Below are 89,346 nucleotides of genomic sequence, written 5' to 3' on the forward strand. Positions count from 1 at the left end.
AACCGGCCAGGCTTTGCGCGAGCACCGCATCTTCTCCCGCCGACGCAATCACCAGCCCGTCGATCCGTTTTTCCTGCAGCACGCGCAAGTAGCTGCGCTGCTTGGCGGGATCGTCGTCGGAATTGCAGAAGAACATGCAATAACCGTTCTTCGCGCAGCCGTCTTCCACCCCTCGCGCCAGTTCCGCGAAATAGGGGTTGGTTGCGTTCGGCACGAGTAAGCCGATAGTGAGCGTGTTGCGCGCCTTGAGAGAACGCGCCACCGCCGAGGGCACGTAATCGAGTTCGAGAATCGCGCGCTCCACTTTCAGCCGCACCTCTGCCGACACGGGTCGCGAGTTGTTCACGACATGAGACACCGTCGTGAACGAAACGCCCGCAATGGCTGCTACATCTTTGATCGTCGCCATACTTGGTCCTTCTCTCTGACTTGAGTCGTGCTTTTGCTCTTCTTGATTGGCCCCCGCAAAGCGCGTCCCGCTGCGCCGCCCTCTAGCCTTGCGTTGCCGGTTGCCTGCCTGGTCTAACGTACATCATTTGCCCGCGGCCATTAGTGCGGCCTTTAACGCAGGCATTACGACCGTCTGCCGGCGTTTTCCCCGCGCCGGCTTTCATGCTTGGCGGGCACCGCAACTTTTGCTGCTTTTGTGCCTGCTTTCATCACTCGCTACCCTGATGCAACTGCGTTCGCAGACTCACCGATCCACTACTGATTCGCCGTTGCTCGATGGCGGAGGTGGAACGGGAGGCGGCGCCTTGGCGTCCGGGACGATAGGTTCCTGGAGGATTTCGTCGCGTTTCGCGTAGCCGGCAAAAGCCGCCGCCAACAGCGCGTCCCGCGACCAGGTATTTCTCTCGAAGACCCCGCTCATCCGTCCCGCCGACATCACCCCGATCCGGTCGCAAATAAGCATCAGTTCGCGCAAATCGCTCGATACCACCACGAGCGCCCGCCCTTCCAGCGCCAACGCACCCATCAACGCATAGATATCGAATTTCGCGCCGACATCGATGCCGCGCGTGGGTTCATCGAAGAGAAGCACAGTCGAGTCCCGGGCGAGCCAACGGCCAATCACCACCTTCTGCTGATTGCCGCCCGACAACTCCGACACCGGTTGCATCGGACCCGCGGCACGGATATGCATCGCGTCGATCTGTTTTTGAGCCAGCGCCGCTTCACGCCGTCCATCGACAAAACCATTGCTCGAGACCGCGCCGATATTGCCAAGCGAAATGTTCGCGGCAATCGGCTGCGGCAGCAGCAAACCCTCGCCCTTGCGATCCTCGGTGATCAGCGCAATGCCGTTCTTCACCGCGTCCGCTGGCGACGTGATCTTCACCGGCATGAGCGCAGCGCCTTCGTGCGCGACCGACACCACACCGCTATCGGCCCGGTCCGCGCCGTAGATCAGGCGCATCAGTTCCGTGCGACCCGCGCCAATCAGCCCGCTGATGCCGAAAATCTCGCCCGCCTTCACTTCGAACGACACATCGCGGACTACGTGGCCGCGGCTCATGCCGGCCACTTTCAGCGCGACGTCGCGAATCCGGCGCTCGCCCAGATCGATCCGCTCACCGATGTCGCGTCCCACCATGAGCGTGACGAGGCGGTCGCTCGTCAGGTTTTGCATGGTGTCGATATGAACCAGCTTGCCGTCGCGCAACACGGCTGCGCGCCCGGCGATCCGCCTTAATTCTTCCAGCCGGTGCGAGATATACACCAGCGCCACGCCCCGCTTCTTCAGGCGTTCGACTTGCTCGAACAGCAAGTCCACTTCGCGCGCCGTCAGCATGGCGGTGGGTTCATCGAGAATCAGCACGCGGCAATCGCCAATCAGATTCCGCGCGATTTCGACCATCTGCTGATGCCCGATGCCCAGTTCGCCCACGAGCGTATCCGGATCGATTGCGTCAAGCCCGACCTGCTGCATCGCGTGCCGCGCATCCTCGCGCAGCGCCGCCCGGTCGATCCAGCCGAATTTGAATCCCTTGCGCTGCGGCAAGCGGTTCAGGAACAGGTTTTCCGCCACTGAGAGCGTAGGCAGCAGGTTCAACTCCTGCATCACCATGCGCACGCCGAGCGCCTCCGCGTCCTTCCGGCTGGCCGGCGCGTAAGGCGCGCCGCCCAGGGTCATGGTGCCGGTGGTCGGATCGACCAGGCCGCCAACGATCTTGGACAGCGTGCTTTTTCCGGCGCCGTTTTCCCCGGTCAACGCGAGGACTTCGCCGGCGTGCAGGTCCAGCGTGACATCCGATAAAACCGGCTCCACGTAGGTCTTGCCTATCCCGCTCACCGTGAGAACGGGCGGGGTTTCCACTCTGTCGTCCATCCACTTCTCCGGCGACAAGCCGCTGCGCTGGCCACAAACCGGTCTCGCAGCCTGCGAACTTTGGGTACCCGAGATCCCGCATTAAGGCGAGGCTCCAATTCCAGAGCGGGTCCGGCCGCAATCGTTTGCAGCGGAACATGCTCGCGAAGTCCCGACTAGCCTTCTGCCGTCCCAATACCCAATCTACTTACCCAGTTCAGATACACGATTACGGGCTCCGCCTCGCCAATTCATCGAAAAAACGGGTTAATCATCCCATTCCTTCGTTTATCGGCAGCGGCGCCTGTTTCTTAAGACTTTAAGCAGACAAATTGAGACTCTATGCCTGTAATACCTATTTTTTGGTGATCAGGACAACCGGTGTTTCCACCACCCCGGACAACTCCGACTGCTTCTTATGCTCGGAAATCGCCTTCAAAGCCGTGTCGATACCAAATACCGCCTGCTTCGCGGCGTATTGATCGGCGGTCGCGAGCACCCGGCCATCGGCGAGCATCGGCTTGATGGCGTTGATGTTGTCGTAACCCACGACCTGCACCTTGCCCGCCTTGCCAGCCGCCCGCACGGCAGCCACCGCGCCGAGCGCCATGTTGTCGTTGCCGCAGAGCAGCGCCTTGATGTTCGGATTCGCGTTTAGGATCTGCGATGCCACCGCATTGCCCTTGTCGATTTCCCAGTCGCCGGATTGCAGGGCAACGACCTTCATGCCGCCAGTTTGCATCGCTTCCTTGAATCCGGCGGTACGTTGCTGCGCGTTCGTCGTGGTCGATACGCCTTCGATAATGGCAACTTCATCGCCCGCCTTGAGCCGCTTGGCGAGGTAATCGCCGACCAGCCGCGCGCCCTTCGCGTTGTCCGGGCCGACAAACGGCACGTTCAGGTCCTTCGACTTGAGCACGTCCGGGTCCAGCCGGTTATCGATATTCACCACGATAATCCCGGCATCCACGGCCTTTTTGACGACCGGCACGAGGGCTTTCGAATCGGCCGGCGCGATCACGAGCGCATCGACCTTCGAGACGATCATCTGCTCGACAATGCGGATCTGGCTCGCGGTATCGGTCTCGTCCTTGATGCCGTTAGTGATCAGGTCAAACTGGCTCGCGTTATGTTTCTGATAGTCCTTGGCGCCGGTTTCCATGGTCAGGAAGAACTCGTTCGCCAGCGATTTCATCACGAGCGCAACTTTCGGCTTGTGCGCGGCTTGCGCGGCGGCATCTGCTGAATAGAGCGATAACGGCAACGCGGCGCACGCGCTCAACAACAGCGCGACGGACAGGAATCGGCGGCGTAGCGCGGGTTTGACGGCTTTGTGATGTGATTTCATGCGGCAAATCTCCTGGTTTCGTTTTGAGTTGTCGGATGTTCGGTGATTGGATGAAACAGGATGGATGGCGGGGTGTTGAGGCTCAGGCTCAGGCGATATAGATGGGGTTGAAGCGCGCCGGATCGCTGTGCGCGCTTGCGTGTTTTCGGCTTGGTGACAAGCGCCCACGGTCCGATGAGCGTGGACGGTCCCGCTTCCGACCGCAATTGCTGTCGGCCCTGATTTTTACGCAACACGGAATGCGGCGAGACTTCGCCGCCTAGCCGCCAATCAACTCCGCATGCAAAATCGCGGTGAAATCTTCCTCATCACTGCCATGCCGTCGAGCGCTTACAACTCGTCAACAGACTCCCCTTTCACCTTCTTGTCGATGATCGACCGCGCGTACTCAATGCCCGCTCGCGTCGCATCGATAGGACTGTCGAACGGTTCCTGCTCCGGTACGCCGAACATCTCCGATTTCGAGCTTTCGCCGCTGGCGCTGCGCGAAATATTGACGACGATATCGAAATGACGCGGGCCATCGTCCGGCTCGTCGCGTTCTTTTCCGCGGCGCAACGCCTGGACGGTGATTTCGAAACCCTTGTAGTGATCGGATAAAGGATGGGACATACGCAACTCCTTTCAGCAGTAGACAACAGGATCGCACGGCTTTGCAACGCTGCGCATGAGAGAGTGTAGGGAGAATCTGTGAACGCGCTTTGTCGAGGCGACGACACCGCTCACGCAGATGTTGCGATGCTACAACGGCGGTTTTGCTCGTAGATAGCGGCGAGAGCCGGTCGTTGCAAGCCATGGAATCATCGCGTCCCTGATCTCCTCGACCACGCAACACGCGCACGCGCGAGGACGAAAATTGTAAGCCTGTTGTGCAGAACCGTTGTCATCGGCGAAAGAAAGCTTACAAAACGCGTGTCGAAAGGGCACGAAAGACGCTGGATCGTTTTTGATCAATAAGAATCAATAAAGCTGACGTCTTCCGAATCATGCGGGCGCACGGTGCTAGTCGTTTATCCGTAGGTTCGAAACCGTACGGCATTTGTATGGCTTTTTGCCATAATGAGTTGCCTTAGTTGTCTGAATAAGCCGCGTAGCAATGGCAAAGATCGTATCGATGGCAAAAACAAAGGCAAACGCCGCAGCGGTATCAATACGTGCCTGACCTTGCAACACCTCACCTCGTTTCACGTCATCCATTTAAAGGGAGAAAACGCATGAAGATCCGGGCAACCATCGCAGCGCTCACATTGGGCGCCATGTTAAGCGTGACATTCGCTGCAACGCCGGCGTTCGCCGATAACAGCCAGCAATCGAAGATGACGACCTGCAATGCGCAGGCGACGGGCAAGAAAGGCGATGACCGCAAGGCGTTCATGAAAGGTTGCCTCTCATCCACGCCTGCAGCGGCCGCACCGATGACCCAGCAGCAGAAAATGACGGCGTGCAACAAGTCGGCGACGGGCAAGAAAGGTGACGATCGAAAGGCCTTCATGAAGGACTGTCTGAGCAACAAGGGCTGAACCGGAGCGAGGTGACGCTCAATTGCTTGATAAAGCCGCGTGTATTAACCACGCGGCTTTTTTATGACTTTTCCAGTGTAAATAGCTGATAAATCACGCATAGGTAAAGTCCCGAACACGGGAAAACCCCGCCCCGTCTTATTGCAGTGCAGCTACGGTCTTACTAACGCGGCGCGCGTTTTATCTCATAAGATGACGCGAAGGCGGTCCACCAGAACTATTAATGCGCCATTGGTCCGCCACAGTCTAGCCGGCTTGCAGCACTGCAATGGACGGAGGCATTCAGGATGGTGTGGCGATATAAAAACCGCTGGTTCAGGCGCTGGCTGGTCGTGATTGTTTTTTGGGCCGTTCCGGTCATGATCGTGGCGGCAAACGAGCTACGCGACCAACTTGCGTACGATGCCCAGGATCTCGCGCACTCTCTCTCCACATGGACCTTCACCGACGCGCAGCGTGCCGCTCCCGCCGTGTCGCGCTGCCATGGTTCGCTCGACGAAGCGCGCGCGGCCGGCTGTCCGCCGGATATCGTCGCGGCCAACGCCGCGAAGAACCAGGACGCCCAGCAGGAGTATTCGACTCGCCGCAGCGTGCTGTTCGGTTATCTATGGCACGCGTTTGTAGGGTATTGGGTTGTACCGGCAATCGCGCTGTTTTTGTTCGGCGCGGTGGTGGGGATCATTCGGCGTTCCCTTCGGCGCCCGCCTGCAAAAAACGATAAAGCGAAACAAACCAATGAATCCGCGCGGATTGCAAAGCCGTAGAAACCGCGCATTGCAGTGCGGAGACGACACCTCTGCGGGACTTTTTGCACTATCTCACGCAATTTTTAATTTTATTTTGATGGGTAAGTTTGACCGGAATTCGATGGATTCGAACGAGCTGGCCCGCCGTTTGCGTCCTTGGGTTTTGTCTGTTTTGAGGGGCGAATGTTTCGCGCAAACAAGCGCTTTCTCACGCGGACAGCATTTCGGCCAGGCAGGTCAAAATTACCACATTGCATTTGCCTGACAGGGCGCAAGCCAAGCGGGGTAAGGCTTCGCGAGAATTCTGGACATGTTGCTGACGGACGTGCTGTGTTATAAAACGCCATGCTGCAACACTCGTAGATGGGGTTTCCCAAAAAACCACGATGGAGAAAACGATGCAAAGACGAAACTTCATGATCAAATCGACCGCCGCGCTTGCAATGGGTGGCTTCGCACTGGCAGGTTGCACGACGACCTCGAACCAGGGCGCGCAACAAAATGCCGGCGACGCGGACGCACGCCGTTCGATCGACGCTGACATCGACGCGACGATGCAACGCCTCTACGTGACCGCTCGCGGCTCGCGTGAGCTGGTGGGCAAGGCGCGTGGCGTGCTCGTGTTCCCGTCGGTGCTCCAGGCAGGCTTTATCGTCGGTGCGCAGTACGGCAAGGGCGCGCTGCGAGTGGGCGGCAGCTCGGTCGGCTACTACAGCACGACGTCGGGTTCGATCGGCCTGCAGGCTGGCGCGCAATCGAAGTCAATCGTGTTCCTGTTCATGACGCAGGACGCACTCGATAAATTCCGCAATACCGACGGCTGGTCAGTCGGCGGCGATGCATCGGTTGCACTGGTCAAGATGGGCGCCAACGGCAATATCGATTCGGATACCGCTACGGCGCCGGTCGAAGTGTTCGTGCTGACGAACGCCGGCCTGATGGCTAACCTGTCGCTGGAAGGCACGAAGGTATCGCGTCTGAAGATCTGATCGGGGTCTCAGGCCAGCACGCTCAGGCCTGAATCCTGAATCAAGCTGAATCAAGCGCGCACGTTGAAACCGCCGCGCAGCACGACCGAAAGGTCGTGCTGCGCGGCGGTTTTCTTTTTGGCTTTTTAGTTGGGAGCGCTGCGGCCGTTTAGCTGGTTGCGCTATCGATCAGCTTGAGGCGTGAACGCTTTTGCGCGCGCACGACGGCTTGATAAGCATCAACGTATTGCTGCGCCATGCGATGCGACGTGAAGCGTTCCTCGAAGCGCTTGCGCACACCGTCGCGCGACACGGTATGCAGACGGTTCACAGCCGCCACCGCACCAATCTCGTCCTCGACGATAAACCCAGTCACGCCCTCTTCCAGCACTTCCGGCACCGAGCCGCGATTAAACGCGATCACTGGCGTGCCGCATGCCATCGACTCGATCATCACCAGTCCGAAGGGTTCCGGCCAATCGATCGGGAACAGCAGCGCGTGGGCGCCGGAAAGGAAATCGGCCTTCTGGTCATCGGCGATTTCACCGATGAATTCAACATACGGCAACTCCATCAGCGGCGCGATCTCGCGTTCGTAGTACTCGCGGTCGGCGGCGTCTACCTTCGCCGCGATCTTGATCTTCATGCCGCAACGGCCGGCAATCCGGATGGCGGTATCGACGCGTTTTTCCGGCGATATCCGCCCAAGGAACGCCAGGTAAGTTTGCTCGACCGGCTGCGGCATGTAGCGTTTTTCCGGTAGCCCGTGATACACGGTCGTCAGCCATTTGGCCTGCGGCAACGGATGGCGTTGCGCGTCCGAAATGGAGATGACCGGCGCGGTGTTGAACGTGTTGAAGATTGGCTGCTGTTCCGGCAAATCAAGCCGGCCATGCAACGTGGTCACGAACGGCGTGTCCTGGCGTTTGAACAGCGAGAACGAGTAGTAATCCATGTGAAAATGCAGCACGTCGAAGTCGTCAGCGCGGCGCCGCACCATTTCCATCAGCAGCATGTGCGGGGCAATCCGGTCGCGGATAGCCGGGTCCAGGCGCAACGCGCGTGGCCACACGGCTTCCAGTTTCGCCTTGGTTTGCGAGTCGCCTGAAGCGAACAAGGTCACGTCATGCCCGAGCTCTACCAGCGCCTCGGTGATATATGAAACAACCCGCTCAGTACCGCCATACAGCTTGGGCGGCACTGATTCGGTCAACGGTGCTATTTGTGCAATTCTCATTATTCGCGTCTCCACTCGGTCTTACGTCGCCGTGATGTTTAGTCGGTGATATTGATCGGCACGGGCGCCGGACGTCCTCGCGCGCAAAACTGGGCGCACAAGAACGACACCGTATTATTGGCTGTGGGAGCCTAAAAGTTGGCAAAACTTTCACTTTCACGACCCTGTTACAGTCGCGAAACACTCGAATATTGTCGAATTAGTGCGGTTTTCAGGCCGATATTCCGCTTTTAAGTAATGTTTTACATCGGCGCTGAATCTGTTGTTATTTGTTGCTCCCCGGACGTTTGCTCGCCGGTTGGTTCAGATTCACGCCACGCAGGTCACCGAGAAACGAGTCGCGCCAGACCCCTAGGTCGTATTTGCGGAGCATCACCATGTTGGTTTCGTAGCGCTCGCGGCGTTCGGCAAGCGGCATGGAAAGTGCCCGCCCAATCGCCTCGCTCATGCCGACTATATCGTGCGGATTCACCATCAACGCGCCCTTCATTTCATCGGCGGCGCCGGCGAACTGGGACAGTACGAGCACGCCGGGATCGTCCGGATTTTGCGCCGCGACATACTCCTTCGCGACCAGGTTCATGCCGTCGCGCAACGGCGTAACCAGCCCGATCTGCGACTCGCGAAACAGCGACATCAGCTTCCACCGGTCATAACGCTGGTTCATGTAGCGGATCGGCGTGTAGTCGAGGCCGGAATAGCGGCCGTTGATACGTCCTGCTTCGTATTCCAGGTTATGGCGGATTTGCTGATAGGTATCCACGTCTGAACGCGTGGGCGGTGCGATCTGGACCAGCGTGACATTGCCCCGCCATTCCGGCGATTTTTCGAGGAAATGCTCGAACGCCTTGAAGCGCTCGACCAGCCCTTTCGAATAGTCCAGCCGATCCACACTCATGATGAGCTTGCGGCCTTCCAGGCTTTGTTTCAGGTCCATCACGTCCTGGCGTGCTTCGCCACGCGTGGCTTGTTCGGCAATTTCGTCCGGGAAGACGCCGATGCGGTACACGCCTGTTTTCAGCTTGCGTCCGAACGCCTCCACTTCACCATCGGCCGTGGCGGTTCCATGTGCGTGACGGATGATGTAATCGTGGAAAGCAGCCTGGTCGCCGGGCGTCTGGAAACCCACGACGTCGTAGCAGCACAGCGACTTGACCAGTTCCTCGTGTGGCGGAATGTTGAGCAGGATTTGTGGCGACGGAAACGGGATATGCAGGAAAAAGCCCATCCGGTTGGTCACGCCTTCTGAACGCAGCGCTTCTCCAAAGGGGATCAGGTGATAGTCGTGGACCCAGATCACATCGTCGGGTTGCAGCAGCTTGATGGCGCGATGCGCGAGCCACGAATTGACTCGCCTGTATCCCGCGTATTCGTCGCGATCGTAGACGGCCAGGTCGTTCCGATAATGGAAGACGGGCCATAAGGTCGCGTTCGAAAACCCGCGGTAATACTGGTCGTAGTCCTTCTTCGGCAAGCCCACGGTGGCAAACGTGACCGCGCCGTCCTGTTCGAGTTTCGGTCCCTGGTTCGCGACGGTGTCGCTGACTACGTCGCCGCTCCAGCCGAACCAGACACCGCCGCTGTCCTTCAGCGCGCCGAAGACGCCCACGGCGAGTCCGCCGGCCGAGCCTTTGGTTTCTGTCGGAGAAGCTACTCGGTTCGATACAACGACTAGGCGGGTCATTACTGGCTTCCTTTTTTGCGATTCTGTTTCAAGGTGTGTGTATTGTTTTCATGGCCGCATCAATGAGCGCTATGCGAGCGTCGCGGCCATTTTGTTTTTCGCCGACGATCTTCGTTCGGCTCCGGGCGTGAGCGTCAGTTCAATTTCATTGACGCGTTTACCGATGCGTCACCCGTGCTTCATCGCATGGCTTCAATGGCTTGGCTTCGTGGCCCTTCACTGTCGCTACTGTGAGCCCGTCGGCAACCTCATGCAGATGACCTCGCCTTAGCGCCGCCCAGCGGGATTGGTTGCGCCACCTCCAGGAGCGCTCGGCGCGGTGCTCGCTGCCGAATTCGCCGATGCGTCCGGGCCGTTCCGCTCTCCCCGGCTCGCCACCGGATCGGCTTCCGTATTGGCCGTCCCGCGGTGCACCGGCGGCCTGATCGTTCCGGCTGCACCGTTCGTGCCATCCGCGAGACTACGTTCGAGCGGCGGCACAAAATCGACGTGCTCCCCTTCCGGCGATATATCCGCGCGCGTCCGCGGCAGGAACTGCGGATACGACGATTGCATGAAGTTCAGCAGGCCTTCGCGGACCCGGCATCGAAGATCCCAGTTCAAGCCGGAATCGAACGAGCTGACGAGCACGCGAAGCTGCATCGACTTTTCGGTGGCATCGGTGACTTGAAGCACCTGCACACGCTCATCCCACTCCGGCGCGCTTTGCAAAATCCGCTCGAGTTCTTCGCGCAACGGGGCGAGCGGCATGCGGTAATCGACAAAGAAAAATACCGTGCCAATGATCTGCGAACTGTTGCGCGTCCAGTTGGTGAACGGATTCTCGATAAACCATTGCAGCGGCACGATCAGGCGCCGCTGGTCCCAGATCCGGATGGACACATACGTGCCGGTGATCTCCTCGACGCGGCCCCATTCGCCCTGGATCACCACGACATCGTCCAGCCGGATGGGTTGCGACAACGCAATTTGCAATCCGGCGATCAGGTTGCCCAGCACCGGCCGCGCGGCAATACCGGCGACCAGCCCGGCGACGCCCGCCGACGCCAGCAAGCTCGCGCCGACCTGCCGCACGGCGGGAAACGTCATCAACGCACCGCCGAAGCCGATGATCACGATCACCACCATCACCGAACGCGCCAGCACACGCGCCTGTGTGTGGATGCGGCGCGCCTGCAGGTTGTCCTGGCTATCGAGCGGATGGGCCTGCACCAGCGCTTCAGCCACCGCGCCCACTGAACGCACGGCAAGCCATGTCAGCGAGACGATCAGCAGCACGGTCAGCAGGTCGCGCAGCGCGGCGGCGAACGGGAGCGCATCGGGGGCTTCGACCAGCACGAAACCCAGGCCGAGAATGATCAGCAGCGCGAGCGCGGGTTTATCGATGAAACGCAATACCACGCTCATCAACGGGTACGGCCGCGCGATGCGCGCCAGAATACGAGCGCCCACACGATGCACGCCGATGGCAAACAGCACGGAAAGCGCCGCCACGACCAGCGTGCCGGGCCAGGTGCTGAGCGGAGCGGAAGCGATTCGCTCGAAGGAGTCGAAGTCGAAGGAAGCGAGAGAGATCATCGTCGTCGTGGGATCAGCCTTGGGGGGTGATATCGGGGATACGACGGGAATGTGCAAAACCCGATTGCGTCCGCGCACGCATGGGACATCTGGAGCGCAGTGACGTTAGTGACTTCAGTGACACCCGCGGCTGGCCGGTTTGACCCGTCAGCCGCGTGATGAGATGACTATTCTATTGCATTGCAGCATATGCTGCGCCGGCCGGTCTGGATCAGCCGTTTAATGCAAATGCCGGCTTACTTTTCAGCTTTGCAGGGGAAAGCCTTGCCGAGCCCGAGCGACACCATGGTCGTGGCGTTGAAGTTGCCGCGCGTGGGGTTGTCGGCGATGAACTTGCGTACCGCGTCCGTCAGTTCCTGTGGTTTGACATCGACTGGCAGGCAAAAATACTGGCCAATTTGCGGTCCCGATGTACCGCCAATAGCTTCAATGGTGTTGTAGATGCCGTCAGCAGCGCCTTCTATATAAGCCGCACATGCGCTGCGTGAGGCCGTGTCCGTCTTGGTACAAAGCATGTTCAGATCGTTGCCCGTGAACGCGGCCGCGCTAAGCGGAAACGCGAGCACACTGGCCATGACAAAAACCCGCTGCATGATGGTCCTTTCTTATGTTGGCGGTTGCGGGCCGGCCTGGATGCGCAGGTGAAAACATCCTGTCTTGAAGGCTCAAACCCGTCTTTTCAGCGAGCGCACCCGGTTATCAGTTCCGGATTACACCCGCTGTTCCTCGTATATTCCGTCCTCGTATCGCGCGGCTGGGACCTGTTACCGGTCATTAGTCAAACCAAAGTCAGGCACTCGTCCGCGAGAGCGTCATTTTGCACTGTTTGCGCCGCTTTGCGGTGCTCCGGACGCGCCCGCTGCGCCCTGGTTTTGCATCGATGCCAGCCGTGCCGCCAGCCCTTCCGCCACATCTTTCTCATGATACTGATTGGCGAAGTCCACCGCCGTCATGCCAATCTGGTTCTTCACCCGGAGATCAGCGCCTTCATCGAGCAACAGCTTGACCGTCGACAAATGGCCGCCGCGCGCCGCCATCATCAGCGGGGTCGTGCCGTTGGGCGAACCCGAGTCGATGTAAGCCGAATGATCGAGCAGCACCTTGACCACGTCGTCATGACCGTTGGTTGCGGCGTAATGCAGCGGCGTCCAGCCCTTCTTGTTCACTTCCGCGTCTTTCGCGATCAGCAGGTTCACGAACGTAAGGTCGTCGTTGAGCGCGGCCAGCATCATTGCGTTTTCACCAGCGGGATCGAGCTTTTCGAGGTCGATGTTCGGGTTATCGGCGAGCAGTTGGCCTACCTTGTCCGACTTTTCCCTTGCCGCGATCACGAGCAGCGGCGTGCCGGTGTTATCAACGAGATTAGGATCCACGCCCTGTGACAACAGCTTTTTAACGGCAGAAATGTCGTCGAACTTTACGGCCTTGATCATGGAATCAGCCGGCGTGGCGAACGCCGGTTGCGCAATGGCCGCGGCCGTCAGCACAAGCCCCGTCACCAGGGTTCGCCAAGTCTTGCGCGCGAAGGGGGACGAATAAGTCGAAGAGGAAACCGTCGAAGATGTAAGCATGTGTTCCTTGGGGATTACTTAATGACTTGGCGTTCTAATCACGAATAAATGAATCTGCCAGGCAAGCGATCGAAAAACCGTCGCGGCGTTCAGTGTTCGACTGACTGCGGCTGCGGGATCTTGAACAGCTCGAAAAAATTGCGCGTGGTGGCTGCCGCCAGCGCGTCTTCGGGCATCTCACGCAATTGCGCGATGAAGCGTCCGACATAACTTACGTACGCAGGTTCATTCGATTTCCCGCGATACGGCACCGGCGCCAGATACGGCGAGTCCGTTTCAATCAGCAAACGCTCGAGCGGCACGCGCTGCGCGACGTCCTGCACGTCCTTCGCGCTCTTGAACGTGACAATGCCCGACAGCGAAATGTAAAAGTCCTGGGCGAGCGCCGCCTCAGCGACATGCCACGGTTCCGTGAAGCAATGCATCACGCCGCCCGGCACGCTTGCACGTTCCTCGGCCATGATGCGCAGCGTGTCTTCCCACGACGAACGCGTGTGAATGATCAGCGGCTTGGCGGTGGCGTGCGCCGCGCGAATATGCGTGCGGAAGCGTTCGCGCTGCCATTCCATATCGGCGATGCTGCGTCCTTCCAGGCGGTAATAGTCCAATCCCGTTTCGCCGATAGCCACCACTTTCGGATGCCGCGCCAGTTCCACGAGTTCCGCCACGCTCGGTTCTTGCGCGTCCTCGTGGTCCGGATGCACGCCAACCGATGCGTAGATATGCTCGTTCTCCTCGGCGATCTTCAACACCGACGGCAGCGTTTCCAGATCAACCGAGACGCACAGCGCATGCGTCACCTTCAGCTCGCGCATTTTCCCGAGCACTTCGGGCAGACGATCGGCCAGGCCCTCGAAATTGATGTGGCAATGCGAATCGACGAACATGGAGATTCCGTTAAAGCGGGATGGGGTTGCGTTCTAGATTTAGATAGCGGATCAGCCTAGCCGCCGCCCGAGGATCACGAGGTCTCTCTCAACGCCGTCAAGCACGGCGACGCGCGGCAGCGTGCCCCACGTTTCGAATTCGAAGCGCTGGAACAGGCGCAGACTGGCTTCGTTGTGGCCAAAGATAAAGCCCAGCAGCGTGTCGATACCCAACGCCGGCGCACGTGCCACCGCCACTTGCAGCAATTGCTTGCCGAGTCCCTTGCCACGCGCGCTTTCGGCGAGATAGATGCTGACCTCAGCCGTTCGCAGATAAGCCGGACGGCCGTAGAAGTCGGAGAAACTCAGCCACGCGATGATCCCGTCATTTTCTTCAACCACCCATAGCGGGCGCGCTTTCGGGCCATGCGCATGAAACCATGCGAGCCGGCTGTCGACTGTGACCGGTTCCAGGTCGGCGGTGACAAGGCGCGAAGGCACCGTGGAATTGTAGATGGCCACGATGCCGGGAAGATCGTCGAGCGTAGCGTCGCGGAAGCTGAGGTTCATAGTGCGGTCGTATGGAAAAAGAGTGAATCGGTGGTCAGGCGGAGAACATGTCGCGATAGCCGAGGAACAGTTCTTCGAACACCAGCCGCGCATTCAGCGGATGATTTTCCACCGCGCGCTGCCGTGTCACCGTCTTTTGAAAGCGGGCGAAACGCTCGGTATCGATCTGCGCCGCGCAGCGTTCTAGCGCCTTCGATGCCCCTGGAAAGTAGCGCGGACGCCCTGCCGCTTTCTGCGCGAGCAAGTCGTAAAGCCAGCGCTGCAGCCAGCCGAGCACCATGGGCACGGGTAGTTTCTGAAGGTTTTCTCCGCACGCAAAAGCGTCGCAGGCTGGGCCTGCGGCCAGTTGCGCCAGCGCGAAATCACGCAGCGCGCGGTTTTCATCGGAGGCGAGCGCCAGCGCGGTCAGTGGCGCGCCGCCCGCTTCCGCCAGCACGGCTGCGGGACGCTCCACGCCCTGTTGGGCGAGCCACGCAACGGCCGGCTCGGTGGCCGGAAGGGTCATTGGCCACTGGCGGCATCGGCTGATGATGGTTGGCAGCAAGCGGTCTATGCGCGCCGTGACGAGGATGAACACCACGCCCGCAGGCGGTTCTTCCAGCGTCTTGAGCAAGGCGTTTGCGGCAAACACGTTGATCGATTCAGCCGGATACACCAGGACGACACGCAAACCGCCGCGGTGCGAGCCGAGGCTGAAGAAATTCATCAGCCCGAGCACTTGATCGATCTTGATCTCCTTGCTCAGCACCTTCGTTTTCTTGCCGTCCTCGTCTGCTTTATCGGCCTTGTCGTCACTGATCAATTCCCCGGCGAGCGCTTCCGGCAACACCGCGCGATAGTCGGGATGGTTGCCCTGGCTGAACCACAGGCAGGCGACGCACTTGCCGCACGGTTCACGAGTCTCGGTCGGGGTTTCGCAGAGCAGGCTCTGGGCAAGATGCTGGGCGAACTGCAATTTACCGATGCCCGCGCGACCGTGCAGGAGCAACGCGTGCGGCCAGCTTGCACGCAGTTGTTCAAGATGGGTCCAGTCATCGGTTTGCCACGGATAGATCATGAAAAGTCTTTTGGATCAGGTGGTTGCGAAGCAATCTTGCGAGTCTTAATTTACTTTAGGTAAGCGGCAAAGTTCAATTAATTCAACTGGTTATTGACAATAATTGAAGCTTTTTCGACTCTTTTTCGACTATTAAGCTGATGCGGGATCGATGAACGTCAGCGGCCAGAACCGCCACCCAGCGCGACTTAAAGTAAATTCTTGATTCTAATTTCATAGATAAATCAAATATTTGCGATCACTGCTTCAAGTTGTTTCTGAATATTGGCGATCGAATGCGTTGCGTCGATTATCACAAATCGCTCCGGCGATTCCGCGGCCCGGCGCAAATATTCAGCCCGCGTGCGGCCGAAAAACGAATCCGATTCGCTCTCGAACTTGTCCGGCGAGCGAACCGCGCCGCGCCGTTCGCTGGCTACGTTCGTCGGCACGTCAAAGAGCACCGTCAGGTCCGGCTGAAAACCGCCCTGCACCCAGCGCTCGAGCGCTTCCAGCTTGTCACGCGGCAAACCGCGCCCACCGCCTTGATACGCGAAGGTGGCATCGGAGAAACGGTCCGACAAAACCCAGTCGCCCCGGGCCAGCGCCGGTTCAATAATTTGCGCCAGATGTTCCCGGCGTGCGGCAAACATCAGCAATGCTTCGGTTTCGAGGTCCATCGGCTGGTTGAGCAGCAGGTCTCGCAGGCTTTCGCCCAGCGTCGTACCGCCGGGCTCCCGCGTGATCACGACCGAGCGGCCCGTGGCGGCAATCTTGTCCTCCAGGCGCTGACGAAACCACGCGAGGTGCGTCGTCTTACCCGCGCCGTCGATGCCTTCAAACGTGATGAATTTGCCGCGCACCATCATTGTCCCCGGATGTACTTGTCGACGGCCCGATTGTGGTCGCCGAGATTGTCTGAAAAGAAGCTGCTGCCGTCGCCGCGCGACACAAAATACAGTGCCGTGCTCGATGCAGGATTGACCGTCGCCGCGAGGGCCGCCACGCCCGGCAGCGCGATCGGACCGGGCGGAAGGCCCATGCGCGTGTAGGTATTGTACGGAGTGTCGGTTTGCAGGTCTTTTTTACGCAACCGGCCAGCGTAGGCCGAACCGAGCCCGTAGATCACCGAGGGGTCCGTTTGCAGCGGCATGCCAATGCGCAGCCGGTTCGTGAACACGGCGGCGACCAGCGGCCGGTCGGCGGCGCGCCCCGTTTCCTTTTCGACTATCGACGCCATGATCAGCGCGTCGTAAGGCGTCTTGTACGGCAAATTCTGCGCACGGGTAGCCCAGGCTTCGTCGAGACGTTGCTGCATCAGCTTGTACGCCCGTTTGTAGACGGCGATGTCGCTCGTGCCTTTGTCGAAGAGATAGGTGTCGGGGAAGAACAGGCCCTCCGCGCTCGCCCGCGCAATCACGTCGTCGGGCGCGCCGATGGCCTTGAGCAAATCGGTATCGGTCATGCCGGCCGTGTCGTGCTGCAGCGCCGGATTGCCGTCCAGTTCATTGCGCATTTTCTGGAACGTCCACCCTTCGATCACCGTGGCCACGTATTCATTGACGTCGCCGCGGGCAATTTTCTGCAGCATCTCGTAGGGCGTGATGCCCTCCTTGAATGCGTAATTACCGGACTTGAGCTGCGACGAAAGACCGAGCGCGCGCGTCATCAGCACGAACAACTGCTGCTGGACGTGCGCCCCGCCGCGGTCCAGCTGGAGGGCCACGCTGCGTAAGGTGCTATGAGATTTGATGGTGATGTCGAGTTCGGGCGAGGTCAGCTCGACCGGGCTATTCGCCCACTTGAACATGCCCCCAACGAGTGCACCGGCAACCACGACCGCGACGACAGCCACGGTCAAACATTTCTTCAAAAGGGACATGCGAAACACGCTCTAAGTAAGACCCATATAATACAAGTTCGCCATCGCCCAAGTCAGGTCCATGAATTCTTCGACCGCCTCATCGCTTTCCTCCCCCTTCGACGCTGTCCTCCACGCCGGCGTATTCGTGCCGCTGACGCAGTTCGGGATTATCGATACCACCGGCGACGACGCCGCTGCTTTTCTTCACACGCAACTGACGAGTGACGTCCAGCATCTGGACGCATCGAGTGCGCGTCTCGCCGGTTATTGCTCGCCCAAGGGCCGCTTGCTGGCGTCGTTTTTAATGTGGCGATGTGGTGAGGCCGTGCGTCTGATGCTCGCCGCCGACATCCAGGCATCGGTGCAAAAACGCTTGTCGATGTTCGTGATGCGCGCGAAAGCGAAGCTCGTCGATGCCACGCCGTCGCTCGCCGCCGTGGGTTTTGCCGGCGATGTCCGCAAGACGCTGTCCCATCTCTTCGACGCCATGCCCGACGGCGTGCATGTGAAAGTGGACGGTCCGCTCGGCTCGCTGATTCGCGTTCCCGATGCCGCCGGCCGGCCGCGTTTCCTGTGGGTTGGCCCGAAGGCCGAAGTCGAAGCGCGCCTCGCCGATATCGAAAAGCAGCTCACGCGCGCTCCGGCCGACTTATGGGACTGGCTTGACATTCACGCGGGCGAACCGCGCATTACGCAGCCGACGTCCGAGCAATTCGTCCCGCAGATGGTCAATTTCGACGTCCTCGGCGGCGTCAACTTCAAGAAGGGGTGTTATCCCGGGCAGGAAGTGGTCGCGCGCAGCCAATATCGCGGCACGATCAAGCGGCGCACGTCGCTGGCCCATGCCGAAACGGCCAAGCCTGGCGATGAACTATTCCACTCCGATGACCCCGGCCAGCCATGCGGCCTCGTGGTCAACGTGGCGCCTGCGCCTAATGGCGGCGTCGACGCGCTTGTTGAAATCAAACTCGCGGCGCTTGAACAGGGTTCCGTGCACGTGGGTTCGGCGGAGGGGCCCGCGTTGAAGTTCTCTCCGTTGCCCTATACATTGCCGACTGAAGTCTGATTTATTGCGGACGGTTCGCTCATGTGCCTGATTGTCTTCGACTGGCAACCGGACGCGACCGCGTCTGACGCTGAGCGTCCGTTGCTCACGCTCGCAGCCAATCGCGATGAGTTTTTTCATCGTGAAACCGAGCCCTTGCACTGGTGGGACAACGCGCCGGAGGTCCTCGCCGGACGCGATCTGACCGGCGGCGGAACGTGGCTCGGCGTCACGCGCGATGGCCGTTTTGCCGCGTTGACGAACTATCGGGCGCCGGCGGAAGTGAAGCCCAATGCGCCGACTCGCGGTACGCTGGTCAGTGACTTTTTGCTTGGAACACCGGTCGCGCCGATGGCTTATCTGGATGCGGTCGCCCGCGATGGGCATAGGTACAACGGCTTCAATCTCGTTGTGGGCGACTTCACGCGGCGCGAACTTGCGTGGTACGGCAATCGTGCCGATGCCCCGCCTTCGCTGCTTGACCCCGGCATTCACGGGTTGTCGAATAGTCTGCTCGACACACCCTGGCCGAAGCTCGTCGCGCAACGCGACGCATTGCGCGATCTGCTTCACGTCGATGAACAGCCGTCGCTCGATAGCCTGATCGAGACCATGCGCAATCCCCAACTCGCAGATGATCATCTGCTGCCGTCTACCGGACTCACGCTTGAGCGCGAGCGGGTGTTGTCGGCGGCGTTTATCGAGTCCGAGGGTTATGGGACGCGCAGTACGACGGCGTTGCGGGTAACGGCGGTCGATGGTGTCCTGACGCTGCAAATCAAGGAACTCAGCGACGACGATGGTTCACATCAGATCAGCCGCCCCGGCACGTTCGAACGAAGCGATGCGTTCACGATCGTGCGAGTGGCTTAGGACACGCGAAACTTTGTGCGCGTCAAGTTTTCAACGCCAGTTTTTATCCCTCTGCGACGTTCATATGTCGACGCAATGCATCTGCTGCGTCCGCATGCGCTTTCGCCACTTCCGGCACAAAACCGCCCATCTTGAAGAACTCGTGCGTCATGCCTTCGTAGCGGACCAGTTCGACCGGGACGTGGGCACTTTCAAGCTTGGCCGCATAGGCCACGTCTTCGTCGAAGAGGGGATCGTGATCCGCCGCGGCGATCCATGCAGGGGCAACGCCGGTGAAATCCGGCATTGCCCCGCGCGCGTCCAGTGGGGCGAAACGCCAGTCGTCACGGTCTTTATCGTCACGAAGATACTGCGCGAAGAACCACTGGACCGTCTTCGCCGACAACACGAATCCCTCGGCAAATCGCGCATACGATGGCGTGTCCTGCCGCGCGCTGACGCCGGGATAGATTAGCAGTTGCAGGAGCAGCGGGATGCCGGCATCGCGTGCGAGCAATGCGCACACCGTGGCGAGCGTGCCGCCCGCGCTGTCGCCGCCAACCGCGAAGCGCGTGCCGTCGAGTCCCAGCGACGCGGCTTGCGCGTGAAGCCACGTGAGGGCGTCGAAGGCATCGTGCACGGCGGTTGGAAATTTATGTTCGGGCGCAAGCCGGTAATCGACCGACGCCACCGCGCAGCCTGAATCGGCGGCGAGGCGCCGGCAGAAGGAGTCGTGGGTATCGATACTGCCGATCACAAAACCACCGCCGTGAAAGTAGACCAGCATGGGTGTTGGGGCAGCCCAGTTCGGTTCGACCGGGTGATATAGGCGGGCACGGATGGACGCTTGATCGCGCGCGGGTATCGTGAGTTCGTGGACGTCGAACATCGCGGCCGGCGCGATGTCGAGGATCAGCGCGCTGCGTTCGTATGACGCACGCGCGGCAGAAGCTGAAAGCGTGTGGAACGGCGGCCGCTTGGCCTTCGCGATGAGTTCAAGGACCTGTGCAATGGTCGGATTCAGCGGCATGGGAGCAGGAAATTTGCGAGCGTTGGAAGTCCGCAATGATGACATGGCACCGCGAATTCGATGCGATTTGGTTCGCTAACCTCGCACCCTACCCCTTCACCTCCGGCTTCAACGACAACGGATCGGTCGGATTGCGCCGCTGCGCGACGTCATCGAAACGCAGTTGCACCGAGGCCAGAATCTTCGGATGCGTCAGCACGTAAAACCGCCGTTCGCGAACTGCATCGAAGGTCAGTTCCGCCACCTGTTTCGCGTTCAGCTTCCCGCTCTCCACCGCCTTCGTGAGCTGCCTGGAGGCCATGCGCTGGGATGTCGTGACAGGCTGATCATTGCGCAAACCCTCCGGCCGCGCGCGCTCGGCGTTCGCAATGCCCGTTGGCACGAATGCCGGGCAAAGCAAGGAACAATCGACCTGGCCACCAGTGATCTTCAAGTCGTGATACAGCGTTTCCGTCAACGCGACGACCGCGTGCTTCGATGCGTTATAGACGCCCATTCCCGGCGCCGACAGCAAGCCCGCCACCGACGCCGTGTTGACAATATGCGCCGGCTCTTGCTGCGCTAGCATCAACGGCGTGAACGCGCGCACGCCGTTCGCTACGCCCATCACGTTGACGCCAAACACCCACGCCCAGTCGTTCGCGCTGCTTTCCCAGACAAAGCCACCTGTACCAACACCCGCGTTGTTGAAGAGCAGATGCACGGCGCCGTAGGTATCGATAGTCGCCCGAGCGAGCGCATCGACCTGCGCTGCATCGGAGACATCAGTCGGCACGCCGAGCGCTTCGACGCCCAAACCGCGCGCCATCTCGACGGTTTCCGCGAGGCCTTTTACATCGACGTCGGCGAGCACGAGCTTCATGCCCAGCGCCGCGCCCTTCAGTGCGAACTCGCGGCCGAAGCCGCTGCCGGCACCCGTGATTACGGCCACTTTGCCGTCGAACTGATCCACGCTGTCTCCTTTCTTTTTTCTTTTGATCGCAAGGATCCGGACGTTCAGATGAGCTTGACGAGCTGCTTGCCGAAGTTCTTGCCCTTGAGCAATCCGAGAAATGCCTCCGGCGCATTTTCAAGGCCCTGCGCAATGGTCTCGCGATATTGCAGCTTCTTCTGTGCAACGAGCCCGCCGAGTTGCGTGAGCGCCTCAGGCCATATTTCCGGCGATTCGCTGACGATGAAACCCTGCACCTTCAGCCGTTGCGTGAGTAGCAAAGCGGGCTTTTTAAGCGGCATGGGCGTTCCGTCGTAACTCGCGATCATCCCGCACAGCGCAATGCGGCCGAAGGCATTCATGCGTGACAACACGACATCCAGTATCTCGCCGCCGACGTTTTCGAAATAGCCATCGGCCCCGTTAGGCAATGCCGCCTTTAGGTCGTCATGGAGGTTGCCGCCCTTGTAGTCGACGCATGCATCGAAGCCGAGTGTCTCGGTGACGTAGCGGCATTTGTCCGCCCCGCCCGCAATGCCCACCGCGCGGCAGCCCGCGGCTTTCGCCAACTGGCCGACCACGCTTCCCACCGCGCCGCTCGCCGCGCTGACAACGATTGTTTCACCGGCTTTCGGCTCGATGATCTTGTTGAGCCCAAGCCATGCGGTTACGCCGGGCATGCCGACCGGACCGAGATACGTCGACAGCGGGATATGCGTGTCGTCGACCTTACGCAGGCCCTTGCCATCCGACGTGCCGAATTCCTGCCAGCCGTAGGTCCCGACCACCTTGTCGCCGATCGCAAACTTCGGATTCTTCGATTCCACCACCTCACCCACCGTCCCGCCGATCATCACCTCGTTCAGCGGCTGCGACGCGGCGTACGACTTTGAGTCGTCCATCCGGCCGCGCATGTAGGGATCGAGCGAAAGGAAATGATTGCGCACGCGCACCTGACCATCGGTCAGAGGCTGGAGCGGGGTTTCGACGAGCTTGAAATTGTCGACGCTTGCCGCGCCTTGCGGGCGCGAAACGAGGAGGATCTGGCGATTGATTGAAGTGTGTTCTGACATCGTGATACTCCTGTGCGGTCCCGATAGAAGCCAGAGCGCGAGGCGCCCTGGTAGCGGCGTCAGGCGTCGCTGGGACCGGGTGTGGCGGACGGATCTGAGCGGAGGCGTTGCTGTGCGATATCGCGGCCGACGGCGAGCCTGCGCATGTACTTGAAGGTACCCAGCGCCTTCGCGACGAAGTGGCCTTCGCTGTCGCGGATTTCGCCTTCGCAATACGCCATGGTGGTGGAGCGGTGCAACACGCGGGCAAACGCGCGGAGTTCGCCGCGGCCTGGCTGCATGAAGTTGACTTTCATTTCGACGGTGACCACGCCGATGCCGTTATCGGCGAGACTGCGCGCGGCCATCGCGAGGGCGACATCGGCGAGCGTCATGGTCACGCCTCCGTGTGCAATGCCCCACGTATTCATGTGCGTGGCGCTCAGCGGCAGCACCACTTCGCTTGCGCCATCTTCAGCGGAGATGAGCTGCACGCCGAGCGAATCGACGAACGGGCTTTCAGGGAGCGTGGAGAAATCGGTCATGACTTCAGACTTCGTAATCGATGCATTGACGCGATTCACGTACCGCTGCAACGAAGTCCTTGATCGCCAGGTGCTTGGGATGGACCTGATAGGCCTGGAGAGCTTCCGGGTTGTCGAAGTCGGAGACGAGGATGACGTCGCACGTGGCTTCGAGGCCGGGTTGCGCGACGCCCACTTCGAAGTGACCTTGACCTGAAACAATGCTGCGGCAGCTTTCGAGCTTGGCTTTGAGTTTGACGATGTTTTCAGCGCGAGTGCCGCCTTCGGCGCTTTCCTTCAGCTTCCACATGACGATGTGACGTAACAAGACGGGCTCCCGATTGGTAGGCAATGATTATGCCGATCGCCCAAGCGTATCAAAAACACCGGGCGACCGGTCAAAATCACACTACTTCAAACAACCCGGCTGCGCCCTGCCCGCCGCCAATGCACATGGTCACCACGACAAACTTCGCGCCGCGCCGCTTGCCTTCAATCAACGCGTGCCCCGTGAGCCGCGCGCCCGACACGCCATACGGATGTCCCACTGCAATCGCACCGCCGTTGACGTTCAGGCGATCAGCCGGAATGCCCAACGTATCGCGGCAATAGAGCACTTGCACGGCGAACGCTTCGTTCAGTTCCCACAGATCGATATCGCTGACCTTGAGGCCCGCTTTCTTCAACAGCTTGGGCACCGCGAATACCGGGCCAATACCCATTTCATCCGGCTCGCAACCCGCGACCGCGAATCCCCGGAAAATCCCCAACGGCTTCAGCCCTTCTTTTTCTGCCAGCGTCGCGTTCATCACCACGCATGCCGACGCGCCATCGGAGAACTGGCTGGCATTGCCCGCCGTGACCACGCCGCCGGGCATTGCGGTGCGGATCTTCGATACCCCTTCGAGCGTCGTGTCGGCGCGAATGCCTTCATCGGAGGAGAGCGTGACTTCCTTCGTGAACATGCGGCCCGTGGCTTTATCGGCGACACCGGCGAGGACCGTAATAGGCACGATTTCGTCGTTGAACTTGCCCGCCGCTTGCGCCGCAGCCGCGCGCAATTGCGACTGCACGCCGTACTCGTCCTGGCGTTCTTTCGATATCTCGTAGCGCTTGGCAACGTTCTCGGCCGTCTGCAACATTGACCAGTAGATGGCAGGCCTGTGCTCCTTCAACCAGCCGTCCAGCAGCATGTGCTGGTTCATTTCGTTCTGCACGCACGAGATGGATTCCACGCCGCCCGCCACATAGACATCGCCCTCACCGGCGATCACGCGTTGCGCCGCCAGCGCGATGGTCTGCAGCCCCGACGAACAGAACCGGTTCACGGTCATGCCCGGCACGCTGACCGGCAACCCGGCGCGCAGCGCGATCTGCCGAGCGATGTTCATGCCGGTCGCGCCTTCCGGATTCGCGCAGCCCATGATCACGTCTTCCACCCGCGTCGGGTCGATGCCCGCGCGCGCCACCGCCGCTTGCGTGGCATGGCCGCCGAGCGTCGCGCCGTGAGTCATGTTGAATGCACCGCGCCAGGATTTGGCGAGGCCCGTGCGTGCCGTCGATACGATTACCGCGTCAGTCATGCTTGTCTCCACTTCGAATACGAATAGGGTTGGTTCATTTGGCTTGATTCGGCTTTATTTGGCTGAGCTATTCAGCGCAGCAAATCCGTCGATCCAATTCGCGTTACACCCGCCACTGTCATCTGTTCCCACGCACGCGCCAGCGAGCCGTCGAGATCGATCGCGCGACAGGCATCGTCGATAACAACCGCTTCGAAACCCGCGCTGCGCGCATCGAGCGCCGACCACGCGACGCAATAATCCGTCGCCAGCCCGCAGCAATAGACCCGCTTCGCGCCGACATCGCGGAGATAACCCGTGAGGCCCGTCGGCGTGATGCGATCGGCTTCCATGAAGGCCGAATAACTATCGACACCCGCGTGATGCCCCTTGCGGATCACCATGCGCGCGTGCGGCACGTCGAGGTCGCGATGCAGCGCCGCGCCGTCCGTGTTCTGCACGCAATGTGTCGGCCATAAAACCTGCTGGCCGTAACTCAACGTGGCCATGTCGAAAGGCGCGCGTCCCGCGTGATTTTCGGCGAACGAAATGTGCTTCGCCGGATGCCAGTCCTGCGTCACCACCACATGCGAAAACGCACGTGCGAGGCGATTGATCACGGGCACGACTTCGTCGCCGTGAGCGACCGGCAACGCGCCGCGCGGCATGAAGTCATTCTGGACATCGATCACAAGCAGGACTTCGTCAGCGCCTTTCATTGCGAATCTCACCGGTTTTAGCTTGCTCTATAAGCTAGCTGTTAAAGCCACGCCCTTCTGCGGCCAGTTCGGTCACGCGTGCCGCGGGCTTCCATGCATCGCCGTTACCTTGGCCCGCATATTTGCGCATCGCGCGTTCGACGTTGTACAGGCCGACCGTATCCGCATACAGCATCGGTCCACCGCGATACAGCGGGAAACCGTAGCCGGTCAGGTAGACCATGTCGATATCCGACGCCTTCGATGCAATCCCTTCTTCCAGGATCAGCGCGCCCTCGTTGACGAGCGCAAACACCAGCCGTTCGACAATCTCATCATCGGAGATCTTGCGGCGCTTGACGCCTTGCTCGCCGGAATACGCAACGATCATCTCGTCGACGATCTTCGACGGATGCGCCGTGCGGTCCCCGGCCTTGTAGTCGTACCAGCCCGCGCCGGTCTTCTGCCCGAAGCGCCCGGTCTCGCACAAGCGGTCCGCGATCTTCGAATACTTCAGGTCAGGTTTCTCTTGATAACGGCGTTTGCGGATCGCCCAGCCAATGTCATTGCCCGCGAGATCGCTCATGCGGAACGGTCCCATCGCGAACCCGAATTTTTCGATTGCACGGTCCACTTGCGCCGGCAGCGCGCCTTCTTCAAGCATGAAAAGCGCCTGGCGCAGATACTGTTCGATCATCCGGTTGCCAATGAAACCATCGCAGACACCCGACACCACGGCCGTCTTCTTGATCTTCTTGGCAAGCTGCATGACAGTGGCGAGCACGTCCTTCGACGTCTTCGCGCCGCGCACGACTTCCAGCAGTTTCATGACGTTGGCCGGGCTGAAGAAGTGCATGCCGACCACGTCTTCGGGACGCTTCGTGAACGCCGCAATCTTGTCGACATCGAGCGTAGACGTATTCGATGCCAGGATCGCGCCCTTCTTCGCGACCTGATCGAGTTTCGAAAAAACCTGCTCTTTCACGCCGAGTTCTTCGAACACCGCTTCGATGATCAGGTCGGCGTCCTTGAGGTCTTCATAGGCGAGCGTTGGCGTGATCAGCGCCATGCGTTCTTCCAGTTTCTCGGCCGTCAGACGGCCCTTCTTCACGGCGCCTTCGTAGTTCTTGCGGATGGTGGCGAGGCCCCGATCCAGCGCTTCCTGCTTCGTCTCCAACAGCGTGATCGGCAGGCCCGCGTTGACGAAATTCATCGCGATACCGCCGCCCATCGTCCCTGCGCCGATCACGCCAACGCGATCGATTTTCCGCACCGGGGTGCTCGAAGGGACATCGGGGATCTTGCTTGCAGCACGTTCACCGAAGAACGCATGACGCAGCGCGCGGCTTTCGGGCGTTTGCACCAGCGCCATGAAGCAGTCGCGTTCAAAGGCCAGGCCTTTATCGAAACCGAGCTTCACGCCGGCTTCCACTGCATCGATACATTTGAGCGGCGCCGGGAAATTCTTCGCGAGCGGCGTGACGCCGTTGCGCGCGAACTGGATAAAACCTTCGGCGTTCGGATGCTCGATCTTGCGATCGCGGACCTTCGGATGCGGGCCGCTTTGCGCGCCCGCTTTTTGCGCGAATTTGACGGCTGCGTCGAGCAGGTCGCCTTCCGCCATTTGATCGAACAATCCGGTGCCGGCCAGTTTCTCCGACATCACCGGCGCACCCGACACAATCATGTTCAGCGCAGTTTCCAGACCGACCGCGCGCGGCAGGCGCTGCGTGCCGCCTGCGCCGGGCAGGATGCCTAACTTGACTTCCGGCAACGCGATCTGCGCGCCCGCCGACGCCATTCGATAATGCGCCCCAAGCGCCAGTTCGAGCCCGCCGCCCATGGCGACGCTGTGGATTGCCGCCACGACAGGTTTTGCGCTGCCTTCTATGACCTTGATGACCGTGTGCAGCGTGGGTTCCTGGGTTGCCTTGGGCGTATTGAATTCGGTGATATCGGCGCCGCCGGAAAACGCCTTGCCCGCGCCGATAATCACGATCGCGCTGACGGACGCATCCGCCTGCGCTTTTTCAACGCCCTTGACAATGCCAAGCCGGGTGGAGAATCCAAGGCCGTTCACGGGCGGATTGTTCAGCGTGATAACGGCGATGCCGTCGCGAGTCGTGTAGTCCACTGCCATTTGTCTACCTCCATTCGATGCCTGCCGATAGCCAGATTCTCCGGGAAACTCCCGGAAAGCGCTGATTACCGTGTCGCTGGGATTGTGAGTTACCGGAGAAGAATACACAAAAACGAACGCTCGTTCAATTCTGTTATTTTTGGGATGAGGTGAGTTTTGGTGCGGGGTCAGGAAAAAGCACGGGGAGACTGCCGGGCTGCGGGACGGCAGCCCGGTGAAGCGGGGAAGTCAGGACATCAAGATTGAGTCAAATAATCAAACCACCTTTTCATCCACCGTCGGCAGCACATACTCGCGATACAGCTCCCTCAGCCGAAGCTTCTGCAGCTTCCCCGTAGCCGTATGCGGGAGTTCATCGGCGAAAACAACATCATCCGGTTTCCACCATTTCGCCACCTTGCCGTCGTAGAACGCGAGCAGTTCCTCGCGCGTCACAGTTGCGCCCGGACGCCGCACGACCACCACCAGCGGCCGCTCCGTCCACTTCGGATGCGAACACGCAATACACGCCGCTTCCGCCACCTGCGGATGCGACATCATCACGTTCTCCAGGTCGATCGAACTGATCCATTCGCCGCCCGATTTGATCACGTCCTTGCTGCGATCGGTGATGTGCATGAAACCATCGGCGTCGATGGTCGCGACATCGCCTGTCGGAAACCAGCCGTCGATCAGCGGCGAATCGTCCTTGCGAAAATACCGGCTGATCACCCACGGGCCGCGCACGTGCAGATCGCCGAACGACTTGCCGTCCCACGGGAGTTCCTGACCGTCATCGCCGACAACTTTCATGTCCACGCCGAACATCACGTGCCCCTGCTTTTCACGCGAATGCAGTTGCTCTTCCGGCGAGCGCTGCTGCTGTCTCCAGGTGAGCTTCGCAAGCGTGCCGAGCGGCGACATCTCGGTCATGCCCCACGCGTGAATCACCTCCACGCCGTAATCGTCCTCGAAGCTGCGCAGCATGGCCGGCGGACAAGCCGACCCGCCGATCACCGTGCGTTTAAGCGTATTGAAGCGCACGCCCGCTTGCTTCACGTAGTTCAGCAAGCCGAGCCAGACCGTCGGCACGCCGGCCGAAAACGTTACCCCTTCGGTTTCCATGAGCTCGTAAAGCGCTTTGCCATCGAGACAATTGCCGGGCAGCACGAGCTTCGCCCCGACCAGCGCCGTGGAATGCGGGATGCCCCACGCGTTGACGTGGAACATGGGCACGACAGGCAGGATGGCATCACGGGCAGAACAACCCATGGCGTCCGGGAGCGACGCGCCGAATGCATGCAGCACGGTTGATCGATGGGTATAAAGCGCGCCCTTCGGATTGCCGGTCGTTCCCGATGTGTAGCAAAGAAACGATGCCGTGCGTTCATCGAGGACAGGCCACGCATAGTCGCCGTCGTATTTCGCCAGCAGCGTTTCGTAGCTGAGGACGGGCGTGGCCATGTCGGCGAGATGGGTGCTGATGCAGGTCTCGTCGCCGAGTGCAATCCAGCCTTTCACGTTCGGACACTGCGGCGCGATGATGTCGACGAGCGTGGCGAATGTCATGTCGAACGCTACGTATTCGTCGTCGGCGTGATTGACGATGAACGCAACCTGATCGGGGAAGAGCCGCGGGTTGATCGTGTGGCAGACGGCGCCCATACCGGTCACGCCGTAATAACACTCCAGGTGGCGATACCCGTTCCACGCCAATGTGCCAATCCGTTCGCCCGGTTGCACCCCCAACCCGATCAACGCCTGCGCAAGTTGTTTCGCGCGCTTTTCGCAATCGCGCCAGGTGTAGCGATGAATGTCGCCTTCAATGCGGCGCGAGACAATCTCGGTGTCGCCGAAATGGCGTGCGGCGTGGGACAACAACGATGAAGCGAGCAGCGGTACATCCATCATCTGGCCGAAAAGCGGCGACGTCATGGGCGAGTTCCTCACAAGTCCGGATGCACGGGTTTTGATGCCTGATCTACTTGATCCACTACCTGGCGACAGTACCTCAATTCGACACTGAGTTGATCCCCGGTCCAACGCCGGGGCGGGTTGACGCGCGCTCGTGCAGCGGCGCGGGGGCGGATTTACAATATCGGTTAATCATGAGGTGCTCAATATGTCGTTTTCCCCAAGCAGCACCGCCGCGCAAGCCGAACCAGCAAGCCTTGCGCCCGTGGCTGCCCCCGTGGATGCACTGCTCGCATCGATAAAAACCGACAGGCCCGATGCGTTCGTTTCACTCGGCTCCGCCTTTCTCACCCGCCTGCCCGCCGCACCGTTGCCGGAGCCTTATCTGGTCGGCATTTCCGCCGATACCGCCGCGCAACTGGGTTTTGACGCTTTGGACGCACAAGATCCCGCGTTCGCCGAGCCGTTCGCCCAGCTTTTTGCGGGCAATCCCACGCGGGAATGGCCGGCGGAGAAATTGCCGTATGCGTCGGTGTATTCGGGGCATCAGTTCGGCGTGTGGGCCGGCCAGCTCGGCGATGGCCGCGCGATCGGCCTGGGCGAGATCGAGCATGACGGCAAGCGGCTCGAGCTTCAGCTAAAAGGCGCGGGACGCACGCCGTATTCGCGTATGGGCGACGGGCGGGCTGTGCTGCGGTCATCGATACGCGAGTATTTGTGCTCCGAAGCCATGCACCATCTCGGCATTCCGACGACGCGCGCGTTGTGCGTGATTGGATCAGATCAGCCCGTGCGCCGCGAAACGACGGAAACGGCGGCCGTTGTGACACGGGTCGCGCCAAGTTTCGTTCGCTTTGGCCACTTCGAGCACTTCTACACGAACGATCGGCTCGATGAATTGAAGAAGCTCACCGATCACGTGATCGACCGGTTCTATCCGCAGTGCCGCGAAGCCGACGATCCCGCGTTGGCGCTCTTGCAGGAAGTCCTGAATCGCACGGCCGACTTAATGGCGGACTGGCAAGCCGTCGGGTTTTGCCATGGCGTGATGAACACGGACAACATGTCGATTCTCGGGCTGACGATCGATTACGGGCCGTTTGGGTTTATCGATGGATTCAACGCGAATCACATCTGTAATCACTCGGATTCGCAGGGCCGGTACGCTTACAAAATGCAGCCGCAGATTGGCTACTGGAATCTGTTTTGCCTTGCGCAGGCGCTGGTGCCGCTGTTCGGTCCGCAATACGACGCCGAGACGCGCAACGAAAAGGTGATTGAAGACGCGCAGCGGGTCCTGGAAGGATTCAAGGACCGTTTTGCGCCCGCGCTCGAGCGCCGCATGCGCGCCAAGCTCGGGCTGGAGGAGATTCGCGACGGTGACGACAAACTCGCGAACCGCTTGTTCGAAGTAATGAACGCGAACCGGGCTGACTTCACGCTGACGTTCCGAAATCTCGCCAAAATGCGCAAGGCTGACGCTTCCGGCGACGCGCCGGCGTGTGATCTGTTCCTGGATCGCGCCGCTTTCGATGTCTGGGCGAACGACTATCGGCTGCGCTTGTCGGAGGAAACACAAAGCGATGAAGCGCGGGCAAGCGCGATGAACGCCGTGAACCCAAAATATGTCTTACGTAATCATCTGGCCGAAAACGCCATCCGCCTTGCAAAAGAGAAGGATTTTTCCGAAGTTGAACGGCTGGCACAGGTGCTGCGCCATCCCTTCCATGAGCAACCTGAATTTGAAGCATATGCCGGCCTGCCGCCCGACTGGGCGAGCGACCTGGAAGTCAGTTGCTCTTCCTGAAATAGCCCCCAAATACATGAGCCTGCTTCGGGTTCCTCGCTTTTGGACCTGATCAGCTCCGCTAAAGATCTGGAGATAGAGAACCATGAACCGAGACGATCTGACGAAAGACCCCGTTGCTCCGCTGCAGAAGGACGATGCCGAGTATCGAAAGGAATTGACCGATATCCAGTACCAGGTGACGCGCCGCGCCGCCACCGAACGGCCGTTCACCGGCGAATACTGGGATCACAAGGAGCGCGGCATATATGACTGCGTGTGCTGCGGCACGCCGCTGTTCGAGTCGGATACGAAATTTGACGCCGGTTGCGGCTGGCCAAGCTACTTCAAGCCGATCAACGGCGAAGTCATTAAGGAAAAGACGGATCGTGCGCACGGCATGCTGCGCATCGAGGTCCAGTGCCAGAACTGCGGCGCGCATCTGGGCCACGTTTTCGAGGACGGTCCCGCGCCGACCGGTCTGCGGTACTGCATCAACTCGGCTGCGCTACAATTCGAACCCAAGTAAGCGCGTCGGGCGCTGCCGGCCATTGAGCCAGTGAGAGTCGACGTTGGCGCGGCGAGCGACCTCGCCGCGCGTTTTTACATGCTTTGAAAACGGCTGACTGCGGCTATTCACTCGCCAGGCGTCGTGTTGTGCCGGTAGGAACCGGCGACACGCGGCGCGTTGCGCGCTTTCCTATTGATGCCCTCCTCGTCCCTACGACATGAAATTTCTGTTCGATCTATTTCCGATCCTCCTCTTCTTCGTCGCATTCAAGATCTGGGGCATCTACACCGCGACCGCCGTGGCTATCGTGGCTACGCTTGTGCAGATCGCCTGGGTCGCGTTCCGGCATCGCAAGGTCGATCCCATGCTGTGGGTGAGCCTGGGCGTGGTGGTCGTCTTCGGCGGCGCAACGCTCGTGCTGCATAACGACACCTTCATCAAGTGGAAACCTACCGCGCTTTACTGGTTGTTTGCCGGCGCGCTGATCGTGTCGCAGGTTGGTTTCGGCAAGAACCTCATCGAAGCGATGATGGGCAAGCAGATCGTGTTGCCGCACAGGGTGTGGGGCCAGTTGAATCTTGCGTGGGCCGTGTTTTTCGCGATCCTCGGCGTGGTCAACCTGTTCGTGGCGTTCAACTACACCACCGATCAATGGGTCAACTTCAAGCTTTTTGGCGCGACCGGGTGCTTGCTGGTGTTTATCGTCGCGCAGAGTTTGTGGCTCGCGAAGTATATGAAAGAGGACGAAGGGAAATGAGCGATCCGGGGTTTATCGAGAACTTCGTCAACGCGTCGGCTGAAGGCAAGATTGCTTATCTAGAGGCGCGGCTTAATGCGGAGCTGGATGCGTCGCAGGTGCACATCGATGACGACAGCGCCGCGCACGCGGGTCATGCGGGAGCGTCGGCGGGAAGTCACTATACGGTGACTATCGTAGCCGCCCGATTCGCCGGGAAGCCACGCGTGGCGCGGCATCGGCTGGTGTATGATGCGCTGGCCGACGAGCTGCGGCAGGGTATTCATGCGCTTGCAATCAAGGCGTTTACACCCGAAGAGTTTGCAGACCAGTTCGAGTGACCCTTAGTAATCGCGCTTAATTACGCTTAATGAGCACGCTTAATAACGACGCTTGGTAACTTCACTGTTCTTCAGTCCAGTTGCTTTCAGCTAACCGATTTCAGCAACATCTCCAGCCCCGTTCTGATCAGGAACTATTGATGATTTTAAAAAATCCCCGTATTTGGGTGTTGCTGGCCGCGTTCGCGGCGGCGCCCGCGTTTGCGCAGAACATTGCCGTGGTGAACGGCACGCCGATTCCGAAGTCTCGTGTCGATGCGCTGGTCGCGCAACTCGTCCAGCAGGGTCAGCAGGACACGCCGCAATTGCAGGCGGCCGTGCGTCAAGAGTTGGTGAATCGCGAGATCCTGATGCAGGAAGCCATGCGGCGCGGGATTGCCACGCGTCCCGACGTGAAGGCGCAAATTGCCGTTGCCCAGCAGACCGTGGTGTTGCGTGCGTTGATTGAAGATTTCGTGAAGAACAATGCGCCGACCGATGCTGAGATCAAGGCGCGTTACGACGACATGGTGAAGCAGGTTGGCGGCGGCAAGGAATATCACCTGCACCATATTCTTGTCGACAACGAAGCTCAGGCTAAGGACTTGATCGCGAAGATCAAGGCTGGCGCAAGTTTTGAAGATTTGGCGAAGCAGTTCTCGAAGGATCCGGGATCGGGCAAGAATGGCGGCGATCTGGACTGGTCAAGCCCGCAGGCGTACGTGCCGGAGTTCGGCGCGGCGGCTGAGAAGTTGAAGAAGGGTGAGATGACGGACACGCCGGTGAAAACGCAATTCGGCTGGCACATTATCCGGTTGGACGATATCCGCGATGTTGCCCCGCCGCCGCTCGAGCAAGTGAAGGATCAGATTGCCAAGCAAATTCAGCAGGAAAAGCTGCAGGCTTTTGAAGAAGGTTTGCAGAAGAAGGCTGTGATTAAGTAAGGTTCGCTCAGTAAGGTTCGCTCGCGCCGGTGGACAAAGGGGTTTGCTGGCGCGAGGGGTCTGGATTTGTGGGTCTGGGTCAATGCCGGGTTGCTGCTTTTTAGGTTTTTGCGCGTTTTATGTTGGCTGTTTTCTTTATCACTATTAGCCACTGCGCGTGGCGGCGCGTCATTTCTTTGTCCAAAGCGACAAAGAAACGAAGCAAAGAAAACGCTTTCACCTCTCTACCCTAAGTGTCCACAGCGTGCAGTTCCATTTCATGGGTGCCCCAAAAGCACGGTGCTCGCAAGAGCTACGGATGTTTGAAACCCTCCTTCTCGCGAATCCTGACAGTAAAACGCTTCGCCCCGTACGCTCTCGGGCTAGCTCTAGCGACTGAACCTGCCCAAGGAACGCCCCGCGCTATCCGCGGAAAACCAACCTCCAAATTTGTATGCATGCCGAACCATCTTTTAAACCACCGAGAAATGGATCTGCAGAATGCATAAGACCTAACCCGGAAAATAACAATGCAAACTGATAGCTAACCCGCGAAGCCCCACAGCGGCAAATACGAGTGGGGCGGTGCGGGTTTCTATGGCGAGGGTGCTTGCCCGAGAGCGTACGGGGCGCAGCGTTTTACTGTCAGGATTCGCGAGAAAGAGGGGTTCAAACATCCTAAGCTCTTGCGAGCACCGTGCTTTTGGGGCACCCATGAATGAAAACTGCACGCTGTGGACACTTAGGGTAGAGCGGTGAAAGCGTTTTCTTTGCTTCGTTTCTTTGTCGCTTTGGACAAAGAAATGACGCGCCGCCACGCGCAGTGGCTAATAGTGATAAAGAAAACAGCTAATACTAAATGCGCGAAGACCTGGAAAGCAGCAACCCGGCATTGACCCAGACCCACAAATCCAGACCCTAGCGCCAGCAAACCTCCCGGTCCACCGGCGCGAGAGAACCTTCCTACCCTACCCCACCCAGCGCCGCGCATTCTGAAACACTCGCAACCACGGACTCGCGTCCCCAGTCCACCCCTCCGGCGTCCAGCTCATTTGCACATTCCTGTGCACCCGCTCCATGTGCGGCATGAGAACCGTAAAGCGTCCATCCGGCGTCGTCACCGACGTAATCCCCTCCGGCGAGCCGTTCGGATTCAACGGATATTGCTCAGTCGCAGCGCCCTTGTTATCAACAAAACGCATCGCTACCAAAGCATTCGCAGAATCACCTTGCTGCGAGAAATCCGCAAAGCCTTCGCCATGGGCAACGGCTACCGGAATCCGCGAATCTTCCATGCCGGCGAAGAATATCGACGGAGAGCTTTGAATTTCAACCGATGCAAACCGCGCCTCGAATTGCTCCGACTTATTCCGCGTGAACTTCGGCCACGCATCGGCGCCCGGGATCATCGAAGCGAGGCTGCTCATCATCTGGCAACCATTGCAAATGCCTAGCGCAAAGGTGTCCGTGCGACCGAAAAACGCCTCGAACATGTCAGCCAGACGGGGATTGAAACGAATCGTCTTCGCCCAGCCCTCGCCCGCGCCGAGCACGTCGCCGTAAGAGAAACCGCCGCAAGCAACCGCACCCGCAAAGTCCGCCAACGTAACGCGGCCTTCCAGCAAATCGCTCATGTGGACGTCGTGGGTGTCGAAGCCCGAACGGTCGAACGCGTAAGCCGTTTCCAGATGCGAATTGACGCCCTGCTCACGCAAGATAGCCACTCGCGGACGCGCGCCCTTGCCAATGAACGGAGCCGATACATCCTGCGTCGGATCAAAAGTCAGTACCGGCGAAATGCCAGGATCAGCCGGATCGAGCAACGCGTCATATTCGGCATCGGCACAGGCGGGGTTATCGCGTAACCGCGCGACGCGCCAGCTCACTTCGCTCCAAGCACGCTGCAATTCATGACGCGGCGCTTCATAGACCTTCTTCGCATCGCGATAAATCTCGATGGCGTCACGCTCGTTCGGCTTGCCGATCACTTCGCTACACGCCGACAACCCGTGTTCGCGCAACACAGCCATCACGGCATCGCGTTCCGCCAAAGGCACCTGGATCACGCCGCCCAACTCTTCCGAAAACAACGCACGAATGGTCCGGTCTTCACGACGGCCGCTGGTCTGCTTCGCCCAGTCCTTGGCATCGCCGTAATCGGATTCGTGGTTCGGATCGAGTATCAGCATGTCGACGTTCAGCGACACGCCCACGCGCCCCGCAAACGCCATTTCGCAGACAGTCGCCCAGAGGCCGCCATCGGAACGATCGTGGTACGCGAGCAGCTTGCCTGCCGCATTGAGCGACTGGATCGCGTTGAAGAACCGCTTGAGGTCCTCGGCGTCGTCGACGTCGGGAACGGTGTCGCCAATCTGCTGCGTCACTTGCGCCAGGATGCTGCCGCCGAGACGATTCTTGCCGCGGCCCAGGTCGATCGAGATCAGCACCGTGTCCGTGCCACGCTGCAACTGCGGCGTGAGTTGGCGGCGCACATCTTCAACCGGCGCAAACGCCGAAATGATCAGCGACACCGGCGACACGACTTCCTTCGCGACACCCGCCTCGTCCTGCCACTTGGTGCGCATCGACAGCGAATCCTTGCCCACGGGAATGCTGATGCCCAGCGCCGGGCACAATTCCATGCCGATCGCCTTCACGGTATCGAACAGCGCCGCGTCTTCGCCGGGACTGCCGCACGCGGCCATCCAGTTAGCGGACAGCTTCAGCTTGTTCAACGATTCGATAGGCGCCGACGCAATGTTCGTCACCGCCTCGCCAACGGCCATGCGGCCGGATGCTGGCGCGTTGATCACAGCCAACGGCGTGCGCTCAGCAATGGTCATTGCTTCGCCACGGAAACCGGCGTAGTCCATGGTGGTGATCGCGCAATCGGCGACCGGCACTTGCCACGGGCCGACCATCTGGTCGCGCGCGGTCGTGCCGCCCACCGAGCGGTCGCCGATGGTGATGAGGAACGATTTGCTCGCGACTGTCGGGTGCTTGAGCACGCTCACCGCAATCTCCGACAGCACCATTCCGGTGACATCGACAGGTTCAAACTTCAACACTTCGCGCTGCACGTCGCGATGCATCTTGGGCGTCTTGCCGAGCAGGACTTCCATGGGCATATCGACGGGTTCGAGCGCTTGATCGGCGCTCTTCAAGTCATCGATCAACTGCAACTGGCGTTCTTCCGTCGCGACACCCACCACCGCTACCGGGCAGCGTTCGCGCGTGCAGATGGCTTCGAACGAAGGCAAGCTTTCCGGCGCAATCGCCAAAACGTAACGCTCCTGCGCTTCGTTCGACCAGATTTCTCGCGGCGACAACCCCGATTCTTCAAGCTGGACGCGACGCAATTCGAAACGCGCGCCTTTGTCGGCGCCATCGACCAGTTCAGGAAACGCATTCGATAACCCGCCCGCACCCACATCGTGGATGCTCAGGATCGGGTTCTCAGCGCCCAACTGCCAGCACGCATTAATGACTTCTTGCGCGCGCCGCTGGATTTCCGGGTTGCCGCGCTGCACGGAATCGAAGTCGAGTTGCGCGGTGTTCGCGCCGGTGGCCATCGAACTCGCCGCGCCGCCGCCCATGCCGATCCGCATTCCCGGACCGCCGATCTGAATCAGCAGCGATCCCGGCGGCAAATCCATCTTGTGCGTGTGCTGGTCCGAGATATTGCCGATCCCGCCCGCGATCATGATCGGCTTGTGATAACCCCGCACGCGCCCCGCGGCGTTCTGCTCATACGCGCGGAAATAGCCGCCCAGATTGGGCCGGCCGAATTCGTTGTTGAACGCAGCCGCGCCAATGGGACCATCGATCATGATCTGCAACGGCGATGCAATGCGCTCCGGCTTGCCATATGGCGCGTGCTCATCCGAAGGATTGCGCTGCGGCACCGGCACGGCGCTGTCGCGGGCGTTTTCCCACGGTTGGCGCGCATCGGGCAAGTCCAGGTTCGATACCGAGAAACCCGCCAGGCCCGCTTTCGGACGCGCGCCGCGGCCGGTCGCGCCTTCGTCGCGGATCTCGCCGCCCGAGCCTGTTGCCGCGCCGGCGAACGGCGAAATGGCGGTCGGATGGTTATGCGTCTCGACCTTCATCAACGTGTGGGTCAATTCGGTGTGACGGCCGTAATGTTCGTTCGCACCACGCGGGAACCAGCGCTCGGCCGTGCCGCCTTCCATGATCGCGGAGTTGTCCGAATACGCAACGATGGTGCCCGCGTGATTCAGCTTCTCGGTGTTGCGGATCATGTTGAAGAGCGAAATGTCCTGCGGCTCGCCGTCGATGGTCCACTGCCCGTTGAAAATCTTGTGACGGCAATGTTCGCTGTTGGCCTGCGCGAACATCATCAGTTCGACGTCGGTCGGATTGCGCTCCAGCTGCTTGAACGAATCGACGAGATAGTCGATTTCATCGTCGGCCAAAGCGAGGCCGAGTTCCGCATTCGCCGTTTCCAGCGCGCCGCGGCCGTGGCCGAGGATATCGACGGCTTGCAGCGGCTGCGCCGGCAGTTCGTCGAAGAGATGCAATGCGTGATCCCGCGACGGCGCCACGCTTTCGGTCATCCGGTCATGCAGCGCTGCGGCGACTGCCGCGCGTTCCTGCTCGCCCAACGCCTTCTTGCCGCCGATGCCGCTGCCGAGCAAGCCGCTTTTCAGGATCACCGTATATTCCACACCCCGTTCGATCCGGCGAACCTGCGTCAGGCCGCAGTGATGGGCGATGTCTGTCGCCTTGCTCGCCCATGGCGAAACGGTACCGAAGCGCGGCACGACCATGAAGGTCTCGTGCGCCCCGCGCTCGGTGCTCGCCTCGAACGGCGTTCCGTAGTGCATGAGCGCGTGGATGCGGTTGCTGTCTTCATCGGAGAGCGGATCGGCCGAGTTCACGAAATGCAGGTACTGACCTCGCACGCCGACAATTGCCGGGTCGATGCGCGTCAATGTTTCGAGCAGGCGGGTTTGACGGAAATCGGAGAGGGCCGAAGCGCCGGGGAAACACGAGAAGTGGGCCATTGTCACGGTGCTTAGAGGACGTCGGGACGTCGAATTCGTCAAGGCAGACGTCAGGACGAAAGACGTCGGAGCCGTTTGCGGCAGTGCCGCAATTGGCGGTGGGAAGAATCGGATTATAACCCGGAAGTGTCTCGAAAACGGACCCGGGGCCAAGCCACGAAACAGCCTGCCGGCGAGGCGCCAATCTCTGAAATATTCCGGAATGTCTCGCCATCGGTCCGGTGACGACCTTCAAAAGGCTTGGCACACCTGGTTTTTCAGGCACCGACCCGGTCAATCGCGCCGCTGTACCATGCGTCCCGGCGTCCCGGCGGCGCGCGTTTGGCGCTATCATTGCGCGCTTTCCCTGACCGGCGTTGGGGCGCACAAAAGTCGCACGAACGCCGGTTCGCCTCTCTCACGAGAACCCCAGCGAATCCCGGGCGCCCTGACACATCGGGCGCCGGCTCGTGAACCAGTCTGGTCTTGCGCCTTCGGGCGAGAACGAATCATGGATGTCATCGTCATCGGCGGCGGAATCGCCGGCATCGCCACCGCGTATCAATTGCGTGCAAACGGGCACCGCGTCTGCGTGGTCGAGCGACATGCCACCGTTGCGCAAGGCGCAACCTACGGCCACGGCGGCTCGGTGCTGCCCTCGCCGCTCGACGTGTGGTTCGGACCGACGTTCATGCAGACACGCCGCGCGGCCAAAACCGGCATCTTGTTTAAACCCGGCTTCAATTCCGACACCCGCGAATTCGCGAAGCAACTCGCGCGGTTCCAGGACCCGGAGCTGTTCACCAGTCAATACACTGCCCTGCGTCCGCTAGTGGATATATCGCGCGACGTGATCGCCGATATCGACTCCCGGCATGCACTCGATTACGAACAGCGCACCGGCGTGCTGCACATATTCCGCCATGAACGCGATCTCGAGCTGGCGCAGTCCGCGATCGCCCTGCTGCAGCGCTTCGAGACGCCGCATCGCGTATTGACGCCAGAGGAATGCGTGGCGGCTGAGCCGTCGATTCCCGACGATCCGCCGTTTGCCGGCGGCGTGTTACTCGGCGACGCCCGCACCGCGAATTGCCCGTTGTTCACCAAGCTGCTCAAGCAAATGCTGGAAGACGGCGGCGTGCAATTCCAGCTTGGCCGCGAGGTCACGGCCATTCGCGCCGACAGCCAAAGTGCGGCCGTGGAACTCGGTCCGCGCGCCGGCGAAGTCGACGGTAAAGGCCGCAAGTCACGCGACGTTGAATTGATCGGCGCCGACGCCATCGTGGTCGCGGCCGGGACGGGTACGTCTGCATTGCTGGCTACGCTGGGAATCAGCTTGCCGCTGCATCCGCTGCGCCTGCACACGCTGACTGCGCCGATCGCTTACGAGGAGCGCGCGCCGCACATTACGGTGGTCGATTCCGTGAAACGCATCACGATGACGCGGATCAACCAGCGGATGCGCGTGACGGGCGGCGCGGTGCTGCAGAGCGTGGCCAAAGCGCATAAGCCGATGAACGAAGGCATGACACGGCGCGCCCTCGCGTTGCTCGGTCAGGCGACGCACGACTGGATTCCGGGCGCGGCGAAGGTATCGGCGGCGCGGGCTTGGGATGGCATCCGGCTGGTTTCGCCCGATGGTTTGCCCATCGTGAGCCCAACCGCGCACGCGCGTTTGTTCATCAATGCGGCGCACGGGCCGGCGGGCTGGGGTATCGCTTGCGGAGCGGCAAAAGTGGTGGCGGCGATGGTTTCCGGAATCACGCCTGATGTACCGGCTGAAACACTAAGCGCGCTGCGGATGGACCGGTTTTAGGGGAGTTTGGGCCGTTATCGGCCTCATGGCCGCGCGTTGGAATGCGGACTGGTGACATACGAAACGCAGCCGCGAACACCTTTCACTCGGATACGAATTCCCGGCCTGCGTTTGCGACAATTGGGCGCAATAATTGCGATGAGTTCACGCATTCCTCTCACGCTGGCGCCATGACCGACTCCTCCCTTTCAAACACCACTAATTCGCCCTACGTCGAGCCACGCGATCATGCGCTGGCGCTCCTGACACTGGGCGAACTCCGCACACTTGAAAGCCGCGCAGCGGCGTCCCTGCCCGCGAATACGCTTATGGCTCGCGCCGGCGCCGCGGCGGCGCAATTTCTTATCGATCAGAACCGGCATGCGCCAAATCTCGCTGCATTGCCGGTCTGGATCGTCGCCGGGCCGGGCAACAACGGCGGCGATGCGCTCGTGATGGCCGCCCGCCTGCGGCACGCCGGCATCGACGTCGAAGTCTGCATGCCGGTGGAAGTCAAACCCGACGACGCCCGCTGGGCACTCGCCGAAGCCCGGCAAGCAGGCGTCAAAATCACGACAGAAGCCCCTGCTTCCTTCGATAACCTCGGCTGGCTCGTCGACGGCATGTTCGGCATCGGCCTTGGAAGGCCGCTGGAAGGCGTGTTCGCGGATCTCGCCGCGCGCTTGTCGCGGCGCTCAAGGGCGAGCGGCGGCGTGCTTGCGCTGGATATCGCGAGCGGGCTGTCGAGCGACACCGGCGAACCGGTCAGCCGCAGCGCCGACGGCCGCGCGCAAGCCGTGCGCGCCACGCACACCGTCACGTTCATTGGCGCGAAGCCGGGCCATTTCACCGGCGATGGCCGCGACCTGACGGGCAAGCTTTATATCGCCGACCTGGGGGTCAAGCCGCCACTTGAACCCTCCATCACGCTGAACGCGCCGTCGCTGTTCGGCTCGCATTTTCCGCCGCGCGATAACGCGACCAACAAAGGCACGTTCGGCACGCTGGCCGTGCTCGGCGGCGATACCGGCATGTGCGGCGCGCCCATCCTCGCCGCGCGCATGGCCCTATGCGGGGGCGCCGGCAAGGTGAACGTGGCGTTCATCGGCACCGATTCGCCGCCTTACGACCCGCCGCATCCGGAACTGATGCTGCACCACGTCGACCAGATCTCCCTCGCTAAAATGAATGCGCTCGCGGTTGGCTGCGGCATGGGCCAGAGCGAGCGCGCGAAGAAAGTGCTCGTCGACGTCCTCGCGCTCGATGTCCCCAAGCTCTTCGATGCCGACGCGCTCAACCTGATTTCGTCGGATGAGAAATTAGCAGCCAGGGTCGCCGAGCGAGGCGCTCAAGGCGATCCGTGCGTGTTGACGCCGCATCCGCTCGAAGCCGCGCGCTTACTCGGATCGGATGTGAAAAAGGTGCAAGCTGACCGGCTTGCTGCCGCCCGGCAACTGGCTGCGCGCTTTGCTGGGGTGATCGTGTTGAAGGGCACGGGCACGATCGTCGCGTCGCCGGATGGTCGCGTGTCGGTGAATCCCACCGGCAATGCGGCGCTTGCTACGGGCGGTACGGGCGACGTGCTGGGCGGGCTGATCGGCGCATTTCTCGCGCAGCGGTTGCCGGCGTATGAGGCCGCGCTCGCAGGTGTGTATCTGCACGGCATGGCGGCCGAAGCGCTGACCGCTGAAGGCGAAGGTCCCGCAGGACTGACCGCGGGCGAACTGGCGCCAAAGGTGCGAAGTCTGCTCAACCGGCTTTTTTACCCGGCTTGACTTCTGGGCGGACATCCGCCTCGGAATAAAGCCCTCCGCCAAGTCGCGTTTATCCTCGACGAACGAAACACGCAGCGTCGGTCTATACGACGACCGTTCATGCAAGCAATCATTCATCCATCGTGGCTATACTTGTTGACTCGCGCGTAGGCGGATCGAGATAGACCATCATCCGACCTGCGCGATGATCAGTACCTCCCGTCACCCTCTGATAAACGGACCGTTATGACGCTCAATTCGCTCCCTGCCTGGCCGGCGCTCCAGACGCATTACGATGCCATCCGTGACGAACGCCTGCGCGACTGGTTCGCGCCGCAAAACGATACAAAGCCGTCCCGCGCCGAGCGCCTGACTTTTGACGGCGGCGGCATCTCCGTCGATTTCTCGAAGAACCGCATCACCGAAGCCACGCTCAAGCTGCTGGTCGAACTTGCGCAGCAGGCGAAGGTCGCGGAAAAGCGCGATGCCGTGTTTGCCGGCGATATTGTCAACGTCACCGAACATCGCGCGGTGCTGCATACGGCCTTGCGTTCCACCGACGACAACTCCCCGTTCCAGAAGGAAATCCGCGCTGAAAAAGCCAAGATGGCCGCGTTCGCGAACAAGGTTCGCGACGGCTCGTGGACCGGCTATACCGGCAAGCGGATTCGCCATGTGGTGAACATCGGCATTGGCGGCTCGGATCTCGGGCCGAAGATGGTGGTGCACGCGTTGCAACATCTGGCGCAGCCGGGCCTGGATACGCATTTCGTCTCGAACGTCGATGGCGCCGATATCTACAACGTGCTCAAGGGCATCGACGCTGAAGAGACGCTGGCGATTGTTGTATCGAAGACGTTCACCACGCTCGAGACCATGACCAATGCGCGGTCCATGCGCGACTGGTTTATCAAGAGCGGTTGCCCGGAAGAGGCGCTGTCGAAGCACTTCGTGGGGGTATCGGCGAATCCTGAGGAAGTGGTCAAGTTCGGCATTGCGAAGGAAAACGTCTTCGAAATGTGGGACTGGGTCGGCGGCCGCTATTCCCTATGGTCTGCTGTCGGCTTGTCGATCGTGATCTCGGTTGGACCGGAGAACTTCGAAAAGCTGCTCGCCGGCGCGCATGCCATGGACGAGCATTTCCGTACCGCGCCGTTCGATCGCAACCTGCCCGTGCTGATGGGCATGATCGGCATCTGGTACCGCGACTTCTTCAAGTCGCAAAGCGTGATGGTCGCGCCGTACTCGCAAGCCATGCGCTACTTGTCTTCGTATCTCCAGCAACTCGAGATGGAAAGCAACGGCAAGTCGGCGAGGCTCGACGGCACGATGGTCGATTACCCTACCGCCGCCGTGATCTGGGGCGAGCCCGGCACGAACGGCCAGCACGCGTTCTACCAGATGCTGCATCAGGGACCGACGTTGATCCCGATCGACTTCATCGCGGTGCTGACGCCGGAACATCCGCTCGTCGATCATCACGCCAAGTTGCTCGCGAACTGCTTCGCGCAAAGCGAAGCGCTGATGCTCGGACGCACGCTGGAAGAAGCGAAGAAGGTCGCGGGACCCGGTAAGGAAGAACTGGCTACTCACCTCAGCTTCCCCGGAAATCGCCCGACAACCACGATCATTCTCGATGCCCTCACGCCTGAGACCCTGGGCGCGGTTATCGCGTTGTACGAGCACAAGGTGCTGGTGCAAGGCGCGGTGTGGGACATCAACTCGTTCGATCAGTGGGGCGTCGAGCTGGGCAAGATCCTCGGCAAGGTGGTCGAAGCCGATATCACCAGCGACAAGGCCGATCCGGCGAAGCACGATTCGTCGACATCGGCGTTGATTGCGCGTGCGCAGGCTGCGTTGAAGGGACTGTAAAGGCTTTGGTTTGAACACCGTCTCGCGTCTTCCATTCATGAAGCCGCGAGACGGGCCGCTACACGCTCAGCCCATTCACAAGCCGCCCCGCTTCTATGGTCACCGTCGCGTCGCATCGCTCGGCCAGTTCGGCATCGTGCGTGACGAGGATCAACGTTGCACCGTTACGCCGGTTCATCTCGAACATCAAGTCGATGATCGCGTATCCCGTTGCCGCATCAAGACTGCCGGTGGGTTCATCGGCGAACAGCACGGCCGGATGCGTGACAAACGCGCGCGCAAGCGCCACGCGTTGCTGCTCGCCACCGGATAACAGCTTGGGATAATGTGCGGTCCGCTGACCGAGGCCAACCTGTTCGAGCAGGTCCCGCGCACGCGTCGCGATCTCTTTGTGCGGCACATCGCCGCGCAATTCCAGAGGCAACATCACGTTCTCGAGAGCGGTCAGGTGCGGCATCAACTGGAACGACTGGAAGACGAATCCCACCGAGCCGCTGCGCAATGCCGCGCGTTCGTCTTCGGAAAGCGTGCCCAGGTCGCGCCCGAGCAAGCGAACCGAGCCTGCCGTCGCGCTGTCCAATCCCGCAAGCAGACCAAGCAACGTGGACTTGCCCGACCCCGATGCACCGACAATGGCGACACTGCTGCCCTTTTCGATCGACAGGTCGATCTGATCGAGGATGATCAATTCGCCCGTCGCGTCCTTCACCCGCTTGCTTAAACCCCGTACTTCTATGACCGGTTCGATATTGTTTTGCATGGAGAGACTTAAGGTGAACTGGACAACGCGCGCCACGCTGGCATGGGTTGCAGTGATCGCATGCATGAGCGGGACGCCCGCTTATGCGGCGCAAGACGCGACTGCGGTTAAGGCTGCAGCTACGGTTGGAACCACGGTTACAACGAGCCCGACGCCGAGGGAAGGCAAACCGGCAATCGTGGTACTCGGCGACAGCATCTCCGCAGAATATGGCCTGCCGCGCGATACAGGCTGGGTCGCGTTGCTGCGCTCTAAGCTTCCCCAGGAGCACTTCGATTATAGCGTCGCCAATTCAAGCATCAGCGGCGACACCACCAGCGGCGGCCTCGCCCGCCTGCCCGCCGCGCTCAACCGCATCAGGCCGAGCATTGTGATAGTGGAACTCGGCGCCAATGACGCGCTGCGCGGCGTCCCGCTTGCGACGACCGAGGCGAACCTGAGGAGCATCATCGAGAAATCGCAGGCCGCCAATGCGAAAGTTTTACTCGTCGGGATGTATGTTCCGCCTAACTATGGCCCCGACTATTCGCAAAAGTTTCACGGCGTGTATGAACAATTATCGAAAGAAAAACGCGTGCCGCTAGTCCCGTTCTTGCTGGCTGGTATTGAAAACAAGCCCGAGATGTTTCAGGCGGACCAGATTCATCCGACCCCTCAGGCCCAGCCTTTGCTATTGAACAACGTCTGGCCAGTTTTAAGACCTTTGCTGGGCGCGCCATCGAAATGACTGGGGGAGATAATTGATGATTGAGGCGATTCATCTCCACATCCCCGCTTGCACCCTGTCAGCGCGTCGCCTGGTTGGCTTTTAGCCATGCGCGGAATACGGCCACGATTCAGTACTCAAGATTTTCGCGTAACCCTGAAAAACCCCGGCTCCGTTTGTGAGCGCATTGAAAGGAGGTAACGTGAAATATTTACCAATTCTCGCTTTGACCGTCGCGATCTCGGCTTGCGCCGCTCCTATGTCACCTGGCGTCAGCCAGGTTGGAACGAGTCAGCAACCGCCGAAGGCCGTCGCACAATGTATCGCGCAGAAATGGGCCGATAAATCACAGCAGCAAGTAGTGTCGCAAGACACGCTCGCGAACGACATGGCTGCCGATGTCTACGTTCCGGGTCAGCAACCGCCCGATGGCGCCAAGGCGATCGTACGTCCCAACTATTCGGGTCCGGGCACATGGGTCGGTTTCCGCGCTGCGGGCTCGGCCGGCAGCGATGCCACCGGCGACATCCAGGCATGCCTCTGACCTTCGTGAAGGTCCTGTAACGACTTTATCGGGCGAGTCTTCCTCACGCACTTCCGATACGAAAAAGCCCCGCTGGTTTGCGCCAGCGGGGCTTTTTATCGTGCGGGTCAAACTTAGCGACTCAGGCTCAGACTCAGCGTCTCAGCCCACGAAGATCATTGCGACTGATCAGCCGTGGTGGGCACGTTCGTGATCTTCACCTTCGAGCGCGCTCTCAATGAATCGAGGTACGACTCCATCTCGGCTTGCGCGTAGACCTGAGCGACTTGCTGCTGCGCGCCGGTCAGGCGGTCTGCGGTGACCGGATCAGGTTTCTCGATACCGTCCACGCGATAGATCGCGTATCCGTCCGTGCCAAGATCGACACCAACATACGACGGCAACTTCGACGAATCGGCCTTGAAGATGGCGGCGAGCGCGGCGGGCGGCAGGCCCTGCGCGTCGTTACGCGATACCTTCGATATCGACGAAAAACCTGCCGTCGAGTTCGACTTCTGCAACTCGGCCAGCTTGGCTATGCCATCTTTGCGCGCAGCTTGGGCCGCTTCTTCCGCGATGACCTTTGTACGCACTGCGTCCTTGATGGTGTCCAGTGCGGGCACGGCCGCCGCTTTATAGTCCGTCACACGGCCGGCGATCATCGTGCTGTTGCCGATGTCGATAGCCTGGGTGTTGTTGTGCTGCTTCACGGCGTCCGGCGCGAAAATGGCCGCGAGGAACTTGGGATTGTTCAGCGGGCTGTCAGCCGGCAGCTTCGGATCAGGCTTCGATCCAACCGTTGCCGTCTGGATTTGGAGCTTGTATTTGTCGGCGGCGGGTTGCAGCGACTTCGACTGTTCGTACACCGTCGAGGTGAAGCCTTCCGCGTCGTCAGCGAGGTTCTTCGCCGCTTGCTGCGCGACGACTTCCTTCGTGATCTGGTCCTTCACTTCGTCGAACGGCTGCGTGACGGACGGCTTCACGTCGGTCGCCTCAAGAATGTGATAACCGAAATCCGTCTGCACGATGCCGCTGGTTTCGCCCTTCTTCAGGCCGAACGCGGCGTCATCAAATGCCTTGCCGCCCGCGATCATGCCGCGGCTGAAATACCCCAGGTCGCCGCCCTTTGACGCAGACCCTGGATCCTGGGAATTCTTCTCTGCAATCTGGGCGAACTGATCCGGATGCGCCTTGACCTGCGCGAGCAGCGTGTCGGCTTGTTGCTTGGCCTTCGCTTTGTCTGCCGCGCTTGCATCTTTCGGCGCATTGATCAGGATGTGGCTCACACGCACTTGCGCCTGCGTCTTGAAGCGCGCGATGTTGTCGTCGTAGTACTTCTTGAGATCCGCGTCTGACGGCTTGACCGCTGCCGACAACGTAGCCGGCGACAGCACCAGATACTGGATGGTCGCGGACTCGGGCGTAGCGAACTCGGCACTGTGCGCGTCGTAATACGACTTTACTTGTGCGTCGGTGGGCTGAATCTTCGCGGTGTAATCGACGGTACGGAACGCGAGACCTTGAACGTCGCGGCGTTGCTCGGCGATCTCGGTCAGCGTTTGGGCCAGCGTCTTCGACGTGAATGCGGTGGACTGGATACTCGCCGGAATCTGATCCGCAGCGAGACCGTAACGCACGCGCTCGTCGTACTGCTCAGGCGTCATGCCTTGCATCGCGAGCAATTGCTTGTACTGGTCCACGTCGATGGAACCATCCGGCTTGCGCAACGAAGCGATGGTCGGATCGGCCAGCAACGCGCGGCGTACGGCTGCGTCGGACGCGGTCAGGTGCAGGCGCTGGGTTTCGTCGGCGAGCACGCGCTGTTGCACGAGGCTGTCGATCAGCGAGGCGCGCATTTCCGGCGTTTCGAACATCTTCGGGTCGAACTGGGCGCCGAGCATTTGCCGCGCGCGATCGACTTGCTGGCGCATCGCGCCGTCGTACTCGACACGCGTGATCTTGTGGCCGTTGACGCTGGCGACGTTCGCGTTTTCGTCGAAGAAACTGCTGAAACCCTGGATACCCACAATTCCCAATCCTGGCACGACGATCAGGATCAACAGGGCCATCATCAGGCGTTGGTGATTACGGAAAAAGTCGAGCATGCGTGACGATTCTGCCTAATACGAAACGCCCGATGTTACAGCAGCGGGCAATAAAAAAGGCGAACCGGAGTTCGCCCTTCTCGAGAATGCTGGCGGAGTGGACGGGACTCGAACCCGCGACCCCCGGCGTGACAGGCCGGTATTCTAACCAACTGAACTACCACTCCTTTTGTACATCTTCTGCAACGATCGAGACGCGAGCAGTGCAGCCGCTTATTCCACCAATTGTTTCAATCATTTGCACGAAACTGGCGGCTATGTGCCGACTAAATACGGGTCAACACAACGGGAAAGCGGCGCGCCGGAAGGTTTGATCAACATCCTGCCAGCCTTGCTCCACAACCGTTTGCTCGATCGGGGACGAAGTATACAACGAAAAGTCAGACGATGCGGAATTTTATCACGCTACCGTCCCCCTACTCCCTGCGACGCGGCTACATCGATTGGCTGCTCGCCTGGAATCCGCAGCGGCTCGATCTTGCCCACGATCACGAGATAACTGAACGCGCCAAGGAAACAGAAACCGCCCGCAACAATCAACGGAATGGTGAACGAGCCTTTAGTGAGTGCAAGCATCAGGCCGGTGAACGTGGTGATCACAATGCCCGCGAGGTTCGACGCGAAGTTCTGGATGCCGCTGATCGATGCCACGTAATCCGGGGTCGGCGCCACATCGCCGGGAAGCGACCAGATGCTGGCAGCCGCGAACGCGAGGCTGCCATACGCGATTCCAAACGATGCCAGCATCACATAGATGCTGGTGGTGAACGCCGACAGCGTGATGATCGACGAAAGCAGCATGCCGCCGACCATGCAGGTCTTACGCGACTTCGTCAGGCTCCAGCCGCGCTTATAGAGCGCATCCGAAACGATGCCGCCCAGCCAGCCGCCGGGTATTGAAATGAGCGCGGGAATCATGCCGAGCGTGCCGAGCGACTTGAGCGAAAAACCGCGCGTCTGCACGAGATAACTCGGGAACCACGTGATGAAAAAATAGATCACGAAGTTCAGGCAGAAGAAGCCGAGCATCATGCCCCACAGCGTGCGATGCCTGAAAAGCGAGGCCCACGTGATGTTCCGGTCACCCGTTTTGTCACGCGGCGCAGGCGTTACATTTTCTTCGCCGGTCAGATCACCGCGCGACGGATTGCGGTAGATCACGAACCAGCCGAGCACCCACAGCAGGCCCACGGCGCCGGTTGCGACGAACGATGCTTCCCAGCCAAAGCCGCTGATGATCAGCGCGACGATCGGGATGGAAAGTGCGGAGCCGACTCGCGAGCCGCTATCGAAGATGCTTGTCGCGAACGCGCGTTGCGCCGGCTTGAACCATTGCGCGACGAGCTTCGCACACGCCGGATAAGCGCCCGCTTCGCCCACGCCGAGCATCAGGCGGCAGCCGAACATGCCCGCCACGCTCGAGGTTGCGGCGGTGAGTGCGGTGAATATGGACCACCATCCGACTGCAAGCGGCAATGCGATGCGCGCGCCGACTTTATCGACGAACCAGCCGAACGGCATTTGCATCAGCGCGTAGGTCCAGAAGAAGCCGCTCATGACAAGGCCCATTTGCGCGGGACCGATGTTGAGCGCCTTCTGTATCTGAGGGGCTGCAACGGCCAAGTTCGCACGATCGACGTAATTGATCGCGATTGCCAGGAAACATAGAAATATGACCATCCACCGCATCTTGCGCATGCTTTGTCTCCTCCGGTACGGCTCGTTTTTTTATCTACGATGCTCGGGTTCAGCGATGCTGCGAGCGAGCGCAGAATCGGCCCGGCGTGCATGATGCGTGATGGGTGCGTGCTCGCCGGGGCGTTACATGCTACTCGCTAAATGCGGGTGTCTGCACAGGCGGAGACGCGGGTCAGGGTGTTCCCTGAGTCATAGCTTAATGCTTACAACAAGAAAGCTTTTGCGCGTTTGGTCCCGACTCCAACACGGTCCATGCGCCCTCAAGAAACCTTGCATATCTCGTGAAGCGCATTGAGCCTGCGTGCTGGATCGGCTACGTACGGATTCGATTCATCCCACGCATAGCCCGCCAGCACCGCGCTGATAAAACGCTGGATATGCGGCGTTTTATGCGGATAAAAAATGATGTCCTGCAGCTCACCCGTGTACCACCGTTCGACAAATGCACGGAAGGTATCAATCCCTTTTCGCAGCGGCGCGTCGTACTCTGCCTGCCAGTCGGGAGTTTCGCCATTGAACTGCCGCTCCAGCGTTTGCACCGCCAGATGCGCAGAGCGAAGAGCGATCGTCACGCCCGATGAAAACACAGGATCGAGGAACTCTCCCGCGTTACCGAGCAGCGCGTAACCCGGACCATGCAGCCACTCGACGTTCGCTGAATAACCGCCGATATGCCGCACCGGCATCAGGAACGGCGCCTCGCCGATGAGCGCGTTAAGTGTCGGCTCCTGCTGGATCAGCGCACGCAGCTTTGCATCGCGTTCGTTCTCGGGACAGTCCAGGAAACTCGCCTCGGCTACGCACCCGACCGACGAGCGGCCGCCTGCGAGCGGAATCATCCAGAACCAGACATCGCGATGCTCCGGATGCGTTGCGACGCAGATCTTGTTCCGGTCCGTAACGCCAACCGGGATGCCGTCGCGCACATGCGTAAAGATGGCCGCACGCGTGGGCATCCGTGTGGGCGCTTCAAGGTTCAGGAGACGCGGCAATACACGGCCGAAGCCGCTGGCATCGAGTACGAAACGGGCGTTCACATGGTATGCAATGCCCGCTTCATCGATCACGTCCAGCACCGGCGCAGTGCCGGTTTGCATCGCTTGCACGGTGTGGCCGAAACGCACTTCGGCGCCCTGCTTCGCGGCGCACTGGATCAGCAGGTCGTCGAATACCGCGCGTTCAACCTGGTACGTCGTGCCCCATCCGGGCGTGTGTTTATCGCGGAAGTCGAAGGAGAACGACTGGTCGCGATGAATAAAATGCGCGCCGTTCTTGTACTGGAACCCGGCCTCGACAACCGCCCGCAGCATGCCGGCCGCTTCAAGGTAAGCCATGCTTTGCGGCAACAGGCTTTCACCGATAGAAAAGCGCGGAAAATGCTGGCGCTCAAGCACGAGCACCGAACGGCCCGCTTTTCGCAACAGCGCGGCCGCGACTGCCCCCGAGGGCCCCGCGCCGATGATGGCGACATCGACAGTCGTGTCTTGCTCTGAAGAATCAGTACTCAAGGGTGCCTCGCTTAAAGACATGAAGCCGTGTGCGGAATCTCGTGGGTCGATCATTGTGTGGATCATGTGTTCGGATCAACTTTCATGCTCTTGCTTCTATGCCTGCCATGCTTGCCAGTACAATGACGTGCGCCCTGTTTGCATCCTTTCGCATCCTTTGTTGCCGGAGAGAAAATCGTGTCGTCATCCGAAATATCCAGCGTTGCCTTCGTGCCGGAGACGGCCTTCGGATTGTGGTTTCTTCGCACCGCCACGTGGGAACATCACGTGCTGCGCGTAGCCATCAACGACCTCAGGCGCCTGGCCGATTTCTCCCTGCCCGCGGCGCCTGTGATCGTCGATGTGGGATGCGGGCAAGGTCAATCGTTCCGGCTGCTCGGCAACGCGTTCAGGCCCGGCCGGATCATAGGAGTGGATTTCCATGAGCCTTCGCTCGCCGAAGCCCGCAGCGCAGCGCAGGCTTGCTCGCGAGAAGAAGGCTGGGCGATGCAGATCGAGTTGCTGCATGGTGACTGCGCACGCCTGCCCTTGCCCGATGCAAGCGCTGACATCGTGTTCTGCCATCAGACCTTTCATCATCTCGTCGATCAAGGCCGCTCCCTCGCTGAATTTCGCCGCGTGTTGAAACCCGGCGGGGTCTTGCTGTTCGCCGAATCCACCGACGCGTATATCAAGTCGTGGGTGATCCGTCTGCTGTTCCGTCATCCCATGCACGTGCAAAAAAGCGCCGACGGTTACCTCGATATGATCCGCAACGCCGGCTTTGCCTTCGGTCCACAAAACGTTTCCATGCCTTACTTGTGGTGGAGTCGTGCAGCGGACTTTGGACTCCTTGAACGGCTTGGGTTGCATCGGCCGCTGCCGGGCAAGCGTCGTGAAACGCTGGTCAATGTGGCTGCGATCAAGGCCGATTGAATCGGCCCTCAAGCTGCGCTATCCCACGGTATTCGACGTTATTGCCCGTCAAGCACAACAAGATCGCCACGCACTCGCAAGGCCGCCGCGCTGGGGCTCACGCCACATGTGAACTCCGTAGCCGACGACGATTCAGTGCTATGAAAACTCGTCCCCACATTGATGACGGCATTCGCGTGACGATCCCGGGCAGTCGCTCGTAGCTTCTCCAGCGCAGCGGCGAGCGCACGGTTGCATGCCGCATCCTGGCCATTAGTCTCACGCGCGATACGCACCGACTCAGTGGTTCGCCCAAGCTGACTCTGCACGGCAGGATGATCCTGCGAGCCGAAATACAACGCGACCTGCGCGCCCGGCGCGGACTGAGTTGATTGTGCAACCACCGGCGCAAGCGGCAACGACTTCACCTGTGTTGCACATCCCGACAGCGTCGCTACGACCACCATCAGCCCTCCAAACGCAAACTTGCTCTTCATCGTGTTTCCCCGGTTAGTTTTTGTTACGGTCATTGTTTCAGCGGACCTTTTCAAGCGCCCTTCCACGCATCGAAGATGAGACTCGCGCAACTGCCGCCGAAGCCGAATGAAATCGACATCGCGGTGTCTATCTTCATCGGCCGCGACGTGCGCACGAGCGGCATGCCGTTCACGCGAGCATCGAGCATTTCTATCGGTCCCGTTCCGGCGACAAAACCATCGCGCATCATCAGCATGGCGTAGATTGCCTCGTGCACGCCACAGGCTCCAAGCGGATGCCCGGACAATCCTTTCGTCGATGAAAACAACGGGATGTCGTCGCCAAATACATCGCACAACGCATGCAGTTCTTCGACATCGCCAAGCGGTGTGGAGGGTGCGTGCGTGTTGATATACGACGGACGTGTACCCGCTTCATCGAGTGCACTTCTCATGGCGCGCGCGATGCCCGGCGCGTGCGGACTCACCATGCCCGCACTATCCGTGCAATGGCCGAAGCCTGTCAGCTCGGCATGAATACGTGCGCCTCGAGACAACGCATGGTCCAGCGACTCAAGCACCAGCACGCCACCGCCGGATGCAATCACGAAACCATCGCGCGTGCTGTCATAGGGACGCGAGGCATGTTCCGGTGCGTCGTTAAAACGCCTCGACAATGCGCCCATTGAGTCGAACATCAGCGTCATGTTGTCGTGCAGACCTTCGCTGCCGCCCGCGAGTACGATCTGCTGGCGGCCGGTCTGGATCAGTTGCATTGCCTGGCCGATCGCAAGGGCTGACGTGGTGCAGGCCGACGACGGCGAATAGGTCATGCCCTCCAGCCCGAACACCTGAGCCACGTTCGCCGACGTGGTGCTGCCCATCACCTGCGGGACCGTATACGGCGGTACTTTTTCGATACCGCGCGCGTGCGCAATTGCCATCGCTGCGTCGTACGCTGCGATGGTTCCAGTGCCCGAGCCGATCACCGCGCCGGCGTTCGGCGAACGCAGCAAGGAGGGATCGAGGTTGGCATCGTGTACTGCTTTGCGCGCCGCATGACACGCAAAACGCGCCGTGTCACCCATGAAGCGTTCGAGCTTGCGATCGAATGGCGGCTCGCCTGCTATCGACGCTACGCCGGCCACCTGACTTGCGAGACCGCGTTCACGCCATGCATCGACGCGCGTAATACCGCTTCGGCCCGCGTGCAACGCAGCGGAAACTTCGTCGAGCGTATTACCGAGGCACGACACGATGCCCATGCCCGTCACGACCACGCGTGACAAGCCACGGGACGTCGATGAATGACTCCCGCTCATGGCACGCGCCTGAAAATCAACGAAGTATTGATACCGCCGAACGCGAAGTTGTTACTCATGACGTAGTCGGCATCAATGGTGCGCCCGCTATCCACGATGTAGTCCAACTGCGCACAAGCCGGATCGACTTGCGTCAGGTTGAGCGTGGGCGCATACCAGTTGCGCTTCATCATCTCGATGGTCCACCACGCCTCCAATGCGCCGCACGCACCCAGCGTGTGGCCCACGTAACTCTTCAGCGAACTGATTGGCACACGCTCACCGAAGGTCTGCGCCGTTGCGTGGCTTTCGGCTACATCGCCGCGATCTGTCGACGTGCCATGCGCGTTGACGTAAGCAATGGCTTCAGCCGGAAGCTGTGCATCGCGCAGCGCGAGCTGCATGGCGAAGGCCATGGTGTCGGCCGATGGCTGCGTCATGTGCGCGCCGTCCGAGTTGCAGCCAAAGCCTGCTATCTCCGCATGAATCCGCGCCCCGCGTGCAAGCGCGTGTTCATATTCTTCAAGCACCAAGGTCGCTGCGCCTTCACCGACCACGAGACCGTCGCGGGCGACATCAAAGGGACGCGGCGTGAGATGCGGTTCGTCGTTGCGCGTGCTCGTCGCATAAAGCGTGTCGAACACTGCGACGGCCGGCCCCGACAATTCTTCCGCGCCACCGGCGAGCATCAGCGTCTGCTTACCCGCCGCGATCATCTCGTACGCGTAACCAATCGCCTGGCTGCCAGACGCGCACGCGCAGGACGTTGGCACAATGCGGCCCTTCAGGTCCCAAAACAGGCTGACGTTGACGGCCGTGGTGTGCGGCATCATCTGCACGTAGCTGTTCGAGGTCACGTCGCTCATCGAACCGGTTTCGATCATCTTGCCGAATGCACGAATCGGCTGGACCGATCCAGACGACGAACCGTAGGCCACGCCCATGCGGCCGTCCCTGATCGTGAGGTCATCGGCGAGACCTGCATCGGTGAGCGCCAATTCGCTTGCACGCACCGAATAGAGGGACACAGGTCCCATCGAACGGGTTTTCTTGCGCGGGTAATGAGCCGGCGTGGTGAAGCCGGGCAACGGGCACGCGAGCCGCGTATGCAGCAACTCGAAGTAGTCCCATTCGGGCATTCGGCGCACGGCATTTCGACCGCTTCTCAAGTTCGCTTCGATCTCGTCCCAGGCGTTGCCGAACGCCGTGACGCCACCCACGCCGGTTATGACTACGCGCTTCATCAGATCATCCCGCCATTGACACCGATCACCTGCCGCGTGATGTACGAGGCCGCGTCCGACATCAGGAAACTCACCACGGATGCAACTTCGGCTGGTTGCCCGACGCGGTTCATCGGCACCGTCTTCAGTGCTTGCTCGAGCGGCACGCCATCGAGCATGCCGGTATCGATCAAGCCGGGCGCCACGCAATTGACAGTGATGTTGCGCGTCGCCAGCTCGACGGCGAGCGCCTTCGTGGCGCCGATCAGTCCGGCCTTCGCCGCGCTGTAGTTGACCTGGCCACGGTTGCCCATCACACCCGAGACCGAGGCGATCGTCACGATACGACCGCCCTGCTTCGCGCGCACGAGCGGCATGGTCAATGGATGCACGACGTTATAAAACGAGTCGAGACCGGTTTCGATCACGATGTCCCAGTCCTCTTCGGTGAGCGCCGGGAACGCCGCGTCACGCGTCACGCCCGCGCTACAGACGACGCCGTAATACGCGCCATGACTCGCCACGTCGGCCTCCAGCACTTCGCGGCATGCGGCGCGGTCGCGGACATCGAATTGCAACACTCGCGCCGTGCCGCCCTGCGCGGCAATACCGGTCGCGACCGCTTCCGCTTCAGTGCGGCCGCTGCGGCAATGCACGGAGACTGTGAAGCCGTCTGCCGCGAGTTGATACGCTATCGCGCGGCCGATGCCACGGCTTGCGCCCGTTACAAGTACACGCCGGCTCATGATCCGAAACTCCCAACAATAAATGACTGAAAGTCAGCCGGTTGATACACCTTGATGACTGCCTCGGCGCAGCACACCGTGCTGTGCTTCCGGTCGAGCTTCTGATCGTGATGGATCGAGCATTCGTACGCGCCGTGGCCTTCTTCACCACGCAGCAGTTCTTTTGCTTCGATGCGCAAGCGCGCGCCGCGAGCGAATACGGGCACATGTGCCTCGTATCGGCGCGATCCGAGCAGGACGCCGGGACGTGCCCGGCCGCCTGCGCGCATCGCGAGTATGGCTACGTGCGCGGCAATGGCCTGCGCCATCAGTTCGATGCCGATCCACGCCGGCATCGAACCGTCTTCGTCGGCGTACCAGGCATCTGCTCTCACGCTTGCATAAGCTGTCACGGTTTCGTCCGTGCAGGCGCTGACCGCGTCGAGTAGCAACATCGTGCCCCGGTGCGGCAAGATGGTTTCAATGGAGCCGAAGCTGTCGTTATTCATAGAGGTCGTCACGGTCATCATCGACCGAGTATCAGGCTGACGTTGCTGCCGCCAAACGCAAACGAATTGCTCATCACGTACTGCGCGCCCGCCGTGCGCGGCAGATAACGCTCGCTCTCGACGAGGTCAAGCGGCGGCAGCGCCGAGTCGGCCTCGCCGTCCCACAGATGACGCGGCAAAGCGACATCGTCGTGTGCAAGCGTGAGCCAAGCCAAGCCCAGTTCCGTCGCGCCCGCGGCGCCCAGTTGATGCCCGGTCAGCGGTTTGGTGCCGCTCGCCGCAACGCCTGCGGGGAACACCCGCGCCATCAGATGCGCTTCCATGTCGTCGTTCTTGCGCGTCGCGGTCGCATGGAGATTTACATAGCCGATATCAGCCGGCACAAGACCGGCATCCGCCAATGCGGCGCGCAATGCGATCTCACCGCCCGCGCCGTGTGGATCAGGTGCGGAAATGTGATGCGCATCACTCGATTCACCCGCCCCCGCGAGTACGACTGCGCCCTCGTCGCGGCTCATCAGGAACACGGCGGCACCCTCGCCCACGTTGATCCCGTTGCGATTGCGGCTCATGGGATTGGAGCGGACCGAACTGGTCGATTCGAGCGACGCGAAGCCTTGCACGGTCAGTTCGCATAACGAATCGACACCGCCGACTACAACTGCATCGCACAAGTGCAACTGGAGCAAGCGACGCGCGGAAACGAACGCCTTTGCGCTCGACGTGCACGCGGTCGAGATCGTGAACGCCGGGCCGTGAATGTCCAGCGCTGCTGCGGCGAACGGCGCCACCGTGCCAATTTCAACTTGCCGATAGTCGAAGCTCACCGGCAATTTTCCGGCTTGTGCCTGATACACGAACGCAGCCTCGGCCGCTTCAATACCCGATGTGCTCGTGCCAAGCACCACGCCGATCCGATGCGCGCCGTAACGCTCGCGAGCGGCTTCTACCGCCGGCGCGATCTGCGCGAGCGCAGCGAGCAGCAGCCGATTATTGCGGCAGTCGTAACGCGCGAGTGAGTCCGGAGGCGCGAGATCAAGCGGTGCGATCACGCTGCCGGCAAACGTATCGCCAATGCCGGTATGGATCGTTCGCATGCCCGGCGCAATGCCGGCTGCGAGCGCCGGCACGATCGTGTCAATGGTGTCGCCCAGCGCATTGATCATCCCCAGCGCATGCAGATAAACCCGTGGCCCGTTCATGCGGCCCTCCTTCGTTCAGACGGCATGCCTATCGGCGCAAGCAGCACCGATACCGCGATACCGAGTGCAAGCGTCGCGCCGAAACTCCGCAACGCGGGCATCGCGCTCATGGCGAGCAGGCCGAACGAAAGCAGGGTTGTTGCCGCCGACAGCAGCACGCCTGTCCACACCGCGCCAAGATTGGCATCCGGGCGCGCGGCGCCCTCGCGCAGGAACACGGCATAGTTTGCGCCTACCCCGAGCGCGAGCATTAACGCGAGCCAGTTAAACAGATTCAGCGGCACGCCTGCATAGCCGAATACGGCGAGCGTCACCCCAACCGCGAGCAAGACGGGCAGCGTGACGACAACGCCGCCGAGCGGCCGGTAGCGCACCATCATCAGCAAGAGGACGCTTAGCAACGCCGCTGCCAGCCAGATGCCGCTATCGACACGATAAGCGCCGAACAGCGCCGACACGCTCGCGGCTTTATCGACGAACAAGACGCCCGGTAATGTGTGTGCCGTGGAGATCAGCACAGGCTCGTTCGCAGGCGTCACGCCCTGCGGAATCACGACGGCGGCATAACCGCCCGACGTCGATGCCGGATCGACTCTGCCGAGCCACAAGTGACGGAAGGGCTGCGACCACGGCGCTGCAAGCCAGCTGTCGATGGTCAGCACCGCGTGGTCCGACTTCGCGTAGGCCGCAAGCCATGCGTCAGCGACTTCATCGCGGAAACCCGCTTGAACGAGCGTCGCGCGCAACGCGGACGGATCGTTGAACACGCGTTGGCGGAGCAGCGTATGGTCTTCGTCCTGCCGCTTCGCCGACGGGACGAATGATGTTATCGATTGCCAGTTGCTCAGCTTGGCCGCGCCCGTCAAGCCGTCGAGTTTCGCGCCCAGCGCTTCAGCACGCTCCAGCACGATCTCAGATGTCGCGCCGCGCACGACGAAAAACTGTGAGCTGTTATCGAAACCGACCGCGTCGCGCACCTTCTGTTCCTGCGCCATGAGCACGGGATCGCGCTGGATCAACACGTGGATGTCGTCGTCGCTCGTGAGTCGAAGCCAGCCGGGCACGGAAACAATCAACAGGAGAGCCGCCACGCCCCATGCCCGCCGGCCGCCGATCACTAGGCGCCATCCGTCAAGCAGACGCGCCGCCCCGGCGAATACGCGCTGCGGACTGCGCTTGGGCGCACGGACCAGTAATGCTGGCAACAGCCACAGCACTGATGCGAAAGCGGTACAGATACCCACAATCGCGAAACACGCGATCTGCTTGAGCGCAGGGAACGGCACCCACGTGAGGATGGCGTAACCCAGCAAGCTTGTTGTCAGCGCGACCATCAGTGCCGGCCGCACGGCGCGCACGCCGCGCTGCGCATCCCATTCACGCCCCGCACCTAGATAGACGACGAAGTACTGAATCGAATAGTCGACAGCTTCGCCGATCAAACTCGCGCCGAACACGAGCGTCAGCAGATGCAGCTTGCCAAATATCAACATGGTGGCGGCAAGCGCGCAGACAATGCCGAGCGCCGTCGAAACAAAGCCGAGCAGGATCAGTCGCGGTGAACGGAACACCCACAACATGAGCAACGCGATCCCGCAGAGCGACGCGATACCGATCAAATGCACTTCGCGCTCCGAAGCAGCGCGTGCCGCTTCCGCGTAAAAGACAGCGCCGGTGCGGGCTAAAGTGACATCGGGGAAACTTTGCTTTAGGGTTCCTTCGCCGCGAGCTACAGCATCATGGACCGCATGCTGGATCTTCGATTCGTAAGCCGAACCAGGCAACGTCGCCATCACAAGAACACTGGTCGCATTACCTCGATGCGCCACGAGCAAACCGTCTTCAACCTCCAGGTTCGACGTCGCCAGCGGCAAGCCCGCAAGCCAATGTTCCAGCCAGCCGAACGGATCGTCGGCGAGTTGAGTGGCGAGGCCACTGCGCAGCGGACTATAGAGGCGTCGCGCGAGCGTGTCGTGTAACGAGAGCGTGCCGTCTGCGAGCGCGACGCGATCAGCCGACGCAAGCAAGCCGAATCGATACGGCAAGTACAGCCCGGCAATCTTCGATACATCGAATGGCGGCAGCTCCGCTGTCACCGAGCCGAACGCTCCGCTTGCCGACAACGTCGCTCCAAGCTGTTTCGCCGCGGCTTTGGCGTGCGCTGCGTCGTTGCTGGTGACGAGGAACACCGTCCGATCACCCAACGCGGTCGCCAGGGTATCGACGGCTTTCTCAGCGACCGGATCCGCTTCGGTTGCGGGTAACAATGCAAGCAGGTTCGTCTGCAGCGGCGACGGCCCGGCAAATCGCAACACGCAATAAAGCGTAGCGGCGAGCGCAAGCAAAAGCCAACCAACGCGCATGCCCCATGCCGGTTTAGCGACCCGTGATTGAGGCACCTGCATTACGGCGCTCCGAACAGCGTGCGATCGGCTGGCGGCAACTCCGTCACCGCCGCGCTGTTCGCAAAGTCGATGCGTGTCACATCGCCATTCGCGAGCGTAATGCGCAGCGCCTGCAAGTAGTCGCCGCCGCTCATCTCCAGGCCCTTGATCGATTGGGCAAGTTGCGGTTGATTCGGCGTCAGTTGCATACGCCATTGCGCCGGTGTGCCGTCCGCGTGCACGTCGAATTGTGCGTAGAGCGCAGAGAGATCGCCACCCAGCATCGCGCGCATCATCCGCGAAACCTGCGCCACGCCACGCACGCCGTTGCCGCTGTTTGTGTTCGTGCGCTGGCCATTGGCATTGACTTCACTTACGCCAGAATCCGTGATGACGTAGGTCGCTTTGTACGGTGTATCGATCTGCCAGATCACACCGCGTTCACGAAAGAAAACCAGCGAGCCCGTGCTGACGAGCGGCTGTTTCATCGCGGCAAGCGTTTGGGTTTGCGTGAACTGCGCGCGAACGCCCTTCGCTTGAGCGAGATGCCCTGCTACCTGCGAAACGAGGCCGGTGTCGCTTGCGGATGCTGGCTGCGCCGCGAACACGGGCGATGCCAGGGCAATGAGCCCAGCCGCCACGACACTGCGCAAACTCAACGTGCCCATGCGCGCTCCAGCTTCTCGAATACCACGGGCGGCGACACGAACTGCAGTTCCTGCGTCGCAGCCTCGATAGCAACCTGGATCGTATAGCCCTTCGTCAACCGCTCGCCTGAAGCGGCATCGACGATCTCGTAGCCAATTTTCAGGCGGTTTTCATATTCGAGCAATTGCGCGCGTACCTCGACCCGCTGACCGTAGAGGGCCGGACGCACGTACTTGAGATGCACTTCAACGATGGGCCAGAGATACCCCGACGCCTGCATCTCGCGATAGTCGTAGTCGAACAAACGCAGCAATGCGGCCCGGCCGATCTCGAAGTATTTCAGGTAGTGGCCATGCCAGCAGACATTCATGGCATCGACGTCGTGGAACGGTATCTCAACGCCCGCGCTCGCCGTCAGGATCCTGGGGGTCGCAGCTTCACTCATGCTGATCCTCTCCACCGTAGCCCCCGACCAGATCGCACGCCGCGATCCGCGCAGTCAATGCGCGCAGGTCGCTTTCGAGCGCGCGGTCTTCATCGACGAACGGCGATTCAGCCGTCACGCTCGCCATGAATGCAAGCAACGGCGGGGGAACGGGTGTCGTATTGTTGACGAGCAGACGCAAGCGCGCAGCCTGCACGGTCGCAAGCGTATGGGCCGCTGCGACTTGCTCCGTCAACTCCAGTATCCGCAGGCAATCGCGTGCGGCGATGGTGCCCATGCTCACCTTGTCCTGGTTATGCGCTTCGGTCGAACGCGAGAACACGCTCGCGGGCATGGTCAGCTTGAGCGCTTCCGCAGTCCACGCCGACGACGATATCTGCACCGCCTTGAAACCGTGATTGATCGACGCGCGCTCAGGTGCTGCGCCCGACAGGCTGCGCGGCAGGCCGTTGTTGAATTTATCGTCGACGAGCAGCGCCAGTTGGCGATCCATCAGGTCGGCAAGATTCGCGACCGCCACTTTCAGCGCATCCATCGCGAACGCAATATGGCCGCCGTAGAAGTTGCCGCCATGCAGAACGCGTTCGCCATCGGGATCGATCAGCGGATTGTCGTTGGCGCTGTTCAGCTCGTTCTCGACATCACGACGCACCCATGTCAGCGCATCGCGTGCCACGCCAATGACGTGCGGTGCACAGCGGATGGAATAGCGATCCTGCAGGCGATGCCCCGGCGTGTCCTCACGGCCCGCGAGATCCTCGCGAATCCATGCGGCGGCTTCCGCCTGCCCTGCGTGTGGTTTGACTTCGAACAGCATCGGGTCGAAGTGCGCGGCGCGGCCGTCGAGCGCGACGGTGGACAACGCGGTCAGGCGCGCGGCGAGCCGCGTCAGATGACCGGCTCGGGCGAACGCAAGGCACGCGAGGCCCGTCATGACCGCCGTGCCGTTCATCAACGCAAGCCCTTCTTTCGGGGCGAGCGTAAGCGGTGCGTGACCAAGCTTGGCCCAGACACTGCGGGCATCGCATAACTCATCGCGGAACCGCACGTCGCGCTCGCCAACCAGCGCGGCCGCCACGTAGGACAGCGGCGTCAGGTCACCGCTCGCCCCCACCGATCCCTCCGACGGAATCCTTGGCAGCACGCGATGATTGATCAGGTCTGCGAGCCTTTCAAGCAGGACGTGCCGTACTCCCGAGAACCCGTATGCCAGCGAATTGAGGCGCGCGGCGATGACGGCGAGCGTCTGCGCGTCGTCGAGATGCTGGCCCATGCCGCAGCCGTGATAACGCAGCAATTGCAGGGGCAGGACTTCGACCAGTTCCATGGGGACATCGACCACGCACGAGTCGCCGTAACCGGTGTTGACGCCATAGACGGTTGCGCCCTCGGCCAGATGACGGCGCAAGAAATCGGCGCCGCGGTCAATACGTGCGCGCCACGCCGGATCGGCGCTCAGCGCGACAGGCGTTCGCTGATTCGCAATCGATACGACCTCTTCAATCGTCAGCCGCCTGCCGCCGATGACAACCGGTTCTTCGGTGGGGATGATAGTTAGCTTGCCTATCTTTCCGCTCGGATCATGTTCGGCCATTCGCGCCTCCAGTGCCATTACCGTTGCCATTGGGACGCGCCCAGAAATCGAAAAAATTGAACCATTGATAAGGCGCCTTGCGACAATAGTGTTCGAGGCGCGATGCATAACGCTGTGCCCACGCCGCGAGATGCTGCGCACGTTCGCGGCGCGGCAATTCGATGCGCTCTGCGAACGGCTCGAAATAGAGCCTGTATCCCTGCTCTTCCTTCAGGCAGAAAAACAGGTACACGGGGCAACCGAGTGCATGGGCCAACACATACGGACCTTGCGCGAAAGGCGCCGTCGAGCCAAGAAACTGCGCCTCGGTCGTGCGGCCGGAATCATGCGCGGGCACGCGGTCGCCCACGATCACCAGCAGCTCGCCTGCTTCCACCCGATCCTGCATCATCATCGCCGTCTCGGGGCCGAAGTCGCTGACCTCGACCAGTCGTTGCGCGAAGTTGCTATTCGCCGATGCCAGCACGCTGTTGAAACGGCGCGCGTGCTCCGTATAGACAACGGCGGTGATCTTCGCATGCGCGCCGCGCGAGGCAAGCGCCCGGGTCATTTCGAGGTTGCCGAGATGCGCGCCGATTACCAGTGCGCCACGGCCGCTGGCGCTCAGCGCTTCGAACGCGGCGGGGTCGTCAAACTTGATGTCATCCATGTTGACGCGACCCGACCACGCAGCGAGCTTGTCGAAGCCGGATCGCGCGAAGGCCAGCATATGTTTATATGCGGACCACCATCCTGGCCGTGGCGTTCCATCTTGCGGCGCGGCTTGTTGAAGGTGCGTGAAGTAGCTGCGCGATGCAGTACGTGCGCGGCCACCGGTCAACAAGAAATAAGCGACGATCGGATGCAGCCACAACGCGGTAAAGCGCGTGCCGAAGAGACGGCAGCTGAGCGCGAGCAAGGACATGCCGAGATGGCTGCCGCGTTCCGCGAGTTGCCACCAGTGCTGCTCGTTTTCCTTCGAAGACGCCGCCGATGCGCGCGGCATCAATTTATGCCCAAGCAGCATGGGCAGCCGCAGCAGCATGCCCACGACGAGCCGCGTATGAGTGCGGCTGATGCGAACGTTGTCCCATAGCACGTCGAAGTGTGAAACACCGTCGCTTGCATAGGTGACGCGCGTCGGGATCGAACGAAATGCTGTCCGGCGCCAGTACAGCCGCACCAGTATCTCAATGTCGAAATCCATTCGCGTTGGCAACTTCACGTGATCGATCAACGCGCACACCACGTCGAGCGGATACAGGCGAAAACCGCACATAGAATCGCGGATGGTGAATGAGAGCGTTTCGATCCAGACCCAAACATGCGTCAGGTAGCGCCCGTAGAGACGCGACTTCGGCACGGAGTCGTCGTACACAGGGCGGCCGAGAATCACAGCACGAGGTTCCGCGCGCGCGGCTTCGATGAAGCGCGGTACATCGGCGCTGTCATGCTGTCCGTCCGCGTCGATCTGCAAGCTGTGCGTAAAACCCGCTTTCCGCGCTGCCCGTAAGCCCGCCATCACGGCTGCGCCCTTGCCGGCGTTTATCGGCAACCGAATCAGCGTGAGCGTGTCCGCGTATTGTTGCTGAAGCGCAGCGAGCACATCCTGCGTGGCCTGATCGCTGCCGTCGTCGACGATAAAAAGCGGCAACGCATGCACGCTGAGATTCGCGACGGTCGCGCTGATCGCGTCCTTGTGGTTGTAGATCGGGATGATGATGCACGACACAACGCTCATGCCGTCCCCCGATAAACAATGACACCCGACGTGCAATCCCGTGCACCCAGCCGATACGCAAACTGCACACGCCGGCGCGCCGCGTCATGCGTCAACGTGAGATCGAGCAGCGCGCCCGGTGGCACCGGCGCCTTGAATTTCAACTGCTCGATCGATGCCAGCATGCGCACGCCCGGCACTTGCTCAGCCGCCAATCGCATCGCCCAGTCGATCTGTACAACGCCCGGCAGGATCGGCAAACCGGGGAAGTGGCCGGCAAAATGCACGAGTGTAGCCGGCACGCGAAGTTCGTAATGCAACGCGGTGTCGCTGCGTGCTTCGGAAAGCACTTCCACACCGTCCGCGCGTGCATCGAACGCTGCGGCAACGGCCGCCGCCGGCAACTTGCCTCGGGCATCGAATGGAAGCGCGAACCGGAAGCGCCAGAAACGCGGCAGCACGACGATATCGAAATATGCCGCAAGGTGGCGGCGCAGGATCTTGGCGAGCGCCACGCGGCCTCGTTCGAGAAGTGCTTCGCTACCCGCTTCGGTGAGCGCGACAACTGCGCCAACACGCTCGCGCGACATCCCTTCAAGTGACACGACCGCCGCCTGCGCCACATACGGATGCAGCCCGAGGCGGCCTTCGAGTTCGGGCAGGGACACGCGCTTGCCATCGAGCTTGATCACGCGATCCAAGCGGCCCTGCAGGCGAAAGCGCCCGTCCTCGTCAAACGCGATGATGTCGTCGGTGCGATGCCAGTCGTCGTGGCCCAGATGCGGTGAACGGAGATTAAGCGCGCCGTCGTCACCACGATTGATCTCGATACCGCTCAACGCTTGCCACGCGTCCGTCTGATCCTGCCGGCGCCATGCAATACCGCCCGTCTCCGTGCTGCCGTAGATCTCGACCGGCGCCGCGCCGAAGGCCGCGGCATAGTTGTTCGCTGCGTCTGCCGCAAGCGGACCGCCCGATGAAAAAAACACACGCGGTGCGGGACTCAGGCTTGCGAAACCATCGAGTTCAGGCCAGCGTGACAGTTGTGCCGGCGTGGACACCACGACCGACGACCCGGGCCCGCATTGCGTGATCCGCGCCTGCAGATGTTGCGGTTCGATGCTGAGCGCGCGGTCGAATGCGCGCCCGGCCGCGAGAGGCCAGAACACGCGGAACAACAGCCCGTAGATATGATGATGCGGAACACTGCCGAGCACGGTTGCGTCGCCGACAAGCGTGCCCCACTGCGCCTCGAGCGTATGAACTTCAGCGTTGAATTGCGCGAGTGTCTTGGCGATGGGCTTCGGGGTGCCGCTGCTGCCGGAGGTGTACAGCGTGAGCGGCGCGTGCGGGTCGATCGATGCCGAATATCCGACGTACTCCGAACCAGCCATCAGCGCCGGCATGTCCGCATCGGTTAGAACAGCGTCGTAGGCATTCGAGAGATCGGCCAGATAACCGGGCGCCGCATGCGCAGGAATAACCGGCTCCTTGGCCGACGCGAATAACGCAAACAGCGCGCAGGCGAAGTTGAACGGATCGTCGATACACAATGCATAACGTCGTGCCGGTTGTTCGCTTAAACGCGCGGCGATGGCCCGCACTCGTGCAAGGAACGTGGCGAAATCGAGTACGTCGGCACCATCGCGGCAAACCGGCGTGCCCGCATCGCGCCTGGCCGACAACAGATCGTGCAACGCGATCATGCCGCCTCCGAGCGTGCGGCTCTCGGCAGCACGGCCACGTAGCGCCATACGATCTCGCCAACCAGCAGCACCCCTATCAGGGCATACGCGATCGCGCCGTTGTACAGCGACCAGGCAGCACGCGTCCAGAACAACGCGGTATAGGCGGAAAATGCACCGTTCAGCGTGAAGAACACACACCACATTTGCGTGACATGGCGCGTGTAACGCACCGCATGCGCGCCAAGCTGGGGATTGCCCATGCGCGCGAATTTTTCGATCATCGATGGTCCGCGCGCAAGCGTCGAGCCGAACGCGACCAGCAGTCCGAGGTTCACAAACGAGGGATACAGATGCAACAGCAATTCACTGCCGGACACTACGATCGCAGCCGACGCGCAGCTTAGAAGGCCCGCTACGCACAAGTCGGTGGCGGTGAGCTGGCGCAGCGACGTCGCGAAAGTACCCGTGCCGGCCCAGCGCTGCAGCCAAAGCAGAGCGAACAACGCGGCGCCAATGTATCGCGGCTCGTCCCAGCGCCAGGCACACAGGATCATCAACGGGTAAGCGACCTTCAGTGCAACTTGCAGAACCGCTCGCAGCCAGCCCTGTGGCCTGGCCTTCGAGTTAGAGCCGTCAGCTTCGGGCGCCGCGGCGCCCTGCCCGCCGGAACGTGATGGCTCCGCTTGCATCACCCCTGTTCCGCCAGCAAAGATTCCACCGCACCGATCACATCGCCCACCGTGCGTACCGACTTGAACTCTTCCGGCTTGATGCGCCGCCCGGTCATTTCTTGCAGCTTGATAGCGAGATCGACAGCGTCGATGCTATCGAGGTCGAGGTCCTCGTACAGATGCGCTTCTGGCGTCACGCGATCGGGCTCGATCGCGAAGTTCTCTTTGAAGATGGCGCGGATGCGCTCAAGGATCTCTGTCTCGGTCACGATTTACTCCCCTTTTCCCCGATATCGTTCGTAGCGCTCAGCCCGCCTCGCTGGCTGTCGACCAGCGCGGCGAGTGTGCTGATCGAACGGAAGTGCTCTCGCGTGCGTTCGTCGTTCGCCGCAATCGTCAATTGATAGTGTTTGCGCAGCACGATGCCGATCTCGAGTGCATCGATCGAATCGAGCCCGATGCCATCGGTTTCGAACAGCGGCGCATCGTCGTCGATGTCGGCAGGCGTCAGGTCTTCCAGATCGAGTGCATCGATCAGAAGCTGCTTAATTTCCAGTTTCAAAGAATCCATAGTCGAACAGCCGCTGGTTAATGTGCGCCTCAATGGCGCTGGTCAAAGTACGCGCGGCAAGGGCCGGAGAAGAATCATGCGCCACGGGCCGGTCGGCCGCGACGCGCTCGAGCACGCTCACGCGGATGCGGAACGCCCGCGACGGCACGTCATACCAGCGCATCTGTTTGGTAAAGGCCGGCGGGTCGCAATCCATCAGCACGGGCAAGATCGGCGTGCAGGCCTTGAGGGCGATGTGCGCAAAACCGCGCGAGAATGCGTGCAACCGGTTCGGCGCGGGACTACGCGTGCCTTCCGGAAAAATGATCATGGTATAGCCCGCCGCGATCTGGCGGGCGCTGGCTTCAACGAGTTCGACCGGGTCGACATTGCTCACGTATTCGGCCGCCCGCACGATGCCCCAGAAGCAGGGATTACCCCAGTGCGCGTTCTTGACGACGCAACACGCGGAAGGCGTGAGCGCGAGCAGCACCACCACGTCGAGGTAGGTTGGATGATTGGCAACCACGATCACGGGGCCGGCGTCGCGCAACGCGGCAGCCCCGGAGACTTCCAGTTCCATTACGCCGACCCACTGCAAGAAGGCCACCAACGCCCGGAAGAACCAGTGAATGATGGTCGTCACTACCCGCTGACGCGACGCGCGATGCGGCCACAGCCACGCGAGCGGAAACACGAGCACCGAGAACAGCAGTCCGCAGACGCCGAACACGACGAAGCTCATGCCCGTGGCGACCAGCCGCCACCCGTAGTTAAGCCGCGCCATCATGCCAGCTCCAATGCCAGGTAGTGCCGGCGTGTTGCCATGTGGCGGGCGCTTTTGTGTCGAGACAGCGCTGGACCGCTTCGCTCTGCGTAAGGAAAGAGTCAGGCACGTCCAACAGGCTTCCTGCATCCGACAGTGTGCATGCGAGCAGTCCTGCCGAGCGGGTGTCGAGCAGGATCGAGAGCGCACCGCCTTGCACTTCGTCTTCAATCGTGCCGTAGGCGGCATCAGCCGGCTCGTCCGCATAGACCAGCAGCACGGGCGACGACGGGTCCGCTTCGAACTGCGCATGCGCTTCGAGTAATGCAAACCCAAGGGTTTGCGCTCCGGCGGAAATTGCACTCGCGGGCGAACGATCGCCACGGGCGATGCCGAATATGCCGGTCATTGCATTGAGGACCGACAGGCTGAACGCGGTCGGCGACACCGGCTCGCCCGTGCTGATGGCGCGCAGGATGTCTGTCGTGCGCCGCAGCTCACCATGCCGCGACGCGAACACCACGCGCACGCGCTCCCGCTCAGCCACGCAGTCATGCGCGACCTTGAGGGCGCTTCGGGACAGGCTGCTTAGACGACGGCGGACGATCGGCTCGATGAAGCTGATATCGGCGGTCGCCGCGGCTGCAGTGGCGGACCATCTCGCAACGGGCATGGTCCAGCGCAGATCGTGCATACGATGTTTACGATTTGAAAGGCACCAGCACTTCACCAGGATCCGCCTGTGCGGGTAGCACATGAATGAACCTGCTCCAGCCGGAAGTTCCTTCCTCTGCCTTCAGCAGATGTCCGGCCAATATACCGATGCATGTACGGACTTAACGGCAGTTTGTGCCGATTGTTTAATGCCATAACGGGTATATGAAGCGTGTAAATGAATTATTTGACTTGAATCGGCTCCGCATTGAGGGGCGAATCATACTGAAAATCACTTGCTAAATCAGCCAGAAAAACACTTCAGGCACAGATCAGTCTCGCATATACGACGGAAAATCATGGATGCCCGGAACGCCCGGTCGAATAGCCCAACCGGAATTCGAATGCCGCTAACGGAATCTAACCGCCGTTCCTGCTTTGTCCAAATCGAAAAAGTTACGGAATGTATGTCCCGCTGGATGGGTTGGATGTTCCTCCTCTCTTCACGGGTTGTTGATCCGGGCATTTAGAAAACCTTGCGCGAAACTCCGCAATCTCTCGGTGTGCGCGATTGGCATCGCGCATTTTTGCGGCACTGGCCCTGGCATGCCGCTGTGAGTGGTTGCGCTCGCGATGTTTCCTGCAGCCGCCCGAGCGAACCGCGTCGAAGCGTGGCGTTTTGCCGACGTTACGGTTCGTCCAAGCCAGGAAGCCGTGACGTAAGTGGTGCGCCCTCTAGCTTCGTACAATGCGTAACGTCTCTTACTCGTGGTGCGACAGGACATATCGCCGACGGTCTGTCTGGTTCTGCTTGGCACCGAATTAGAAGGCTTCCCGTAAGGTAACGAAGTGCAACCCTCGCTCTCTGGCGGCATCGAAAATCCGCGGCAATACAGCGAGCAAAACAGGTTGACCGACGTCGGTAATGGCGGCGCCGCCATCGTGAAGCAGCAGGATGTCGCGCGGTGCCAGATCACGCAGCAATCGCTTCGTGACGATTTCCGGGTCGCGCTCGCGGGTATCGAAGCCGCGCCGCGTCCACGCTGCCAGCCTCAGATCGAGCTTTTGCAAGACGGGCTCCAGCAGGACATTGCGCAAGCCCGCCGGTGCGCGAAAAAAAGCCGGCCGCTTGCCTGTCAGTTCGGTCAGCGTACGTTGTGCCGTATCGATTTCCCGGCTCAGCGCGCCCATGCCCGTCACCGAGAACGTGTGCACGTGCTTCTGCGAGTGATTCTCCACGTCATGCCCTCGCGCAACGATCTCGCGGGTCAACGCGGGGTATCGGCGCGCGCATTCGCCGATCAGGAAAAACGTGGCGCGAACCCGGTGTGCGTCGAGCAGGTCGAGAACCTGCGGCGTGACGAGCGGATCAGGACCGTCATCGAGCGTGAGCGCGATGGCGTTCGCGTTGCGCGGGATGTCGGGCAAGCGAGTCCAGTTGGCGCCAAGCAACGTTGAGCGCGGCCATAATCCTGCTGCCGTGACTGCTGCGTGGTTGACCGCCGTGCCGGCCAGCCACCAAGGCCACAACGCCGGCGCAATGGCACAGCCCGCTAGCGCCACTGCATGCCAGGCCACCGTAACCTTCAGCGCGAGGGGAGATCCTGTCACAGGCCAGCGACGCTCGGTCGCCGCATCCGGATCGACTTGCAGTCGCGGATGAAGATTGAGCATGCATGTTCCTTCTTTGATTCTAACTACCGATAACCGTGTTTATACGCTAGTAAAAAATGCACCCCGGCAGAGGGGTTGAGCGCGGTCAAGTTTACCTATTTCCGGCGTAAGGCATTCGGAGTCGCTGGCACTTGTCACGCGCACATGAATTTTAGCGTTTAGCCGTAGCGTCACAGCGTTTTCACGGTGATATCGTCGTAGCGCCTGAGCTTGTAGATCGCGATGGAGACGATCCAGCTCACAATGAATATGCCGATGACGATGTAGCCCAGCAGCCCGAAGTGCTCGTTAAGGCTGCCGATAGAATCCCAGAACGGGCCCTTGAACCCGAAGTTGTCCTGGAGCAAACCCAGCACCTCGATCCCGCCGATCAGCACCGCGACCACGACCGAGACGAACGTGATCGTGATGTTGTAGTAGAGCTTGCGCATGGGCCGGACGAAGGCCCATCGATATGCACCGAGCATCAGGATGCCGTCGGTGGTATCGACCAGCGACATGCCCGCCGTGAACAAGATCGGCAACACGAGCACGGACCAGAACGACAGGCCATGCGACGCCTGGGCCGCCGATATGCCGTACAAGGCAACCTCGGTCGCGGTATCGAATCCGAGCCCGAACAGGAATCCCACCGGATAAAGATGCCAGCTACGCGATACCAGCCTCAACAACGGCCGAAGCAAACGCGACAGGAAGCCGCGATTGTTAAGCAACAGGTCGAGATCGGTTTCGACCAGCGGTTCGCCGCGGCGCACGGCGCGAAACGTCCTGATCACGGACGCCAGCACAACCAGGTTCGCGATGGCCAGCACGAACAGGAACAGCGCTGAAACGCTCGTGCCGATCAGTCCGCCGAACCCTCTCAGGTCATCGAAGTGAGTCGTCAGCACGGTTGCCGCGAACGCAACGCCGACTGTGAGCGCGACAACCACCGTCGAGTGGCCGAGCGAGAAGAACAAGCCGGCGCCGAGCGGACTGCGGCCGATCTGGAGCAGCTTGCGCGTGACGTTATCGATAGCGGCAATGTGGTCCGCATCCACCGCGTGGCGCAACCCGAACGTGTATGCCAAAAGCGCCGTGCCGAGGAGCGCCGGCTGCCCATGAAAGGCCGTCAGCGCCCAGGTCCATGTGATGACATTGAAGACGAGGAGGAGCGCGTAGATACCGGTGATTTTGCGGTGCAGACCTGTTGGGCGGTCGTTAAATAGCTGAGACATTTGTTTTAGCATCATGAGCCTCGCATCCTTGCTCGTACCCTACGCTTCAACACGATCCAACCGCCGATTTGCTCGTGCCTTAGCGCACTGTTTCTGCGACTTCTGCCAACGCGGCCGCTTCCAGCCACGCGTACCACGCTTTCATCCCCGCCCCGGTTTCCGCCGATACCTGCAGTACATCGATCGATGGATTCACCTGCCTTGCATATGCAACGCAGCGTTCAACATCGAAACGCAAATGCGGCAGCAGATCGATCTTGTTCAGCAGCATCAGGCGGCTTGCACGGAACATGTGCGGATACTTGAGCGGTTTGTCTTCGCCCTCGGTCACCGACAGGATCACCACCTTCGCCTGTTCGCCGAGATCGAACAACGCGGGGCACACAAGATTGCCGACGTTCTCGATCATCAGCCACGCATGCGAAGGCGGATCGAGTTGCGCCAGCGCGCGCGACACCATGCCGGCATCGAGATGACAGCCCGTACCCGTGTTGATCTGCACCGCGCGGCAACCGGTCGCGCGAATTCGCTCTGCGTCGTTGAGGGTCGCCTGGTCGCCTTCGATGACCTGGATCGACCGGGTGCTGTGCAACGCCTGGAGATCGCGGATAGTACGTTCAAGCAACGTGGTCTTGCCCGCACCCGGTGAGCTGACGAGGTTCAGCGCGGTGATATGGCGGCTCGCCAGCCAGCCGCGGTTGTGTTCGGCAAGCAACTGGTTCTTCGCCAGGACATCCTGTTCGAGCGCGATCCTCGTGCCGTGGGTTGCTGCGGCGATCGCCGCCTCGGACAGGGCGGCGCCCGGGTGCTCGGGAGCTGCGGGTGTTTGTGCGTGGTGGTGTTCATGGCTGTGCACGCGTCCGTCATGCTCATGAACGCGAGCTTCATGAGCGTGCCGATGCGCGCGTGCATGCAGATGCGCGGCCACACTCGCGCCCGCCGGCCCGGTCGCGAGTTGCCGCCATGAACCCGAATTGTGCGCCGCTCCGCTGTCCCCTTCTGCTGGCGTTTCAATCCGCTCGCCAGTCTCAGGGTCTGTGATCACCGTGCCGGCACCTGTCGAGCAACCGCATGTGGTACACATCAGACCACCTCCATCTGTTTGATCTTCAGTTCGGCGCCGGCCAGCAGTTCGAGATTGACGCTTCCGCACGCGCAGTGTTCGAGCAGGTCGGTCATGTCCACGCTGCCGCCGCAATCAAGGCAGCGCGCCAGGCCCGGTGTCTCGACAATCTCCAGCGTCGCGCCTTCGACCACGGTGTCTTTCGCGCAGACATCGAAGCAAAAGCGGATTGCGTCCGGCATCACCGCCGACAACCGGCCGATCTCCAGCGTCACGCGCAATACCCGAGCGCCCATCGCGCGTTCAGCGCAGAGTTCGACGATACTATTCGCGATGCTCAGTTCATGCATGACGCTGCGCCCCTGTGCCCTTATGTGGAAGCTCGCTAACAGATACGGGGCAATTGCTCGCCCGTCAGCATGTCGACGATTCGCTGTCCGCCGAACACCGTATGCAACACCACAATGCCCTCGGGCTGCGCAACCACTTCGCCGATCACAGCCGCCCGCGTCCCTGCCGGGTGCGCATGCATCGCCGTGAGCACGCTGGACGCGGCGCGCGCGGGAACGATCGCAACCAGCTTGCCTTCGTTCGCCAGATACAGCGGATCCAGGCCGAGGATCTCGCAAGCGCCCTTCACTTCCTCGCGGATCGGCAGCGCGGTTTCCTGGATGCGGATCGCCACACCCGACGACATCGCGAACTCGTTCAGCACGGTTGCTACCCCGCCGCGCGTTGCGTCACGCATGCAGTGAATGTCCTTGCATGCACCCACCATTGCGTCGACCAGCGACCCGAGCGGCGCGCAATCGCTTGCTATATCGGACTGCAATGCAAGCTGCTTTCGCGCGACCAGGATCGCCGCGCCGTGGTCGCCCAGAAAGCCGTTCACGATCGCCACGTCGCCCGGCTGGGCCCGACGCGCGGATATATTCACGCCCTGCGGCACGACGCCCACGCCTGCGGTATTGATGAAGAGCTTGTCCGCGCAACCGCGCTCGACCACCTTGGTGTCACCCGTCACAATAGACACACCTGCTTCGATCGCGACACGCTGCATGCTTGCCGCCACGCGGCGCAAGACATCGACGGCAAGGCCCTCTTCAATCACCATCCCACACGATAGAAACAGCGGTTTCGCCCCCGACATGGCGAGGTCGTTGACCGTGCCCGATACCGCCAGCGTGCCTATGTCGCCGCCCGGGAAAAACAACGGGTCGACGACGTAGCTATCCGTAGTGAACGCAAGCCGGTCGCCCAGACGCGCGAAGTCTTCGAGCGGAAACACCGCCTGGTCTTCAAGCGCGGCGAGCGCGGGGTTGTCGAAGGCGGGGACAAATACGTCCTCGATCAGATCGCGCATCGCCCGGCCACCGCCGCCGTGCGCGAGGTTGATCGTGACATCGCGTAGTCTGCCGATACGGTCGTTCATGCCTGAACTCCCTGCTTGAACGTGGCCGACCCGACGCCGTGCGCATACAACGCCGATGTATCGATGCGTGCATAACGATAATGCGCCGCGCACGCGCCTTCGCTCGATACCATCAACGACCCGAGCGGGGTTTCCGGTGTGCACGCGGTGCCGAATACCTTGCACTGCTGCGGCTTGATCACACCCTTGAGCACTTCCCCGCACTGGCATGATTTTGGATCGGCGATCTTCAGGTTGGCGACGGGAAACTTGCGCTCGGCGTCGCAGGCGGCGAAGCGTTCGCGTATCCGAACGCCGGAGTGATCGATCGATCCCAGCCCGCGCCATTCGAAAAATTCGCGCAACTCGAATACTTGCTCGATCGCCGACAGTGCCTGCGCATTGCCCTCTTCCGGCACAATCCTGCCGTACTGGTTCTCCACCTCGCAGCGGCCTTCTGCGATCTGCCGCAGCACCATCCACACCGATTGCAGCACGTCGAGCGGTTCGAATCCGGCAACTGTAATTGGCCGCCTGTAGTGCTCCGCTATAAAACGATATGGCCGAGTGCCGATCACCATGCTCACGTGTCCGGGTCCGAGGAACCCGTCAAGATGCAGGTCGGGTGAATCGAGAATGGCCTTGATCGTCGGGATGATGGTGATGTGGTTGCAGAACAGCGAGAAATTCTTGATACGTTGGGCGTCAGCTTCCAGCACCGTCATCGCGGTGCTCGGCATGGTGGTTTCAAAACCCAGTCCGAAAAAGATCACCTCGCGATGCGGATTCGCACGCGCAATCGCAAGTGCATCGAGCGGCGAATAGACCATCCGCACATCGGCTCCATCGGCCTTCGCTTTCAACAGGCTCTTGCGTGAACCGGGAACACGCATCGCGTCGCCGAAGGTCGTGAAGATCACTTCAGGCCGCTCGGCGAGCAATACGCAGTCGTCCACGCGGCCCATCGGCAACACGCAGACGGGGCAACCCGGGCCGTGGACGAATTCGACCTCGGGCGGCAGCATCTGGTGAATCCCGTACCTGAAGATGGAATGCGTATGGCCGCCGCAGACCTCCATGATCTGCAACGGCCGTTTAAGGCCACCGCGGTCGCGCGCAATCCGCTCGACCTGCCGGTTGATCTCCAGCGTAAGCGTACGAGCTTTCTCCGGATCACGGAATTCGTCGACGTATTTCATGACATGCGCTCCGCTGCCGCCGTGTTAGCGGCACTCAGGCTGCCACGTTCATCGGCTAGCAGCGTGTGGACTAGGTCCCACAGGATGTGATAGATCGCGACGTGGGTCTCCTGGATGCGATGAACGCTGTCGCTCGGCACCACGAGGCAATGATCGAGCGCACCTGGCGCCGCCATCTTGCCGCCGTCGTGTCCGGAGAGACCAATGGTGACCACGCCCATCTCTCGCGCTTTCGCGAATGCAGCGAGCAGGTTGTCCGAGTTACCGCTGGTCGATACCCCGATCAGCGCGTCGCCGCGACGCGCTTGCGCCACCAGTTGCCGCACGTAGATATGCGCGAAGCCAACGTCGTTACCTACGGCGGTCATCATGGCGGTATCGGCGACGAGGTTGACCGCCGTGAGCGCCGGACGCCCCGCCGTTACCGGATGCAGGAACTCCACCGCAATGTGCGCGGCGTCGCAACTCGAACCGCCGTTGCCCATCGAAAATAGCCTGCCGTCACGGCGATAAACATCCGCAATCGCATGCGCGACAGCGACCACGGCGGTGGCGTTGTCCACGAAGAAGGCGCGCTTCGCGTCGATGCTTGCCTGCGCCTTCTGCGCGACCGATTCGAGCAGCGCGGCATCGAGTTTCGCCGCGTCCTGATGGCCGCCGTGAAGGAACGGATACAGGCCCTGTAGCGCCTGATGTTCAGTCATTGCGCGCTCCATCACGGCGGTTGAGCGTGTCAGGAGGGGGCGGTCCACCGCCCCCTTCCATCATCGCGGCCATCTCCGCCTGCGCCTCGCCAAGTTCACGCAACAGAGAGAGCGTACGCATGGCTTCGGCCTCATCGAGACGACTCATCGCGAAGCCGACATGCACCAGCACCCAGTCACCCACGCATGCGGGCGGCGGCCGGTCGTCATCGACGACGAAGGCGATGTTGATGATCCGCCGCACCCCGCCTACATCGACTAATGCGAGGTTATTGTCCGCGTCGCTGATCTCGACGATCTGTCCCGGGATGCCTAAACACATGACGTACTCCGTGGTTCAACAAACGCGCACGTCAGGGCACGCGCGGCGGTGATGGCCGCTTGCCCGAGTGCGATGCCACCGTCGTTGGACGGTACCTGGCGATGCGTCAGCACATTAAAGCCGCATGCCGCAAGCCGTGCGGCGAGTTGTTCGAACAGCGCGCGGTTCTGCATGACCCCGCCGGAGAGTGCGACGGTACGGACCTGCGTGGATGCAAGCAAACAGAGGGTCATCTGCGTTATGACGATTGCAAGGCCTTTGTGAAAACGTGCGGCTATTGTTGGTACCGGCGTAGCGCGCAGCATGTCGTCGAGCAGCGCGATCCACATGGGTTTCGGGTCGATCAACAGCGAGGTATCGGCTGCCACTATTTCGAACGGATACGCCAGCGTGTCGTCTTCATCGTGGAGCGTACGGGTATCGATCAGCGCTTCGAGTTCGATCGCGGCCTGCCCTTCGTATTGCACGCATTCGCGGCACACGCCGAGTGCTCCGGCGACTGCATCGAACAGACGCCCTGCCGAACTTGCAAGAGGACTATTGATCCCGCCGTCGATCATCTGATCGAGCAGCGTCAATGGACGGTCGGAGAGAAAGTGATGAAGGTCAAGCGTCGCGTAGTGCTTCGCGAAACGCCGCCACCCGAGACTCGCGCACAGATGCGCGTACGTGTTGCGCCACGGCTCATAAACCGCGTGCGTGCCTCCTGGCAGCGCGACCGGCGTGAAGCTCGCAACACGCTTGAAATTCACATAGCCGCCGAGCAAGAATTCGCCGCCCCACAGCGCGTTGCCCAAGCCCATACCAAGCCCGTCAAGCACGATGCCAAGAACGTCAGCGCCCAAACTCACATCATTTTCCGCTAGGCACGCCGCGAGATGCGCATGATGGTGCTGGATCTCGGCGAGCGGCAAATGCCGCTGCCGTGCGATATCGATACCAAGCTTGCGCGACAGATACTCAGGATGCAGGTCGACCGAGACGAAACGTGCGTCATGTTCGAACAGATGTTGATAACGCGCGAGCGACACCGTGTAGTCGCGATACGTCTCGCCGTTTTCCAGTTCGCCAATGTGATGCGAGACGACCGCTTCGCCATCGCGCAAAAGACAGAAGGTGTTTTTTTGCTGTGCGCCCATCGCGAGGACCGGGGGCGCGGCAGAAAAATCGCGCGGCAAACGCAGGGGCGCGGGCGCATAACCGCGCGAGCGGCGCAGCAAGCGCGGTACGCCGCCCATGACCCGCGAGACGGAATCGTCCACACGCCGGGCGATATCGCGGTCGTGCATCAGCCACGCATCGGCCAGGCCGGCGAGGCGCTGGCGAGCTTCGTCGTTATCGATGCATTGCGGTTCGTCGGCGAGATTGCCGCTGGTCAGTACGACCGGACCGTCAAGCAATTGCATCAGCAGATGATGCAGCGGGGTTGGCGGCAGCATGAAACCCAGCGTCACGATACCCGGCGCCACACCCGGAAACGGATCACGTGTACCTCGATCGATCATCGGCATGATGACGATCGGTCCGGCGGCGCTTTCAAGCAGGACCTCGTCTGCTCCGCTTACCACGCAATGACGTTCGATCATTGCCACGTCACGCGCCAGCAGCGCGAACGGCTTGCGCTCGCGACGTTTTAGCACGCGTAGTTTCGCAACGGCCGCATGATCTGAGGCGGAGCATGCAAGCTGAAAACCACCCAGCCCTTTGACGGCGACAATCTTCCCGCGCTGGATCAAGCGGCGGGCGGCATCCAGCGGATCGCCTTCTGCAATTGAACCATCGGCCAGCTCAAGCCACAGACGCGGCCCGCAAGCCGGACACGCAATGGGCTGCGCATGGAAACGCCGGTCGTCCGGATCGTCATATTCGATTGCACAGGCATCACATAACGCGAACGCCGCCATTGTCGTGTTCGGACGGTCATAAGGGATCGCCTGAATGATCGACAAGCGCGGCCCGCAGTGCGTGCAGTTCGTGAACGCATACCCATGACGACGGCTCGACGGGTCGAACGTTTCGTCGGCACACGCCCGGCACGTGACCGCGTCCGGCACCACCCCGGTATGGGCACGGCCGCTCGTGCTCGCAACAATCCGAAAGCCGCCGGAAGGCGGCGGTATCTCGTGCAACGCGCAACGTTCGATGGCATCAATCCGCGCAAGCGGCGGGCACTCGCTTCGCAAACGTTCGACAAAATCATCGAGCGTAGTTGTGTCGGCCCATGCGTGAATCAGCACACCCTCGCTGTCGTTGCCTACATCGCCGCTCACGCCGCAAGCGCGCGCAAGATGCCATACAGTGGGCCTGAAACCTACGCCCTGCACCTGTCCGCGCACACGAATCATCTCTCCGGCCGGGGATATCACGGACGGTGCATCGCTAACCGGCGGCAGGCACAGGCTCATGGCCGTACCCTTCACATGTTGCGGATACGGATATAGCGGCGGATATCCTTCATGTTCGCGACAACGCCAACGATTAGCCCGGACAATAACAAGTACTTCAGCAAGAATTTCATCATGCTCTCCAGTGGTCCTGCGGCACGCTCCCGGCGTCGACCATGGTGGTCCGCGCCCGCATGCTTTCGATCATTGTTTCAATGGCGTCTACTGCTTCGTCCACGGCCGCCGCGACGGGTTCGCTCAGCCCCATGCGGCCCTCCTGCCCATCTTCCGTGCCGAGACTTTCCGGCTCACAACCGATTAGAACGATGCGTCCGGCTTCACCACCCATCGCTTGCACGGCCTGAAGGACTTTCGCCGGATCGAGGTCATGCGGCGACAACAAGACGGGAGAAGCATCGCCTGTGTAACCTTCATTGGCGTTCTTTGCGGAAGGCTCGATGACGTAGAGCGTGCCCGGCGGCCCGTCCCGATGCGTTGCATCGACGAGGATGGCAACATCCACGCCATCCAGCAGCGCGTAATACAGGTCGATCCCCCGGATTCCATAGTCGATCACGCGGACATCCGGCGGCCACGCATCGATTCGTCTTTCGTGCAGACGCCGTACGACTTCGACGCCGAAGCCGTCGTCACCCAGGAAGACGTTGCCGATACCCGCCACCAGGATCGAAGTCATGACGACCGCCCCTCGCGCAACGGCTCGATCTCGTCGGGTGCGAAAAAGAAACGATGACCCGGCATGCGTGCAAGGCCGAAGTCGCGCCCGGGATCGCAGTCAATCGTCACCGCTACGTGAACGTGATCCTCGAAATCGCGCTCGATCGATTCGATAGTCGCTATCTGGTCGCGCAAAGCGAGGTCGAAGATATCGGCGCGGGCGTGGGGATGGAGTACAACGCGCGAGCCGACCTGCAACGCCACGCCGTCGACGTTGACGCACGCAAGACGAGGCATGGCGTCAAGTTCGGCCCACGGCGCCGTATCTTCGGGGGCCTCTCCCGCTTCCTCGGACACATCCCGCCAGCCGGTATCCACGCGCACCTCGCGCAAGGTCCCGTGCAGCCGCTGCAAGTCGTTCGCGGAGAGGCTTTCCGTGCGTTCGAGCAGCGCGCGCGAACGTTCATCGCCTGCGGCCATCTCGCGCTTTTCGGCATCGGTCATGGTGAGGATTCGCAGCGTCAGAATCTCGTCGATCTCGGTGGCGTCGAAGAGATCGCCCGCGCTTTCCGGCGCGACCTGCGGATAGTCGTAGAGGATGATGGGCGCCGCGAGCATGGTGTCGTGGCGTTCACCGGAACCGACCAGAACGGGCCATAAACCCATGTTCTTGCAACTCGCGACTGCTTCCGCCAACTCGTCCGGTGGTTCGATCGACGAGACGAATGCGGCGCCCTCCACGGCCAGCACCGCATGGCACGACAACAGCGCAAACGATGAAGCGGCATCGCGATTCAAACGCTGCGGTTCATCAACCGGCGTCACGTTGACTATGCGGACCGTCAGCCTGAAAGTGCCTTCACCGATCTGCGTAGCGCAGCACTCGACGCGACCTTCGATCGCCGCCCGTGTGCGCACAAGCACTCCGTGCACGCGGCCGTCCGTTTCCGTCAGCGGTTCCACGGCGCGGCTGCCCGCCAGTGAAAACGGCAACCGTAATCCCTGTCTACATAATTCGCCAAGCGTCAATACGGGAACCTCGACGTGCTGCTCACCAGCTTCCTGCCACGCGTCGAAACGCCGGCCGCCGACTTCCAGCGAAACCACCGATCGGGACGACGAACCCTCATCCAGTGCCGTACCCGCCGCCGCTGGCTCGTTCAGTTCACGCACATCCCGTTCGATCAAATGCAGGAAACATGGGCGCACCGTCACCCGCGTTTCGTCGCCGCCTTCAATCAGGCATTCGGTTTGCATAATCGACGCATCGCTGCCGGACCAGTCGGCCCATGTCTGCGGATACACGCTGCCAAAGGTCCAGCGCTGCCGATTCTTCACCGACGATGCTCGATACGGATAAAGCATGTATCCCTCATACAGCACGGCCTGAACGATCCCTTCGATGGCGTTCATTGCAAGCCTCCGTGCTCAGGCCACGCCGGTTCGCTGCGGCGCTCGTCCAACAAGGCCGTGAGCGCTTCGTCCCAGCCGGTCAAGCCTTGCTCTATGCGGTAACGCTCCAGCCGCTCAAAGACCCCGCGTTGCACCGACAGCCATGCGATGTTCGGGTAGTAGTAATCGCGCATCGCCCGCCAGGTCGCTACCGGCAGGCGGAACGCGGCTTCCTTGTGCCAGGGAACACGCGCGACCTGCAGCGTGCCGTCACTCTCGCGATAAAAAATCGTGCCACTGAATTGCAGCATCAACGGAATTTCGCCGTCGCCCAGCGCATCGAAATACTTGGCCGCCGCGACATTGAAGTCGAACGTGCACGGCACCGGCAGATCGACCGTGCAGGTATCGGTGAACGAAGGAACGGCCGCACTTGCGTGGGTCCACAGCAGGGTCCGCAACGTCTGCGACCAGCGCTGGGGTACACCGAATAATTCGCTGAGGCGCGCCTGATCGACCGGCTGATAAGTTCGCCGGGTCGCTTCTATCTGTATCTGGCAATGCAGCGCGAGACTGGCGATTTCCTCTTGCGCCGTCGGCGGCTCCGACGAGCCTTTATTGGTCACGCGCAGCTTGAACAACAGCAGCGGTGACACCGAATGCAGCGCGACCTCAGCACCCTCGACGACGAAGTCAAGATCAGGCATTCGGCACTCCCTCGGGCAAACGCTCGCCCACTTTCAGCGCCGCAAAACACGCGTGGATTGCGCGCCACGCATCTACACCGCCCGACAATCCGCGCCAGCGCGCCCGGATCACGCCGGTCAGCGCATAACACTGGTCGATAGGCACGCGGAAATACTCGCGCGCGCCTTCCACGCGATTCACCAACAGCGCTTCGACATCAGGTTCGAGCGTGTCGAGCATAGGGTTGTCGGCAACCAGACGGTCCCACGCGCTCAGATCAAGCGCCGACTGCAGCGCGCCGGCAGCGCCCGGGTACATCGCAATCACACGTTGCGCGGTCGAGTCCCTATAGAAAAACGCAATGCCGATCGGGATCGCCAACGCGTCCCATTGTTCATCGCTCAGATGAAACTCCTTGAGCCAGCGAACGTTGTCCGGCACGCGCTTGTAGCGCGCGTTTTGCTGGTTTCCGAACAGCAACGCGCACGCGCGGCAGCAGCAACGCAGCGCGTTTTGTTCCATCTCGACCAGATGAGGATGAGTGCCGTCGAGCGGTTCGCCGCACAGCTCGCAGAGAGCAGTCAGCGGCGGCCGGGCGAACGTGCGCAGCGCAGCGACCCAGCCGCGTTGCCCGGGTTGTTCCCCTGCGCGTGCGTTCATGATGTTGGCAGCGTTGCGACAAACCGCAGCTCGTGGACATTGACGTCCGGCATCCCGTCTATTTCAATGCGCGCCACGTCCGGCGCCTGTTCGAAGATCGCCCGCTCGATATCGTTCTGCACATCGGCAGGCGTGACGTGCTTGCCAGTCAGCACGCCCGCCAGGCGAACGCGTACCAGGTCCTCCCGTGCATCGACCAGTTCGATCCTTACGCCTTGCGCACCAAGCGGCGCCCGCAGCCCGTCCACCGCGTGCGCGACGCGGCTTGCCAGGTCCTGCGGATGCAGCCCATGCAGCAACAACAATGCGCTGACCTGTTTGTCCCGCACCAGCCGGGCGACGATCGGACCCTCGGCGCCATCCGCCTCGGTCACGATCTCGGCCAGCCGGGCGAGACCGCTTGCATGCAACTCGAGCACCACCTGCAACAGAGCCTGCGCAATATCGCGGGCATGCGTTTCGTCCAAAGTCCACAGCGCTGCAATCAGTTCATCGATGCGCCGCTGTTGTTCTTCAAGCACGCGCGCGTCGCTCATGAGTGCCCTCCCGGCTTCATGCCCGGCGGAACGCCAAAGGTGGGCGAATGCGCGACATCGACGGTCTTGCCATCCCCGACATACATATGAACGCCGCACGGCAGACATGGATCGAAGCTGCGCACAGCACGCATGATGTCGATGCCCTTGAACTTGTCCGGCCCGTTCTCTTCGAAGATGGGCGTGTTTTGCACGGCGTCTTCGTACGGTCCGGGCGTGCCGTAGATATCGCGCGGATTCGCATTCCACGGGGTTGGCGGATACGGGTGGTAGTTCGCTATCTTGCCGCCCTTGATCACCAGATGATGCGACAACACCCCGCGCACCGCTTCATGAAAACCGCAGCCGATGGCTTCGTCGGGTACCTCGAACGGCGTGAAGGTGCGTGTATGGCCCGCATGCAATTCGGCCAGCGCCTTCTCCGCGAAATGCAGCGCACACGCCGCCGCATAGGCCTGGAAATAGGTCCGCGCGCGGTCACGTTCAATCGCGTTGCTCCACTTCGGGATCTTCCATTCGAACTCGACTTCGGGTTTAAGCGCGGTCTTCGGCAAATAAATCTTCACGCTGTGCCCCGTCGACTTCACATAGCCGATATCCACCAGGCCCGCGAGCGCGGTCGCCCACAACCGTGCGATCGGACCGCCGCCGGTATCGAGCGCGAGGTAATCGCCCGTGCGCTTGTCGTACCAGCGCGGTGACATCACCCACGTGTAGTTGCCGTCGAACTTGCGTTTCTGCGGCCGCGGCAACGTGGTCTGGTTCCACGGATGCTTGCGGTCGATCGGATTGCCGAGCGGATCTTGCCGGACAAAGGTTTCCTCATGATCCCAGTCATCGTAGAACGAGCTGCCCAGCAAAATCCGGATATTCAGGTTGATCTCGACCAGATCGGTGGTCACGAGTTCGCCGTCCACCACTACGCCCGGTGTGACGAACATGCTGCGGCCCCAGTCGGTCATCGACTTGTAGTTGTAGTCACATACGTCCGGGTCCTGGAACGAACCCCAGCAGCCCAGCAGGATGCGCCGGCGGCCGACTTCCTCGTAGCCCGGCAGCGCTTCATAAAAGAAATCGAACAGGTCGTCATGCAGCGGCACGACCTTCTTCATGAACTCCACATACTTCATCAGCCGCGTGATGTAGTCGGTGAAAAGCTGCACGGTCGGTACCGTCCCCACGCCACCCGGATATAGCGTTGACGGATGCACGTGCCGCCCTTCCATCAGGCAGAACATCTCGCGCGTATAACGGCTTACATGCAGCGTCTCGCGATAGAACTCGCCCGTGAACGGATTCAGCGCGGTCATGATGTCCGCGATGGTCTTGTAGCCGTGGATCTCCGCATGCGGCGCGGCGGCCTTCTGCGCTTTCGCCCAAACGCCGGGGTTGGTCTCCTTGACCATCTGCTCGCAGAAATCCACGCCAACCAGGTTGTCCTGGAAGATGTTGTGATCGAACATGTACTCGGCCGCTTCGCCAAGATTGACGATCCATTCCGCGATGTTCGGCGGCTTTATGCCGTAGGCCATGTTTTGCGCATACACCGAGCAGGTCGCGTGGTTGTCGCCGCAGATGCCGCAGATACGGCTGGTAATGAAATGCGAGTCGCGTGGGTCCTTGCCCTTCATGAAGATGCTGTAGCCGCGAAAAATCGACGACGTGCTGTAGCACTCGGCGACCTTGCGTTGCTCGAAATCGATCTTCGTATAAATGCCGAGACTGCCGACGATCCGCGTGATCGGGTCCCAGTTCATCTCGACCAGTTTGGCAGGCTGTGACGCCTGGCCCGACTTCAATTCAGGTGCCGCGATATCCGCCATGACCCCCTCCTGGATACTTCTGTCTCTCGCGGAAACCGTCGTAATGCTAACCATCAGCGACGGTTTCCATGCCTGTTCCACAAAGCCGTTCAGCGACGATAGCCAGTCGTCAGCGTGGGACGGTTATGCCGCCATTTCGGTTCCTGGTTGACGGTCGAATTGGTCAGCTTGCGCAGGCTGCGGATCAGTCCGCCGTAAGACTTGATGAGATTCGACGAAAGGACCGCGCCCGGGGGCTCGTCCATGAACGGCATGAACTTGTCAGGGAACCCGGGCATGGTGCAGCCGATACAGATTCCTCCGACGTTCGGGCACCCGCCCACGCCGTTGATCCAGCCGCGTTTGGGGACGTTACAGTTGACCACCGGCCCCCAGCATCCGAGCTTGACGATACAGTTCGGACTGCCATATTCCTTCGCGAAAAGAGCCTGTTCGTAGGAGCCCGCGCGATCGCAACCGTCGTGCACCGTGCGCTGGAACAGCCACTTGGGACGAAGCGCCGCGTCCAGCGGAATCATGGGGGCGAGGCCTGCGAGTTGATACAGCAGGTATAGCAGCGTCTCCATGAAGTTGTCTGGCTGAACCGGACAACCTGGGACGTTCACGATAGGCAGGCCGGCTTTCGATTTCCAGTCCCAGCCAAGATAGTCTGCTAGGCCCATGCAACCCGTGGGATTGCCTTCCATCGCATGAATGCCGCCGTAGGTCGCGCACGTGCCCGCACCAACCACGGCCAGCGCTTTAGGCGCGAGGCGGTCAAGCCATTGCGGGATCGTGATGGGTTCATGCGTGTCGGGGTCCGTTCCCATGGCGGCCCAGTACCCCTCTCGATTGATTTTCTCGTTCGGAATCGAACCTTCCATGACCAGCACGAAGTTATCCATCTCATCCCGCGCTGCAGCATGAAACGGCGCCATGAATTCCGAGCCGTTTTCATAAGCCAGCACCGGATTGTGCAGATGAACCTTCGGCAGTCCGGGAATTGCGCCGAGCAGCACGTCTTCAATGCTGGGCTGAGTAGCGGCGGTAATCGATACGGAATCGCCGTCGCAACCGAGGCCCGCGGTGATCCACAGGATGTGTACTTCTTTCAGTGCAGGGGCGTGTTGAGTCTTGCGGCCATAGGGAATGGCGCTTACCGGATCCATGATGGAACCTCCTCGCCTGCTGGCGAATGTGTGACGTCCCCGCGGATTGCAACGTGTCCGTTGCCGGCCGTGGCGGGGAACCGCCTTTGGCGAACAAGCGGTCGCAGCGATCAATGGTTAGTCGCCATAGCCGGGCTGTTCGCTCGTCTCTCCGGTGCGCGTCGGGCCGATAGTTAGACCGTGACTAACCCTATCGCCTGCATGACCGTGTTTTTTATTCTCTTAAATATAGTTCGTAACGGCGGTCAATCAACCGGTTTCTGCGAAGGTTTTCCCGGATTGGATTGATAACGCGGCACCTTCGCTGACGGTCGGGTTTCTTAATACGCAAAGGAGAGATACTTGTTAAGCACTCGGGCGCGGAAGAGATCGCGCTCGCCGGAAACGACCATCACACGCACATCCGACACACGGCGGTCACGTGAATACCGCATGATCCGATTCTCCATCGGTACTTTCTGCCATGAAACTTTCCGCTTCTTAAGCGTTGGTAAGTTCTGCCGTAACCTACGTAATGGAACGTGATCTTAGACTGCCTCCGGCTTGGGGATCCGTCCCGAGCGGAAAACTCCCCCGACAGCGGAGTGCCTCGCCGGAAGCATGTATGCACGCAACCCAGCCACTGTCGAGTGTGGCATTGATCCTTTCGTCGGCGCTCGGCGACTCGCTGCTGATGATGACCGTTGCACGCAACCTTCGATTGAACGGCGTGGCGGTCACGGTGTTCGGCCAGCAAATCAATACCATGCGGAGCTGGTTTCCCGGCATGGATATTGAACCCGAACTGAGGCCAGACGACTGCGCGGAACAACTCGCCCGCTTCGACACGGTGATCCAGCTCCACGCCAACAAGCCGTTCGTGAACCTTGAGCGGCTGCATCCCAAGGTCATCATCCTGGCCCACCTGTGCAGCGCCAATTCGACAGAGTCGATGGCCGAACGCCTCACCCGTTTCTGCCGCGACGAACTGCGCCTTACCCTCGTCGATAAGGGCAACGGCATCACGCCCCTGCCCGGTTTGATGCATCGTCAACGTTCGCTGCGTGTGGCGATCCATCCGATGGCAAGCACGACTGACAAATGCTGGCTGCCGTCTCGCTTTATCGGGCTTGCGATCAAGCTGCGGGACAGCGGCTTTGATCCGCAATTTGTCGTGGCGCCCGAGGAACGCGCGCACTGGACGCATATTGAGAAATTCGGGCTCACGCTCGCCGATCTTGGACCGCTCGATCAGGTCGCCGCGTGGCTCTACGAGTCGGGCTGGTTCATCGGTAACGATTCAGGCGTGGGCCATCTTGCATCGAGCCTCGAGATCCCGACGCTATCGCTCTTCATGCGCCGCGGTACTGCCCGCACATGGCGTCCGGGCTGGGGTGTGGGACAGGTTCTGATCGGCAGCGCGTATCTGCCGACCGGGCGGCTCAAGGAGCGTTACTGGAAATACATGCTGTCGGTGAACAAGGTATCTCAGGCATTCGACCGGCTGCGCGCACTGACTGCGAGCGCATGAATACGTCCATCACATCGTCCGCTCTTCGCGCCCCGGTCGGCCGGGTAGCGTTCGTCGCGTCCAACGCAATCGGCGACACGCTCGTGTCGATGGTGATCGTCAGGAACCTGATCGACAACGGCATCGACGTCACCGTTTATGGCACGCCCGCGCATGCGCTGCGCCACTGGTTTCCCGGCGTTACTATCCATGCACTTCCGAACGACGGCCTCACTGTTGCGTTCGCCTCGTACGACACGGTCTTCCAGATGCAGTGGAACCAGCCGCTGCGCGATCTCGTCGATGTTCATCCTCACGTGGTCACGTTGCATGACGTTGAATTTGGCGACCGGCCGGGCTGCATGGCGCAGCGCTTCGCTGACTTTTGCCGGGACGATCTGGCGTTGAGCACGCCGGTGCTGGATAACGGCATGACAGCACCTGCAAGCCTCGTGCATCGAAGGAATGGCAAGCGCGTGATGATTCATCCGGAGGCCAGCACCGAGGACAAGCGTTGGTTCTCGCACCGCTTCGTGAGGCTTGCCCAGCGCTTGCGCAAGCGCGGTTATGACGTGCAGTTCGTGATTGCGCCGCATGAGCGCGAACGCTGGCGTCACCTCGCGGCGCTCGATATTCCGGCGCCTCATTTTGCAGATCTGCATGAGCTTGCGTGCTGCGTGTATGAGTCGGGCTGGTTTATTGGCAATGACTCGGGCATTGGCCATCTTGCGTCCAATCTTGGCATTCCAAGCCTGAGCCTGTTCCGGCGTCGGCGGGTGGCGGAGCGGTGGCGGCCCGCGTGGGGCGTGGTCGATGTGGTGTTGCCGTGGCAGTGGGTGCCGACCGCGTATCTGAAAGAGAAACTATGGCGGCAGACGCTGACGTGTAACCGCGTGCTAACGGCGTTCGCGCGGCTGACACGGCAGGCAGCGCGCATGAACGGTTGAACGTAGCAGTGAGCGCGACGGCTAAGCGTAGCTGCTCGCTGCAGAGACTTGCTTGCGTGCCGGTTCCAGCGGCTTGACATCGAGTTCATCGTATTCCCCAGGAGCGGTGTTCATCCCGGACGGGGTGAAGACATAACCGCGTCCTCGGATGGTCTGGATCAGGCGAGGCATTGACGGGTCGGCTTCGACAATTCGCCGCAATCGGCAGACGAGTACGTCCAGTGAGCGGTCGCAATGTCCTTCGCCGGCGCCGCGCAATTTATCGGCGATGATGCGTCGTGACAGCACCCCGAGCGGATGTTCCGCGAATAGGCGCAGCAATGCGAACGTGCTCGAATGGAGGGCGACGGGCACGCCGCGGCGGGTCAGCATGTGAGCGCGGAAATCGAGGACGAAATCGCCGATGGTGCATCTTCCTGTTGTACTCGCCGGCGTTCGGGATTTGTGTGGCGCGCGGCGCAGTACGTTCTCGACTCTCGATAGCAGTTCGCGTGGATTGCACGGCATTCTGATGTAATCATCGGCGCCGAGTTCGAGGCATACGATCAGTTCCACCGAGTCGAGGGTGTCTCCGATCACGATTACCGGTGTGTCATGGCCGGCGTGTTGCAAGGCCCGGAGCACGGCCGATGCGTTCATGTCGGGCAGGCCATCGCGCAGCACGATTAACGCGGGGACATCGTTGTGGTTCATGGCGGTGATTAATGCGCTGCCGCTGCTGAGCGTGTGGACGTCGGTGTAGCGGGTTTTCAAGGCATCGCGAAGGTTCCCGTGGATGGACGGGTTGGCCTCTACAAAAAAGATGCGGGTTTTCATTTGGGATCATCAGGGATAGGAGGGGTTTTTTGTGGCCGATCACAGGTTCTTGCGTTGGCGGTCGAAGTCGGTGCTGGGTTGCTAGGTTTTAGGGTTAGCGGTCGGGTTCATTGCCGGGTTGCTGCTTTTTAGGTTTTTGCGCGTTTTATCTTGGCTGATTTCTTTATCACTATTAGCCACTGCGCGTGGCGGCGCGTCATTTCTTGGTCCTTAGCGACAAAGAAACGAAGCAAAGAAAACGCTTTCAACTCTCTAAAAATTAAGTGTCCACAGCGTGCAGTTCCATTTCATGGGTACCCCAAAAGTACGGTGCTCGCCAGAGCGAAGGATGTGTGAAACCCTCCTTCTCGCGAATCCTGACAGTAAAACGCTTCGCCCCGTACGCTCTCGGGCAAGCACCAGTGCCCCACGTTCCCGCACGGCCGCACGCGTATTTGCCGCTGTGGTGCTTCGCGGGTTAGCTATTAGTTTGCATTGTTATTTGTCGGTTTTAGGCCTTACGCATTCTGCAGGTAGTTTAAAAATGGTTCGGCATGCGTACAAATTCGGTGGAAGGTTTTCCGCGGATAGCGCGGGGCGCTCCTTGGGCGGGTTCAGTCGTTAGTGCTAGCCCGAGAGCGTACGGGGCGAAGCGTTTTACTGTCAGGATTCGCGAGAAGGAGGGGTTCAAACATCCTAAGCTCTTGCGAGCACCGTGCTTTTGGGGCACCCATGAAATGGAACTGCACGCTGTGGACACTT

At 60.8% G+C, this 89,346-nt stretch carries 81 protein-coding genes and 1 tRNA gene (1 of these 82 cut by a window edge); 18 read left to right on the forward strand and 64 right to left on the reverse strand.

Going from position 1 to position 89,346, the window contains the following annotated elements; translation table 11 throughout:
- The 4 genes from ACSQ83_RS19230 to ACSQ83_RS19245 form a co-directional block, all read right to left on the reverse strand.
- Positions 1-409, reverse strand: partial view of a LacI family DNA-binding transcriptional regulator gene (locus ACSQ83_RS19230; protein ID WP_436229230.1) — the beginning only. It extends 689 nt beyond the left edge of the window; the window shows 409 of its 1,098 coding nt (coding positions 1-409); the start codon lies at positions 407-409; the stop codon falls past the left edge of the window.
- A gap of 285 nt (positions 410-694) precedes the next feature.
- Positions 695-2,329 carry a sugar ABC transporter ATP-binding protein gene (locus ACSQ83_RS19235; protein WP_436229231.1) on the reverse strand — a complete coding sequence of 545 codons (1,635 nt, stop codon included), beginning with the start codon at positions 2,327-2,329 and terminating at the stop codon, positions 695-697.
- A 334-nt stretch (positions 2,330-2,663) separates the two neighbouring features.
- Complete coding sequence (locus tag ACSQ83_RS19240; protein ID WP_436229232.1) at positions 2,664-3,656, reverse strand: sugar ABC transporter substrate-binding protein; 993 nt, start codon at positions 3,654-3,656, stop codon at positions 2,664-2,666.
- A gap of 330 nt (positions 3,657-3,986) precedes the next feature.
- Complete coding sequence (locus tag ACSQ83_RS19245; RefSeq protein ID WP_436229233.1) at positions 3,987-4,268, reverse strand: hypothetical protein; 282 nt, start codon at positions 4,266-4,268, stop codon at positions 3,987-3,989.
- A gap of 602 nt (positions 4,269-4,870) precedes the next feature.
- Between ACSQ83_RS19245 and ACSQ83_RS19250 the strand changes: the two genes are divergently transcribed.
- The 3 genes from ACSQ83_RS19250 to ACSQ83_RS19260 all read left to right on the forward strand — a co-directional run bounded on the left by ACSQ83_RS19250 (position 4,871) and on the right by ACSQ83_RS19260 (position 6,911).
- Positions 4,871-5,176: a PsiF family protein gene (locus ACSQ83_RS19250; RefSeq protein ID WP_436229234.1), complete on the forward strand. Its 306-nt coding sequence runs from the start codon at positions 4,871-4,873 to the stop codon at positions 5,174-5,176.
- A gap of 287 nt (positions 5,177-5,463) precedes the next feature.
- Positions 5,464-5,940, forward strand: coding sequence for a hypothetical protein (locus tag ACSQ83_RS19255; RefSeq protein ID WP_436229235.1), 477 nt, complete (start codon positions 5,464-5,466; stop codon positions 5,938-5,940).
- Positions 5,941-6,320: 380 nt separating this feature from the next.
- Entirely contained in the window at positions 6,321-6,911 is a 591-nt protein-coding gene (locus ACSQ83_RS19260; protein WP_436229236.1) for a BPSL1445 family SYLF domain-containing lipoprotein, read from the forward strand.
- 148 nt (positions 6,912-7,059) lie between these two features.
- Here ACSQ83_RS19260 and ACSQ83_RS19265 read toward each other — a convergent pair whose 3' ends face one another.
- The 10 genes from ACSQ83_RS19265 to mltG form a co-directional block, all read right to left on the reverse strand.
- The gene (locus ACSQ83_RS19265) at positions 7,060-8,127 is read right to left on the reverse strand and encodes a glycosyltransferase family 4 protein (RefSeq protein ID WP_436229237.1); all 1,068 of its coding nucleotides are present in this window, start codon (positions 8,125-8,127) and stop codon (positions 7,060-7,062) included.
- A 265-nt stretch (positions 8,128-8,392) separates the two neighbouring features.
- Entirely contained in the window at positions 8,393-9,811 is a 1,419-nt protein-coding gene (gene otsA, locus ACSQ83_RS19270; RefSeq protein WP_414954406.1) for an alpha,alpha-trehalose-phosphate synthase (UDP-forming), read from the reverse strand.
- 267 nt (positions 9,812-10,078) lie between these two features.
- The gene (locus ACSQ83_RS19275; RefSeq protein WP_414968929.1) at positions 10,079-11,389 is read right to left on the reverse strand and encodes a mechanosensitive ion channel family protein; all 1,311 of its coding nucleotides are present in this window, start codon (positions 11,387-11,389) and stop codon (positions 10,079-10,081) included.
- Between the two features lie 236 nt (positions 11,390-11,625).
- Entirely contained in the window at positions 11,626-11,982 is a 357-nt protein-coding gene (locus ACSQ83_RS19280) for a Rap1a/Tai family immunity protein (RefSeq protein ID WP_031359334.1), read from the reverse strand.
- Between the two features lie 219 nt (positions 11,983-12,201).
- Positions 12,202-12,960 (reverse strand): ankyrin repeat domain-containing protein, encoded by a 759-nt coding sequence (locus ACSQ83_RS19285; protein WP_436229238.1) that lies wholly within the window; start codon positions 12,958-12,960, stop codon positions 12,202-12,204.
- An 89-nt stretch (positions 12,961-13,049) separates the two neighbouring features.
- Entirely contained in the window at positions 13,050-13,847 is a 798-nt protein-coding gene (locus ACSQ83_RS19290; protein WP_414954403.1) for a TatD family hydrolase, read from the reverse strand.
- A gap of 51 nt (positions 13,848-13,898) precedes the next feature.
- Positions 13,899-14,396 (reverse strand): N-acetyltransferase family protein, encoded by a 498-nt coding sequence (locus tag ACSQ83_RS19295; RefSeq protein WP_436229239.1) that lies wholly within the window; start codon positions 14,394-14,396, stop codon positions 13,899-13,901.
- Positions 14,397-14,430: 34 nt separating this feature from the next.
- Complete coding sequence (locus ACSQ83_RS19300) at positions 14,431-15,453, reverse strand: DNA polymerase III subunit delta' (RefSeq protein ID WP_436229240.1); 1,023 nt, start codon at positions 15,451-15,453, stop codon at positions 14,431-14,433.
- A gap of 224 nt (positions 15,454-15,677) precedes the next feature.
- Positions 15,678-16,298: a dTMP kinase gene (gene tmk, locus ACSQ83_RS19305; protein WP_436229241.1), complete on the reverse strand. Its 621-nt coding sequence runs from the start codon at positions 16,296-16,298 to the stop codon at positions 15,678-15,680.
- Positions 16,298-17,314, reverse strand: coding sequence for an endolytic transglycosylase MltG (gene mltG, locus ACSQ83_RS19310; RefSeq protein ID WP_414968926.1), 1,017 nt, complete (start codon positions 17,312-17,314; stop codon positions 16,298-16,300). The genes tmk and mltG overlap by 1 nt, the downstream gene beginning before the upstream one ends.
- Before the next feature lie 61 nt (positions 17,315-17,375).
- On the opposite strand from mltG, the gene ygfZ reads away from it, so the two are divergent.
- Together ygfZ and ACSQ83_RS19320 are read left to right on the forward strand one after the other, a co-directional pair.
- Positions 17,376-18,362, forward strand: a complete 987-nt coding sequence (ygfZ, locus tag ACSQ83_RS19315; protein WP_436229242.1) for a CAF17-like 4Fe-4S cluster assembly/insertion protein YgfZ — start codon at positions 17,376-17,378, stop codon at positions 18,360-18,362.
- Between the two features lie 21 nt (positions 18,363-18,383).
- Positions 18,384-19,214 (forward strand): NRDE family protein, encoded by an 831-nt coding sequence (locus ACSQ83_RS19320; protein ID WP_436229243.1) that lies wholly within the window; start codon positions 18,384-18,386, stop codon positions 19,212-19,214.
- A gap of 43 nt (positions 19,215-19,257) precedes the next feature.
- Here ACSQ83_RS19320 and ACSQ83_RS19325 read toward each other — a convergent pair whose 3' ends face one another.
- The 9 genes from ACSQ83_RS19325 to ACSQ83_RS19365 all read right to left on the reverse strand — a co-directional run bounded on the left by ACSQ83_RS19325 (position 19,258) and on the right by ACSQ83_RS19365 (position 29,044).
- Positions 19,258-20,223, reverse strand: a complete 966-nt coding sequence (locus ACSQ83_RS19325) for an alpha/beta hydrolase (RefSeq protein ID WP_436229298.1) — start codon at positions 20,221-20,223, stop codon at positions 19,258-19,260.
- Positions 20,224-20,311: 88 nt separating this feature from the next.
- The gene (locus ACSQ83_RS19330; RefSeq protein ID WP_436229244.1) at positions 20,312-21,175 is read right to left on the reverse strand and encodes an SDR family oxidoreductase; all 864 of its coding nucleotides are present in this window, start codon (positions 21,173-21,175) and stop codon (positions 20,312-20,314) included.
- 44 nt (positions 21,176-21,219) lie between these two features.
- A complete protein-coding gene (locus ACSQ83_RS19335; protein WP_436229245.1) occupies positions 21,220-22,227 on the reverse strand; it encodes an NADP-dependent oxidoreductase in 1,008 nt (335 codons plus the stop codon).
- Between the two features lie 59 nt (positions 22,228-22,286).
- Positions 22,287-22,751 (reverse strand): PaaI family thioesterase, encoded by a 465-nt coding sequence (locus ACSQ83_RS19340; RefSeq protein WP_436229246.1) that lies wholly within the window; start codon positions 22,749-22,751, stop codon positions 22,287-22,289.
- 4 nt (positions 22,752-22,755) lie between these two features.
- Positions 22,756-23,058, reverse strand: a complete 303-nt coding sequence (locus tag ACSQ83_RS19345) for a Dabb family protein (protein WP_414948671.1) — start codon at positions 23,056-23,058, stop codon at positions 22,756-22,758.
- A 76-nt stretch (positions 23,059-23,134) separates the two neighbouring features.
- Positions 23,135-24,313: an acetyl-CoA C-acyltransferase gene (locus tag ACSQ83_RS19350; RefSeq protein WP_436229247.1), complete on the reverse strand. Its 1,179-nt coding sequence runs from the start codon at positions 24,311-24,313 to the stop codon at positions 23,135-23,137.
- Positions 24,314-24,384: 71 nt separating this feature from the next.
- Positions 24,385-25,011 (reverse strand): bifunctional nicotinamidase/pyrazinamidase, encoded by a 627-nt coding sequence (gene pncA / locus ACSQ83_RS19355; protein WP_436229248.1) that lies wholly within the window; start codon positions 25,009-25,011, stop codon positions 24,385-24,387.
- Positions 25,012-25,045: 34 nt separating this feature from the next.
- Positions 25,046-27,130: a 3-hydroxyacyl-CoA dehydrogenase NAD-binding domain-containing protein gene (locus ACSQ83_RS19360; protein ID WP_436229249.1), complete on the reverse strand. Its 2,085-nt coding sequence runs from the start codon at positions 27,128-27,130 to the stop codon at positions 25,046-25,048.
- Positions 27,131-27,385: 255 nt separating this feature from the next.
- Complete coding sequence (locus ACSQ83_RS19365; protein ID WP_436229250.1) at positions 27,386-29,044, reverse strand: 3-(methylthio)propionyl-CoA ligase; 1,659 nt, start codon at positions 29,042-29,044, stop codon at positions 27,386-27,388.
- Positions 29,045-29,231: 187 nt separating this feature from the next.
- Here ACSQ83_RS19365 and ACSQ83_RS19370 point away from each other — a divergent pair, with 187 nt between their 5' ends.
- The 5 genes from ACSQ83_RS19370 (at position 29,232) to ACSQ83_RS19390 (ending at position 33,320) form a co-directional block, all read left to right on the forward strand.
- The gene (locus ACSQ83_RS19370; protein WP_436229251.1) at positions 29,232-30,830 is read left to right on the forward strand and encodes a protein adenylyltransferase SelO; all 1,599 of its coding nucleotides are present in this window, start codon (positions 29,232-29,234) and stop codon (positions 30,828-30,830) included.
- A gap of 85 nt (positions 30,831-30,915) precedes the next feature.
- Positions 30,916-31,338, forward strand: coding sequence for a peptide-methionine (R)-S-oxide reductase MsrB (gene msrB, locus ACSQ83_RS19375; protein ID WP_414948665.1), 423 nt, complete (start codon positions 30,916-30,918; stop codon positions 31,336-31,338).
- A 199-nt stretch (positions 31,339-31,537) separates the two neighbouring features.
- The gene (locus tag ACSQ83_RS19380; RefSeq protein WP_062091754.1) at positions 31,538-32,077 is read left to right on the forward strand and encodes a septation protein A; all 540 of its coding nucleotides are present in this window, start codon (positions 31,538-31,540) and stop codon (positions 32,075-32,077) included.
- Positions 32,074-32,397: a BolA family protein gene (locus ACSQ83_RS19385; protein WP_436229252.1), complete on the forward strand. Its 324-nt coding sequence runs from the start codon at positions 32,074-32,076 to the stop codon at positions 32,395-32,397. The genes ACSQ83_RS19380 and ACSQ83_RS19385 overlap by 4 nt, the downstream gene beginning before the upstream one ends.
- Before the next feature lie 140 nt (positions 32,398-32,537).
- The gene (locus tag ACSQ83_RS19390; protein WP_436229253.1) at positions 32,538-33,320 is read left to right on the forward strand and encodes a peptidylprolyl isomerase; all 783 of its coding nucleotides are present in this window, start codon (positions 32,538-32,540) and stop codon (positions 33,318-33,320) included.
- 947 nt (positions 33,321-34,267) lie between these two features.
- On the opposite strand, the gene purL is transcribed toward ACSQ83_RS19390, so the two are convergent.
- Positions 34,268-38,326 (reverse strand): phosphoribosylformylglycinamidine synthase, encoded by a 4,059-nt coding sequence (gene purL / locus ACSQ83_RS19395; RefSeq protein ID WP_436229254.1) that lies wholly within the window; start codon positions 38,324-38,326, stop codon positions 34,268-34,270.
- 490 nt (positions 38,327-38,816) lie between these two features.
- Here purL and ACSQ83_RS19400 point away from each other — a divergent pair, with 490 nt between their 5' ends.
- The 3 genes from ACSQ83_RS19400 to pgi all read left to right on the forward strand — a co-directional run bounded on the left by ACSQ83_RS19400 (position 38,817) and on the right by pgi (position 43,726).
- Entirely contained in the window at positions 38,817-40,121 is a 1,305-nt protein-coding gene (locus ACSQ83_RS19400) for an FAD-dependent oxidoreductase (protein WP_436229255.1), read from the forward strand.
- A 170-nt stretch (positions 40,122-40,291) separates the two neighbouring features.
- Positions 40,292-41,875 carry an NAD(P)H-hydrate dehydratase gene (locus ACSQ83_RS19405; RefSeq protein WP_436229256.1) on the forward strand — a complete coding sequence of 528 codons (1,584 nt, stop codon included), beginning with the start codon at positions 40,292-40,294 and terminating at the stop codon, positions 41,873-41,875.
- A gap of 225 nt (positions 41,876-42,100) precedes the next feature.
- Positions 42,101-43,726: a glucose-6-phosphate isomerase gene (gene pgi, locus ACSQ83_RS19410; protein WP_414968917.1), complete on the forward strand. Its 1,626-nt coding sequence runs from the start codon at positions 42,101-42,103 to the stop codon at positions 43,724-43,726.
- Between the two features lie 58 nt (positions 43,727-43,784).
- On the opposite strand, the gene ACSQ83_RS19415 is transcribed toward pgi, so the two are convergent.
- Positions 43,785-44,486, reverse strand: coding sequence for an ABC transporter ATP-binding protein (locus tag ACSQ83_RS19415; RefSeq protein ID WP_436229257.1), 702 nt, complete (start codon positions 44,484-44,486; stop codon positions 43,785-43,787).
- A 64-nt stretch (positions 44,487-44,550) separates the two neighbouring features.
- Here ACSQ83_RS19415 and ACSQ83_RS19420 point away from each other — a divergent pair, with 64 nt between their 5' ends.
- Both ACSQ83_RS19420 and ACSQ83_RS19425 read left to right on the forward strand, forming a co-directional pair.
- Positions 44,551-45,213, forward strand: coding sequence for an arylesterase (locus ACSQ83_RS19420; RefSeq protein WP_436229299.1), 663 nt, complete (start codon positions 44,551-44,553; stop codon positions 45,211-45,213).
- Between the two features lie 181 nt (positions 45,214-45,394).
- Positions 45,395-45,736 (forward strand): hypothetical protein, encoded by a 342-nt coding sequence (locus ACSQ83_RS19425; RefSeq protein WP_414948656.1) that lies wholly within the window; start codon positions 45,395-45,397, stop codon positions 45,734-45,736.
- Between the two features lie 155 nt (positions 45,737-45,891).
- Here the strand turns inward: ACSQ83_RS19425 and ACSQ83_RS19430 are convergent, their stop codons facing one another.
- From ACSQ83_RS19430 to ACSQ83_RS19445, 4 genes are all read right to left on the reverse strand, one after another.
- A complete protein-coding gene (locus ACSQ83_RS19430; protein WP_436229258.1) occupies positions 45,892-47,820 on the reverse strand; it encodes a SurA N-terminal domain-containing protein in 1,929 nt (642 codons plus the stop codon).
- A 90-nt stretch (positions 47,821-47,910) separates the two neighbouring features.
- Positions 47,911-47,987 (reverse strand) — tRNA-Asp (locus ACSQ83_RS19435).
- A gap of 238 nt (positions 47,988-48,225) precedes the next feature.
- Positions 48,226-49,518 carry an MFS transporter gene (locus tag ACSQ83_RS19440; protein WP_414968915.1) on the reverse strand — a complete coding sequence of 431 codons (1,293 nt, stop codon included), beginning with the start codon at positions 49,516-49,518 and terminating at the stop codon, positions 48,226-48,228.
- A 260-nt stretch (positions 49,519-49,778) separates the two neighbouring features.
- Positions 49,779-51,026 carry an NAD(P)/FAD-dependent oxidoreductase gene (locus ACSQ83_RS19445; RefSeq protein ID WP_436229259.1) on the reverse strand — a complete coding sequence of 416 codons (1,248 nt, stop codon included), beginning with the start codon at positions 51,024-51,026 and terminating at the stop codon, positions 49,779-49,781.
- A gap of 177 nt (positions 51,027-51,203) precedes the next feature.
- Between ACSQ83_RS19445 and ACSQ83_RS19450 the strand changes: the two genes are divergently transcribed.
- Positions 51,204-51,941 carry a class I SAM-dependent methyltransferase gene (locus ACSQ83_RS19450; protein ID WP_436229260.1) on the forward strand — a complete coding sequence of 246 codons (738 nt, stop codon included), beginning with the start codon at positions 51,204-51,206 and terminating at the stop codon, positions 51,939-51,941.
- A gap of 38 nt (positions 51,942-51,979) precedes the next feature.
- Here the strand turns inward: ACSQ83_RS19450 and ACSQ83_RS19455 are convergent, their stop codons facing one another.
- The 34 genes from ACSQ83_RS19455 to ACSQ83_RS19620 all read right to left on the reverse strand — a co-directional run bounded on the left by ACSQ83_RS19455 (position 51,980) and on the right by ACSQ83_RS19620 (position 85,353).
- Complete coding sequence (locus ACSQ83_RS19455) at positions 51,980-52,417, reverse strand: signal peptidase (RefSeq protein WP_436229261.1); 438 nt, start codon at positions 52,415-52,417, stop codon at positions 51,980-51,982.
- 50 nt (positions 52,418-52,467) lie between these two features.
- On the reverse strand, positions 52,468-53,718 hold the full coding sequence (locus ACSQ83_RS19460) for a beta-ketoacyl-[acyl-carrier-protein] synthase family protein (RefSeq protein ID WP_436229262.1): 1,251 nt from the start codon (positions 53,716-53,718) through the stop codon (positions 52,468-52,470).
- Complete coding sequence (locus tag ACSQ83_RS19465) at positions 53,715-54,941, reverse strand: beta-ketoacyl-ACP synthase (protein WP_436229263.1); 1,227 nt, start codon at positions 54,939-54,941, stop codon at positions 53,715-53,717. The genes ACSQ83_RS19460 and ACSQ83_RS19465 overlap by 4 nt, the downstream gene beginning before the upstream one ends.
- Positions 54,941-55,666, reverse strand: coding sequence for a 3-ketoacyl-ACP reductase FabG2 (locus ACSQ83_RS19470; RefSeq protein WP_436229264.1), 726 nt, complete (start codon positions 55,664-55,666; stop codon positions 54,941-54,943). The genes ACSQ83_RS19465 and ACSQ83_RS19470 overlap by 1 nt, the downstream gene beginning before the upstream one ends.
- Positions 55,663-56,154, reverse strand: a complete 492-nt coding sequence (locus tag ACSQ83_RS19475; protein ID WP_436229265.1) for a hotdog family protein — start codon at positions 56,152-56,154, stop codon at positions 55,663-55,665. The genes ACSQ83_RS19470 and ACSQ83_RS19475 overlap by 4 nt, the downstream gene beginning before the upstream one ends.
- 17 nt (positions 56,155-56,171) lie before the next feature.
- Positions 56,172-57,356 (reverse strand): beta-ketoacyl-[acyl-carrier-protein] synthase family protein, encoded by a 1,185-nt coding sequence (locus tag ACSQ83_RS19480; RefSeq protein WP_436229266.1) that lies wholly within the window; start codon positions 57,354-57,356, stop codon positions 56,172-56,174.
- Entirely contained in the window at positions 57,353-59,761 is a 2,409-nt protein-coding gene (locus ACSQ83_RS19485; RefSeq protein WP_436229267.1) for an MMPL family transporter, read from the reverse strand. The genes ACSQ83_RS19480 and ACSQ83_RS19485 overlap by 4 nt, the downstream gene beginning before the upstream one ends.
- Complete coding sequence (locus ACSQ83_RS19490) at positions 59,761-60,408, reverse strand: LolA family protein (RefSeq protein WP_436229268.1); 648 nt, start codon at positions 60,406-60,408, stop codon at positions 59,761-59,763. The genes ACSQ83_RS19485 and ACSQ83_RS19490 overlap by 1 nt, the downstream gene beginning before the upstream one ends.
- A complete protein-coding gene (locus ACSQ83_RS19495) occupies positions 60,396-60,833 on the reverse strand; it encodes an acyl-CoA thioesterase (RefSeq protein ID WP_436229269.1) in 438 nt (145 codons plus the stop codon). Before ACSQ83_RS19495 ends, ACSQ83_RS19490 begins: the two co-directional genes overlap by 13 nt.
- On the reverse strand, positions 60,826-62,427 hold the full coding sequence (locus ACSQ83_RS19500; RefSeq protein WP_436229270.1) for an HAL/PAL/TAL family ammonia-lyase: 1,602 nt from the start codon (positions 62,425-62,427) through the stop codon (positions 60,826-60,828). Before ACSQ83_RS19500 ends, ACSQ83_RS19495 begins: the two co-directional genes overlap by 8 nt.
- On the reverse strand, positions 62,414-64,147 hold the full coding sequence (locus ACSQ83_RS19505; protein WP_436229271.1) for a glycosyltransferase family 2 protein: 1,734 nt from the start codon (positions 64,145-64,147) through the stop codon (positions 62,414-62,416). Before ACSQ83_RS19505 ends, ACSQ83_RS19500 begins: the two co-directional genes overlap by 14 nt.
- Positions 64,144-65,832, reverse strand: coding sequence for an AMP-binding protein (locus tag ACSQ83_RS19510; RefSeq protein WP_436229300.1), 1,689 nt, complete (start codon positions 65,830-65,832; stop codon positions 64,144-64,146). The genes ACSQ83_RS19505 and ACSQ83_RS19510 overlap by 4 nt, the downstream gene beginning before the upstream one ends.
- The gene (locus tag ACSQ83_RS19515; protein WP_436229272.1) at positions 65,829-66,503 is read right to left on the reverse strand and encodes a hypothetical protein; all 675 of its coding nucleotides are present in this window, start codon (positions 66,501-66,503) and stop codon (positions 65,829-65,831) included. Before ACSQ83_RS19515 ends, ACSQ83_RS19510 begins: the two co-directional genes overlap by 4 nt.
- Positions 66,503-66,754: an acyl carrier protein gene (locus tag ACSQ83_RS19520; RefSeq protein WP_414948639.1), complete on the reverse strand. Its 252-nt coding sequence runs from the start codon at positions 66,752-66,754 to the stop codon at positions 66,503-66,505. The genes ACSQ83_RS19515 and ACSQ83_RS19520 overlap by 1 nt, the downstream gene beginning before the upstream one ends.
- Entirely contained in the window at positions 66,751-67,056 is a 306-nt protein-coding gene (locus tag ACSQ83_RS19525; protein WP_414948638.1) for a phosphopantetheine-binding protein, read from the reverse strand. Before ACSQ83_RS19525 ends, ACSQ83_RS19520 begins: the two co-directional genes overlap by 4 nt.
- Positions 67,031-67,825, reverse strand: coding sequence for a lysophospholipid acyltransferase family protein (locus ACSQ83_RS19530; protein WP_436229273.1), 795 nt, complete (start codon positions 67,823-67,825; stop codon positions 67,031-67,033). Before ACSQ83_RS19530 ends, ACSQ83_RS19525 begins: the two co-directional genes overlap by 26 nt.
- Positions 67,809-68,495: a beta-ketoacyl synthase chain length factor gene (locus ACSQ83_RS19535; protein WP_436229274.1), complete on the reverse strand. Its 687-nt coding sequence runs from the start codon at positions 68,493-68,495 to the stop codon at positions 67,809-67,811. The genes ACSQ83_RS19530 and ACSQ83_RS19535 overlap by 17 nt, the downstream gene beginning before the upstream one ends.
- Before the next feature lie 782 nt (positions 68,496-69,277).
- Positions 69,278-70,129 carry a polysaccharide deacetylase family protein gene (locus ACSQ83_RS19540; RefSeq protein WP_436229275.1) on the reverse strand — a complete coding sequence of 284 codons (852 nt, stop codon included), beginning with the start codon at positions 70,127-70,129 and terminating at the stop codon, positions 69,278-69,280.
- Positions 70,130-70,299: 170 nt separating this feature from the next.
- Entirely contained in the window at positions 70,300-71,358 is a 1,059-nt protein-coding gene (locus tag ACSQ83_RS19545) for a HoxN/HupN/NixA family nickel/cobalt transporter (RefSeq protein WP_436229301.1), read from the reverse strand.
- A 67-nt stretch (positions 71,359-71,425) separates the two neighbouring features.
- On the reverse strand, positions 71,426-72,430 hold the full coding sequence (hypB, locus tag ACSQ83_RS19550) for a hydrogenase nickel incorporation protein HypB (protein ID WP_436229276.1): 1,005 nt from the start codon (positions 72,428-72,430) through the stop codon (positions 71,426-71,428).
- Complete coding sequence (gene hypA / locus ACSQ83_RS19555) at positions 72,430-72,759, reverse strand: hydrogenase maturation nickel metallochaperone HypA (RefSeq protein WP_436229277.1); 330 nt, start codon at positions 72,757-72,759, stop codon at positions 72,430-72,432. The genes hypB and hypA overlap by 1 nt, the downstream gene beginning before the upstream one ends.
- Positions 72,760-72,794: 35 nt before the next feature.
- Positions 72,795-73,841, reverse strand: coding sequence for a hydrogenase expression/formation protein HypE (gene hypE / locus ACSQ83_RS19560; protein ID WP_436229278.1), 1,047 nt, complete (start codon positions 73,839-73,841; stop codon positions 72,795-72,797).
- Positions 73,838-75,019 (reverse strand): hydrogenase formation protein HypD, encoded by a 1,182-nt coding sequence (hypD, locus tag ACSQ83_RS19565; protein WP_436229279.1) that lies wholly within the window; start codon positions 75,017-75,019, stop codon positions 73,838-73,840. Before hypD ends, hypE begins: the two co-directional genes overlap by 4 nt.
- Positions 75,016-75,723, reverse strand: a complete 708-nt coding sequence (locus tag ACSQ83_RS19570; RefSeq protein WP_436229280.1) for a D-sedoheptulose-7-phosphate isomerase — start codon at positions 75,721-75,723, stop codon at positions 75,016-75,018. Before ACSQ83_RS19570 ends, hypD begins: the two co-directional genes overlap by 4 nt.
- A complete protein-coding gene (locus ACSQ83_RS19575) occupies positions 75,716-76,045 on the reverse strand; it encodes a HypC/HybG/HupF family hydrogenase formation chaperone (RefSeq protein ID WP_436229281.1) in 330 nt (109 codons plus the stop codon). The genes ACSQ83_RS19570 and ACSQ83_RS19575 overlap by 8 nt, the downstream gene beginning before the upstream one ends.
- On the reverse strand, positions 76,036-78,450 hold the full coding sequence (gene hypF / locus ACSQ83_RS19580; RefSeq protein WP_436229282.1) for a carbamoyltransferase HypF: 2,415 nt from the start codon (positions 78,448-78,450) through the stop codon (positions 76,036-76,038). The genes ACSQ83_RS19575 and hypF overlap by 10 nt, the downstream gene beginning before the upstream one ends.
- Positions 78,451-78,461: 11 nt before the next feature.
- Positions 78,462-78,566 carry a DUF6893 family small protein gene (locus tag ACSQ83_RS19585; RefSeq protein ID WP_436229283.1) on the reverse strand — a complete coding sequence of 35 codons (105 nt, stop codon included), beginning with the start codon at positions 78,564-78,566 and terminating at the stop codon, positions 78,462-78,464.
- Positions 78,563-79,126 carry a hydrogenase maturation protease gene (locus ACSQ83_RS19590; RefSeq protein ID WP_436229284.1) on the reverse strand — a complete coding sequence of 188 codons (564 nt, stop codon included), beginning with the start codon at positions 79,124-79,126 and terminating at the stop codon, positions 78,563-78,565. The genes ACSQ83_RS19585 and ACSQ83_RS19590 overlap by 4 nt, the downstream gene beginning before the upstream one ends.
- Positions 79,123-80,520, reverse strand: a complete 1,398-nt coding sequence (locus tag ACSQ83_RS19595; RefSeq protein WP_436229285.1) for a hypothetical protein — start codon at positions 80,518-80,520, stop codon at positions 79,123-79,125. Before ACSQ83_RS19595 ends, ACSQ83_RS19590 begins: the two co-directional genes overlap by 4 nt.
- A complete protein-coding gene (locus tag ACSQ83_RS19600) occupies positions 80,517-81,206 on the reverse strand; it encodes a DUF6084 family protein (RefSeq protein ID WP_436229286.1) in 690 nt (229 codons plus the stop codon). The genes ACSQ83_RS19595 and ACSQ83_RS19600 overlap by 4 nt, the downstream gene beginning before the upstream one ends.
- Positions 81,199-81,846 carry a DUF5947 family protein gene (locus ACSQ83_RS19605; RefSeq protein WP_436229287.1) on the reverse strand — a complete coding sequence of 216 codons (648 nt, stop codon included), beginning with the start codon at positions 81,844-81,846 and terminating at the stop codon, positions 81,199-81,201. Before ACSQ83_RS19605 ends, ACSQ83_RS19600 begins: the two co-directional genes overlap by 8 nt.
- On the reverse strand, positions 81,843-82,382 hold the full coding sequence (locus ACSQ83_RS19610) for a NifU family protein (protein ID WP_436229288.1): 540 nt from the start codon (positions 82,380-82,382) through the stop codon (positions 81,843-81,845). The genes ACSQ83_RS19605 and ACSQ83_RS19610 overlap by 4 nt, the downstream gene beginning before the upstream one ends.
- Entirely contained in the window at positions 82,379-84,205 is a 1,827-nt protein-coding gene (locus tag ACSQ83_RS19615; RefSeq protein WP_436229289.1) for a nickel-dependent hydrogenase large subunit, read from the reverse strand. The genes ACSQ83_RS19610 and ACSQ83_RS19615 overlap by 4 nt, the downstream gene beginning before the upstream one ends.
- A gap of 89 nt (positions 84,206-84,294) precedes the next feature.
- On the reverse strand, positions 84,295-85,353 hold the full coding sequence (locus tag ACSQ83_RS19620; protein WP_436229290.1) for a hypothetical protein: 1,059 nt from the start codon (positions 85,351-85,353) through the stop codon (positions 84,295-84,297).
- A 604-nt stretch (positions 85,354-85,957) separates the two neighbouring features.
- On the opposite strand from ACSQ83_RS19620, the gene ACSQ83_RS19625 reads away from it, so the two are divergent.
- Both ACSQ83_RS19625 and ACSQ83_RS19630 read left to right on the forward strand, forming a co-directional pair.
- A complete protein-coding gene (locus tag ACSQ83_RS19625; protein ID WP_436229291.1) occupies positions 85,958-86,863 on the forward strand; it encodes a glycosyltransferase family 9 protein in 906 nt (301 codons plus the stop codon).
- On the forward strand, positions 86,860-87,789 hold the full coding sequence (locus ACSQ83_RS19630) for a glycosyltransferase family 9 protein (RefSeq protein ID WP_436229292.1): 930 nt from the start codon (positions 86,860-86,862) through the stop codon (positions 87,787-87,789). Before ACSQ83_RS19625 ends, ACSQ83_RS19630 begins: the two co-directional genes overlap by 4 nt.
- A 21-nt stretch (positions 87,790-87,810) precedes the next feature.
- Here the strand turns inward: ACSQ83_RS19630 and ACSQ83_RS19635 are convergent, their stop codons facing one another.
- Positions 87,811-88,605 carry a winged helix-turn-helix domain-containing protein gene (locus tag ACSQ83_RS19635; protein WP_436229293.1) on the reverse strand — a complete coding sequence of 265 codons (795 nt, stop codon included), beginning with the start codon at positions 88,603-88,605 and terminating at the stop codon, positions 87,811-87,813.
- Positions 88,606-89,346: the final 741 nt, after the last annotated feature.

The organism is Caballeronia sp. LjRoot29, from assembly GCF_964252755.1.
Classification (GTDB): Bacteria; Pseudomonadota; Gammaproteobacteria; order Burkholderiales; family Burkholderiaceae; genus Caballeronia.

Excerpts from the sequence above, each read along its gene's own strand:
- ACSQ83_RS19235 (WP_436229231.1), bottom strand. The coding sequence starts at position 2,329 with ATGGACGACAGAGTGGAAACCCCGCCCGTTCTCACGGTGAGCGGGATA.
- ACSQ83_RS19240 (WP_436229232.1), bottom strand. The coding sequence starts at position 3,656 with ATGAAATCACATCACAAAGCCGTCAAACCCGCGCTACGCCGCCGATTC.
- ACSQ83_RS19245 (WP_436229233.1), bottom strand. The coding sequence starts at position 4,268 with ATGTCCCATCCTTTATCCGATCACTACAAGGGTTTCGAAATCACCGTC.
- ACSQ83_RS19250 (WP_436229234.1), top strand. The coding sequence starts at position 4,871 with ATGAAGATCCGGGCAACCATCGCAGCGCTCACATTGGGCGCCATGTTA.
- ACSQ83_RS19255 (WP_436229235.1), top strand. The coding sequence starts at position 5,464 with ATGGTGTGGCGATATAAAAACCGCTGGTTCAGGCGCTGGCTGGTCGTG.
- ACSQ83_RS19260 (WP_436229236.1), top strand. The coding sequence starts at position 6,321 with ATGCAAAGACGAAACTTCATGATCAAATCGACCGCCGCGCTTGCAATG.
- ACSQ83_RS19265 (WP_436229237.1), bottom strand. The coding sequence starts at position 8,127 with ATGAGAATTGCACAAATAGCACCGTTGACCGAATCAGTGCCGCCCAAG.
- otsA (WP_414954406.1), bottom strand. The coding sequence starts at position 9,811 with ATGACCCGCCTAGTCGTTGTATCGAACCGAGTAGCTTCTCCGACAGAA.
- ACSQ83_RS19275 (WP_414968929.1), bottom strand. The coding sequence starts at position 11,389 with ATGATCTCTCTCGCTTCCTTCGACTTCGACTCCTTCGAGCGAATCGCT.
- ACSQ83_RS19280 (WP_031359334.1), bottom strand. The coding sequence starts at position 11,982 with ATGCAGCGGGTTTTTGTCATGGCCAGTGTGCTCGCGTTTCCGCTTAGC.
- ACSQ83_RS19285 (WP_436229238.1), bottom strand. The coding sequence starts at position 12,960 with ATGCTTACATCTTCGACGGTTTCCTCTTCGACTTATTCGTCCCCCTTC.
- ACSQ83_RS19290 (WP_414954403.1), bottom strand. The coding sequence starts at position 13,847 with ATGTTCGTCGATTCGCATTGCCACATCAATTTCGAGGGCCTGGCCGAT.
- ACSQ83_RS19295 (WP_436229239.1), bottom strand. The coding sequence starts at position 14,396 with ATGAACCTCAGCTTCCGCGACGCTACGCTCGACGATCTTCCCGGCATC.
- ACSQ83_RS19300 (WP_436229240.1), bottom strand. The coding sequence starts at position 15,453 with ATGATCTATCCGTGGCAAACCGATGACTGGACCCATCTTGAACAACTG.
- tmk (WP_436229241.1), bottom strand. The coding sequence starts at position 16,298 with ATGGTGCGCGGCAAATTCATCACGTTTGAAGGCATCGACGGCGCGGGT.
- mltG (WP_414968926.1), bottom strand. The coding sequence starts at position 17,314 with ATGTCCCTTTTGAAGAAATGTTTGACCGTGGCTGTCGTCGCGGTCGTG.
- ygfZ (WP_436229242.1), top strand. The coding sequence starts at position 17,376 with ATGAATTCTTCGACCGCCTCATCGCTTTCCTCCCCCTTCGACGCTGTC.
- ACSQ83_RS19320 (WP_436229243.1), top strand. The coding sequence starts at position 18,384 with ATGTGCCTGATTGTCTTCGACTGGCAACCGGACGCGACCGCGTCTGAC.
- ACSQ83_RS19325 (WP_436229298.1), bottom strand. The coding sequence starts at position 20,223 with ATGCCGCTGAATCCGACCATTGCACAGGTCCTTGAACTCATCGCGAAG.
- ACSQ83_RS19335 (WP_436229245.1), bottom strand. The coding sequence starts at position 22,227 with ATGTCAGAACACACTTCAATCAATCGCCAGATCCTCCTCGTTTCGCGC.
- ACSQ83_RS19340 (WP_436229246.1), bottom strand. The coding sequence starts at position 22,751 with ATGACCGATTTCTCCACGCTCCCTGAAAGCCCGTTCGTCGATTCGCTC.
- ACSQ83_RS19350 (WP_436229247.1), bottom strand. The coding sequence starts at position 24,313 with ATGACTGACGCGGTAATCGTATCGACGGCACGCACGGGCCTCGCCAAA.
- pncA (WP_436229248.1), bottom strand. The coding sequence starts at position 25,011 with ATGAAAGGCGCTGACGAAGTCCTGCTTGTGATCGATGTCCAGAATGAC.
- ACSQ83_RS19360 (WP_436229249.1), bottom strand. The coding sequence starts at position 27,130 with ATGGCAGTGGACTACACGACTCGCGACGGCATCGCCGTTATCACGCTG.
- ACSQ83_RS19365 (WP_436229250.1), bottom strand. The coding sequence starts at position 29,044 with ATGACGTCGCCGCTTTTCGGCCAGATGATGGATGTACCGCTGCTCGCT.
- ACSQ83_RS19370 (WP_436229251.1), top strand. The coding sequence starts at position 29,232 with ATGTCGTTTTCCCCAAGCAGCACCGCCGCGCAAGCCGAACCAGCAAGC.
- msrB (WP_414948665.1), top strand. The coding sequence starts at position 30,916 with ATGAACCGAGACGATCTGACGAAAGACCCCGTTGCTCCGCTGCAGAAG.
- ACSQ83_RS19380 (WP_062091754.1), top strand. The coding sequence starts at position 31,538 with ATGAAATTTCTGTTCGATCTATTTCCGATCCTCCTCTTCTTCGTCGCA.
- ACSQ83_RS19385 (WP_436229252.1), top strand. The coding sequence starts at position 32,074 with ATGAGCGATCCGGGGTTTATCGAGAACTTCGTCAACGCGTCGGCTGAA.
- ACSQ83_RS19390 (WP_436229253.1), top strand. The coding sequence starts at position 32,538 with ATGATTTTAAAAAATCCCCGTATTTGGGTGTTGCTGGCCGCGTTCGCG.
- purL (WP_436229254.1), bottom strand. The coding sequence starts at position 38,326 with ATGGCCCACTTCTCGTGTTTCCCCGGCGCTTCGGCCCTCTCCGATTTC.
- ACSQ83_RS19400 (WP_436229255.1), top strand. The coding sequence starts at position 38,817 with ATGGATGTCATCGTCATCGGCGGCGGAATCGCCGGCATCGCCACCGCG.
- ACSQ83_RS19405 (WP_436229256.1), top strand. The coding sequence starts at position 40,292 with ATGACCGACTCCTCCCTTTCAAACACCACTAATTCGCCCTACGTCGAG.
- pgi (WP_414968917.1), top strand. The coding sequence starts at position 42,101 with ATGACGCTCAATTCGCTCCCTGCCTGGCCGGCGCTCCAGACGCATTAC.
- ACSQ83_RS19415 (WP_436229257.1), bottom strand. The coding sequence starts at position 44,486 with ATGCAAAACAATATCGAACCGGTCATAGAAGTACGGGGTTTAAGCAAG.
- ACSQ83_RS19420 (WP_436229299.1), top strand. The coding sequence starts at position 44,551 with ATGAGCGGGACGCCCGCTTATGCGGCGCAAGACGCGACTGCGGTTAAG.
- ACSQ83_RS19430 (WP_436229258.1), bottom strand. The coding sequence starts at position 47,820 with ATGCTCGACTTTTTCCGTAATCACCAACGCCTGATGATGGCCCTGTTG.
- ACSQ83_RS19440 (WP_414968915.1), bottom strand. The coding sequence starts at position 49,518 with ATGCGCAAGATGCGGTGGATGGTCATATTTCTATGTTTCCTGGCAATC.
- ACSQ83_RS19455 (WP_436229261.1), bottom strand. The coding sequence starts at position 52,417 with ATGAAGAGCAAGTTTGCGTTTGGAGGGCTGATGGTGGTCGTAGCGACG.
- ACSQ83_RS19460 (WP_436229262.1), bottom strand. The coding sequence starts at position 53,718 with ATGAGCGGGAGTCATTCATCGACGTCCCGTGGCTTGTCACGCGTGGTC.
- ACSQ83_RS19465 (WP_436229263.1), bottom strand. The coding sequence starts at position 54,941 with ATGAAGCGCGTAGTCATAACCGGCGTGGGTGGCGTCACGGCGTTCGGC.
- ACSQ83_RS19470 (WP_436229264.1), bottom strand. The coding sequence starts at position 55,666 with ATGAGCCGGCGTGTACTTGTAACGGGCGCAAGCCGTGGCATCGGCCGC.
- ACSQ83_RS19475 (WP_436229265.1), bottom strand. The coding sequence starts at position 56,154 with ATGAATAACGACAGCTTCGGCTCCATTGAAACCATCTTGCCGCACCGG.
- ACSQ83_RS19480 (WP_436229266.1), bottom strand. The coding sequence starts at position 57,356 with ATGAACGGGCCACGGGTTTATCTGCATGCGCTGGGGATGATCAATGCG.
- ACSQ83_RS19485 (WP_436229267.1), bottom strand. The coding sequence starts at position 59,761 with ATGCAGGTGCCTCAATCACGGGTCGCTAAACCGGCATGGGGCATGCGC.
- ACSQ83_RS19490 (WP_436229268.1), bottom strand. The coding sequence starts at position 60,408 with ATGGGCACGTTGAGTTTGCGCAGTGTCGTGGCGGCTGGGCTCATTGCC.
- ACSQ83_RS19495 (WP_436229269.1), bottom strand. The coding sequence starts at position 60,833 with ATGAGTGAAGCTGCGACCCCCAGGATCCTGACGGCGAGCGCGGGCGTT.
- ACSQ83_RS19500 (WP_436229270.1), bottom strand. The coding sequence starts at position 62,427 with ATGGCCGAACATGATCCGAGCGGAAAGATAGGCAAGCTAACTATCATC.
- ACSQ83_RS19505 (WP_436229271.1), bottom strand. The coding sequence starts at position 64,147 with ATGAGCGTTGTGTCGTGCATCATCATCCCGATCTACAACCACAAGGAC.
- ACSQ83_RS19510 (WP_436229300.1), bottom strand. The coding sequence starts at position 65,832 with ATGATCGCGTTGCACGATCTGTTGTCGGCCAGGCGCGATGCGGGCACG.
- ACSQ83_RS19515 (WP_436229272.1), bottom strand. The coding sequence starts at position 66,503 with ATGCAAGCGGAGCCATCACGTTCCGGCGGGCAGGGCGCCGCGGCGCCC.
- ACSQ83_RS19525 (WP_414948638.1), bottom strand. The coding sequence starts at position 67,056 with ATGGATTCTTTGAAACTGGAAATTAAGCAGCTTCTGATCGATGCACTC.
- ACSQ83_RS19530 (WP_436229273.1), bottom strand. The coding sequence starts at position 67,825 with ATGATGGCGCGGCTTAACTACGGGTGGCGGCTGGTCGCCACGGGCATG.
- ACSQ83_RS19535 (WP_436229274.1), bottom strand. The coding sequence starts at position 68,495 with ATGCACGATCTGCGCTGGACCATGCCCGTTGCGAGATGGTCCGCCACT.
- ACSQ83_RS19540 (WP_436229275.1), bottom strand. The coding sequence starts at position 70,129 with ATGCTCAATCTTCATCCGCGACTGCAAGTCGATCCGGATGCGGCGACC.
- ACSQ83_RS19545 (WP_436229301.1), bottom strand. The coding sequence starts at position 71,358 with ATGCTAAAACAAATGTCTCAGCTATTTAACGACCGCCCAACAGGTCTG.
- hypB (WP_436229276.1), bottom strand. The coding sequence starts at position 72,430 with ATGTGTACCACATGCGGTTGCTCGACAGGTGCCGGCACGGTGATCACA.
- hypA (WP_436229277.1), bottom strand. The coding sequence starts at position 72,759 with ATGCATGAACTGAGCATCGCGAATAGTATCGTCGAACTCTGCGCTGAA.
- hypE (WP_436229278.1), bottom strand. The coding sequence starts at position 73,841 with ATGAACGACCGTATCGGCAGACTACGCGATGTCACGATCAACCTCGCG.
- hypD (WP_436229279.1), bottom strand. The coding sequence starts at position 75,019 with ATGAAATACGTCGACGAATTCCGTGATCCGGAGAAAGCTCGTACGCTT.
- ACSQ83_RS19570 (WP_436229280.1), bottom strand. The coding sequence starts at position 75,723 with ATGACTGAACATCAGGCGCTACAGGGCCTGTATCCGTTCCTTCACGGC.
- ACSQ83_RS19575 (WP_436229281.1), bottom strand. The coding sequence starts at position 76,045 with ATGTGTTTAGGCATCCCGGGACAGATCGTCGAGATCAGCGACGCGGAC.
- hypF (WP_436229282.1), bottom strand. The coding sequence starts at position 78,450 with ATGAGCCTGTGCCTGCCGCCGGTTAGCGATGCACCGTCCGTGATATCC.
- ACSQ83_RS19585 (WP_436229283.1), bottom strand. The coding sequence starts at position 78,566 with ATGATGAAATTCTTGCTGAAGTACTTGTTATTGTCCGGGCTAATCGTT.
- ACSQ83_RS19590 (WP_436229284.1), bottom strand. The coding sequence starts at position 79,126 with ATGACTTCGATCCTGGTGGCGGGTATCGGCAACGTCTTCCTGGGTGAC.
- ACSQ83_RS19595 (WP_436229285.1), bottom strand. The coding sequence starts at position 80,520 with ATGAACGCCATCGAAGGGATCGTTCAGGCCGTGCTGTATGAGGGATAC.
- ACSQ83_RS19600 (WP_436229286.1), bottom strand. The coding sequence starts at position 81,206 with ATGCCTGATCTTGACTTCGTCGTCGAGGGTGCTGAGGTCGCGCTGCAT.
- ACSQ83_RS19605 (WP_436229287.1), bottom strand. The coding sequence starts at position 81,846 with ATGAACGCACGCGCAGGGGAACAACCCGGGCAACGCGGCTGGGTCGCT.
- ACSQ83_RS19610 (WP_436229288.1), bottom strand. The coding sequence starts at position 82,382 with ATGAGCGACGCGCGCGTGCTTGAAGAACAACAGCGGCGCATCGATGAA.
- ACSQ83_RS19615 (WP_436229289.1), bottom strand. The coding sequence starts at position 84,205 with ATGGCGGATATCGCGGCACCTGAATTGAAGTCGGGCCAGGCGTCACAG.
- ACSQ83_RS19620 (WP_436229290.1), bottom strand. The coding sequence starts at position 85,353 with ATGGATCCGGTAAGCGCCATTCCCTATGGCCGCAAGACTCAACACGCC.
- ACSQ83_RS19625 (WP_436229291.1), top strand. The coding sequence starts at position 85,958 with ATGCACGCAACCCAGCCACTGTCGAGTGTGGCATTGATCCTTTCGTCG.
- ACSQ83_RS19630 (WP_436229292.1), top strand. The coding sequence starts at position 86,860 with ATGAATACGTCCATCACATCGTCCGCTCTTCGCGCCCCGGTCGGCCGG.
- ACSQ83_RS19635 (WP_436229293.1), bottom strand. The coding sequence starts at position 88,605 with ATGAAAACCCGCATCTTTTTTGTAGAGGCCAACCCGTCCATCCACGGG.